The organism is Nocardioides sp. PD653-B2, from assembly GCF_002117935.1.
In the GTDB taxonomy this organism is placed as follows: domain Bacteria; phylum Actinomycetota; class Actinomycetes; order Propionibacteriales; family Nocardioidaceae; genus Nocardioides.
In genome coordinates this window covers 57672-170400 of record NZ_BDJE01000016.1, presented here as the reverse complement: position 1 = coordinate 170400, position 112729 = coordinate 57672, and the positions used below count along the sequence as shown (strand labels likewise).

Sequence of the window (112729 nt, the reverse complement as noted above, 5' to 3'; positions counted from 1 at the left end):
GTTGGCGGCCGTGACCGCCCTGCCGGGCGTCGCGCGCTACGTCGGCGGGCACCCGATGGCCGGCAGCGAGCGCTCCGGGCCGCTGGCCGGGAGCGCGGCGCTCTTCGACGGCCGCCCGTGGGCGATCACGCCGCACGCCCTGTCGGACCCTGCCGCCGTCGCGCTCGTCGAGGCGCTCGTGCGGGTGTGCGGCGCCGTCCCGGTCCGGCTGGCGCCCGAGGAGCACGACCGGGCGGTCGCGCGGACCTCGCACGTGCCGCACCTGCTCGCCTCGCTGGTCGCCGCCCGCCTCGCCGAGGCGCCCGAGCAGCACCTCGCGCTCTCCGGGCAGGGCGTGCGCGACGTGACCCGCGTGGCCGCCGGCGACCCCGAGCTGTACGGCCAGATCGTCACCGCCAACTCCGAGGCGGTCCTCGACCTGCTGGGGGAGGTGCGGGCCCAGCTCGACACCCTGATCACAGTTGTCTCGAGCGCGGACCGGCCCGGCCTGGAGGCGCTCCTCCGACAGGGTGTGGCCGGCACACAGGCGATCCCGGGCAAGCACGGCGGACCGGTCCGGCCGATGCGCTCCGTCTTCGTCTCGGTGCCCGACCACCCCGGCGAGCTGGCGCGCCTGTTCGCCGACGCGGGCGCCAGCGAGGTCAACATCGAGGACATCCACATCGACCACGACCCGGGTCGCCCGGTCGGGCTGGTGGAGCTGGTCGTCGACGAGACGCGCGCCGAGCACCTGCTCGCGTCTCTGGAATCCCGGGACTGGGTCACTCACCGGTAGGCTGCGGGCCCGTGAGCAGCTCCCGCCGTACTCCCGTTCCTGGACTGGTCGTCGCGATCGACGGCACCTCCGGATCAGGCAAGTCGAGCACATCGCGCGGCGTCGCCGCCCGGCTGGGAATGCGCTACCTCGACACGGGTGCGATGTTCCGCGCGATGACGTGGTGGCTGCTCGGCGAGGGCGTGGACGTCCACGACCCGGCCGCGGTCGCCGCACGCTGCTCCGAGCCCGAGATCGTGTCCGGCACCGACCCCCTCGACCCCACGATCACCGTCGACGGCGTCGACGTCGCCGCGGAGATCCGCAGCGACCCGGTGAACGCCGCGGTGTCGCCGGTGAGCGTGGTCCCCGAGGTCCGGACCCGGCTGCTCCAGCTCCAGCGCGAGACGATCGCCCGCGACGCCGCGGTCACCGGCATCGTCGTCGAGGGCCGCGACATCGGGTCGGTCGTGGCCCCGGACGCTCCGGTGAAGCTCTACCTGAGCGCGGACCCGTCGGCTCGCGCCGTACGACGTGCCGCGGAGGCGGGCGGCGACGTCGCCGCGACCCAGGAGTCGCTGCTGGCCCGCGACCGGATCGACTCCAGCCGGGCGACCGCCCCGCTCACCATGGCCGACGGCGCCGTCCACCTCGACACGACGCCGTACACGCTCGACGAGGTGATCGACCGGGTGGTCGCCCTGGTCGAGGACGTCGAGGCGCGGACATGATGCGGTCCTCGGCCTCCGCGCCGCACACCGAGCTCCCGCGCAGCGACCGGACCCGCCCGACGCGCCGGTTCCTCCTCTACTCGCTGCGCCCGCTGGCCCGCTTCGCGATCCGGCGCCGGTTCCGCGTCCGCCAGCACCACCACGACCGGGTGCCGACGGACGGACCGGTGATCTTCGCGTGCAACCACGTCGGTGTCGCCGACGGCCCGCTGCTCGCGATCTTCGCCCCGCGGCCCGTCCACGCGCTGACCAAGGAGGAGATGTTCGAGAGCAAGCTCGGACCCCTCCTGCTCGCCTCCGGCCAGATCAACGTCGACCGCTTCAACACCGACCCGGCGGCGGTGAAGAGCTGCCTGCGCGCGCTGCGCGACGGGCTCGCGGTCGGCATCTTCCCCGAGGGCAGCCGCGGGGCCGGCGACCTGCGCCGCTTCCACCGCGGCGCGGGCTACCTCGGGCTCGTCACCGGTGCGCCGATCGTCCCCGTGACGATGCTGGGCACCCGTGATCCGGGGGGCGGGTCCAACTCGATCCCGTCGCGCGGCGCCATCGTCGATGTCGTGTACGGCGAGCCGTTCACGTTCGACCCCGTGCCCTGGCCGCGGACCAAGGAACAAGTGGAGCGGTCCTCGTTGTTGCTCCGAGAGCACATGCTGGTCCAGCTGGACCAGGCGCGCGCGTTGACCGGGCGGGAACTGCCTGGACCGCTGCCCGCCGCCGATGCAGAACCCGACCCCGACACCGGGGTCACCGATCAAGGAGCACCATGAGCGAGCCCGAGGGCGTGCCCTCGTCCGAGCCCACCGATCCGACCACCGAGCAGCCTGGCGACGCTACGGCCGAGGCGCAGGGACCCGTCCCCGTGCTCGCCGTCGTCGGCCGACCCAACGTCGGCAAGTCGACGCTGGTCAACCGCATCATCGGCCGCCGCGAGGCGGTCGTCGAGGACGTCCCCGGGGTCACCCGCGACCGGGTGTCGTACGACGCCCACTGGAACGGCCGTGCCTTCACGGTGGTCGACACCGGCGGCTGGGACCCCGACGCCCGCGGCCTGGCCGAGTCGATCCGCGCCCAGGCGGAGATCGCGGTCAACCTCGCCGATGCGGTGCTCTTCGTCGTCGACGCGACGGTCGGGATCACCGACCACGACGAGGCGGTCGTCAAGATCCTGCGCGCCTCGGGCAAGCCGGTCGTGCTCGCCGCCAACAAGGTCGACGACCAGCGCACCGAGGCCGAGGCCTTCGGGCTGTGGAACCTCGGCCTGGGCGAGCCCTGGCCGGTCTCGGCGCTGCACGGACGCGGCTCCGGCGACATGCTCGACGCCGTACTGGCGGCGCTGCCCGAGCCCCCGGCGGAGAGCTTCGAGGAGGTCCGCGGCCCGCATCGCATCGCGATCGTCGGCAAGCCCAACGTCGGCAAGTCCTCGCTGCTCAACCGGCTCGCCGGCGAGGAGCGGGTCGTCGTCGACAACGTCGCCGGCACCACCGTCGACCCGGTCGACGAGCTGATCGAGCTCGGCGGCAAGACCTGGCGCTTCATCGACACCGCGGGCATCCGCAAGCGGGTCAAGGAGGCGTCGGGGCACGAGTACTACGCGTCGCTGCGCACCTCCACCGCCATCGACCGCGCCGAGGTGGCCGTACTCGTCGTCGACGGCGGACAGCCGCTGTCGGAGCAGGACGTCCGGATCCTCCAGACGGTCCGCGAGGCCGGCCGGGCACTGGTCATCGCCTTCAACAAGTGGGACCTCGTCGACGAGGAGCGCCGCTACTACCTCGACCGCGAGATCGAGCGCGAGCTCGTCCAGGTGCAGTGGGCGCCGCGGATCAACATCACCGCGCGCACCGGCTGGCACGTCGACCGGCTGGTCCCCGCGCTGGAGCGTGCGATCGAGGGCTGGGAGACCCGCATCACCACGGGCGCGCTCAACGGCTTCCTCGGCCGCCTGGTCGCTGAGCACCCGCACCCGGTGCGCAGCGGCAAGCAGCCCAAGATCCTCTTCGGCACCCAGGCCTCGACCGCGCCTCCGACGTTCGTGCTCTTCACCAGCGGCAAGCTGGACGCGGGCTACGAGCGCTTCATCGAGCGCCGCCTGCGCGAGGAGTTCGGCTTCGTCGGCACCCCGATCGTGCTGCAGCAGCGGCCGCGGGAGAAGCGCAAGCGGTGATCCGGCTGCTCGCGGTCCTGGCGCTCGTCGTACCCACGACGGCCCTGGCCGCGAGCGCTCCGGTCCCGTCCGCCAAGCCGATCGCGGGCACGTCGTGCTCGGAGTTCCCGGCCGACAACTGGTGGCGCGCCGACGTCAGCGGGCTGCCGGTGCACGCCCGCAGCCGGCAGTGGCTCTCGCACATGTCGACCGGGGTCGACCTGCACCCCGACTTCGGGCCGTCGTACGGCGACGGCCCCGACTACGGCATCCCGATCACGGTCGTGAAGTCGTCCCACCGCACGGTGTCGGTGCGGTTCGACTACGCCGGCGAGAGCGACCGGGTCCGCTACCCGCTCGGCGCCGACACCCGGATCGAGGGCGGCCGCGGCTCGGACGGCGACAAGCACGCGATCGTCGTCGACCAGGGGACCTGCAGGCTCTACGAGACCTGGAACACCCGGATCCGCGACGGCCGCTGGCGGGCCGGCTCGGGCGCGGTGTGGTCGCTGAAGAGCAACGACCTGCGGCCCGAAGGCTGGACCTCGGCGGACGCCGCCGGTCTGCCGATCCTGCCGGGGCTGCTGCGGTGGAACGAGGTCAAGGCCGACGACATCGACCACGCGATCCGCTTCACCACCGACATCACCAGCAAGCACCACCTCTGGCCGGCCCGGCACGACGCCGGCTCGAGGTCGAGCCTGGCCTATCCGCCGATGGGCGCTCGCTTCCGGTTGAGGGCGGGCTTCTCGACGCAGGGCTTCTCGCCGTACGCCGTGAGCGTGATCGAGGCGATGAAGACCTACGGCCTGGTGCTCGCCGACAACGGGTCGCCGTGGTTCTTCCAGGGCGAGCAAAGCTCCCATTGGCCGGAGCGGCTGATCGAGGACCTCGAGCAGATCCCCGCCTCGGCGTTCGTGGCCGTCGACTCGTCCGCGCTGAAGGTCTCGAACGACTCCGGGGAAGTCTCTTCCGACTGAGGCCACGCACTGACCGGAGTCGTTCCTCGAGCCCTGTCCTGCGCCGTGGCTCGAGCCGGGCGGGCGCTGGTCGGCGTGCCGGGTCTCCGTGCACATCGTCGCCGAGACCCCGCAGCACGCCGGCCACGCCGGCATCCTGCGCGAGACGATCGACGGTCAGAAGTCGATGGGCTGAGCCCGATTCCGAAACCCGGCCCCCGCTGCGATATGGTTCACGCGGCCTTCGGGAGAAGGCCGTTCGGGCTGTAGCGCAGCTTGGTAGCGCACTTGACTGGGGGTCAAGGGGTCGCAGGTTCAAATCCTGTCAGCCCGACCGAAGAAACCGGCTCTGACCTGCAGAAACGCTGGGTCAGAGCCGGTTCTGGTTTTGAACCCGACGGCGCTATTCCCTACTTATTCCCGAAGTATTCGGGCCGCCCTCCGGATCTGCCTCGGCCAACTCGTCCAGGACGTGCGCGACGTCGGCGGCGATCGCCGGCTTCGAGATGTAGAACTCACGGGTGATGGCGGGGGAGGAGTGGCCGAGCTGCTGAGAGGCGGTCTCGGTGTCGACCCGCTCAGAGATGAGCGTCGCCACGGTCTTGCGGAACGTGTGGGGCGTGACCCAGTCGAGGCCGGTGTCCTTGCGAATCTGGCGCCAGCGGCGTTCGACATTGTTGACCTGTTGCCAGGTGCCGTTGCGTGTCGGGAACACGGCGTCGTTCGGGTTCTCTCGCGCTGCCGCCTGACGGCGCTTGAGCACTGCGATGGCGAAGTCCGGAAGGACGACCGTCCTCACGCTGGCGTCCGACTTTGGGCTGGCCTTGCGGTACGTGCCCTTGCCCGGCTCGGTCTTGATCGTTCCGTTGATGGTGAGGTTCGGACGGGTGGCGTCGAGTGCGACGTCGATCCAGCGGACCGCCAGGATCTCACCGATCCGCGCCCCAGTGGCCAGCATCAGGTCGATGATGTCGGCCATGTCGCTGGACGCTTTTGGTCCGGGCCGTTGCTTGGCCGTCCACGCGCGGAGAGCCTCCCGGACGGTGGCAAGGTCCTCAAGGGTCAGCGATCGAGTCTCGGACCTCTCGCGGTGGATGCGTGACGTCTGCTGAACCGGGTTCACGGTGAGTGCGTCGTGACGCACAGCCATCCCCAGCATTGCGCCCATCACCACCTTCGTCTTTCGTTGACGGCTGGCGCTCGTCGCCCGGAGTCGGACGAGGAACAGGTCCAGTCGACTGGTGGTTACCTCCCGAAGTCGCAGGCCCCCAAGCTCAGGGATCACGACCTTGTTGAGCACGCGCTCGTACTCGTTGATGGTCGTGGCCTCGATCCGGCCCTCGTCGCGCAGGAAGGTGAGCCACAGGGCTGCGAGCTTCGCGATGGTGGTGTCGGCGGTGATCGCCTGTTGCGTCGGCGTCGCTCGATCGACGAGCTTCTCGCGCAACGCACGCTCCGTAGCAGCGATCGTGGTGCCCGTAGCCGTGACCTCGCGGGGCACGCCGTCCTTGTCCCGGATCCGGGTGCGCGCCCGGTACACACCCTCGCGGACCCGCGTCGTTCGGATCGTTCCCCAGGTCCCCAGCGATGTCGGTGGGCGTCCGCGTCCCATCTCGCACCCCCTTCAGCGCGGCCGGCTCGCTCGGGACAGCGAAACCCCGTCCCCCGGTCGCTGCTCCGGGACGGCCGGCGAGTCGTCGAAGCTCTCCAGGTGCTCGGCGACCCAGACGTCCAGATCTGAACGGCGGTAGCGCAGGCAGCCCCCGAGCTTCACGGCTCTCGGCCCGAAGCCCGCTCGCCGGGTCCGCCAGGTGTACAGCGTCGCCTTCGGGATCGAGAGGTAAGCCGCGGCCTGGTCGATGGTGAGGATGCCACCCTCCACGGTGGTGTCGACAGTCGTGCTCATGATGTGCTCCTTCGTCGTGACGAGGACAGGTTTGCCCTCGTGACTGAAGGTGTGCACCGGAAACCGGCCTGCCTGTGGAGAACCCCCGGGTGAAGTGACGCCATGGAGGGTCAACTCTCGCCGCGTCGAGAAGTTCGTCGGGAGGTCGAGAACACCTTGGTTACAACCGGCTCGGACTTGATCTGCCGTGCTCTCGTTTGCGGTGGCTTGATCTGTTAGCCAGAGGTCGCAGGTTCAAATCCTGCCCCCGCTACGAATGTGATGTCTCAAGACATCGTGGAGGGCCGAACCCAATAGACGTGGGTTCGGCCCTCCTTCGTTTCAGCGGGTGGGGCCTGGTGGGCGTCCGGTGCCTTGGTAGCGCTTGGAGGTGTCGAGGACGAGCTCGCGGAGGAGTTCGCCGGTGGCGGCGTCGATGACGCGGATGTCGAGGTCCTGGGACAGGATGATGACGCGGGTTCCGGTGTGGGTTCGGCCGATGCCGATGGAGTACATCTGGCCGTGGTAGCGCCAGGTGATCTTGCCGGACTTGTCGACCTTGTCGTTGCGGACGCGGTCGTGGGTGTCGTCGTCGCGGTCGCCGGTGCTCGGGGTGGCCTTGGGGCGACTGGTGTAGACCGTGGCCGGCGTCGCTCGGTGCGGTAGCGACCGGTGGGGCCGGTGGTCGTTGTACTCCTCGACGAAGGCGTCGATCAGTGCCTGGAGGTCGTCGATCGTGGTCGGCTGCTCGGGCTGGGCATGTAGCCACTTCTTCATCGTCTGCTGGAACCGCTCCACCTTGCCCTGGGTGGTGGGGTGGTTGGGCCGCCCGTTCTTCTGCACCACGTTGAGACGGCGCAGCTCGGTCTCGAAGCCGTTGCGGGTGCCGGCGCCCTTCTTGCCCTGGGAGAGCCGGGTGGTGAAGACCATCCCGTTGTCGGTCAGCGTCGAGGCCGGGATCCCGTGCTCTGCAACGGTTGTGCGGAAGGTGGCCAGCACGATCGGGCCGGTGACCCGGTGGTGGGCGGTGACCGAGAGGGCGTAGCGGGAGCAGTCGTCGAGCCAGGTCAGGATCTCGGTGTCGGCGCCCGGTCGGCCGTCGGGGTGACGGAGTCGGTAGTGGGTGAAGTCGGACTGCCAGGTTTCGTTTGGCATGGCGGCGGCGAACCGGATGTAGGACGACTTCGGTTTCTTCTTCGGTTCCGGCACGACCAGCCCGGCCTTGGTCAGGTAGCGCGCGATCGTCGCTCGGGACACCACGGTGCGGTGGTGGTGCTCGAGGTGCCACTTGATGGTGTCGGGGCCGGCGTCCAGGCCGGTGGTGGTCAGCTTCTCGCGGAGTTCGAGGATCAGGTCGACGGTCTCGGTCGGGGTCGTGGTCGGGACGCTGTGGGGGCGCCGGGAGCTGGGTTCGAGGGCGGTCTCGCCCTCGGCCTTGTAGCGGGCGAGGAGCTCGTAGAGCCAGGACTGGGAGACGCCGTACTGGGCGGCGACCTCGCGGACGGGTCGGTTCTCGATCATCACGGAGGTGATCAGTAATCGGTTGAGTGTCATGCCCGGACGCTGGAACCGGGCCGAGGCTCAGTCCGGGATGACTCGCGACATCACTCCGGCATGTCTTGAGACATGGCTCCGGGATGTCTTGAGACATGGCTCCGGGATGTCCTGAACCAGCACACTGCCCCCGCTACGAATTTCAGGCGCGGAACCTACGGGTTCCGCGCCTGAAAGGTTTGTGGGACTTGATCATGTGTCCACTTAGGGTCCAGAAACCCTGTCCAGAAGCCCCTTTGGCGGCTGATCCCCGAAACGGGTACGGAGTCGCACCGGTTGGTGCGGTCTCGCGCGGTCCGGCCGGCGCACCTGCTTGGCATGGACAGCACGACGATCACCGTGAGCGGCCTCGCGCCGCTGATCTCGATCGAGGAACTCTCCGAGTACCTCAACGTCCCCACGCGAACGCTGCACGACTGGCGATTGGCCGGTCGTGGTCCGCGTGCGGTCCACGTCGGGCGACAGTTGCGCTACTTCGTGGCCGACGTCAACGAGTGGCTCCAGCAGCAGCGCGAGGACGTCACGGGGCGGGCCCCCAAGGGTCGGTGAGCTGACATGGGCAGACCACGTACCCCGATCGGCACGTTCGGTGACATCACCTACGTCAAGATGCCCGGCGGCAGGGTTCGCGCACGTACCCGCTATCGCGACGATGATGGTCAGATTCGAAGGGTGTCGGCGACCGGTTCGTCGAACAAGGACGCCCTTCGAGCATTGAAGGCATCCCTCGCGCAGCGGCAGAGTCACGTCGCCAGCGGAGAACTCACGGGCGACACGTCGTTCGCCGGGCTCGTCGAGGTCTGGCTGGATGATCTCGATCTGGAGGGCAAGCTCGCACCGAGCACTCGGGCCTTGTACGAGCGCAACATGCGCCAGCTCGTCATGCCGGCCTTCGAGCACTACACGCTGCGCGAGGTCACCGTGCGCAAGGTCGACCAGTTCATCAAGACCCTGGCGATCACGAAGAGCTACAGCATGGCCAAGCAGGCGCGAACGGTGCTCAGTCTCGCGTTCGGGCTGGCCGTCCGGTATGACGCCATCGCCAAGAACCCGGTGCGCGACACGACTCGGCTCAAGAAGCCGCCGTCGCAGGCGATGGCGCTCACGGCCAAGCAGGTCGATGCGATCCGGGCGGCGGTTCGCGGCTGGCGTCGTGGCCCCGGCGTTCCTGGTCCTCCGCCGGACGGGCAACTGGAACAGATCATCGAGGTAATGCTGGGAACATCCGCGCGCATCGGCGAGGTGCTTGCGATCCGGCGCTGCGATGTGGACGTGACGGTCTGTCCGGCGACCGTGCGCATCTGCGGAACGATCGTTTCCCCGTCCGGGAAGCCCACCCACCGACAGTCCCACCCAAAGACGACGAAGTCGACCCGGACGGTGGCGGTGCCGAGCTTCACCGCGGAGGTGCTTCGGCAACGGCTTGTCGCGGTGGCGAAGGACGAGCCAGAGCATCTGCTTTTCGTGACCCGCAACGGGACGCCGCTGACGACAAACAACGTGCGCCGGCGACTTCGCAGCGTCATGGCTGAGGCAGGCATCGAGGGAGTCACCCCGCACTCGTTCCGCCGGACAGTCGCCACGTTCATCGATCGTGCAAGCGGCCCGGATCTCGCCGCGGAGATGCTCGGTCACACCTCCTCGAAGATCACCAAGGAGCACTACATCGAGCCCGATGAGAAGGTGAACCCGGTGACCGCCGAGATCCTGGAGTCGCTGGCCCCACGGAGGCAGGCCGATGATGCCTGAGTCCAACCAGCGTCGACTTCTCACAGCGCAAGCGGACGTCCGGAGTCGCCGGGTCGATGATCAATCGCGGCCTCGAAGTCGGCGCGGCTCCTGGCAGCGGTGATCGGCACGCTCAGCCGGATCGGCTCCGGGCGCAGTTCATTGCGGGCGATGGCGATGAGGTCGGACTGGACGGGCGACGTGATGGGCAAGTAACGCTGTCGCCGTTCCTTGACGAGGCCCGCCGACAGGTCGTCGACGCGCGCGATCGGCACACGGACGAAGTAGAGCCGTTCTCGAACTCCGTGCTCGATCGCGGCGCAGATGCGTTGATCGATGCGGGTGAAGAGGCGATCGACCTGATGCAATTGCTTGGCGTCGGCCAATGGTTCGCGGCCGAGCTTCTGTGCGCGGCTCGCGGCGATGGAAGCATGGCCGGCGGCGTCGCCTCGGCCGAGGAGGCCACCGAGGTCGCGCGTTTCGCGCACGAGCTTGATGTAGGTGTCCTCGCGGGATGCCCATTTCGAAGCCAAGTCGGGTACGGACTCGCCGAGGCGGAGTGCGACTTCGTGTGTGACCACCCGCTGGGAGTCGAGGACGACGCGGAGGCTCCGGGCGTCCGGCAACTCGTCGAGGCTCAGCAGCAGGTTGTGCTGCGCCTGCATCACTCCAGCCAGGCCCGACATCGCGGGGCCGTCAAGAGGTTGGGGTGCTGGCTGCCATCCGTGTCGGTCGACGGCGTAGTCGGGCTCGTCGTATCCGGCGTGGGCGGCGCAAGTCTGCGCGGCGCGGCCGAGCCAACCTTGGTTGTGGAGCTTCTCCCACCCGGGCACGTTCGAGTAGCGGCGGTCGAGCGCGACGAGTCCGCGGACAACGTCGGCGGCGTCCTTGAGCACCGTCATGCACTGCTGGTCGGTCAGGTCGCTGTAACGAACTCCGGCCGGGAAGTCGTGTTCGCCGAGCACCGCAGAACGGGCGGCCTGTCGCCAGGCCTCGACAGTGGCGAACTGCTGTTCGGTGGTGAGTTCCTCGGAAGGCGCTAGGTCGGCACTCGACGCCGTTAGTGTCTCCGTCAGTCGGAACCGCAGCTCTTCGGCTGGCCCGCGACTGTGGACGGTAGTGCCTCCGAGGTCGGCGCGCGGGTTGGCGGCGCGAACTGCCTGCAGGCTCCAGGTCAGCACGCATTCGCGGTAGCGGCGGATCTGCCGGCCGAGTTCCTCGCGTTCGGCGACGGTGGTGGTCTCGGGCACGGTGTGGGTGCCCTTGCCGCCGAGGCGCTGCTGGATGCGGTGCTCGCGCAGGAGCGCGCCCATGGCGTCGCGGAGATGGCCGCTGTTCTCGCCGTACATCAGGGCAAGTCCTTCGCCCAGGCCACCTCCAGCATGTCGAGCAGCAGTTCGACCGAGAGCAGGTCGATGCAGTGCTCGGCGAGTTCCTCGATGGCGGCATAGGCGACGTCGAACAGGACGTCGCGGCTGTATGCCGGGACGCGCGAGATGCCGGGGATGAAGTCCCCGTGGAGGAAGTCGAGTTGGAACAGGGCGCGCTCGTACTCGACCGAGGCGTCGAAGGTCAGCGCTTGATCGGCGAGGGCCGCGAGGTATGACCGCGCCGAGGCGAGTGTGACTGCGTGGGCGAGCAACATGCCGGGTCCTCTCGTGGGGTGGGTCGCCGTCCACCGTCTGGCCGCGTGGCGGGATGGCGGCGATCCGGTTGTGCGAGTTGTGGACAGGTCGCTGGACGGGCGGGGCCGAGGAGGGTTAGGACGCTCGGACGAGGAGCCGGGCGCGTTCTTCGATGCGACGTCGAGCCGCGACGTCTTCGAGGACGTAGGCGATGAAGTCGGCGTCCCGGTCTTCGATCGCGGTCTCGCTGCCGGACTCGGCCGGCTCCTCGCCGGGCCATGTCGTGAGCCGTGTTGGCCGGTCGCGGTCGAGCTTCGTGCCCGACGTTGAGACCCACTCGCGCAGCCGGTTGCGGGCATCGGCGAAGTCGCGGTGCCACGCCAACGGGGCAGAGGGGCTGCCCTCCTGGTCGTAGGCGTTGAGCCAGTGCGTGTGCAGGGCCGAGAGCTCCCAGACCAGTTCGTCGTGCCGGTGCCAATACGGCGGGACCACCGTCGGGGGTAGCCCGTACGTCGCCCGCAGCCAGTTCACCCATGCGTTGAGGTCGAGCCACTCGGCCTCGGCCTCGTCGGCGGTCAGGAGGTTCCAGTTGATCGGGCGTGGTGGCTCGTCGACCGAGCCGTCAGCCCCGGGACGATCGGGGCTGCCGCTCGGGTGGTCGCCACCGACGACGTAGTCGTCAGGCTCCATGAACGACAGTTGGGCCTCCTCGACGTCGGTGGTCATCGCACGGCCCTCAGAGACCGACGACCTTGGACGGCTCCTTGGCCACCGGCAGGTCGGCGTTGGGCGGGTCGAACTGACGCGACGGCGCTCGGTCGACCTCGTACTTCGTGCGGGCAAGGTCGTGCCCGATCCGCCGGGCGACGAACTCCTCGCGCGACTCGGCCTGGCCGTCGCGATCGACCTCGTACTCGCTGATGTAGCCCGACGCGACGAAGTTGTCGCCGACCTTGAACTTTGCGTACGCGCGCTCGGCCGTCTTGGCGTAGGCGACCATGTCGTGGAAGGTCGAGTCCAGCTTCGTGAAGCTGCCGTCCGTTTCCTTGCGGTAGTGCTCCACGCCGACCCGGGCGTAGAAGCGCGCCGCGCCGTTGCCGGTGAAGTTGAGCTGCGGCGCGGTGGCGATGAACCCGTGCAGGCTCATCTGGATGGGAATCGTCATGCTGACTCCTGATGTCGCGCGGTGCCTCGGGTGGCGACCGCTCTCAGGAGTCAGGTGCGCGGTCCGGCCCGCGCTGTTAGCCTCGAAGGGTCCCTCCGGCTCCGTGGACCTTGGAATGCGGGTGAGCCGGGCGCATTAGCGCAGACCGCCGATGTGCCGTTCGTCGATAGAGGCGAGGCGTCACTCCACTCAGTCAGATCCGTGGAGGCGCCATGTGCACCAAGGTCCCGTATCCGAACCGCTGGCTCGCGCGACGAGTCCTCAGGAAGTTGCGCGCGTCGGGCCAGTCGGTCCAATCGATTCACCCCTGCTTCGAGAACCACCCCGGTTGTTGGCACGTCACGAGCCAGAAGGGACGCGGCTGGTGAAGGCCACGGCCCAGGTCGGTGTGGCTACCTCCGCCGGAGTTCGGCCTCGACAGCGGTGCGCTGCTCGCCAAGCTGCCGGGCGTCACTGCGGCTCGTCCAAGGTCGGAGATCCGTGACCAGCGGTGGCGCACTGCGCAGCAGGACGAGCGCAGTGCCGAACGGCAGCGTCCGGATCGTCTCGGGTGGCATCACCGGCACACGGCGCATGGATCGCTGTAGCGACCGCGACCCGTAGTCGCCGACCGAGATCGTGTCGGTGCGTTCGTCGCGCTCGCCTATGAGAGCGGACAGGTCCTGGAGGTCCCGTGCCGAGGACGTGCCTCCAAGGATGACCTTGACGATGGAGGCGTCCCAGATCGCGCCGGCCGCGTGGTCGCCCCACTTGTCGCGGGCCTGCGACAGCGACTGCAAGACCGGCATCGTCGTGATCCCGGTACCGCCGCCTTCGGCCATGAGGACCGGCAGCGAAGGCAGGGGCGAGAGATTGCCAATCTCATCCAGCGCGAGCAGGAGCGGCGGGTCGAGCCGCGCGCCGGGCGAAGTTGCGGCCAAGTGGCGTGCAGTCTCGACGAGATCCTCGATGAGCGCGGCGACCAGGGACCATGAGGCGCCCGCGCCTGCGCCGGTAGCGAGCAGGTAGAGGGTGCCGTTGTTCGTGAGGAAGTCGACCGGGTCGAAGTGCTCGCCTGGCTTCGGGGAGACGGCGTCGAGGACTCGCGGATCGGCAAGGCATGAGAGAGCTAGGGAGACGCCCATCCAGATCGAGTCTCGGGTGCGTGGATCTGAATGGATCATCGAATCCAACGAGTCGGCCCAACCCGGCGCGGCTTTCGGGTTGCTCGACAGAATGGCAACCGCGTCTGCCGCGGCCGAGGGCGAGAGTGTCCAGCCGAACAGTTCGCGCGGCGTCCGGTTGTCGAGTGCCGCCGCGTGCAGCAGGGCTTGAAGCGCGGTGCGGGTCTTGCCCTCCCAGAAGCCGCCTGACTCGACGCCTCCGGTCGAGAGCCCGGTGGCGGAGGCGAGACCTGTTGCGCGGATCATCGCCGTGAGTGGGTCCTCGCATCCTCGGACGGGCGACCAGCGAAGCCCAGCAGGCAACCCGTCGGCGAGGCGTTGCGGATCGAAGACAGCGACTGGGCCGCGTGCCTGCCGCGCAGTGAGCGTCGCGGCGATGTTGTCGGGTCGCGTCGCGGTGGTGATCACCGCCCCAGGCGCGTCGAGGATCGCGTTGATCACGACGTGCAGGCCCTTCCCTGAGCGGGGTGGGCCGAGCAGCAGGATCGAGTCCTCGACCGACGCCCACACCCCTTGGCCATGTGAGCGGCCCAGTAGGTAGCCGACGTCGGTGGGCGTCGGGTCAACCATCGATGGGCGGAGCGTCCTGCCGCGTGACAGGAGTGCTCGGCGGGAGGCGACGGCTCGTACGTCGCGCCCGGTGGCGACTCCAGCTAGGCGACGCGGGTCGTGCGAAGTCTTGTGTTTCACGGATCCGATGCGGCGCCACACCACGAGTGCGAGGGCGACGGCCACGGCGACCATCAGAATCAGCACCAACCAGTAGGCCCATGGTGAGAGACCCGCGCTGCCGAGGGAGGATGCAGGGTCGCCCGGGTGGCTCAGCACACGGAATCCGGCGTCCCAGCCGCCGCTCGGCTGGGACGCCCCGAACAGCCATGCCGCCGCCGACCCGGCCAGTCGCAGGACCGCGGCGATGAACCCGACAGCGGCGATGACAATGAGCCCCAGGTTGACCAGGTCTTCGTCCACGCCCTGTCCGCGCGGATTCACGCCGCACCGCCACTGAGCGCGACCGCACCCGAGGTTCGACCAACGAGGACGACGTCCGGGTGGCAGGCAAGCAAAGCAGGTGGCAGGCGCAGCTGCGTGCTGCCGTCCTCCGCAGCCACCTGCCGCGCGACGACGACGCAGACCTCCACCTCCTCGCCGGCCGTGAACCCATCGCCAGAGATGCCGAATGGAGAGGCGAGCACGCGACGGGCGGCGGGCGCTGGCTCAGCATCGCGTTGCTTGGGGGTGATGATGTCGGTGAAGGTGGAGTCGTCTGCCTCACGCACCTCGACTCGGATCGGCGTCGCAAGGTCGGAGGCAATATCGACAAGGGTGCGCCGTAGGTCCTCGCGTCGCAGGGCCCCGTCTGCCGAGTAGGGCTCTCGATCGAGTGTGACGGTCAGAAGTCCGTCTGCGTCGACGAAGACCTCGACCAACGGCATCACGACTGGCACCCGCAGAGTCGAGCGATCGTCCCGGCGATAGGGCGCGGCAGGGTTGAGCATGCTCATAGTCCGACCGGCTCCACTTGTCGCTGGGCAGCCGTCTGCACAGGTGCGGTGGTGCGACCCGCTGCAAGCGCCTCCCGGTCGAGCCCCGGCGGGTTGCCGTCTCCGACTTTCGGGGTGCCGAGCTTGTCGAGGATCGTGACCGCGGCGCCGCGCACGCGTTCGGCGGTCGACTGGACGACCTCCACGGGCGTCTTGCCGGGAACGCTGCTCGCCCATGAGGCGACGTACGGAATCGTGTAGTCGTCGGTTGCAAGACCGTGGGCTGCGCCGACCATGAGGGCAACGGACTCGGCCTCAACCTCCGCGATTCCGCGGTGCAGGGCGGCGTCGGCGTTGTCGGGCCCGTGGAGCATGACGTGGCCGAGTTCGTGGGCGAGGGTCTTCACCTGGGCGGCATCGTCCATATCCATCCGCACCGACACCTCGCGAGTCATGTAGTCGGTCAGCCCGTTCGCGCCACCGATCGACTTCGCGTTCGACACCAGCCTCAGCCCAAAGCCGTGCGCAGTGATCTGGTCCGCGAGTCCGTCCCACAGGCCATCGGGTGCCCGACCCTGGAGCAGCGCTGGGCGAGGTGGCTCGGGGATGGGCTCGCCGTCGGTCTGCGAGATATCCCAGACGTAGGCCGGCTTCAGACCGATCAGCTTCGAACGGACGGCCTCTCCGAAGCCGGGCTTCTCGCCGCGGCCAAGTCGGTGCCAGGAGTCCGAGTCCGCGGGATTCGGTGACGCGAATCTGGCGGTGACCGGGGCGAGAATCGCGTACCCGGACTGTCCCTTCATTACGGCGCGGTTGAGGCTCATCCACTGGCGGAAGCCGGCGACGTACGTCGGCATCGGCTCCGGCACGCGGCCCTGCTGGAACGCGGCGTAATGTTGGACGTAGATCAGCAACGTATTGTTGAACGACCGCGAGCGGAACTTCGCCGCGAACTCCAGTGCGCGCTTCCAGTCGTCGCCGGTGACCAGAGCGCCAACCGACTCCGTCAGCTTCTGTTGTAGGGCCTCGAGCTTCTCCTCGCGGGCCGCGAGATCGCGGGTCTGGACTCTCATCGGATGCCTCCTGTCTCGGAGGTCAGGTGTGCAGCCGGAGCCGCACCCCTCGCGCGCGCACCGGTTTCAAAGAGGTCCAGCTCAGCTGGGTGCAGCTGATGCTGGACAACGAACGACCTGTGCTTGATCCGCCACAGCCCCTGGCCGGTGCCGAGCGTGGGCAACAGCGACTGCTCGGTGCCGGTGAGTCCCAGGGCGGCAGCGGTTGACCCGAGCTGGTCGGACTCCTGCCGGTACACGACGCGGGTCTCGGCGTTGGCGAGCAGGGATGAGGCGAGGGCGCGCATTGCAGAGCCCTGGTCGCCGACGTTGTCGAGGTCGGAGAGCTTGTGGAAGATCAGCATGTTCGCGATCCCGTAGTGCCGGGCGAGGCGCCAGTGGGCGTCCATGCGTCGCAGCAGGGCGGGGTGCGACATGAGTCGCCACGCCTCGTCGTACACGACCCATCGCTGGCCCCCGCTCGGATCGAGCAGCGCGGACTCCATCCAGGCCGAAGCGCAGGTCATCAGCACCGAGATCAGCGTGGCGTTCTCCGTCACACGCGACAGGTCGAGCGACACCATCGGCAAGGTCGGGTCGAACCGCACGGTTGACGGTCCGTCGAAGAGACCCGCCAGGTCACCCGCCACGAGACGTCGCAGGGCGTGTCCCGCGAGGCGGCCGTCCTCGGCGAGGCGGCCATCAGTGTCTCTGGTCGGATCGGGGGCGAGGAGCCGGTCAACGACCATCGGCAGGACGGGGACTTCGGACGAGCGGACGGTGTCGGCGAGGGCGACATCGACCGCCGTGTGCTCCAGCGGAGTGAGTCGCCGGTCGAGCACTGTCTCCGCGAGTGCGCCGACGAGCTCTCGACGTCGAGCCGTCACTTGCGCTGCCCACTGGAGGTCGTCGAGCCCGTTGGGTCGGTGGCCCTCGTCGAGCGGGTTGAGCCTGTTGGCCATCCCGTGTCCGAGAGCGATCGCCTTGCCGCCCACGGCCTCAGCGACCGCTGTGTGCTCGCCCTTCGGGTCGCCGGGGACGTACACGCGGCGGCCGAACGGGATCGAGCGTGTGTACAGGCTCTTCGCCAACGCTGACTTGCCGGCGCCCACGATTCCAGCAAGGACGAGATTCGGCGCCGTGATTAGGCCGCGGGCGTACAGCACCCACGGGTCGTAGACGAAGGAGCTGCCCGAGTAGAGGTCCTGGCCGACAAACACGCCTTCGCTACCGAGTCCGCCCTCAGCCAGGAACGGATACGCGCCCGCGAGCGTGGCAGAAGTGTCCTGATGCCGCGGGAGCCGCAGTCGCCCCGGTGTGCGGAGAGCCGCCGGGCCGGGCTCGCCTGCCTTGGGCAACACAGTGGTCGCGCGACGCTCGGCCGCCAGTTCGTCGGCCTTCGCCTTGGCTGCTGCCTTCCGGCCGTCGCGGTCGTCCGCGAGCAGTGCGCTCGCCGCGGCCCGACGCGTACGGCGGTCCCGTCGGCGCTCGCGTCGCGGGGAGACAAGGACTGCACTGTGCAGCCGGCCGTCCTTCCAACCGTTCACAACTGGAGCCCGTTGTGAGCTGACCGGTTGGTTGCCTCAGCGAACCCCGGGAAGTCGCGGTGGGTGTAGGTGATCCGCGACTCAGCGTTGTGGGCGCTGGCGATCGAGTCCGACACCTGATGGAGGATCTCGCCGGCCCGGTGGAGTTCCCATGACACGTGGAACGTCGCCGCGCGTCCGGCCCGGGAGTCACCCGCGACCCAGACACCCTTCATCGCCGCGTTGTCATGGAAGGTCGCGAGCTGATGGAGCGACTGGCTCAGTGACGCCACGGCGGACGTGAGCGACCCGAGAACCGAATAGATCTGGCGCGGGTCGTCGATGGAACGGGTCGCGTGCGCGAGCGCGCGAAGCGCTGTCTGGACTTCATCGGCGTCGGCCGCCGGGTTCTCGAATGTGGGCATCGGTGTCTCCTTCTCGACCTGTTCGAGACGCAGGTGCGCGGGTCACACCGTGCGGCAAAGAGGCAGAGCGGCAGCCGAGAACGCCTGTGCCTGCTGCCCCCAGAGGCGGCGGGTTTCGCACGAGGCTTGGATCGCTGCCTGCTCGATATCGGCGACGGCACGCTCAAGCTCGTCTGGGTCTTGGGCGCTCACCGCGATCAAGCCGGTGTTCCGGAGAATGCCGTGGCCGGCGGTGAGGTCGGCCTCCTGCTGAAGGACGTCGTTGTACTCCGCTGACTGCTGGGCGTCCTCGATCTGCCCGATGCGCTGACGTTGGGCGGCGTCCGAGATGTACTCGGTCTTCTTCTTGCGGATGTTGCGTGCGGCTTGGTCGGTGCGCATCGGCGTGTAGAGCAGCGTGAACGTCCGTCGTACCCCTGACGACAAGAGCACCGGTGCGAGGAAGCCTGGGTACACGAGCGACCGGGGCCACTCGCTGATCCAAAGGACGCAGTGGTACGCGGAGTCGCTGCGCACGCTCGCCCAGCTTTCCGTAACCGCCACCGGGCCCGCCGTGGCCAGATCGCGCCCAAGGTCGCCGTGGCGTTCCAGAGCGCCGGCCACGACAGGGTCGTAGGCCGAGCGCAGAATCAGTGCGAGGTCACCGGGCTCCAGCCACCCCGAGGGCGCGAGGTCGGCTGCCCGGAGAGCTGCGGTCATCGTGGACATCTCTTGGCGGAGTACCGCGGCGGCACCGCGGTTGCCTCCGCCGGCGGCGCGGATTGCGCGACCGGCGGTCTTCAGGTCGAGTGAGATCGAGACGGTGCTCGCATGGCGTTCTCCGGCGGGCCCAGCGCGATCGATCAGCTCGGCGTACGTCGTGGAGGTCCAGGAGTCGTTCTGGCGTCCGTGCTGGGACCACCACTCTGCGAGGCCCTTTCCAGAGTCCGGCAGGGTCCGCTCCATCACCTGTAGGGAGGCGATGCGGCCGGATCGGCAGGTCGTGGCCAATACCCGACCCCAACTCGTCACACGGCGCTGCTGCTCGACCGGGTCGAGCAGGATGAACGCCGGGTGCGTAACGCCGACGATCGCCGTGAGCGTCGCCTGATGCGGGTCATGCACCATGACGGCGCCTGTCTCGGGGTCGACCCACTGGCGCAACCTCGCCGCGTCTCCAGGAAGAGAGAGCGTTCCAGCGGGGCGCGGCTTGGCGATGCGGCGCTGGAACAGCAACTGGCCGCCGAGCGACCGCCACAGCCATCGACTCACCACCGGCATCCACTCCACGAGCTTGCGGCCACCGACGCCGACCCAGGTGAGCGCGGCACAAACAGTCAGGATCGGGACGACATAGACAAGCGAGGCGGCGCCGCCGAAGTACAGCGCGAAGACCAGGGTGATCGCCCCGGCGCCAACCACGATCAGCTGCGCTCCTGAGAGCCCGAGGAGGACTCCGCGCCGGGCCAGCCGGGAGAACTTCACCGGCGCGAGTTCATAGTCGCGCACGGCCCCTTGGTGGGTCATCGCTCAGCCTTTCCGCCGGTTCTAGGCGCCGGGATCGAGTCGGCCACATGGGGTGGCATTGGGCCGCCGGACGTGGGCGGCGCTTGGTTTGCTGCGTCTGCCTGCTCTGAGGCCGTCGCTCCCACGGAGCGACCCATGCCGACTCCTGCGGTGGCCGCCTCTTTCGCCACGACGAGACCGGCCGCAACACCACCCGCAGCCGCGCCTCCAGCGGCAGCGGTCCCGCCGCCTGTGGCGGCACCGGCCGACTCGCTACCCGCGGGAGGGGAACCCGATGAGGGAACCGCTGGGGTCGGGGAGCCCCCACCTGAGGCACCACTCCCGCCACCGCGGGTCCCGCCGTCGAGGATCTTGCTCGGCTCGGCGCTGGGGCGACGGCTCATCGGGATGGGCAACGGCCGGTTGAGAGCGGACTTCGCCTCTTGCTCGGCGGACATCGCGTGGTACATGTCGAAGCCCATGAAGCTGATCGCCTTGTATGTCAGGTACGGCGCGAAGCCGGCGATGAGCATGAGTACGACCCCCGCGATTGGGTCACTGACGGACTGGAGATCGCCATCGATGGGGGCTGAAACCTGGGCCGTGGCGAGCAGGAAGATCACGACCAGGACGACCTTCGACACGATCAGCGCGATCACGAACGACGCCCACTTGCTCACCCAAGCGCGGGTGTGGTCCCAACCGGACCCCGCGAGCGCGATGGGCGCGAACACGATCGCAAGCAGTAGCAGCGCCTTGCGGATGAGGAGACTGATCCAAACGATCACGGCCGCGCCGATGGCGAGGCCGGCGACGAAGATCGTGACGATCGCGCCAGCGCCCGGTGCCGCGATGTTGAGGGTGAGCAAACCAGAGGCGAGGAGCGCGATTCGATCGCCCATCTGCTCCATGTTGGTTCCGGCGGCGTGGACGATGCCGATACAGAGCTGGTCGGTGATCTCCAGCGCGGTCGCCAGGAGCGTGAGTGCGACGAAGGATCCGAGGATCGACTTCGCGAGGCCGAGGGCTGCCCGTGACAAGGCCGCGGGCTCGCGCCTGATCATTCCTCCAATGACCTGGAGCATGAAGAAGCCGAGCATCACGAACACGGCGACGCCGAAGAGGATGTTGTAGACCTTCGTGTACTGGCTGCTGGTGACGTCGACCATGGTGGTCGAGTCGAAGACGTTCCAGACAGCTTCGAACATCCAGCCGGCCGCGTGCCCCATGCTCTGGGCGAGCCAGTCGAACGGCGCTGAGACCAGCGCGCCAGCGGCGTCGCCTGCGACATCGCAGACTCCGGAGATGACTGGTACGTCGCACACGTCGACCATTGGCTTGTCCTCTCCCTAGTGGCGGGTCAGACCGACTGGCCGACGTTCCAGAAGAAGTTGACGAGGGCGACCGAGGCGCCGGTGATGATCGCTGCCCCGAGTCCGACGAGGACGCCGAACTTGCCGCGACCAGCCAGGTGCGGGTTCGACGAGTTCGCGCCGAGTGCCCACACGACCGCCGAGACGATCAGGGCGAGTACGGCGAGAACGAGGCCGACGGTCATCGTCGCGCCGACGATGTTCTTGAGTTGGCTGATGCCCGGCAGCCCGTTGGAGTTCGGGCCGATGTTGATGTCCTGCTGCAAGAGCGAAAAGACGGCTGCGGGTAGACCGAGGTTGATCACGATTCCTCCTGAGTGAGTGGACGGTTCACTCGCTCAGGTGTTCGGGCAGTGCCGCCACGAGTGTCGGAGGTTTACGGAACAATGTGGGGCATGGACGACGACGAGCAGCCTGACGACGGCGAACTGGTTCCCGTTGAAGGCGGCGAGCACGTCGTAATCAGCGACGGAGATGGTCTTGCTGTAGTCGGGAACCCACAGGCTGTGGAGCAGTACCTCCGCCGAAAGGGTCTATGGGAGGCATCGACGAGCCTCGACCTCAGTTGGCTTCGTCCAGTGCTTACGTTCGGCGCTGAAGCGGCCCACTCGGCCGCCGAGGCAGTCGCCAACTCGGGCCGATGGGTGAAACTGACCGTGGAGTCAGCGGAGGACGCCAAACAGCACGGCCTCATGGACACAAAGACGCCTGGTGTGCGTTGGTTGATGGCAGGGAAGCCCGGCGACATCAGCAAATGGCTTGCTACCGAAACCGGGCCGATGGCTTCCGCCGCCACTAACCCGGAGGCTCTCTCCGGACTTGCTTCCCTCCTCTCGAACGCCGCAGGCGCGATGGCTCAGCTTGAGCGGAAGCACGAGGTCCGTGAGATCACGGAGCTCCTCACCGTCATCGACGGGAAGCTTGATGACGTACGAAGGACTCAACGGGACGGGGTCCTGGCGAAGCTGGACGGCGTCTCGTTTGCGATCAGCGAAGCCATGAGCATCCGCGAGAAGACGGGACATGTCTCCGCGCCGTCGTGGTCGAAGGTTCAGCATCTCACTGCGGACATCGCGGAGATCGAATCGAATGCCCTTCGTGCCCTGGATGCGCTGGCGTCGAAGGCAGGATCTGCCGCGAAGGTTCGGGAGCTGGCGAAGCACGCGCCAGAGATCGCCAGTGAGGTGGACGTCTGGTTGTCCGTTCTCGCTCGCTGCTTCCAGTTGCACGAGGAGGCCGCGGTCCTCGAACTCGATCATGTTCGGGAGGTGGCGCCACTGGATCTGGACGGTCACCGCCTCGCGTTGAACGAGTCGAGGGACGGACTTCGCGGGCGCATCATGCAAACGACTGTGGGTCTGATGCGCAGGCTTGATCAAGCGGCAAGCGACGCCGACTTGGAGATCCTGCTTCACTCGCGCAGCGTTCGGGCCATCGTTCAGTCGAGCAACAAGGTCGGGGACTCGGTCATGGCATTCCAAGCGCCGCTGGGTATTGAGACCGAGCGTGAGGCTGTCTCATCCGCCGGCTGGCGGGCTGCCCTGGGGAAGCCCGACCAGTTGAAGGTGGCGGCCAAGGAGGCTGGAACGAAGGCCCTGTACGGAGCCGGCGCGGTGGCGGTATCGGTTGCAAGCGTCGTCGTGGCCCGGTCGGCAAACGACAAAGATCTCAACGCGTAGGGCGACTGTGGTGCTTCCCAAGACCGCCCGGGCGCGCATCAGGAAGCGGTGCGATTCCATCCGGGCGAGCTGTTCGTCGCTCACAACGACGCGCCCACGTCGAGCAACCAGTTGGCCCAGGCGAGCGCAGCGCCGGTGAGTACTGCCCCGCCAACGGCAACAAAGAGTCCAGTCTTCGCTTTGCTCGCGGTCTGCCAACTTCCTTGGGCCGAGCCAATGGCCCAGGTCGCTGCGCAGATGACGACCATCAGGACGGCGACGATCAACCCGTAGGTCAGTAGCGCGCCAACGATCGCGCGGAGCTGGCTGGAGCCGCCAACGGCACCGAAGTCAGGTCCGACCAGCGGAAGTAGACCGGGGATCGTCATGCCGAACAGGTGGGTCTCATCCGCCGAGTCGGCGGATCGCCATCGTCTCGCCGGCGAACTCAGACACAGTCCCGAGGCGCACGTTATCGCCGGTGTGCGGAGCTTGCAGGATCTTGCCTTCGCCGATGTAGATGGCGACGTGATGGGGAGCTGATGCCCCCGCATGGAAGAAGAAGATGAGGTCGCCGGGCTGTTTGGCGTCCCAAGCCACGGTTTGGCCGAAGGCGAGTTGCGCCCCTGAGTAGTGCGGAAGCTGGAGCTTCCCGCCTGACGCTTGGTACGCGGCGTACAGCACGAGTCCTGAGCAGTCGAAGCCAGGCCCGCGGCCGTCGGACCCAATGCCGGACGGTCCGGTGTAGGTGCCGCCGCCCCAGACGTACGGCTTCCCGGTCTGCGATTCGGCGGCGGCAATGAAGGCTCCCGCGAACCCGGGCGGCAGTGGGACGCCAAGGCCATGAGCCTCGTCTCCGCACGAATCGCTCGACGTGCCGGTCGCGATCGCGTCGAGGATCGCTACGGCGACGGGCTCGTAGGCGGCATACCGGTCGGGGTAGGCCGACACCTCAACGGCCTGGGCCGCCACGCCCTTCGGAAGCAGCTTCCAGTCGGGGATGTCGAGCAGTCCGCGAGGCGAACCGTGGTTCGATCCGTTGGGCCCACCGTAGAACGCCAGGGCTTGGTACTCGGCGTCCATGAGATTCTTGACGCTGCCCCACCCCGTGCTCGGGCGCATCTGAAACAGTCCGAGGGAGTCGTGGTCACCGCCGTTTCCGTCGTTCGGGTAGTTCGCGGAATCGGGGTACGCGCTGGTGTTGGAGAGCATCCGCAGGCTCGACTCGGTGAGCGCTGCCATGAGGGCAATGACGATGCCGTCGCGTCCGACATCCTTCGTTCCTCCGCCCACGCTGACGATGGTCGCTGCGCGGGTGAGCTGTGCCTTGTCGAGGGTGACCTCGTTTCCGTCGCTCCTCGTGGCTGTCAGACTGGCGGGAGTCTGGCCGACGACCAGACCCGACGGCAGACACTGGGCCTGCGCGGCCGGGTTGAGCAACACAGCCAGTCCGAGCAGAACGGTGGCCGGCCCGAACAAGATGGCGGTCACCCCCGCGACGACGGCTTTGGACATTGATCACTCCAGCGGCTGGTCGGGCAATGACAGCCGCAGCAGATGGCACTCGGGATACGACGGTCCACAGACGACGAACACGGTGAAGGACACGTCGTGCTCCGACGAGACGGTCGCGTCCTCCCAGACCCCTGCTCGATGGCGGACGCCGTCGATCGTGAACGCCGTCGTGCCGGGCAGGAGCGAGTCGCCTGCTTGGGCTTCCGCTTCGGGCCATTTGGTCGGGGTCGTGACCGCTTCGACGGAGAGCCACTGACGGGTTTCGTATTTCGCGAGCTCCTTCCAGGCGTCCGGGGTCGGAAGGTAGTTGTCGAGGTCCGAGACGAGGCCGGGAGTCGACTCGCCGGTTGGATCGCCGACCGTGCCGAGCTGCTTGACGTGGTCTGTGCGGGTGATGAGCGTCGCGGTATCCCACTCGAAGATCGCCTGGGCGACCTGTCGGGCGAAGGTCTCGGGATCGCTTACGTCAGGCAACGGTGCGATCTGGTTCAGGGGCGTCGCCCCGGCCTCGGGCCTTGGGCCTGTCCGGTGACCGACGTCCGGCTGGGAGGATCTGGCGACTGGTGAACGCTGGATCAGGACGACGTATGCGACCACGGAGATCAGCAACAAGCCAAACGTGATGCCGACGACGATGAGGCGGCGTCGACGGAGGTCGTCGGGAGCGGTCGAATAGAGCATCAGCTTCCACCTCAGTTCTTCTCTCAGTGATGGCGGAGAGGTGTGCCGGGCGGTCCGGTCAGGCCGATATCGGTGCGGACCGCAGCTCGCGGACCTCGTCGGCGAACGTGATGGTCTCGGCGAGCACTCGCTCAAACATTTCCCAGTCGTTCGCTTTGATCTGAGAGGCGATCTCGGTCGGGTTGTAGAACCGCGACCAGCCGTCGAGGTCGCCCCAGGTCAGGACGAAAGCTCGGAGGCTTCGGTGCGCCGAACTGGTCTTCTTCGGCTTGCTCCTCGTTCCGCTGCGGACACGGTTCTGACGGAGCCCTTCCTGCGCCTCCCTAGCGAGCTGCTCCAGCTCCTCGGATGTCGCCGGGCCGGAGGGCATTGGGGTGTCATCGACAGCGATGAGCTCCTTGGCTGCGAGGACCGTGAAGTAGGCCGGCTTCACATCACCGCCACGTTCGATGTTCTCCAGCTCGGCTTGAGCGATCTTCCGCACGGTGTCAGGGAGGCCCCGGTCGGCTGCCACTCGCTCGATCGCGGAGATCTGCTCCAGCATGTTGTACGACGCTTTGCCGGTCACTGCCTCGGCTGCCTGGCGGCGAGTGTCGCCTTGGCCGCGCGGTGCCGCCGCCGCGGCGGCACCGTCGGCTTCATCCGATTCGCTGTCCACGCCGAAGCGACTCGCCTCCTGGCGCCGCTTCCCGTCCTCGCGCATCAGTTCCTTGAGCTCGCGAAACAGCGCCGCCTGCTCCAGCGGGGTGAGCGGCTTGCGCTGCTCATTCTCGTCGTTCTGGGCGAGCAAGCCATTCAGCTCGTCGGAGATCCCGGAACGCACCCATACCTTCAAGGTGCGCCAGCCCAACCGCTTCACGGCTTCGAGCCGACGAGCGCCGCAGACTAGAACTCCGTCCGGAGTGATCGTCACGGGCTGCAGAAGCCCCAGCTTCCGGATCGACATCATCAACGGCTCGATGTCGTCCTCTGGATGCTGCCTGTGCCGGTTGCCGACAACGATCGAGTCGATGCGGCGTTCGAGCTCGATATGCCCGTCGTGCTCAGACATGGTGGCGCCCTCTCGCCTCGAAGCGCATCGGCTGACGGATGCTGGCGATCTCGGCGACCAGCGACCTGTCCGCTAGCAGTGCTTCGGGATCGTCGCCGATGACGAGCCGAAGGAGCATCCCGCGGCCTGCGGAGGTCTGGCGGCGATCAGGGTGCTGGTTGCCGAGGATCACGCGTAGGAACACCAGCCAGGCGCGTTGCTCCACGTCGAGCATCGCCTGCGCGTGGCGATCTCGACGTAGTGCTTCGAACGCGGTGTGGCGGTTGCCTGCACGCAGCAGCCTGGTGCAGATGTACTCGATCGCTGTCCGTGCCACCTCCTCGGGCCAGCGGAGCGCAACGAACACGGCGACGGCATCGTCGACCGCGACCCAGGCATTGGTCGGCTCGTCTCCCTCATCCTCCGCGTCACCGAAGTCGAGCACGTCCTGCGGTGCGGAGATCGCGAATGCTGGATGGAAGTCGACCAACTCGGCCTCTCGGTCGCTGAACCGCTCGGCGTCGTGACGTTCGATGTCTACCTCGCGGCGTGCCTGTTGGTTAGAGCAGAGGAGCCCGTCGGCGCGCTGGTCGTAGACGAGGGTGAGTTCGACGGCGCGGGTCACCACGGCCCAGGGATCGTCGGCCACGCGCACAGCTCGCGTGTGCATCGCGTCGAATGCCGCGATGGCCGCCTCGACCGGCTCATAGCCGTACTTGCGAGCCAGTGCGCCGTACTTCTCCATCGCGTAGCTCATCAGGTCGGATGCCTCGGGGTCGTGGCTCCACCCGTCGGAGCGGTATCGGAGACGGACGAGCATGAGCCGGAGTCCTTCCGTCGTCGTGAAGTCCAGCGGGGCCTCGTTGATTGCTGTGGTCATAGCCCCAACTCCTCCGTCGTGGACACCGTCGGGGTGGCCGATTCCGGTCGAGCGATGGCGGTCCGGCTGATCTTGTGGCCCGCCCGTGCTGCCTTGGCCGGCGCACGCCGTGATCGGCGGACCAGCTCGCTTTGGAGGTCGATTCCTCGACCAGCCCACTTCGAGCTGATCAAGGTGGGCAGCTCGCTGGGCCGTACCCAGGCGATTCCACGTTCGGCCTTCGGAGCGGGGCCGTACGGCCTGGTCGGTACCGAGGGATCCCGATGATGCGCGAGCGCAGAGACCGCCTGGTCGGTCTGCGGCTGAGTCGCGGCGTGCTCGGGCACAACCCGGTTGTCGCGACGCTCGTAGTGGTCGTCGTTGTTCACAGCGTCACCGCCTCAGCCGCGGTCGTAGGGCGCGCGGTGCGCGCCGCCCCCAGCCGACTTGCGATCCGGTACGCCGACCGGATCGTTGCCATCGCCTCTTGGTCAGACAGGCCCGCGGATCGGGCCGCTTCACCGAGCAGGCCGGCGGTCGCGTCGAAGGCATGTCCGTCCTCGACCATCCGGCAGGCGGCCCAGAAGAGTCCGTGGTTACGCGCGCCCTCGGGGCGGGACGCCACCCAATCTGCGAGCTTGTCGGGACGCGAGCCCATCGCTGGCATCGAGGCCGGCGGTCGGGTCGGACGAGGGGGTTCCAGGAAGGAGCGGAGGGCAGTCGCATCCATGGGGGTTGCGCGGTGTTGGGCAACCGCGATCAGGTCGTAAGACCTTCCGGCGACCTGCGACGGCGGCGCGACGATGTAGCCACCGTCCCCACGAAAGTCGACATGCTGGCCGGGCACCTGCCACGAGCGTTGCTCGTCGGCCCGCCCGCACAGGTAGTACGCGTGAACTCCGCCTGACGGAGTGCGGACCAGCCATGCCCAACCCTCAGTGAGTCCAGCGGATCTTGCCCGCTCAAACGCCCCGAACCCGTTGCCGCCCGGATGTACGTCGATGTCGACGACGTTCACGCCAGAGGTCGCGCCTGTGGGGATGCCGATGTTGGCTTCGGGCCAGCGCTGCCACCAGGTCCTCACAGTCGTGAGATCGGAGCTTGCGTCGAGGAAGCCGTGGCTCGTAAGCGGCTGCTTTCCGCCCGGGGTGCACGGGAAGACGGGAATGTCGCGGCCGGCGAGCATCGTGGATGCGGTGACGAGGTCTGGGGCGTCGGACAGGGAGACGGGCAGCCGCGGATTCCACCGCGAAGACCGGGGCTGCCGTTGTGCCGAGTTCATGCGCACGACTTTGCGCCGCAGGGGGCACCAAGTTTCGCCCACGGGCGAGTCGCTCAGGCGGCCACGGGCGAGTTGTCGGGCGAGCGTTTTCGCAGGTCAGCCGCGCCCGTGGTCGTCGCAGAAAGAAATTCGGGGGCGGTCCGTATCAGCGCTCGCCGGCGCGCTTCACGCCGCCCCAGGCGTTGTTCTCCGCCACCGTCCTTGTGCGCTTAGGGACGTCGATCGGCGGAAGGTTGTCGTCGGTCCGGTTGAAGACCTGCTCGTCGAGGATCTGTCCGGCGAGGGTGTCGTGCCCCTCAGCCTCGGCGACCTTGGCGAGGTCGAGGCGGCAGACCTCGTCGTACGGTGCAGCCGCACAGCCCTTCTCGGCCGCCATGTGGGCGCGATCGAGGTCGCCTCGCGAGAAGGCGTCGGTGGCGACGATGTGGGCGACATCGACCACGGCGAACGCCGCGATTTCGTGGGCGCGCTCGCCATCGAGCAGCCAGCTCCAGCCAGGAGTGCGTAGGTCGCTGAACGGCTCGCCGCTGACGAGTTCCAGCGCCGCAACAAGGTCGCCCATCCCGTCGGTGCCGCGGGCCTGAGCGCGGGCACGGAGGCGACGGAACAGGTCGAGGTCGACGAGGACGTCGGTCAGTTGGTAGCCGTTAGTGCCCCGGTCGCGGTGAGCCGGAGATGTTGTAGCTGCTGGCAGGTGCAGCTCACCGGTCCGTGGGTCGGTGCCGAACCATGTCCGGATGTATCCGAGGTCGGTTCGCGCTCGGGACTGGGTCATGCCGAATGCCTCACGGACCTGCCGCGATGAGACCCCGGTCGGGTGGAGGGCCAGGAACGTCACGAGCTCGTTGAAGTAGGCCCGCCGCTCTGCAACCGCCGACGGTGGATCGCCCTGCGCGATGACGGTTACGGGACCGAGGAGCTGCAACTTAGGCAACGCACTCTCCGGATTGCGCCACTCTGCCAGGTCGTCGTCGAGCTGTGGGTCCGACTCCTCGACGATCCGTCGGGATTGCGCCGAGACGACCGGGGCAAGGACCTCGACATCGTCAGCCGTCGTCGGTGCCACGGCTTCGTATCGCTGTGTCGCCTCGGGCAGCAGCGACGTGCCGCCTGCTTCTCCCTGCGGACGTGCTTCGGTCAGGTCGGTGATCAGCGCCCCGGCGTGATCCGCGAGGGCCCGCCAACCAGTCGCACCCTCGTCCCGAGGCATCGGCACCACGACTGCCTCCCTGGTCAGGTCGACGATCGCCGCGGTGGCAGTTGCTTCGGTGGACGTGAGCCCGGCGGCCGCCAGATCGAGTTCGAGATGTGGCACCCGCAGCCGGCCATCGTGGGTCAACTCGATCACCGTGTCTTCCGGCTCGGCATCTCCGATGTCGACGACCGCGAAGCCCGACCTGGACGTCTGGTGCCGTATGAGTTCGGCGAGCGCGCGAACTTCGCTGGTTCGCGGACCGGTCACGAGCAGGGCGTGGAATGGCTCAGGGTCGCCTTGCCCGAGAGCCTGAGCTTCGGCCAGATCCCGCTGGAGGTGAGCAAGGAACGCCGTGTCGTCCTGCGCGTGGCATCGGAGTCGGCCGGGGTCCAGCGACGACAACTCAGAAGCAACACCAATCGCGTCGACCGTCGAGATGACGGTCCACGGGCTCAGCGCCAGTTCAGCTGTGAGATGGCGAGCGAGTGCCGTCGCCACGTCCGCGTCGCCGGTTAGCGCAGTCGATCCAGCCCTCTCGAAGTCGAGCAACCACAATGTCCCGTCGTCTCCCTGGCCGACGCTGGCGAGGAGCGGATACGGCGGGAGGACGTCCTCGTCGCCCACGGGCGAGTCCAGGTGCGCCGCCCATGTGAACGACGATCCAGTCCACGGCGTCGGGAGGTCGGCCGCCTCGGCGAGGTGCAGCGTGACCGTCTCCGTGCCAACCTCGACAGCGTTGAGCTTGGGCACCTCGTCCATGGCCGCGGCGAGATGACGGAGCAGGCGGTCGAGTTGGTCGATCACCTCCGCGGCGGGCGCACCAGCGACGGTGGCGGTCTTCTCGATGGCTCGGACTTCGGCTGGGGGCGGTGCAATGCCGAAGCCGGGGCGACGGTGGCGCTGCTGGGTACGGCGGTGCGCGCGCACGCAGAGCAGCACCGAGCCGGCGAGAAGAACTCCGGCTCCTGTCAGGCCCGGTAGCAGCCACGTCACCGTGGCGCCATCTGCGTCGTCGACCTGGTTCGGCTCTGCTACCGCGGGAGGCTCGGCCGGCTCGGCAGTGTCGGCGTTGCCGGGCGGCTCGATCGGCGGAGCATCTTCGACAGGATCTGGACCAAGATGCTTCCCGCCCGGTGTCTGTACCGGCGGGTTTTCGACGGAAGGAGACTCGACCACGGGCGAGTCGAGCGCGGCCGGAATCGTCAGTTCCCAGCCGGGCCGGATCAGGTTGGGGTCTGTTAGGTGCTGACCGTCCGCCTGCACCGTGTCGTGCGACGCCTCGAAGATCTCCGGGTACCGCTTGCCGTCACCCAGTTCCTCCTCTGCGACGTCCCAGAGCGTGTCACCAGCCTCCACGACGTACGAGTTGTCCGAGTTCGGCTCATCGGTCGGGTCGACAACTGGCGCGGCGTCAATGGGGAGGCGCAGAGTCAGCCCGGGGTCGATGAAGCTGGGTTCTCCATGGAGGACCGCTTCGTTCAGCGCGATGATCTCGCGGTAGCGCATGCCATCGCCGAGGTGTTCCTGCGCGATCTTCCACAGGCTGTCGCCTCGACGCACGACGTAATCGACCGTGGGCGTCTCCTCATGGGTCGCGGCTTCCGGCGCCGGAGCCGCAGAAGGAGCGAGAGACGCCTCCGGCTGGTTGGCGATCGGAGGTGCCTCGACCACCGGCGCTGCGTGCGCCACCTGTGGGGCGAACACCGGCGCGCCGACCGGCGCAACGGCGAAGAAGAGCGCTGCCGTCGCGACGAGCCGCCCTGCCAGACCTTGCGGAATTGCGAGACCGGGCAACCGGGGTGCGGTGACGCCGCGGATCGCGGCCAGGATCTCGACGAGGAGAGACAGAGCGAGAACCACCCAGGCGACCCATGCAACGACGCCGATCACCAGCAGCGCGAGAGTGCCGTCGTCCGGGCTGGTCAGCAGGGTGCCGAGCTCGCCGAGGTCCTCGGTCCACGGGGTCACTCCGATCGCTAGGAGCAGGAGCGGAGTCCCGACCACCATCACGAGGATGAGCAGGGTGGCTCCCAGCCCGGCGGCACGGTTGCGTGCGGTCACTGTTCGATACCTCCAAGGCTGCGGACGATGCGGGCGGAGGCTTCGGAGGTCACCGTGAGGTCGCCGATGCCGATGAAGCTCAGGAACTTGGGCGTGTAGGTGTCGGTCACCTCGACGTGGACCGTGTCGCCGCCGGTCACTGTCACGGTTCCGGTGACGCCGGCCGCTGCGAGGTACTCCTGGGCGGCGGTTCGAGCCGCCGCGGTGTCGACACTCACGTAGCGGCCCTCGATGGCCGGCCCGGCTTCGACTTGTTCACCGCCGACGCGGGCGGCCTCGGCGGCGACGTTGTGGGCACGCTGCTTGGCATGGATCTGTCCGCCGAGGTCGACGGCGAGTCCGACGAGGACCATCATCACGAAGCTGGCGGTCACCATCCACAGTGAGATGGAGCCGCGTTCGTCGCGAGTTCGTCGCATCATCCGCGTTCCCTCCATGTATCAATAGGGCTGGTGCTGGTCGCTCGGATCAGGCGGCTACCTGGCACCCCGGGAATGGACAGGTCTGACAGGTCGAGGCGGCACTGGACGGTGACGGAGACGGTCGCGGCCTCGCCGACCGTACGGCTGAACTGGCTGGCGTCGATGGTGACGTCGATGTCGAGGCAGTGGATGCCTTCGTTGGAGAGGCTGGTGGTTGCCGCTGAGATCGCCTGCGTTCTGGCCGATGCGCTCGTGCGCTCAAGGGATGCCGAGCGGGCAGCGTCAGCCGCGGCAGTCTCAACCGACTGGTGCGTCGTAGCGGTGCGCCCACCGAAGATGATGAGTCCGACGAAGAGCAGGAACGCGGGCACGCCGATGACAGCCTCGATGGCTGCCGATCCGCGCTCGTCGCGCGCCCGCGGGCGAGTCATGGTGTCGTCAGCCTCTCGACGGGAACGGAGGCTTCTTGGCGGACGACGGGTGACCAGCCGGGGATGACGCTCAGCGAGTGCCCTTGGACGACCACGGTCACCGTTGTGGCCGTGCGGTTGGCCGTTGTGGTGGCGCCCGGGAGCACGTCGTCACCGCCGGCCTGCTCGATGAATGCGTTAGCTGCCTGTACGCCGTCCGACTCGTGACCGTGCTCACCGGCGGCAGCCCGGGCGCCCTCTTGCGCAGCCGCGATTGCCGCGGAACGGGCGTGGTAGAACAGCGCCGCCTGCATCCCGAGGAACATCACGGCGAAGAGCGCCGGCAGCAGGATCATCAGCTCGATCGTCGCCGAGCCGCGTTCGTCCTGTCGGCGACGGCTACTTGATGTTGCCGGCCTGGTTCGTGACATATGTCTTCACCGCGGCTACGACGATTGCGACGATGGCGATCACGGCCACCGCCCAGAGCACATGCTCGGTGGTCACCGAGCCGCGCTCGTCACGGCGCTGGAGTCGCGACTCCAGTCCGAACGTGAGCGCGAGCAGCGCTCCGATGAGTCGTTCCATTGGTGGGCTCCTTTCCTTGGTTAATCTGTCGGTGGTCAGGTGTTGCTGAACATCCGCAGCAGCGACGGGGCGACGAGCAGCGCCATGAAGATGACGCCGAGGAGCGAGCCGGGGATGGTCATGCGCTCGCCGACGGCGTTGGCCTCCGCGATCTCGTCGTTGAGCATCGCCGTGCGCATCGCGGCGGACCGGGCACGAAGTGTGGTGTAGATCGAGGCCCCCTCCTCGCCCGAGAGCCGCATGATGTCGGCGAAGTCGTCGAGCTCAGGCAAGCCGAGCTCGTCAGCCAAGGTGTGCAGCGCGTCCCAAGGCGGGAGACCCGACCAGCGAGAGCGCGTCAACTCCTCCGCGAGCCGACTGAAGACCCACGAGTCGCCCACTTCGGCCGCCGACTCCATCGCCTGCCGGACCCCGGAGCCGTTGTTCCGCTCCAGAGCGACGAGGTCGATGTACGCGCCGAGCGCTCTGGCGAACTCGAGCCGGGCCTTCCGCGCGTCATCGACGGCGTTGTAGTTCGGCATGAAGAACATCAGGGCAGCCAGTCCGAGCGAGGCCAGCGGCGGGACGGCGATCGGCAACCCCAGGCCGATGAGGTCGAAGAACCACGCGAGCAGCGGCGGGATCACCAGGCCGAGCCCGGCGAAGGCCAGCTTGTCGCCGTAGAACTGAGCCAACGGGATGCGGAGGATCGCGAGCTCGCGGGTCGGCGTACGCACCCACATCGCCGCAGGCAGAGTCTTCATAGCCCATACGCCCGCTCGCTCCTTGCCGGAGGTGGCCGAGGCCGTGCCGAGCAGGTGAGCCCGGCTGCGAGTGGGTGTCAGCCGCCCCAGCGCCTCGGCCAGATCCGGCTCCGCCGGCATGAGCCGCATGACCAGGAGGACGACGCCGAGCGACACGAGGGCGCCCGCGCCGAGAGCGAGTTGGAGTCCGGTGGTCATGCCGCACCGCCAGATGTGCCAAGGAACCGCGGCAGGTTCCGGCCCAACGCCATCCGCTTCATCCAGACCAGCGTCGCGACGTAAGCCGAGAGGAGGCTGATGAGGATGACCTGGCCGAACGGGCTCTTGTACGGCGCGACGTATGACCCGGAAATCGCGAGGATCACAAGCACGCCTGCGCTGATCAACGTCACCCAGCGTGCGGTCGCTCGCGGCTTGGCTCGGTCAGCTTCCACTTGCCGCCGCGCGCGGACGTCGGCAGCCACGGACTCGGCGAGCCCTTCGAGCACGCTCGACAGACCAGCGCCGCGACGGCGCGCACCGAGGATGAGGTTGGCAGCAATGAGGTCGCCCGTGGAGTCGTCCAGCTCGTCGGCGAAGGCACGCAGTGCGTCCTCGGTGACCCAGCGGGCACGAAGCCGTGCCACCAATCGAGTGACCTCGGGAGTAATGGCAGCGGGTGTGGATCGCAGCGTCGCCACCAATGCCTGCTCCAGCCCGACTCCGATCGTGAGTACGCCGGAGAGGGAGCGGGTCCATTCCTCCATCGCTTCCAGCCGCTGAATCCTTGATGCGGCCGAGCCCGCCGACAGCAGCATCGGTAGCCCGACGGCTGCGGCCGGAACCGCCATGAGGGCGAGCATCCACCCGGTGACCAGCCACGCGATGACTCCGACGGCGAGTCCACCGAATAGCAGCAAACGGGTGGTGCGGTCGAGGTTCTGGAATCGCCGCACCCGACGAGAGGAGGGGCGCTTCTCCGGGACCGCCGTCGGTCGCAGTCCGAGGGTCACTCCGATGATGCCAGCGACGATCAGCGCGCCAGCGAGAGCAGGGACGAGCGCGATCATGAGCGCACCTCCTGATGCATCAGGTAGCTCGGGAGATCGAAGCCGTACGACGCGAGCGACCGGAATTCGTCGGGCAGGACCGCTGGGACCGCGGTGCCGTCCCGGTCCGGGGCGAAGATGTGGGTGGTCGCGTAGCCGGTCTCGCGCTCGCCGGGTTCGAGGGCAATGATCTCGGCGACCCTGCGCCGGCGCTGCGAGACGCCGTTCACCGTCGAGGTGCGCAGGTCGAGCTGCACGATCAGGTCGATCGTCGCAGCCAGCTTCGAGGCCGCCAGATCGTGGGTGACATGAGGGCCAGCCTCCATCGCGCACGTCACCAGCTTGCGGACGGCGCCCACCGCGTCGGAGGCGTGGGTAGTGGAGATGGAACCGGTGCCGGACTCCATCGCCTTGATCATCGCCCAGATCTCCTTGCCGCGGACCTCGCCGACGATCTGCCGGGAGAGGTTGAAGCGGAAGGAGTCGACGAGTGCGTCATCGAGGGTGAACTCGCCGGCCATCCGGCCGTCCGGTCCGCGCTCGCCGGAACCCGGGCGTGCCTCCCATGGGTGGACGATCTTGTGACGCTTCAGCTCGTGGAGGTGCAGCTCGTATTCGGTCTCGAAGGTGCCGATCGCCTCCATGGGGTCGATCTCCCCACAGAGGGCACGAACCATGGTTGTCTTTCCTGCACCCTGGCTGCCGGCGACGACGACGCTCTTGCGAGCCCGAACCGCGGCCCGGAGGAACGAAGCGGCGACTGGCGTCAGCATCTGTCGCTCGACGAGGTCGTCGAGGGTGACCTGCATCAGCCGGTGGCGGCGGATGACCACCGACGGCCGGGGCGTCACCCACGCGGCGGCGGCGAGACGGGAGCCGCCATCGAGGCGGAGGTGAAGCCTGGGCTGGGCCTCGGAGAAGCCGCGAGCGTTGACTTCCGAACGGGAGGCCAGGAACACGAGGAAGTCGATCAACTCCTCGTCTGAGTCGGCTACAGATGGTCCGTCGACGAGGGACCCGTCGATGAGTTCCAGCATCACGTTGTCGTGGCCGGCGATGATGATGTTCTCGACGTCGTCGTTGTCGACGAGTGGCTGGAGTCGGCCGAGCCGGAACAGCGAGTCGAAGACAGCACGAGCGAGTGCCTTCTGCTGTCCGAGTGGCCAGGCGCGGTCGCCAGCGTTGACCCGGTCGGCGACGGCCGATTCGATGAGGTCAAGCACGATTGAGCGGCCGAGTTCCTCTTGCGCTGCTCGGTCGAGCCGAGTCCGGTCGGCTGCGACGGCCTGGCTGAGTTGCTCGGAGGCTTGGGCGCGCAGCGACGCCACGAGCGTCCAGTCGACCCCGACCACGGGCGAGTCGTCAGCCGCCCTTGGCGTGCCCAACAACCGCGGCGTCGAACTCGCCCGTGGTCCGATCGTGGGCAGTGGCTGGGTGAAGAGAGGAAGCCGAGTGAGGTCGGGCGTCGCGTCGATGCTGTCGCTGGTCACGAGCGAACTCCTTCCAGCTCGCTCCGACTGCGTGAAACAGCCGAATGGATCGAGGCGATCGCAGCTTGGAGACCACGGGCGAGTGGGCCGGTCTCGAATCGCTTCGGTGGTTGAGCTCCGCGGGAGAAGACGGCTGCCGACTCGGGATCCTCGGGTAGGGCTGCTACCACGGGCGAGTTCAGAACCCGGCCCACCTCACGCGCGCTATACGGCTGACCGTCCCCGATCACGACGAGTCCAGCCTGTTGCCAGTCGAACGTGCCGTGCTGCACCGAATCGGCCCATGACCGGACCGCCGAGAGGGCAGGCAAGCTCGTCCGCGCCACGATGAGTGTCAGGTCGGCGTGCGCGAGCAGGGGTTCCGGTGAACCGACGAGTCCGAGCCGACCGGCGTCGACGATGACGTCCTGACCGGTCGACTCCAGGTCCGCAAGCTCCTCTGAGAGCGGCAGCCAGAGATCGCGCAGAGCGGGCGCTTGCGTGTGCGACCGGGTTCCCGCGACGAAGGACACGGTCGTGCCCGAGATCCGCTGCGAGACCTCGGCGAGCCCGTCGCGGATGCTGCTTGATGTGAGCGCGAGCTCGATCAGCCCGGCCTCATACTCCCGCGTGCCACGGAAGTAGCCGGCCAACAGACCCGACCCTCCTGTCGGGTCGGCCTCGATGAGCAAGACCGGGCGTGGCCACAGCAACGACAGTCCGAGCGCCGTCGTGGTGACCCCGGGCGCACCGGATGCCGAGGCAAGGGCGATGACAGCCATCAGCGTTCCCGGGAGTCCAGGACGAGGGCGACGTTGCCGGTTGCGGCGCGGGCAGCGAGGACAGCGGCATCGGCGTGAGGCACGAGTAGATCGACGATCAGCTGGCCGGTCTCGCTTGAGGTGCGCACGCCGGCGACCGTCGCCTCGCTGAACTGCGGCACACCCTCCGGCATCTCCGCCCCTTCAGGAGGCGTTACGACGACGCGCACTCGATCCCCGGTGGCGAGATCCAGTCCAGGCGCCTGGGCCGGCGTGAGTGCGACCCCGACGATCGAGTTGTCGGCGTCCGGCACCACACCTTGAGAGAACGACTCCGGAGTGAGCATCGCGCCCGCAGCAACGTCGTACGCCGCTCGTTGACCGACCACCTGGTTGAACTGGCTGGCCGGCACCGGTTGGAGTGCCGGGTCGGCGCTGACCCGCACCCGGGCGAGATCATCGGCCTTGATCACAGCGCCGCGCTCGATCGTGGCCCGCGCGACGAGGACCTCCTGGGTGTTCGTAGTTGCCGTCCAAGCCCAAGCGGCGAAGAGAGCGCCGAGGCAGATCGCCACGAGCGCGGCGACGATCAGAGCCGGTCGACGCCGGAGTTTCGGCGGCGGCACAAGCGGACTGGCGGCGGGACCCGACTCCTGGTCGAGTGTCCTGTCGTCTCGGGTGGCCGTCTTGCTCATTGTCCGTTGCTCCCTCCGCCCAGCTACTGCACGAGCACCTGCGCTTCTCCGATGGCGATCTGGGCTTCACGGACGAGTCCGTTCAGCCGGATGGTTCCTGTTTGACCTGCGCCCGCCCACTCGATGACCCAGTCCGACGTCGCCGTGACTTTGAATTTGTGGTCCGGCTTCGGCGAGCTGGATGTCGTGTAGACGTAGCCGCAGTCGGCCGACTTCTTGTTTCCGTACTCCGGCTTGTACGGCGTGCCGGCTGTCCGGCACGTCACCTTGTGGCCGTCACCCATATCCCAGGTGATCTGGTGAACCCGAGCGGTCGCAGTCACCGTGATGCCGCCCGCAGTCGCCGACGCGGTGGCAGGACCCCAGGTGTGCGCATCGGGGTTGGCGACCCACATCCAGATCGGCATGCCGACGAGGCCGATGCGGCCGTCCTCCGCCTTGGGAGCGATGCCGATGTTGATGGCCGTGAGCTTCATGTCGGAGATGGCGATCTGCGCCACCTCTCGGGGCGTGGGACCGCTTCCCGAGTTGGGCGGCGGATCCGCCGACCACACGAGGATCATCAGGTCCGTCTGTGGCTGGTAGCACTGGTACACGTCGCCGTCGCCGGGTTCGTGGCCCTGCCAGCTCGGGTCCCCCGCGGCAGGTTGCGGATCGAGCAGCTGGATGTAGCAGTGATAGCCGTTCGACCAATAGCCGTACTCCGAGCTGCACGGCACCGGGCCGGGCGGTGGCTTGCTGATGCCTTGTGCGGTCCCGTCCCAGTAACAGGCGGCGCCCGAGCCGGTGTCCTTCGGCCCGTCGTCTCCAGGATCGCCTGGGGTTCCCGGCGTCCCTGGGACCTCGATCCAGATCAGGCAGATCCCGGTGTCGGGGTCGGTCTGACCGCAGACAGTGTCGGCGTAGGCTGGTGATGACACCAGAGTGACCAGCCCGCTTGCGAGGGCTGCGACCGCGACCACGATGGTCAGGAGCCTGCGCACGGCTCTTTCTCCAGGTCCGAGCCGCCTGACACCCGCCAACCGTCGGTCGGTGCTGTCTTCCACTTGCCGTTGGTGACGGTGAAGCGCGTCCAGCCGACGTCCTTGCGCTCGGGTGACACCACTGATTTGCCGCTGCGATCGATGACGTCCACGCCGCTGACGTCCCAGCACACGTCGACCACGGCAGTCGCTGGGTCATCCAGGCTGACGGATTGAACGCTCAACTTCACGACCTTGGTCATGCCGGTTTGGTGAAGCCCGTCTGCTCGTTGGCGCTTCAGCAGGTTCTTCTGCGCGAGAAGTTGTGCGCTCGACGCCACGGCGTCGAGGTCGGAAGCGGGACGCTTCGGGTCCTGCCGAACCTGGCTCACCGTCTCGAAGTACTGCCGCACCATGGCGGACGCCGCCTCGGAGGCAATCTCGCTTTCGGAAGGCGGCGTCGATGAACTTGTGGTCGGGGCCGGCGTGCTGGGGGCGGTGGTCCCAGGCGCCGCGGGATCATTGCCGTCGTCGGCACACGCGGTCACCGCGACCAGCAGCATGACTGCTGTCGCTACAAGTGCTGTTCCCCGATTTCGCGTCATTTCCCGAGACCGTTCCCTTCCGTGGGGTTGGGTCACGGAAGTGCGAACGACGCCCTGCTGACGGACTGGCAAGGCACCGTCATGTCCTATTGAGGCACCGGTGACCCACCAAGCGCAACCGTCTCTCATTCCTCACCTCCTCCAACTTGCGGCCGACAGCGCCGCCGATCGTTCGGCAGGTGCGCACGGTTTCCCGCGCCCGGACCGACTGCCTCCTCCAGAGTCCACACCTCTGGCACCGTGAGGAGGTCTCAGTGGCCGGGCCTGTGGATGGACCGTCGTGAATGGCCGGCTGTGGAACCGGGGGCGCACCTTCATGCCGAGGAGGTGCGCGGCGATGACCGTCTCCATGCGCAAGATGTCGGCTGGCGAGGGCTACAAGTACCTGCTCCGAAGCGTCGTCGCTGGCGACGGCAACCGCAGCCTGTCGACGCCGCTGACCCGCTACTACGCGGAGGCCGGAACTCCACCCGGCGTCTGGATGGGCGCGGGGGTCAGCGAGTTCGGGGCCGGGCAGCTCACCGTCGGCACCACGGTCTCCGAGCCCCAATTGGTGCTGCTCATCGGGCAGGGGCGTGACCCGGTCACCGGGGAGCAACTCGGTACAGCGTTCCAGCGTTTCTCCACTCACAAGCAGCGAGTCGACGAGCGCGCCGCCGGCCTGAATCCGCGCCTGTCGGATGAGGAGCGCACGCAGACCCTCGACGAGATCGAGGCCGAGGAGCTGGCGAAGGCGCAGACTGCGACCGCTGGCTTCGACTACACGTTCAGCGTGCCGAAGTCAGTCTCCGTGCTGTGGGGCGTAGCGGATGCGGGTAGTCAGGCATTGATCGTCGACGCACACCACCAGGCCGTCTCCCAGGTCCTAGCGATGCTGGAGCGCGAGGTGGCAGTGACGCGGGCCGGCGCTAACGCGCGAGACGGAGCCTCCGCGCATCACGATGTCGTCGGCGTCGCAGCGACGGCGTACGACCACTGGGACTCTCGCGCCGGCGATCCTCAGCTGCACACCCACGTTGTTGTCTCGAACAAGGTCCGTACGGTGTTCGACGGCCGGTGGCGGTCTCTGGACAGCCGGCCGATGTTCGCTTCGGTCGTCGCCCTGTCTGAGCACTACAACGCCGTGCTCGCCGACATCCTCCAGCGATCGTTCGGCCTGGAGTGGGAGAGGCGTGCGCGCGGCACCAACCGGCACCCCGCCTTCGAGGTCAGTGGTGTGCCCGAGGAGTTGGTGACCGAGTTTTCTAGTCGGTCCAGGACGATCGACGTCGAAACTGATCGGATGGTCGAGGAGTACCGGCGCGACCACGGGCGAGCGCCCGACGCTGCCACCGTCATCAAGCTACGCGCCACTGCGACCCTGACGACGCGGCCTGAGAAGCACATCCACTCGCTCGCCGAGCTCACGGCGGACTGGAGGGCACGGGCGAGCCACGTCCTTGACGGCGACTCGACCGGATGGGCTCGCTCACTGCTCGCCCGTGGAGCGAGAGGTGACTACAACACGCTCGCCCGTGGCCTCCTACTGGCCGACGACGTGTCGCCCGCGGTGGTCACTGAGGTCGCCCGTGCAGCGGTCGGAGCGGTCAGCCAGAAGCGGTCCACCTGGAAGCACTGGAACCTCTGGGCCGAAGCGTCCAGGCAGACGATGGAGTGGCGATTCGCCAGTGTCTGTGAACGTGAGTCGGCCGTCGCCATGATCGTGGAGGAAGCCAAGCGCATCTCCATCTCCCTGACTCCACCGGAGTTGAGCTACAGCCCGGACGTGTTTCGGCGTCGCGACGGAACCAGCCTGTTCCGGCCCAAGCACGAGGTCGCGTTCACCTCCGAGGAGATCCTCGCGGCTGAAGACCGGCTACTCGCCCGTGGTGACGACCGCAGCTCGCCCGTGGTCGATCTGGACACGATCGAGGAGGTCTCAGGAAGAGCGGTCTTGGGTCATCAACTCAGCGATGAGCAGATCGCGACGCTGGCGGCGGTGGCCGTCTCGGGCCGGCAAGTCGATCTGCTGATCGGCCCCGCCGGAGCGGGCAAGACAACCGCCATGCGGGCGCTCCACAAGGCATGGACGGGCGTCCATGGCAAGGACAGCGTCGTTGGCCTTGCGCCGTCGGCCGCCGCCGCGGAGGTACTCGCGCAGGACCTGAATGTCGGCTGTGACAACACAGCGAAGTGGCTGCACGAGCACGACAGAGGGCGAGCTGAGTTCCGGAAGGGTCAGCTCGTCATCATCGACGAGGCGACCCTCGCGGGCACCTTGAACCTCGACCGGATCACCTGCCTCGCGAGCGAGGCAGGAGCCAAGGTGCTGCTCGTCGGCGACTGGGCCCAGCTCCAATCGGTCGACGCGGGCGGAGCCTTCCAGCTGTTGGCCGACGCGCGAAACGACACCCCCGAGCTGACCGAGGTCCACCGCTTCGCCAACGAGTGGGAGAAGTCCGCGTCGATCGACCTCCGTCTTGGGCGCACTAAGGTCATCAGCACGTACTTCCGCCACGAGCGCATTAAGGACGGCGCTCATGACGAGATGGTGGACGCTGCCTACCTTGCCTGGCGAGCCGATCTGCGCGAAGGGCGCAGCAGCCTGCTCGTCACTGAGTCGACTGACGCGATGGTCCAACTGAACGTGCGCGCCCGTGCCGAACGGCTTCGCGACGGCGAGACTGAGGCGAGTCGAGAGGTCGAGCTCCACGACGGCACCCGGGCCTCGGTTGGCGACCTGATCATCACGAGGCAGAACCACCGGCGCATCCGTGCCCTGCGTGGCGGGTGGGTGAAGAACGGAGACCGCTGGCGCGTCACCGGCGTCAGTCCGGATGGCTCTGTGGTTGCCGAGCGGCTCGGGATGAAGATCGGCGCCTCGGTTGTGCTGCCCGCCGAGTACGTCGCCGAACACGTCGACCTCGGCTACGCCGTCACCGCCCACCGTGCCCAGGGCATGACCGTCGACACCGCACATGTCGTCGTTACGGGCTCGACCACCCGGGAAAACCTCTATGTCGCTATGACCCGCGGCCGACAAACCAACATGGCGTACGTCGCCCTCGACCGGCCCGACGAGTCGCACGCCGCGCCAACGCCCGAGGAGGTCACCGCCAAGTCGGTCTTGTTCGGGGTGCTCAAGCACTCGGGAGTCGAGCTTTCGGCCCACCAGACGATCACCGAGGAGCAGGAGCACTGGTCGTCGTTCGCGCAGGTTGCAGCGGAGTACCTGACCATCGCTGCCGAGGCGCAACGCGACCGATGGGTCGTCGAACTCTGCTCGTCTGGGCTGACCGACGACGAGGTGGACGAGGTCATCGCGTCCGACTCGTTCGGGCCGCTGGCCGCCGAGTTGCGACGAGCAGAGTCGTCCGGCTGCAACATCGCCAAGATGCTGCCCAAGGTGGTGGCGCAGCGCGGACTCGCTGACGCCGAAGACATCGGTGCCGTCCTGATCAGCCGAATCAGGCACGCGACATCCCAGAGGAGTCGCGGCCGACGACATCATGCGGGGCTGATCGCCGGGCTCGTCCCCGTCGCCAGCGGCCCGATGGCGGACAGCATGCGCCGGGCGTTGACCGAGCGCCAGGAACTGCTGGAGTCGCGGGCCACAGCATTGGCGGAGGCGGCCGTCGGCGGTCGCCTGGCATGGGTCCGCAGGCTCGGCGAACCGCCCGCCGATGCTCGCCAGCGTGACTGCTGGATGCGGGAGGTTCGGGTGGTCGCCGCCTATCGCGACCTGTGGCAGGTCGACAGCGATTCTCCTGTTGGCTCAGCGGGCGCCTCTGATAGGCAGCGCGTCGACGAGGCGAGGGCGAGGAAGGCCATACGGCGTGCTTCCGAGATCGCGCAGCCGACTGGCGACACGAGCCAGCGTGGGCTCGCGCCTGAAGCCCGGGCGCTCGGCTGATCGGCTCCACAGGCGGGCGACCGCGCCGGTTGTCCCCAGTTCAGACCAGCGGGTTCGGCGAGCGTCGGTGCCCGGATGTAGCGGTGGAGTGAGCCGATCTGAAGGAGACTCCCATGCTCGCCCTCTCGATCCACCTCGCCGCGGCCATCCGCGGCTACTTGGCCTTCTACATGCCCACGAACCGCCTTGTCGATTGGCTGCGCACCCCGCGTGGCCTCAAGTGGGCAATCCCTGTCGCGTTTGTGGCAACGCCCGGCTACCTCTTCGCCATGAGCGTCGCCGCCACCGTTGTCGACCGCGGTGGCCCTGGGTACCTCAACGTGCTGGCGATGCTGTTCGCGTGGAACGCGATCAAGATTGCGGTGGTGGGTGTGATGACCCCGCTCCGCTGGCTGAGCATCGTTGCCGACCGTTCGAATCACGTGGATCGAGACACCGCCCTGGCGCCATGAGATCGGGGTCGGCGGCGATTGCACGTCTCGGACATTTTGTCGGAGGTCTTCACTAGAGTGCCTGAAGGCGGGCTGGTTCGGCTCGAGGTAAGGGTTTTCTCTGACGTTAGGTGATGCGGGTGGCTGGAACGATCGGCTCACTCGTCACCTTTGAAGGGGCCCCGGGAATCGGCCGGGTCGAAGCCGTGGCGGACGGGAAAGCCCGAATCGTCTTCTTCGAGTCTCCGGTCGAGGTCGAGGCCGAGTCACATTGGATCGCGCTGGACCGTCTTAGAGGCGTCGCGCTCGACGAACAGACGCGCGTCTTTGTGCCCATGGTTGATGGTCGATGGCGAGCCGGGCGTGTGGTGGGTGGGCGAACTCCGAACTACTTCGTACGGTTCCCGAACGTTCCACACGACGTGGACATCCCGGAGGGGAGTCTCCGGGTCCGCTGGGATCGGCCGACCAAGGACCCGCTCCAGGTTTTGCTGGCGGGTGCGAACGAGACCCCGCGCTTTCGTGACGCCCGTCAACCCGTCCGCAACCTGCTGCTCGCCGAACGAGCGGCATCGATGTCTGCCACTGGGCTCGTATCGGCAGGCGTAGGCATCCACGAGCATCAAGTCAACGCCGCACTCCGCATCATCAATGACCCAATTCAGCGATACCTGCTCGCTGATGAGGTCGGGATGGGCAAGACGATTCAGGCCGGCTTCGTTGTTCGGCAGTTGCTGATCGACGACCCGACGCGTCGGGTCGGTTTCATCGTTCCCGAAGCGCTTCGCGAGCAGTGGCAGGCCGAACTGTTGGATAAGTTCTATCTCGATGACTTCGCGAGTTCGGATGGACGACTTCCCTTCGCGATTCGTGGCCACCACGAGGTCGACGAGTGGAGCAAGTTTCAGGGCGCTGACCTGCTGGTCATTGACGAGGCGCATCAGTTGGCCCGGGCCGAGTCGCCAGACGACCAGCCGTATTCCGAACTGGCGACTGTCGCGCACGCAGTTCCGAGCCTGCTCCTGCTCTCGGCGACTCCCTTCTCCCGGAAGACGACGAGCCACCTCGCGTTGCTGCATTTGCTGGATCCGGCACTTTTCAAGTGGAGCGATGTGGACGGCTTTGAACGTCTCCTCGAAGCGCGCCGTGAGCTCGCCATGGCGGTCTTCGGACTCGACGAAGAACCTGATCCAGAGAACCCCGAACTGCTTGCCTACCAGTTCGATGCCCTTCGCCGGTTGCTGCCTGAAGACGAACTCCTGGCGGCCGGCATGGCGACGGCGATGGACGCGTTTGGGGAGAACGGAACCGCGGACCGGATCGGTCTGAAGCGTGCCGTGGCCACGGTCCGTGCCCACGTGTCGGAGACCTATCGCCTGCATCACCGCGTCATCCGTAATCGCCGCCACGTCGTGGAGCAGCATCGACTCGATGAAGAGGGCAACATGGCCCCGTTCGAGTTCACGGGACGCGAACGTCCAAAGGTGATCCGACTAGATTCCGCTGAAGGTGACGTCGCGGTGAATGCCGTCGAGACGTGGCTCCGAGCGGTCAGCGCCGACGTGGCGGATCGCGAGATGGACCCCGAGCCTTACGCCCGGGCCGCAAGCGTGCTCGTCTCTCGCTTGGGTGCAGGAACCCGTGACGATGTGATCGCAGCACTCCAGGCGCGCCTTCTGCACGCGTCGGGGGAGACCGGTCTGACATGGCCAGAACTCCAGCGTCTGACTGAAGCTGAGGTACTTCCGTTCGAACAACGCCTCCTGGAAGATCTCGAAGGGGCGCCTGAGCGCGACGGTAGTGACAAGCTCGCCGATGCAATCGCCAAGCGGGTCAAGCCGGCTCAACGCGCCGTGGTGTTCTGTGGACCAGGTGCCCTCGCAGGTCAGGTGGCAGCGGCGTTGCGCGCCCTGCCCGCTCCGTTCCAACTCGTGCACGAACACCTCGTCAGCTCCCCGGCCGGTGCCCGCCAGGAGGCTGTAATGGCCTGGCGTGACAAGGGTGGCGTTCTCGTCGCTGATCAGAGCGGCGATGTTGGTCGAAATTTCCAGCAAGCCGAGATCGTGATTCACGCCCGTTTGCCGTGGGGCCCGAACGAATTCGAGCAGCGGATCGGTCGTGTAGACCGCTACGGAACCGGGCGACCCGCCGCGCAGTACGTCGTGTCCGACCTCGATCCTGATGGTCTGCACACGACGTGGTTGCGAGTTCTAGGGACCGGCTTTGGCATCTTCGGAGAGTCGATCTCGGCCATGCAGGAGATCGCAGACAGCCTCGCTGATGTTTTTTGGAGCAACCTGCTCGTGGAGGGACGTGACTATGCCCTCGAAAGGATGCCTGATATTGGGTCAGCTCTGACCGCTGAACGCCGCCGCATCAACGAACTCGATGCCCTCGAATCGAGTTACGGAGGAGGAGAGGGCGAGGCCCTTGCCAAGAACATCTCGTCCTTCGACTCACGGCACGAGCAAGTCGAGCGCGCATACCTGAAGCTCATCACCGGTGCGGAAGGCTTCATGCTGTCGAGCCGACGCCAGAGCGACGGAAGCATCCGCTTCGATCGCGATCCTCATCAGGCGCCACTTGTCAGCCCCCGACTGCTTGCTCGCGTCGTCACTCGACCAGAGTCGCGTACGGGCTACTTCGACCGGTGGCAGTTGACTGCCGGCCGTCGCATGTTCCGACGTGGCAACCCGTTTATCGACGGGATCGAATCCGTCCTGGCGATTGATGACCGTGGTCAGGCGAGCGCTCAGTGGCGACTCGACCCTGGTTGGCCGCACGACCCACTCGTGTACTTCGGGTACGACTTCCTCATCGAGGCGAACCTCGACCCAGTCATGAACGCGCTTGGTCATGGGCAAGACGGCTTCGCCATAGCTAGGCGCCGTGGGGACGCCGCGCTGTCGCCCGCCTTCCGTAGGATCTGGATTGCCGTAAATGACATGGCACCCGTGGCGGACGATGGCGTTATTACCTACCTCAATCAGCCCGTCATGAAGGGCCGCGACGTCAACCTGAATGCCTCCAGGATTGCCGCCCTGCATGGCGTGCTCGGGGGCGAAGGAGTCCTCCAGGTAGTCGGCCCCGAGGGCTATTTGGTCGCGCGCGACCACCTCACCAAGCAGGCAGACCTAGTTCGGGTGACTCAGCGTGCCGGAGTCACCGTGTCTGAAAGGACGGACTTGCTTGTCGCCCAGTCGAAGGCACGACAGGTTGCCTCCGGGATGGTTGCCGATCCGGGGGCTTGGAGTCGTGAAATCGCGATTGGTCGTGCTCTGGAGGAAGGCGTGATCGCACCGAGTGTCCGCTTGACTGCGGTGACGTGTTTGGTGCGCTCGGCTCAGTCATGGAGTGAGTATGTCTAGAGACGATCTCGGCGTCGCCGCGATTGCCCTCGGCGTCTGGCCGAATGCTCCGCACGTCGACGATGAGCCGAAACACATATCCGACGCCTGCCGGCGCCTCCTCGACGCATTGGCAGCCCTGACGTCGGGCGCGTCAGCCTGGCGCGACGTTGCAACGCTGGTGCGGCAGGTCCTCGTGACTGCGTCGGCTACGTACGGGTCGCGCCCATCACTGACCGTGCCAGTTGGTGACATGTGGCCGACCGCGGCCCAGTGGCGTGATCTGCACTGCGTTCCAACCAGCCTTGCTGATGGGCGCTTGAGCATCCGCGCCCTCAACTGGGCGCCGGCTCTTCCGGCGGCCGGCGAAGCAGACGAAGTCGCCAAGGACCAAGTTCTCGCGGCCTTCCGTGACGCCGACCCGGTGTTCGCGTCGGTGCGAGCTGACCCGTTCTGGCCGAAGGCTCACGGCGCGAACTTCAAGGTCTACCGCGGGGAGACTCAGCGTCAAGCCGCTCGTGCAGCGGTGCTGAGCCGTGACGAGACCCTGATGGTTGCCCTACCGACGGGACGTGGCAAGACTGCCGTGGCGTGGTCCAAGACCATGCTTAGCGCCTCGGGCGTCACCGTGGTCGTTGTCCCGACGGTTGTGCTTGCCCTGGACCTGGAACGGCGGACTCAGGAGTTGGCGCGTGCTCGCAAGCTCACCTTGAGTCCACTCAATCGGTTTGCCTACGTCGGCTCGCTGGATTCGGCGACCAAGGAATCACTTCGTGCTGCAATCCGCGCGGGCACTCAACGGCTCCTGTACACCAGCCCAGAAGCCTTCGTGAGCGGGCTCGCGCCGGCGATCCTCGACTGCGCAAGCAGGGGACAACTCCAGCAGATCGTCATCGACGAAGCTCACCTGATCGACCAGTGGGGCACCGACTTCCGTCCCGAGTTTCAGACGATGCCGGGCCTGGTCGCTGAGGCTCGCAACCTCGCTCCGGATGGTTCCCGACCCTCGGTACTGCTCCTGAGTGCAACGCTCGGTCAACGCTCGGTCGACGTCCTGCAGCGTCTCTTCGGCACAGGGCACTCGGAGTTCGTGTGGGGCACTGAACTGCGTGCCGAACCGGCGATCTTTGTCGACCGGGCAGGAGACGAGTCGACGCGGCGTCAGGCCATTCTGAACGCGGTGGATGCCCTTCCGAAGCCGCTAATCCTGTACACGACGCGTGTCCGGGATGCGCAGGAATGGGTCACTTCCCTCACGGCCGCTGGCTATCGCCGGGTTGCGGGCATCACCGGTGAGTCGACGGAGCACGAACGCGCGGAGGTCGTGGAGTCCGTGCGAGGGGTTCGGGCCGACGGTCGCCACATAGCGACCACGGTCGACGTCGTCGTGGGAACCTCAGCGTTCGGTCTCGGCTTGGACCTTCCGAACGTGCGCAGCGTCATTCATGCATGCGTGCCCGAAACCATTGACAGGTATTACCAAGAAGTGGGTCGAGGCGGCCGAGACGGACGGCCAACGGTTGCGTACCTGTGTGAGGCGCCCGGCGACCGCGACGTCGCCAAGCGCTTGAACTCGGCGGTCCTCATCGGCGACGAAAAGGGTTGGAGTCGGTGGCAGGACCTGCTCCGCCAGGGCAAGAACGTCTCCGGTCTGAGGTACAGGGTCAACCGGAGCGTTGTCCCCGCTTACCTCCCCGAGGGCTTCAATGAAAGCGCACAGTGGAACGTCCGAACTCTCACACTCATGGCGCAGGCAGGGGCGATCCGATTCCAGGTCCCACGCTGGCGCGACGGGCATGGGGATGGCGAGACCGATCGCGACACGTTCTATGAGTCGGTGCAGGACCTCCTGGAGTTCGAGTTGGCAAACGGGGAGTTCCTCAACCGCTCCGGTTGGACGGGGGCTACGGAGCGACTTCGATCTGAACTCCGGTCATCCCAGGAACTCGCGCTTGGTGCCATGTTCGACGTGGTGGACGGTCATCGTTGCGTCGGAAGGGTTCTAGCTAGTCACTACCGCGTTCGGTATCGCGGTGGTTTGCTCTCCACCGCACCCCGATGCCGGGGATGCCCGTACTGCCGCATGAACCCCGACTCCGCGCCGGGCCTGGATGTGCCCGAACCAAGCCCGACGCTCCCGAGGGTCGGGACGCCGACGGATCCCCTGCAAGCGTGGCGCGGAGCGTCACCTTGGGCGTTCGTTTGGTACGCGACTGGCGAGCGACACGACGTGATCCTCACGCGGTTAGCTCAGCGCGGATTGCGCCTTTTCGCGGGCCTCTCGATCCAAGAGGCCGATGTCCTCCAACGAAGTGTGCCAACGTGTCCTGTGATCTTGGATGACCCTGAATCGGTCGTTCCGCTCATGTTGAGGCATCCCGATCCACTTGTCGTCGTGGTCCCCGACGGGACCGTGCCACTCACTCTGAGAGAAAGGCTGGACCTGGGCTTGGTCACCTACGTGGTGGGGCCCCAGTCCACAATTAGCGACGTCAAACCAGGTTGGACGCTGGCGGACACCGCTGACGTGAGCATTCGAGCGAGCGCGCTCATGACGGAGTTGTAGATGAAGGTTCTTGACCCGGGACAGGGAGTCGTGCTCCCGCAGGCCATGTGGCTCTGCTATTCGACGATCGCCAAGGCCTCCGGCCTAGCCGCTGAGGAGGTCCTTAGCCTCGTCTTGCCGCAAGAGTTGCGGTCGCACGCGCCGTCAGACGGTGCGCACGCCAAGCAGGCCCTGTCTGCCCTCGTTGAGTTCGGGCTCGTCTCTTCGGACGATGGCCTGCTCAGCGCTGAGCCATTGGATGCCGCGGGGTTCCTGCGCCGCTTGCGATACCAAGTCGTACGTCCGCCAGGGGACGTGTCTGAGTCCTTCGACGGGGCCACGGACCTGCGTTCCGGGCTCATCTGGTTGATGACGCAAAGCCCTTTGGTGCCACTCCACTGGAAGAGCAACGTGCAGGTGGCCATGCCGCCTGGTCTCTTCACGAACGACACGCGTTGGAACAACTTCCCGACGTGGGCAACCACGCTCGGGTTTGCGCGCCCTGCACTTCGTGCCCTTGTCCCGCCCGATGCAGCCAACAGGGCACACTTGGTTGCTGACCCAACAGAGGCGATTCTCGATGTCATCGCGCATCCGTCCTCCGAACCTCTGCCCGCTGGTGTCCAGATTCCGGTGGCGGCGTTCATGGCCTTCTTGAGAAGAGAGTTGCCTGTTCTGCCGGGGCACCCGTCAGCGACGTATGAGGGGCTAAATAGCGACCCTCAGGACCAGCTTGCGGCCGTTGGACTGGCGCTCAACAGCGCCGAGGCACGCGGGATTCTCACGATGGGTTACCAATCAGACCCAACCGGAGTGCTTGCACTGCCTGACGGCGGCCGGAAGGCGGGCGCCAGGTACGTCTCGACCATTCAGATTGAGGCAAACAAGTGAGCACCCTTCCGATTGGCTTCACCTGTTGGCAGGCAGAGTCCGTGGCCGCCACCATTCCAACAGAAGCAGCAACTCCCTCCGATCAGGTTCTTCTGGCGACCCACTCGCCGCTGCGAATCCGGCGCGAAGGTGCCGCGACTCGGAAGCAAGCGGAGTTCGTCTCTGAGCACGAGGTTGTGCAGGAGTTCCTGACTTCTACGCCGAACGCAGGAGTCCTGATCGCACCTGTTCTCGGTGAATCCGGCGCCGGCAAGTCCCACCTCGTGCGGTGGGCCCACGCGAACATTCCCCGTATCGACGGTCGGCATGTCATCTACCTGCAGAAGACTCAGACCAGCCTCCGGGACGTTGTCGAGCAACTTCTGAACGGTAGGACCGGGCCAGCCTTCGACGAGATTCGTCGGCAGGTATCGGGTCTCGGAACTGCAATCTCCATCGAGGAGATGGAGCGCAAGATCCTTGCTGAGCTCGCCGAAGCGCTTCGCGCGCGAGAGCCGCAGGGATTTCTCGACAAGCCACTTGTCGGAGAGCGCGGACTCGCCCTCCTCTTCCTGGACCCTCTCTTCCGAGAGCACCTGCTGCGTCCTGGGTCATTCATCAACCGCCGTGCCGTGCATGCGCTCAACGGTCGCGACCCTGATGAGCCGGACGTCCCTTTGGAGTTCACGGTTGACGAACTTCCGCTGGACATCACCGACGTTGCCAATCTTGCTGATGCATCGAAGGCCGCGCAGAACCTGTTCCGTCAGGTGGTGGTCAATACCGATATGCAACTTGAGGCCGTCAGGATCCTCAACGACTCCCTTGACCTCGCCGTCATGAAGGCCGCCAATCTGGGCGTCGGGAATGTCAACCGAGCGTTCATGAAGCTCCGGGAGGAGTTGGTCGGCGACGAAATCGTGCTCCTGATCGAGGACGTCGCGCTTATCCAGGGTGTCAGACGAGACCTGTTGGACGCGATCCACGAGTCGAGCATCGTTCAGGGCCAAGAGAAGTACGCGGCGGTTCGAACACTTCTCGCGGTTACGCCGTCGTATTACCGAGAGAACTTGCCTGAGACGTTCAGGACGCGCGCAGAGGCAAGTTCGCCGAGTTACGTCGTTGACGTCCAGATCGACGGCGCCAAGACGAGCGACGCGGACCTTGTTGACTTCGTTGGCCGCTACCTCAACGCAGCCCGGCTCGGCAAGGACGTCCTTGAGGCAGAAATGTCAGCGAACAAGGCAGCTCCTAACGCCTGTGACGCCTGTCCGTTCAGCGACTCCTGCCACAGCACCTTCGGTACGTCGGAGGCCGGGCACGGCCTCTACCCGTACAACGAACCGGCCGTGTTGCGTGCGGTGCGAGCATGCGTCGACCCGGACAACCCGCAACTCTTCAGTCCGCGGCGGGTGCTCGCCGGCGCGATCCGTGAGGTCCTGATGGACGCCGCCGGCCAGTTGCCCCGAGGCGACTTCCCGCCTGGCCGACTCCTTGGCGAGCGAACTCGAAATGCTGGTCTTCAGGCGCTTCCGCTCGCCGCGCGGCAGCGACTGGAGGAGGACTACCCGAAGGACTTGGCCCCGCGACTTGAGTCCATGCTCGCGTTCTGGGGCAGGGCCGGAACGCGGCCCATCCCGGATGCGGTCTTCGCGACGTTTGGGCTCGACCCCATCGCATCGGGCGATGGTTCGGATGGGGTCGAGGAGCCTGAGTCGAGCGTCCGCGACGAGGAGTCGCGACGCGCAAAAGCAGATGGGCTACCGAAGTCGGTCCAGCGCCAACTGGAGGCCATCGAGGAATGGTCGGCGAAGGACAAGACTCTTCCTCAGGACATGGCGCGCATGATTCGCTCCTTTGTGCGCGAAGCCGTCCTCGCGCGCGTTGAGTGGTTCGACCCGGTCATCAAGTCTCCGGATGCCGACACCGTCAAGAGGGCTGTGCCCGACAACGCGAGAAGCATCTCGATTGAAGGCGCGCAGGAGGGAATCGGTCAAGGCGTCGAACCGATCGTGCGGCTCAAGCGGACAGCCCGAAATGCGGTGCTGCTCCAGGGCCTGATCCTGATTCAGTCAGGCTTCGCGGAACTCTCGGGAGACGCACTCGCGCGGCTGGATGCCGTGGCTGTGGACGCTGTGCCCGCGGCCCGGGCACGCATCCTTGCCACATTGGAATACGACGAAGCTGGGATGGTCGAGGCTGCTCGTTCCCTCATCATTGGCGCGCTTGCGTGCGGCCACATTGTATCGACGGCACGTGACGTTGACCTGATTCGCGCGGTGGCCTGGCGTGGAGACATGGCTCGTGAGGACGCTGCCGCGCGACATCCTCAATGGGTCGACAGCCATCGGGGATACATGGCAGAACGGGGCGCAGCCGTTGAGCGCTTCCTGGGCGGAATCGGCGCAGCACAGGGCGCTGGAGGCGTGCACGCGCTCGACAGTGTCCGCCTCACGAAGATCGTGAAGGCCGCCAGGGCACAACTCGACGAACTTCCGAGCGCGGTTCCGGTTTGGTGCGCGGACGCCAATCGCAAGCTGGCAATCCTGGTTCAGGTTGCACCCGCCCAGATCTCGTTCTGGGCGGACCTCGTTCAGCGTGTACGCCGATTGCTTCCAGAATCCGAGTCGTACATCGACACCGTTGACGCGGTGGTTCTAGCTGCGCGCGAGGGCCAGGCCCAAGGGCTGGTGAAGGTCAAGGACCTTGCGGCTCTGGAGCAGGCGAATGAGGCAGCCCGCAGGCTGGACGCGAGAGGCGTGCCTGAGGTCGAGAAGGCGCTCGCGGGTGCCTCTGGTCAGCGCGGCGTGGCCCTCGCCCGGCAGCTTGGTCCATCAGCCGGCAAAGATCTGAAGCTCATCGCCGAGTATCTGGAAGAGAGCGAGCGCTGGGTCGAGTCAGGAATCAGCGACGCGGAGATTGACCCGGGCGCCAAGATCGATATCGACGAAGCCATCGACAGCCAAGTGACCCGCTGGCTGAACATCATTTCGAACGGGGCAGACAATGAATGACCCGCAGCCCGTCGGTCTGCTTGTTCGGGCAAAGCGTCTTACGAGCCTGGCCCGACAGGCACGCGAAGGTGCCGAGGCCATCCAGGACCACACACGGACCGAGACGGCCTTGGCCAAACTCGACGCATCCTTGAGTGAACTTGAGGCAGCGGTCAGGCTTGAGTCCAAACTTGTCAGCAGTGGCGTCACGTCGGCGAGCGAACTCGATCTGACCAAAGCCCCGAAGGATCTGCAGAGGCACATTGCCAGCGTTGGGCGACCGAGCCCCCAACTCTTGACGGCACGCGCAAACGACGCTGCCAAGACCGTCCGCGCACTATCGGACTCCGCAACTCAGGCATGGAGTAGCTGGTCGCAATCTCGGCTCAACGCTCTGCCCATGGACCGCATGGCACGGCTCGGGTTTGAGCGACGTAGCGTCGAGTTGCGTGTGGAGTCCCTGAAGCGCATCGCGGGGGCGCCTCCAACGGTCGAAAACGTGGACACGTTCCTTGAGAGCTACGAGGCCGTTTCGTCGCGCTTGGCGAAGGTGACTCCGGAGGGCCCGCTGGACGCTCTCCTTGCCAAGTTGCCCTGTCACCTCGACGAGCTAACCGACGATGAGTTGCGACTCTTGCGAGTGGAGCACCCTGACATCGGCGCCCAGATCGTCTTGAGGGTCGAATGACGTCGTTGAACGAGGAGCGGTTGGGCGACCTACTCAGCCGCTTGGAAGATCTCGAACTTCCCCTGCTCGCGTGGGGCGTGGTGGACGGCTTTCTGAGCGAAGACGACGTCATCAAGGCAATCGACGAACAGCGGATCGCCGAGTTCGCCGCGGGCAGTACGGAGGTGCCGGCCGCTGAGGAGTACCTCGAAGTCCTTGTGGACCGTGGACTCCTCTTCCGGCAGCCAACCGGCGATCCTCGCTATCGAACACGGTTCGCCGAGACTTTACGTCTGCTCCGTCTGCTTCGTCAGTTGTGGCCACCCAAGGACACCAACGCCGACGGTTGGTGGCGGGCATACGCCCCCTTGGTTGCTGACTATCGCTTGCGAGTCTCGCCTCGCCGCTACCCGAAGCGTGAACTGGACGCCGATCAGGTAGCGGGAGTCCTCCAAGCGTCACTGAACTGGGGGACCGAGCAGGACGCGATGCTGCGACGCCTCGTGGGAGCGTCGAAGTTGGCGCCCTTCCAACTTCGTGCAACGGCGTCTGTCCTCGCCGCCGTCGCGGCGGAGAGGCCGACCGCGCGGATCGTCACCGCCGGGACTGGTTCCGGCAAGACCCTGGCTTTCTACCTTCCCGCTTTGCTCGACCTGGCAGCCGGAGGTGGGAGGCGGCGGGGGCCGCACACGCTGGCGTTGTACCCGCGAATTGAGCTGCTTCGTGATCAGGCCCGGGAAGCGATGCTCGTTGGAGAGCGGGCTGGATTGATCGTCGCGCAGACGCCACGGCCATTGCGGATTGCGCTCCTCTACGGATCCACGCCGCGCGTCGCAGACTTTCAGCGGGGGACGGTCAGAGGGTGGAGCAGGAACCCGGCTGGCTGGGTCTCGCCGTTCTTCCCGTGCCTCGAAGACAACTGCGTTGGGGACCAGGTGTGGCTCGACTCGGACCGAACGTCAGCGATCGAGCGGCTCACCTGCGCGACGTGCGGACGCACCACCGCAGATGGCGCATTGGCGATCACGCGTGAATCGATCGTCAGCCTTCCGCCCGACATCCTCTTCAGCACGACGGAGATGCTTAGCAAGCAAGCCACGTCTTCCAAACTCGGCCCGCTTCTTGGCTGGAAGGGACCCATCGGTATCCGACTCGTCTTGCTCGACGAGGCACATACGTACGCGGGTGTTCACGGAGCGCAGGTCGCGTACACCTTGCGTCGATGGCGACACGCGCTCCGGCAGTGGGGCCCCGACAGCCCCGTTGTTGTCGGACTGTCCGCAACCCTGCGGGATGCTGGCCAGTTCTTCTCGACGCTAACGGGCGTTGACCGCGGTGACGTCGAAGTGATCGCGCCAGCGTCGAACGAACTCGCTCCCATCAGCCGTGACTATGGGGTGGTCCTGCGAGGCGATCCGCTATCCGGTGCCGCGCTGCTGTCCACGACCATTCAAGCGCTCATGCTCGTCGGGCGCATGATGGACCGGACTCCGCACATATTCGGTTCGGTCGCGTTCGCATTCACGGATGACCTTGATGTCATCAATCGTCTATACGACAACCTGCGCGATGCCGAAGGGGCATCAAACGTCGGGCGTTCGCGCGGCCAGGTGCTCGGCAGTCTGCGCGATCCAGGCCTCCCACACGCGGGCAAGCGCTACGACGACGGGCAGTCGTGGGACCTTGCCAACCGTCTGGGGCGCATGACTGGACCGCTGAGAGTTGCCCGGACCTCATCACAAGACAGTGGCGTTGATGGCTCCGCGGATGTGGTGGTGGCCACCTCGTCTCTCGAGGTCGGCTTCAATGATCCGCGCGTCGGAGTGGTCCTTCAACACAAGGCCCCGCGCGACATGGCGTCATTCCTTCAGCGAAGGGGTCGAGCGGGGCGTCGCCTCGACATGCGGCCGCTCACGCTCGTCGTGCTGTCGGACTACGGGCGCGACCGGGCGGCGTACCAGTCTTATGAGCAGTTGCTGGAGCCGGAACTCCGAGCTCGCGCAATCCCGGTGGGCAACCGCTTCGTGGTCAAGATCCAAGCCGCTCATGCCCTTCTCGACTGGATCGCGCGTGTTGGATCCGTCGACGCGCGCGCGTTTGCGTCACCTCCATGGTCATCCCAGGTGCCCAACCCTTCGCGGGTGGTCAACCTTCTTCGCGACCTCCTGAACTCGGCGTCACGGCAGGACGAACTGAAGCTGCACGTGCAGCGGGCGCTGGCGATCAGCCCAGACGAGGCCGACGCGGCCCTCTGGGAGGAACCCCGCTCACTCCTACTGTCCGTCGTGCCCACCCTGCTTCGGCGACTTGAGAACGGCTGGCAAGCCCTTCCCGGACAGTCCGACGCCGGAGCCGTAGCGGGTCAGCCCCTGCCCGAGTTCCTCACCGCTACGCTCTTCGATTCACTCAATACGCCTGATGTCATCTTGGCGATGCCACCTGACTTCCGTTCGGGGGAACCGCAAACAATGGCGATCGGCCAAGCCATGAGGGAAGCGGTCCCTGGTCGGGTCAGCCGGCGGTTCGGCCACGCCCACGCTTCGCACCGAACTTGGCTGCCGATCCCCGATGCCGGCGACGTCCTTGAACTTCGAGCGGTTGTTTCCAAGGGGCATGCCCTGGGGGAGTGGACCGATACCTCTGGCGAGAACTTCATCGTCGTTCGTCCGCTGGAACTTCAGTTGGCGTCCCCGCCCCGCGACGTCGCAGACACGTCGTCGGCCCGCCCGGTCTGGCGGTCTGATTTCTCCTTCGCTCAGGGTTCCCTCCAGGACATGGACGTCCCCACGCCATCGGCCTGGGCTGGGTTCATCTCACAGTTCGCGTTTGCGCTGCACGTCTCGGGCAGCCCCGTAACGGTTCGCCGATTCTGCGTGGGCGCAGACGGGGAATTGGTTACGCAGGACAATCGCGGCCTCGGGCGTACGCCGCTCACAGTGCGCTACGCACACGAGGGGAAGCCTGCCGCACTCGGATTCGAACTTGAGGCCGACGCACTCATCGTCGAGGGGCTTGTTCCGGACTCGCGCGACCGCGAAGGGCTATCGGAATCGCCCGCTTGGCGCACGCTCTGCTTCCGCCGTCGTGTCCTGGAGGACACGACGCTGGATGGAATCGCAAATCACTTCCAGCGCCGCTGGTTGGTGGAGGTATACCTCTACGCCTATGCGCAACTGCGCCTCCGTGGGTCCTCGGCAGAAGACGCGACCGACGCATTGCGCGGCGGAACCTGGGCAACCGATCTGGCCGCATTCCTCGCCAGTGCCTATCGATCAGACGACCCCGCCCTGGTTTCCAATCAGCGCATCCTTAGCGATCTTGAGCACCTGTCCAGTGAAGCCGACGTCCGGGCAGCGATCGAAGGGCATGCGTCTCTCCTGACGAATTCCGATCTAGCGCAGGAGACTGGCGATCTTTGGCGACGAGCATTCGCAGACACCCTCGCTGCGGCGTTGCTCGACGCGACGTTCGAGACCGTTCCGGACGCTCAGGAGTCGGATCTCGTTGCCGACGTTGTGTTCGACAGCAACAACCGGGGCCGGTTCCGGGTCATCGTGTCCGAAACATCGGTCGGCGGGCTCGGGGTTATGGAGGCTCTGAGCCGTTCATATGCAGTTGACCCGCGGCGCTTCTGGGAGGCTGTAGGGCGAGCAGTGGGGAGTTCTGACGCGGAGGAGACTGATCGCTCCATGCGGATCGCTCTCGGGGAGCTTGACGACTCGAGTTCACAATTCGCGACTGCGGTGGGTGAGTTCAGAGCCGCCACCGATTCGGGATCCCTCGACATCGCCTTCTCGGAACTTAGAGATGCGTGGATTCAGTTCGACGGACCGCCGACGCATCTTGCCCTGTCCACGTTCGCTGCCCGTCTTCTGCGTCCTGGCGCTCGACCCCAAATTGACCGACGCGTATCTTGGCTCGCGACCAGATGGCTTGACGTTGAAGCAGAGATCAACATTGAGATTGACGCTCGTACGCTGGCGTACTTCGGCACGTCTGGGGCGCTCGGCGAGCCCATTGCACCGTTGAACCTGGATTCTGCGTTCAGCATGCTGTGGCCCCGGGGATACGAGGCGCGAAACCAGCGACTCCAATACTGGCAACCGTTCAGGGATGACGTGCTGATCGAGCGACTTGTTTTGGATGATGTGGTCCGTGACCGAGCGGTCGCGATCGATGTGACCGGCGGGGACTGGATCCAGAAGTACAAGACGGCCCTGTCTGCTGACGGTCGGGTGCGTCTCACCGCTCCGGACGCAGCGCGTGCCGGACTTGCCGTCGCGATCCGGACCTGTCTCGCGACTCCGATCGAACGGTCGGGCTTACGCGTCTATCCACGACTTGAAGGAGTCGACCGACGGTTCGGCCTCTGGAACGCACGCATGGCGTTCGTGGAGGAGTTGCAATGACGAATCGACTTCAGCGGACCGTACGAACTCGGCCTCGAAACGGGCTGGCTATCGCCGACGTATTGGCGGGTGTATTCGCATCTGAGCTGTGCTCACCAAGTCCCGAGTTGTGGCTTGTGAGCGGGTGGGTGAGCGATGTCATGGTTCTGGACAACTCATCGCGCCAATTCGACGGTCTGATTGGGCACGATGCGGGATCGAGTCTGACGCTGACTGACGTACTTCGCATCTTGGTATCGAAGGGAACCGACGTGCACGTGGCCCTTCGCGACGTCGAACACAACCACGATTTTCTCCGCCGACTCGGCAGTGAGCCACGGATCCACACATACCTGAGTGCGGACCTGCACGAGAAAATCTTGGTCGGCTGGGACTGGACGCTAAAGGGCTCCATGAACTTCACGTGGAATGGCCTGCAGCGAAACGAGGAGAGCATCGACCTGCAGGTGGGACCGACCGTCGCTTCAACTCAGCGACTGGAGTTGCGAACTCGGTGGCTTGGCGGGGGCGAATGAACGACATCAGCGTGGATCAGTCGGTCCTGACGTTCTTCTCCAGCCCCAACATCGTATGGCCGGGTCTGGCTGCGGACCATCCCGCCGCCGAACGAATCACCGCGTTCCTTCGGGCACTGGACACTCGTGGAGAGTGCCCGTTGGTGCTGCCGCGTCGAGACGTAGACGGCCAACCGTCGACGGTCTATTTCGTTTGCTGGGATCCGCCGCACGCTGGGCGCATGCGGCCCCTTCTTCAAGCCGCCGTCGCGGACTACCTGAGCCCGTTCGATGGACGCGTTGCGTCCTTGAGCGCCGCCGATCCTGTAGAAGTTGCCGTCCTCGCGATGGTTGGTTCCGGGACGACTTTCGTGTTGCGGCCGACGACGCAGACGGAAGGCCGACTGGTCGTTGCACTGCAGCGATTGGTGCGGTCGCTGCAAGGTCGACCCCGTAGGAGCCCAGTGTTGCCGAGGCCTGTGGGTCGAATGCTGCGCGAGTTCGATCTGGCATTGGCCGCTGGTGCGGCCGAGCAGTCCGCCGCCGTCCTGCACGAAATCGAACGTGCGGGTGGGATCTCCCACGAGAATGTTGCCTTCCTCCAGATCCAGAGGTTGAGCCGTCTCGGCCGTGATCGAGAACTCCTTGCTCACGGGTCCTTGCCGACGGTTGTATACACGGAACCTCCTGAGGCGGTCCGTGAAGCCATTCTCGCCGCGTGGGGCCGCGGCAACCTGCGCACCGACGGCGTCCTGGACCTAGGCGGCGCGGCCGAGCGCCTGGCGGCTGAACCCATCGACATTGCGATGTTGGTGGGAGAACGGACGTCGACATGGTCAGATGCTGATGCCTTGGCGGTGGGAGCGCTGGTTGCTCTGGCCCGCCAAGATGCTGGGTTGAGCGAGGCACTCTGCTCGAACACCGGGGTCCCGGATGAATTGAGAGTTCGCCTTGCCGAGTTGCTGCCCGCTACGGCTGCGCCTGCCGAACCCGCTGACGAGCAGGACGCCGGTTCACCTGCCATGGCGGAAGTTGAGCCGGCGCCGGCGGTTGCTACTGAGTCAACCGCGCCACCTCGTTCATGGTTCGAATGGCTCGATCGCCTGGAAGACGGCGCTGCAGTTGCCCCTGCGACAACGCTCGTCGAGGCTTGGGAGCCCGCGTGGCGCGTGGACGAGGACCTGGGGCGAGCCATCGAAAACCTCTCCGATCTCGCAACTGACGCGCTTCTATCCGGAGTCGCCGCCTTCTTGGATACAGCGGACGCGGGTCACCCCGCGCCTCAAACGGCGCGCGCTCTCGCCAGTCGCTATCTGATTGAGGAACGCTTTGGGCCTGCCGACCTGTCGGCACTCGCAGCGCTTCTCGCGATCTTCTTGAGCAGCGCACCCGGGCGCGATGACTACGCCGCACTCTTGGACGACATAGCGACCTTCGCCCCGCAGTGGAGTTCGGTCGCCTCAGCTGCGCAGGCATTGGACCTTGCCGACACTGTCGTGTGTGGGCCTCGGGCGGTTCCAGAGGCTCAGGCTCAGTTCATCTCCACTGTCCTCGGACCACTGAATGCCCAGCGCCAGCGTCTGAGCGGCGGTCTGCGGTCGCTGGCCTCCATGGTCACCAGTGATGCAGGGCTCGACTGGGACTGGACGATCGTCGATTCCGCGGACGCAAGTGCCCCGCCTGAACTTCCAGCCGGCTTGAGTGTTCTGATCTACAGCCTCGATGCGGGGACACTCGCCCGTGTCGCTGCATCACTCAGCGACCAGTACCCGACGCTGACGGTCCAACAGTCGTCGGACAAGGTGGGCACTCCCGCGCTGCGCCAGCACAGCCGCAACGCAGACCTGATCGTCATTGCGACCGGCCGCGCTGCACATGCGGCCACCGGATTCATCACCGACAACGCGGGAGGCCGGATTTGTTATCCGGACGGGTGTGGAGCCGCCTCGATGTTGAGGGTTATTGAAGCTGTGCTCGACGAGTTGCGCTCTGTGGGGTGACCCTTACTTCTTGAGCGCTCTGAGCAGGTGGCTCGTGAGCACCTTCACGTCGTTCGGAGTGTTCTGGATGCCATTCCACCGACGAACTTGCTCCCCGCCGAAGTCCCAGGTGCCGGCGGTCCACGCGCAGTGTTCGCCAAGGCGTGCAAGGGATCTCTCGAGGTTCATGCCCGCGAGTTCCGCCGTCGGGACGCCGTCCGTCAGCGCGTCCATGACATAGCCCATGGCCTGAATGCCGGCACCGTGTGTGAGGCGCGACTTGGTGGGGGCCACCTCCCAGGCCTCTGGGAACGTCAATTGCACAATCGTCCAAAAGTAGTTCAGGTGGAGCACCATCTGATCGACGTCGCCGGTCCCGTCGTCGGGATCGCGGTACTGGTACAGCGCGCCGTCGTAGAGGCTGTTCTCGATCATCTTCAGGACGCTGTTGTCCTTGATGTAGCCCTCAGCCATCGTCGGGGTGGCGATGCGTCCCGCAAACGGGGCGCCGGCAGCCCGGTTCCCGAAGTTGAGACGGGCCAGTACCTCCGCGGGGAGTTGCTTCCGGGCGTACGCGGTCGGCAAGTGACCCATCGTGTCTGGCAGCAGTTCGTGAATAAGGCCCTTGGGCAGAGGCTTGGTGTTGTTGACCAGGATGAATTGGCTCCGCTGCTCTGCTTCGCCACGCGCGATGAATCCGACGGCAGCCACGCCAAACTCCACGAGATCGGCGTCGCGGATCGCGGCGCTGCGTTGCTGCCCGTCTACGAGCCATGCCGGCTTCTGATCTTCGGGCAGTGACTCGTCGATCGGGATTACGAGTTCGCCCGCCTTCACGTAGTCGACCTGGCTCGCGGTGCCGGACTCCACGAACGTGACGCGCTCGTCGAAGGCGACGACGACGGCGTTCGGCAGCATCGCGCCGTCTGACTCCAGATACCGGCGGATCGCCTTGATGTGGCTCAGGACCTCAGGACGCTGATAACCCTGCAAAGTCACATCGTCGCGGTGGACCCGACTCACTGTCGCGAAGTCGTGGATGAGCTTGCCGTCCACACCGAAGGTGTAGATGAACTGCGCACCCTGCCTGATTCGCAGAGCGGGCAGCCGCAGTTCGTAGCGGTCAGCCATCGGTACTCCTATGGGACTTGAGTTGCGCCATCTTCGTGGCCAGTACGGACATGTTGTGGAATCCGCGACGCTTGTTGCGCTCAGTCCCACGGAAGATCGCGATCTCGACTCCATGGTCTCGACAGATCTTGCAGGTGCAACGGGTCCAGGGTGCGGCGCTGAGTGTCTCCTCGTATGCGTCGACGTACGACTTCTTCGACTGGCAGATGACCTCGTACTCGCCAAGTCGGTCAAGGCAGTCTCGCCGAGACGCAGTTGAGCCGTCGAACGCCCGCAGCGCCTTGAGGGTTTCGCGCTCTGCGGTGATCGCCTCTTTCTGGCTCACGTTGCCGGCAAGAATGGCGCGCTTCAGCGTCGGGTTGCCATCGACCTGCGGTACCCGAATCGCAACATACGCCCGATCAGCGGTGTGGAAGTTCTTGCGGTCATCCATGAATGCCTGGCGGAAGGCCGACGTGCTGTCGAAGCTGGTGACGCCCAGGTCCGAGAAGTCGTCCATCGACTCGACCCGCGTGATGCCAAGCAGATGCAGCTGAGTCTGGTCCTTCAGGACGCCTGAAATCGCCGTGAGGCTCGCGAGGATCTGACTGGTCTTGAGCGGGACCATGCCGCCGAGTGCGATGCGCTGGTACCCGAGGTCCTGAAGCGCTCGAACGCTCTCGGCATACGTTTCGGGACTCCAGCCTTGAGCTGCGCCGACTGGTTCGACGGAGCTTCGGCGGTCGCGACAGAGCGAGATGAACTCTTCTGCCAGTCGCACAGTCAGCAGACGACGCGACTCCCAATCGGGGTCGACGTCATCGTTCGCGGGGTCTTCGGTGAACCCGAAGACCACATGGTCAGTGCTGACGCCGGCGTCGAAGCCGCACTCCTCATAGAAGTCGAGCGTTTCTGCCGGTGTGACCGGAGGAAGTGCTTCGTCAACGTAGTTGAAGGCGCCGTTGTCCCCAAGGGCCTCGACGCCGGGCGGCAGGCGGAAGAACCCGTGCACGCCCATGCGGTGAAGCCGCGCGCGCTGAGCGGTTGAGTACTTGCCTGCGCCCTTGATGGATCCGTCGACGATGGACTTACTAACCAGGATGCCGTCGTACGGCGCCCGGTCGAGCACCTCGTGTGCATAGCGGTCGTCCCGCTGTCGGACGCGGTGGGCGGCGTACTCATCCCGTAGGAAGTCGTACGACGGGCTGACGAGGTCCTGGCTGTCAGGGAAGAAGAACCTCACTTGCGATGTGTCCGCTCAGCCAGGTAGGTGCGAACGAGGTAGTTGGAAAGGATCTTGATGTGACGCGTCGTGTTCTGGAGATCGTTCCACGCAAGGCCGAGCCCATCCCAAGAACCCTCGGTCCACGCGCAATGCGCGGCGATCACTAAGAGTTCACTCGCGGCGGCAGTCCGGGCCTCCGGGTCTTGGTCATCCACGTGCGTCATTACGCGATCCATCAGTCGGCCCATTGCGCGAATTCCGACGCCGTGCATCAGACGACTCTCGGTCGCTGGCTTAGCCCATGCTTCTCCAAACACGTCATGCACGGCGCCCCAGTAGGCGATCAGCGCCCGCCGAATGCCCTCGGTGTCCGTAGTACCTGTTGCAATGTTGCGGTATGGGAAGAGCACTCCCGAGGGTGACTCGATGGACTCGCGGATGGCCTCAATCAGGCTCGTATCTGTGACGAATGTCGACTTCTTCGAGTCGGGGTCGGTCGATGCTCGTCGGATGATTCCGCGGAACGGAGATTCGCTGTCCTGATTGAGCATCTCGACCAATGCCGACGGAAGTTGCCGCGTAGCCATCCGCGCGGAAGGCACTCGAGTGATCTCTGGGAGTAGTTCAGTCACTAGGCCGGTAGGAAGTGGTTGGACAGTATTGACCCGCAGGAACTGTTCACGCTGGATTTCAAGAGTTGACGCGACGAACCCGGCGACGGGCACGGGTAGGCGGCGGTTCTTGGTGCGGGACAGCGCGAGGCTTCGTTGCTGGCCATCAACGATCCATGCTGGGCGCGGGCCGCTGGGGTCGCTGGCGACGGGGATCTCCAAGGTTCCGGCGACGGCCAAGCCATCGCTCGTTGTCGGCCCGCGACTCGACCTCCACCTCACCTCGGGTGGCAGGGCGAGGATCAAGCCGTTGGGGAACAGGGGGTCCTCGGAATCCAAGTACTCCTGGATCTGCTTCACGTGCTTCTGCTTCTCGGGGCGCTGGTAGCCAATCAGCTTGCCTGCTTCGTCGCGACTGATGCGGGCAACGTCCGCGACCATGTCGATCTCTTCCGCCGCGAGCGTGAAGAGGTACAGGGGAGTGTTGTCGCTCTGGAGAACCTTCAGTGCGCGGCGCTCCAGCCATTCAATCTTCGTCATTCGTTGCATGCCTCCTCGAAGAGTCCGGAGAACCGGCGCTGCTCGCATGCGATGCCAGACGCGCGCAGGTTCCGGAGAGCGACTGTCTTCGATAGTTGCGGATGCCGTCCGAGCATCTCCTTGATCAGGAGACGGATGGTGCCGTCGGGGAGCGGGCGTCGGTCGTATTGCTCGGGCTGGTGAGCGTCGCTGGCCCACGCAGCCCATGCATGGCGTACTTCGGTCGATGTCGGTGCCGAACGGCCGGCGATTTCCAGCCAGCGGATCGCCATGCGGGTGTTCAAGCTGGTCACCGTGCCTCCGAGTGCTGCGCGCAAGTTCCGGTCGGATCGAACCCGCAGGCTCTCGGGCGTGTCAGGCGCCCCGCCGAACACGAGCGAATCGTCCGGGTCGAGGTTCGACAGTTGGTCGCTCATCGCAAGCGCGTACGACTCTGACAAGACCCAGATCGACGGGACTTCGGGCGTCGGCGCCACGGTGTGGGGGAGTCGACTCCACCACAAGGCGGAGTCTGCGGTCGAGGTGGCTACTGAGTCCTGATGGCCACGCGTGAACGTTGCCGCATAAACCGGCCCCAGGTCTTTGACGGAGCGCAACCCCAAGCCGGCGGATGCCACGAGCATTTCGGCATCAAACCCGGCCTTCTCGGCGGTGCAGGCGAGCCGCTTTGCCTGCGACCAACTCTCGCCCTTGTAGAGATCGAGCAGGCGCGTTTCGGACCGGGCAGCGGTGACTCGACTGTGCCAATGGGAGGCGCGTTCGGTGACGGTCCCAGCAGGTAGGCTGCGGGCCATCAGGGTCTCCGAGGGCAGGCCCAACTTGCGGTCTGTGCACGTGACCACGATCGTCAGTTTTCGGCGCGCCATGACCCCTCGGATACTGAAACTACAGCTTGGTTCCGGTTACTCTACCTTGTAGTTTCGGCGTACGGTGCTCACCAGGCACGGCGCGTAACGGAGAGGTGAATGTCATGAGCCGGAAGGCAGTGGTGCTGCTCAGTGGCGGCCTGGACTCGACGACGGTTCTGGCCGTCGCCAAGGATCAGGGCTTCGAGCCGTACGCAATCAGCTTCCGTTACGGCCAGCGCCACGCGGTCGAACTCGAAGCCGCTCGCCGGGTGGCCAAGGCGGCCGGGATTGAGCGGCACGTGGTCTGCGACATCGATCTCCGAGTCTTCGGAGGATCCGCGCTTACTGCCGACGTCGACGTTCCGAAGCACGAGTCAGCGGAGGAACTGTCCGACGACGAGATCCCGATCACCTACGTTCCGGCGCGCAACACGGTCTTCTTGTCATTTGCCCTCGCGTACGCCGAAGTCATCGGCTCGACGGACATCTTCATCGGCGTGAATGCGCTGGACTACTCGGGCTATCCGGACTGCCGCCCCGAGTACATCGCCGCGTACGAGCAGATGGCGAACCTTGCAACCCGGGCCGGCGTCGAGGGCAACGCGATGAAGATCCACACGCCGCTCATCAACCTGACCAAGGCAGAAACTGTCGAACTCGGAACCAAGCTTGGTGTCGACTACTCGCTCACGTTGTCTTGCTACGACCCGGACACCGAGGGTCGCTCGTGCGGCCACTGCGACTCGTGCCTGCTTCGGCTTCGTGGATTCGCTGACGTGGGCCTCACGGACCCAGTCAGTTACCAGGAGGCGACTGCGTGACATACAAGGTCAAGGAGATCTTTTACACGCTCCAAGGCGAGGGCACCCACGCCGGTCGCCCCGCTGTGTTCTGCCGCTTCAGTTCGTGCAATCTGTGGACCGGACGGGAGGCCGACCGCGAGCGCGCCATCTGCAAATTCTGCGACACCGACTTCGTCGGGACTGACGGCGAGGGCGGTGGCAAGTTCGCTGACGCCCAGGCGCTGGCGGCAGCGGTTGCAGCGAAGTGGCCCGTGAACGGTGGTGGCCGACCGATGGTGGTCTGCACGGGCGGTGAACCGCTCCTCCAGTTGGACACGGCGGCCGTCGATGCCTTCCACGAACTGGGCTTCTATGTCGCGGTCGAGACGAACGGGACTCTGGTGCCGCCGGCCGGGATCGACTGGCTGTGCGTCAGCCCAAAGATCGGCTCCGAACTCGTTGTCGAGAAGGGCCAGGAACTCAAGTTCGTCGTCCCGCAGGGCGGGGTGGACCCGACTGCGTTCGAACACCTGGATTTTGAGAGCTTCCGCGCGCAGCCAATGGACGGGCCGGACGTCGCCGCGAACACCGAACTGGCCGTGAAGTTCTGCCTTGACCACCCGCTATGGCAGCTCAGTCTGCAGACGCACAAGCACCTAGGAATTCCGTGACCTACAACTCCGAGATCTACCGCGAGTTCACGTTCGAGGCGGCCCACCGGCTGCCCAACGTCCCCGACGGACATAAGTGCGCCCGTCTCCACGGACACTCGTATCTGGCTTCGGTCCATGTCGCTGGCCCAGTCGGTAACGACACCGGTTGGGTGCAGGACTTCGGCGACATCAAGGCGGCCTTCAAGCCGCTCGAAGAACAACTCGATCACCACTACCTCAACGAGGTACCCGGCCTTGAGAACCCAACGAGCGAGGTGCTCGCTAAGTGGATCTGGGATCGACTCGCCGGTGAGTTGTCGAACCTGACTGAGGTGCGGGTCCGTGAAACCTGCACCTCTGGGTGCATCTACCGCGGGGAGTAGGGACGTGGCGCTTCCAGACATCCAGGATCAGATCGACGGACGTGGCATTGAGCTCGATCGTGTCGGCATTGCGGGCGTGGAATACCCGGTTCGATTCAACGACGGCTCGAGCCTTCACGCCGGTATCGCGACCTTCGACGTCACAGTGACGCTCCCGGCTGACCGCCGCGGCACCCACATGAGCCGGATGGTCGAGATCATTCACGATGAGCTTCAGGATCTGGAGCCAGAGAGGCTGCCGCAGGCCCTCAAGGTGGCTGCCGACCGGCTTGACGTCGATGCGGTGCGCGTTGGGATTGCGCTTCCGATGGCCTTCATGGTGGCGGCCCCAGCGTCCCGCCGCGAGGCCTGGCAGGTATGTGACGTCGCGCTGGAGGCCCGGCTGACGGCTGCGGGTCCCGAACTCGCCGTGACAGTCGGTGCCGATGTTATGAGCTTGTGTCCCTGCAGCAAGGCAATCAGCGATTACGGTGCACACAACCAGCGGAGCCGGGTGGAGTTGACGACGTATGGTCAGGACGAGGACGTCTACCCGCTCGACGTTGCTTCGTCTTTCGCCATGATCCGCTCGGTTGGATCGAGCCCTGTCTTCCCGATCATCAAGCGCCCTGACGAGCGCGTGGTAACCATGGCCGCCCACGACCATCCGGCCTTCGTTGAGGACATGGCTCGCGACCTTTCGCGGGCGTGCCGAGAGCGCGCGGTGTCGCACGAAGTGCGCGTGCGCAACTTCGAGAGCATCCACAGCCACGATGCGGTGGCGTCGGTTGCCTGGTCGCCGCGCGCTACCGACAATTGACGTTTGAAGGTCCGGAGGAGAGTTGGCGTGGGTGGCTAGGCCGTACACGACTGCCGGCGAGGACTTGGCCGCCTACCTGGCCCGCCGCCATATCGCTGAGTACGACTCGGTCGGTGTTGCCAGCGCGTTGTTGTCGACTGGCAGAGGCGTTGAATGGGCAGAAGCAGTCCATGAGATGGCTGTGCTTCATCTCGTGCGTCGTCTGGTAGCCGCCGGTGCGAAGATCGCCGCGTCACGGCCTGACTTGGACTATGTTGCCGAGAGCGAGATCAAGCAGATGATCCTCGACACGATGACTATCGACTACAACCGCATCGGCGAGGTCTACTCACGGCTCGAACCGGCGTTGGCGGCCGCGCGGAGCACGATCTCAGCAGGCACTCGCAAACAGTTGAAGTCGGAGAGCCAACGCGAGCGGCCGTGGTGCTACCTCTGCAGCGTCGAACTGGACTATGAGACGCAAGGGATCCCGGCGTCGTTCACGCTCGACCACGTGTGGCCCCAGGCATTCGGCGGAAATTCTGATCCGGAGAACCTGCTGCCCGCGTGCGGTGCCTGCAACAGTCGTAAGGGCCACGCTGCATCGTGGTCGCTGTACCCGGTCCAAGCCCTCGTCCACGGCTATCGGCTCTCCGGTGACGACCTTGAGAGGTTGCCCAAGGAGGCACGCTTCGCAGTCCTCGCGCGCAGCGCCGCGGCTGAGGCAAAAGCGACGGACGCCAGTCTCAAGGACGCCTTCGTTACGCTCGGGCGACCTGGGTTGCCGACCGTCCTAGATGAGTCTGTAAGCGTCGATGTCTTCAACCTCGTCGCCAACTTCAGTTGACCCAAGGAGTCAAGAATGACGTTTACCTATCCGGCGATCTTCACCCGTCAACGGGGTGACAGTGACGACGGCGTACTGCTTGCTACCTTCACTGCGCCCGTGGGTGAAGTTGCCAAGTGGGCATCGGTAGAGCGCCTGAACGTCGATGGCAAGGGGCACCAGCGTCTCAAGAACCAGGCGAAGGTGCGGGCGATCAAGAGGTTCCTTGAGTTGGATTCACGCAACACTATTCCGACAGCCATCACCGTCGCACTGCGGGATCTGGATCTCAGGGAGACGCCTGCGCTGGACTCCTGCTCGTTGATCGAGATCCCTGCTGGCGAGTCGCCGATCGGCTTGGTCATCGATGGTCAGCACCGACTGTTCGGCATGGAAGCTTTCGATCCCAACCTCAAGGTCAACGTGGTCGCACTCATCAATCCGACCGATGAGGAGATCGCGTTTCAGTTCCTCGTGATCAACAACAAGGTGACCAAGGTCTCGACAGACCACTTGAAACTCCTTGCATTGCAGTATCCGGAGGCGGTCCTTGGCGAGCGACTTCGATCCGCGAGGATGACGTTGGGTCGACACGCGTCGCTTGTTGGAGTCGTCGACAACTCCGAGGACTCTCCGTTCTACCGGGCGGTGGAGTGGCCGGCCGAGGACGTGCCGGGCGAGTCACGCGCAAACCTTGTGCTTCCGGCAGCGGTGGAGCAGTCACTTGCTGTGGTTGCGCAGAAGAATCTCCCGGATCTCGCCGACGACGACGCACTTCTGGAGTTCTTCTTCACGCTCTGGAGGTCGGTCCGCGACGCTTGGCCGTCAATCTGGGTCTCTGGCAGCAAGTTGCTCAGCAAGGTTGGCGTTGTGACTCTCACGACCTTCGTCGTGGATGACCTCACTCCGCTCGCGGACCGGGGATCGATCGACCTAGCGGACCCTGATGTGGTCAAGACGGAGGTTGACCAAATCCTCGGGGACCTGACGCCGAACTTCTGGACCAGCGAGTGGGCTGCGAAGAGTCTCGACACCTCGGCGGGCCGCAAACTGGTCGTAGATGCTCTAACGCAGGTGCGGCGGAACCGCCGTAGGGACAACGCGTGGTATGCCGACGTTGACCTGATTGATACACCCGCACAAGTCCCTGACTGACGGGTGTTCCTGCATCAGGCCGCGTTTCGTCGGGCCCGCAACTCCGTGGCCTAAAGCGGCCTTAGGGTGCCGGTGGGGCGATGCGATCGCCCAAGGCGTGCATGGTGGCATCAATGGCGTCCAGCAAGACTTGGTGAGACGCGAAACCGAAGCGGAGTCCTTCGTTGAGGTACTGGAGCAGGCTGAGGTCGCTCTCGACCGGGTCGTCACTGGACGTCAGCGGCGGCAGCATTTCCAAGACGTCGATGAACTTTTCCAGCCCTTCGTCGTCGCCAGGGCGGGCGCGGGCGACGAACTGCGTGTGGTCGTGCCAGGCAACGACCAACCGCGCTGCTTCGGACCAAAGGCTCTTGGGCTGCATGACGGCACCTAACCACAGTCTGCTTCTGCTGAAAGCCAGGAACAAAGGAGGCCGTCATGAGCCGACCTCGTCGTCGTCACGTGTAGCCGGAGGCGGGGAACTCAGCCCGGGGTGCCGTGCTCAACGAGGATCCACACGAATTTCAGCGTCCGGCCACTTGCCACTCTGTTGTCGAGGGGCATAGTGCAGGGATGGGCGCACGGACCACCGTCATCCCCGCAGGTGCTATCGAGTACGACGGCATGCTGTGGAAGCCGCGCCGCGGAGCGACACTCGCCCGCCAAGAAGGCCGCGGTGGTGCCCGAGGTGGACCTCACGGTCGACTCGCCGGCGGGCAAGCGGCGGGGTGGACGCCCTGCCGGCGATCCTTTGTTCACGGCTGAACGACCGGACTCGTGCGACGAGAAGGTCCTGATCACGGTGAAGGAAGCGGCCTGGATGCTCAGCCTGCCCGAGCACGCCATCCGCCAAGCGGTGTCCTTCGGCGACCTGGACCGGGTCTTCATCGGTGAGGGCGGCAAGAACTACCGCATCGTGTATGGCTCGCTGCTCGCGTGGGTGAACTCCATGCCCCGGGAATCCAAGAAGGGCTGGTGGTGAGGGTGCAGGCCAATCATTGGGAGCCGCCCGATCCGCCCAAGCTGTTGGTCTCCGCGAAGCGCGTCGCCCAGGAGTTGGAGGTGCCGGTCTGGAAGGCCAACGAGATCTGCTGGTGCCTGGACCGGCGGTTCTACGCGCCGGGTCAGGTGCACTACCGAGTCACCCGCGCCTCCCTTGATGCCTTCAAGCAGTTGGTCGCCGACGGCATGACGACGAGCGGGGCCCGTGCCGTGATGTGCACTTCAAGCAACGAGGATCGCTTCCTCCATCGGATTTGAGCCAGGAGGAGCGGGACTGGATCGACTGGCAATCAAGGCAACGGCGCCGATGGTGAACTCGCCGCCCGCAGTGCGCTCCGCGGAGTCGCGCCGGGATTCGAGCAGGGTCCATTTTGTGACGGGTTTCCCGGACAACCGGGACTGCCCAGTTCATGCATCACCTTCCCCGCCGCCATCCCGGCGGTGAGCCCCGACGAGGACTGGCTGTGCAGTGCGGCCATGACCGACCTGACCGTCACCGCCGCCCTCGACCACCTCGACTCCTGGAAGCTCGCGCTCCGCGCCGAGAACAAGGCACCCGGCACCGTCACCGTCTACGCCGACTGTGCCACCCGCTACCTGCGCTGGTGCGCCGAGACCGATCAGCTCCCGATGAGCCGTGCCGCCCTGAACACATGGGTCGCGGGCATGCTCGATGGTGGCAATGCGCCTGGCACCGCCCGCATCCGGCAACAAGCCGTGCGCCGCTTCGCCACCTGGCTCACCGCCGGCGGCGACATCCCGTCCGACCCGTTCCCCGGCGTGAAGGCACCCCGTGTCCAAACACCCCTGGTCGAACCGTTCACCGACGACGAACTTCGCGCCCTCATCCGCACCTGCGCCGTCCCCGAACCTGGGGACGGCGCAACACCCCCGGGGCAGACGCTGCACCACCGACGCGACGAGGCGATCATCCGACTGATGTTCGAGACCGCCATCCGCTCCGGCGAGGTCGCCGACCTCCACCTCGACGACGTCGACCTCATCAGCCGGCTCATCACCATCCGCCGCGGCAAAGGGGGCCGCGGCCGGGTCATCCCGATCGGCCCGGCCACCACCGAAGCTCTCTTGCGCTACCTCGGCGAACGCGAGCGTCACCCACTCGCAGCCTCGGCCGACCTGTGGCTGGGGAACCGCGGCAAGCAGTTCGGTCGCGAAGGCCTCAGCCGCGGCCTGAGACGCCGAGCCGCCCGTGCCGGAGTCGAGGGCTTCCGCCCGCACCGCCTCCGCCACACCGCCGCCCACCGCTGGCTCGCCGCAGGCGGCTCCGAATCCGGACTCATGGCCATCGCCGGCTGGACCCGCACCGACATGCTCGTCCGCTACACCCGCGCACGCGCTTCGGAACGAGCCGCCGCCGAAGCGCGCAGGCTTGACCTAGGAAACCTCTGACCGCGGCCCGTGGTGTTTCACCCGGCGAGCTGCAGCAGTCGCTCCTGATCCAGGACCGTTATCCGACCCCGACCCAGGGTGATGAGCCCCCGGTCGGCAAGTTCGCCGAGGATCTTGGTGGTGGTCTCCCGCGAGGTGGCGGCCAGGGCCGCGAGCTGCTCGTGGGTGAGCTTGACCTGGACACCCCGACCGATCGGACGCCCGGAGGAAGCTGCTGCGAGGGTGACCAGAGCGCCGGCGATGCGCTCGGGAACGGACTTGAACACGGCGTCGGAGAACTTCTGCTCCAGCTCACCGATGCGACGGCCCAGCGTCTCGGAGATCCGGGCCGAGATCCTGGGGTCGCCGAGGAGGAGGCGACGTACGTCGTTCTTGGTCATCACGCAGACGACGACATCGTCGAGGGCCTCGGCGAAGCTGTCGTGCATCTGCTGGCCGAGGATGACCATTTCACCGAAGATAGTGCCGGGTTCGATGATCGCGGTGGTCAAGGCACGGCCGTCGGGGGAGACCCGGAAGATCCGGATCCGGCCCTTCTTGAGGATGAAGAGCGTTTCCAGCGGCTGGTGCGGGGTGTAGACGAGCTCCCCGGAGGCGTAGGTCTTCATGGGCGCGGCCTGGGCCATCGCGTCCATCTCGGCGGAGTCGAGGTCGCAGAAGATGTCGACCTCGGACATGCACCAGAGCTTGTCCGGGCCGGTGCGGGCCGCGCGTTCGATGTCCACGTCTTCCTCTCTGCGGCCCGGTGACCAGGGGCGGGCGCCCCCGGCCAGGTCCTCGGGGTTAGCGATGGTCAGGCAGGTGTGCGGTTCGGGTCCCATCGTCTCAGCCTTCTCGAAATCCGGGTCCAGATGGCGGTAGTGGGCGGGTCGGGCAGCTGGGGGTGGCCGCCCGACCCGCGCGGGGTGGGGATCAGTGCCGGACGGTCGCGGCTGCCTTGGCGGTCACCGTTGCGGTCCTCGACCGGGCGAGCCCGACTGCCACGAGGGCTCCGAGCGCGACGCCGTACATCAAGTGCTCGATGATGAAGGTTCCCCAGCCGGCCATCTCGGCCATGTTCTTGATCGGGTCGCCACTGTTGAAGATCGACGCCGCCAGCGGCAGGCCGATGTAGGCGCTCATCACGAAGACGCCGAAGCCGTAGACCATCCCGACGCCCGCGAGGGCAGCGAGGCCGAGGCGCAGCTTTGAGGCGATGACCCCGAACACGGCGCCGTACATCGCGCCGGTCATCATGTGGATCATCGCGCCCAGGATGGCAGGACCGAACAGGAACGTGAACGCGTCACCGTTCATCTGGTCGGCCTTCATCGACTTCATCATGTCGGCGTCGTTCGTGACGAGCGAGGCGATGTGGTACAGCGGGGTGAAGAAGCCCGTGTCCTTGGCGTAGGCGGCCATCATCGCGTACATCGCCATCACCAGAGAGGCGATCACCCCGGCGACGGCTCCGATGAGGACGGCCCGACCAAGACTGCTTTGCGTGGTCGTGCGGGTCATGAGGGTCTCCTTGAACTTGTGGCGGTCGAGGTCGATCTCCTAGATCGATCTCGTGTTGACACCGTGAATGCTTCCGCGATGCGCGGATGCGGTCGGTGAGCGCGCTTACACAGCGACCGGAATCTCAACCGATGCGTCGGGTGCGCTGTTCAGGTACTCCCTGAGCACGCCGCTGGTGGCTCCGGAGAGCGCCGCAACCAGCGTCAGGCTCAGGACGACCACCCAGGCGACCTCGATGTAGCGAGCGGTCAGTTCTCGATGCCGCGGTGTCGTTGCGCTCGACGGGGCCCGACCCAGGACGACCATGACGGCCGAGCCGTAGAGAGCCATCACCAGCGTCGTGGCGACACCCCACAGCCAACCCTGCGTCAGGGGTTCGCCGACGATGCCCCCGGTGCCGAACGCCGCTCCCGGGCCTGGAACCGCGGCGGGAAGGATGAACATGCTGAGACCGATAGCCACCCCCACCACGATGACGACTTGTCGCCGACGTCGGAGTGACAGCCGTCCGCCGTCGATCCACAGGAGCATGGCCACCATGTAGGCCGGGCCGCCGACGATCCAGCCCGCAACGATCCAGCCCTCGAAAGTCACCGGGGTGCCTTGGAGGTGCTCGGCGATCGAGGGACCGGCCACCTGCGCGAGGAGCCCGAAGACGACGCCGGTGCCGACTGCGATTTGGAGGAGCCGGGCACGCCCGGCGGGCGGCAGTGGTTGCGGTGGCACGTCGCGACGCTAGTTCGGGGATCACGGGGTGACTGTGGGGGCGCTTACAGAGCAAGCACGGATATCGCGATGGGCGGCCGCGTCGGAGTTGCTAGCGGGAGCGCCGTTCGCTCTCGACGCGAATCGTCTCCAGGGACCGTTCCACGGTGGCGGTCCAGCTACGTGCAACCAGGTCCCCCCACCGTTGGCCGAGCGGCCCGAGGTCGGTGCCGAGCTCACCGGTGTAGGTCAGTCGGGTCCCGCTCGGTGTCTCCTCGAGCTCGAAGGTCTCCGCCACGTAGGGGACCGGTCCCCGCACCAGCCGGAAACCAATGCGTTCGGGCGGGGTGAAAGTGACCGTCTCGACCGTGACTGCGACCATCCCTCCGCCGACCGGAGTGCGGTGGGCGGCCAAGACCATTCCCTCGCCCCGTTCGAGAATCTGCACCTTCTCGGCCATCGCGCGCGGCCGACGCTCGGCGTACGGCGCGGTCGCCGCTGCGTAGACGATGTCGCGGGGTGCGGCGATGTCGACGACCAGGGGTCCCAGGGGGCGAGTGCGTCGCCCGACGTCGAGGTCGAGACTGAGGCGACCGGTGACCAGGCCGACGTAACCGGCGGCACCGGCCCCGACGAGGAGGCCTGCTCCGGTGAGGAAGTGGATCACTCGCATGGCTTCTCCGCCACCATCAGGACGTAGTCGAGGGTGCCGTCATCGACGGCCCGGCGGGCGGCTTCGAGCACCGGGCCAGCTTTCGCGAAGTCGATGCCGAGTGCTTCCAGGCGCGGTTTGGCGGTCATCCGGAAGAGCTCGAGCCTGGCCTCGATCTGGTCGATCATCCGGCTCAGCGCGTTGGTGTGACGTTCGGTGGTCAGCACTCGAAAGCCGGCTTCAGCGGCCAGGTCGGCGTACTCGGCCAACGGTCGGGCATCGGCCACGCAGGCGATCCAGGCGGTGAGTCCAGTCAGCTCATCGGGGAGCCGATCGCGGTCCGCAGCGACGTCGGTGATCCCGACCCGGCCGCCGGGCACCACCAACCTGGCCATCTCCGCCAGAGCGGTGCGCTTGTCGGGGAAGGTGCACAACGCGCACTCACAGATCACCACGTCCGCGCACCCGTCGGGGAGCGGAACATCTTCCGCGTCACCCAGGTGGAACTCGGCCCGGTCCGCGAGACCGGCGGCAGCGGCGGCCCCGGAAGCCAGTGCGACGTTGCCCGCCGAGAGGTCGACACCCTCGACACGAGCGCCGTACTCCTGGGCGGCAAGCAAAGTGCTCGTCCCGCGCCCGGAAGCAACGTCGACCAGTCGCTGTCCAGCCCTCAGGCCGACCCGGTCGAAAAGTTGTCGGGTCAGCGTGAGGCCGCCGGGGTGGTAGCTGTCGCCGAGTAGCAGCGAGACCAGGTCGGAGGAGTAGCCGGCGGCACAGCACGCCTTCACCGCCGCGGCGTCCAGTCCAGCGCTCATGGGGATACTCGCTTGCTGCCGTAGGGGGTGGCCGCCAGTTGGGGTTGCAGCGGCAAGGCGTTGGGGACCACAGGAGCCACCTCGACACTTCTCATCTTCGCGCGGATCTCCTCGCGGTAGCCCACGGAGTTGTAGGCGCAGAACGGGATCAGTCGGCCGTCGGGGGTGATCTCCTCCACGCAGCACTTCATCAACTGGCGGACGTTGAGCGTGTAGGGATCCTGAAAATCCTGGACCACGATCATGAAGGCGTTGTCGGTGATTCCGGCCAGCGCCTCGGGGAGGTTGACCCCGCAGGCATCGGCGCAGTCCAACGCCTCGGCGACCTGGGTGAGCCGTTCGTCATTGGTCTCGGTTCCGACGAACGCTGAAGCGCTCCACAACTTCTCCAACGCTTCGCGGATGGCGTAGTCGGGGATCACGCGGTTGGAGACATAGTCGAGGTAGTCCTCGACCTGCAACAGCCGTGGGACCGGGACCAGCCCGAAGTCCGGATCGTCGGGATGGCCTTGGGTGATCAGGTACGTGATCGATCGGCAGGTCGGGGCGCAGCACGGCACCGGGAAGAAGTCACTGAGGGTGAACCACTGCGGCAGCTGGTCAGCGATCGAATGCAGGACGTCGGAGTTGGTCAGCCGGGTCAGCGGATCGAACTCGACATGGCGCCCGGAGTGGGTGACCGGCTGGAAGGCCACAGAGCGGACGGCGGGATGTCCTAGCCCGTGTCTGATGATGGGCCCGATCTCGTGCTCGTTGACGTCTTTCTCGATGGCGGCGACCAGCGTGACTGTCAGGCCGGCCTCGGCGCAGTTGTCCAATGCCTTCTGCTTGATCCCGCGCAGGTCACGTCCACGGATCGCTGTGTGAGTGGCGGCTTCGAGGCCGTCGAACTGCAGGTAGATATTGACCCGGCGCCCGGGCCTGTTGCGTCGACCCAGCTCGGCCACGAAGCTCTTGTCGGAGGCCAGCCGGATGCCGTTGGTGTTGAGGTTCACCGCGTTGATCGGACGCTCCTGAGCCAGGTCGATCATCGCCAGGATGTCGGGATGGATGGTCGGCTCTCCGCCGGAGAACATCACCACCTCGGGTTCCCCCTCGGCCGCGACGAATGCGTCCAGCATGGTCGCGCACTGCTCGAGGGTGATGGAGTAGCCATCGGGGCCGTTGGCACGCGGGCTGCCGGAGTCGGCGAAGCAGATCGGGCAGTCCAGGTTGCAGCCGGTGTTGACCTCGATGATGCCCAGGCAGGCGTGCTGCTTGTGCTCGGGGCACAGCCCGCAGTCCGAGGGGCAGCCGTCCTTGACCACGGTCTGGGTCTGCAGCGGTCGGGTGCCCGGCTTGTTGAACCGTTGGATGTCGACGTACATCTCGGCATCGCCGTAAACCCGGGCCTCGAACTCGCCGTGCTCGGGGCAGCGTTTGCGCAAGAACACCTGGTTCTCCCGCGCATTGACCTCGGCGTCGATGGTGCGCTTGCAGACAGGGCAGATCGACCGGGTGAGCTCGAGGAACACTTCGTCGCGTTCGCGTGGCTGCTGGTCGGTCTCGGAGATCGTCATGGACTTCACGCTAGGGCGGCACCCCTGGGGCGTTCGGTGTGCGCGCTTACAGTTCGCCGACCTTCTCGCCAGCAGTCTTGGGCTATGACAACCGGACCCGGAGCGAGCGACCCCTCCCGGTGGCTGCCTGCCGACCGGGTGCCTGCAATCAGCGTCGCGCAGATGCGGCGGGTCGACGAGCTGATGATCAGCACCTACGGCATCGGCCTGGCACAGATGATGGAGAACGCCGGACGGAGTCTGGCCGAGCTCGCCCAGGCACGCTTCACGCCCGGCTCGGTGACCGTCCTGGCCGGATCCGGCAACAACGCCGGCGGTGGTCTGGTCGCGGCCCGCCATCTGGCCAACCACGGCGTACGGGTCGAGGTCGTCGTAGCCGGGACCCTCAGACCGGGGCCGCTGCTCGAGGCCCAGGTGCGGGCCGCAACCGCGTGCGGTGCCACCCAGACCGAGGAGCCGGGATCCAGTGACCTGGTGATCGACGCCCTCGTCGGCTACGGACTCACCGGTCCTCTCCGGGGCCGGGTCGCGGAGCTGGCTGCGTGGGCGAACAGCCTTGCCGTCCCGACGCTGTCTCTCGACGGACCGTCGGGCCTGGACATGGACTCCGGCATCGCCGGGCCTTGCACGGTCCACGCCGCCGCCACGATGACCCTCGCCCTCCCCAAGCAGGGGCTGCTCGCGGCGCCCGAAACCGGTGAGCTCTACCTGGCCGACATCTCCGTCCCCAACCGGCTCTACGCCGAGCTCGGCCTCGAGGTCCCTGTGCTGTTTCCCAGCGGCGGACTGCGGCGGCTCCGAGCCCCGGACGAGCCCACGGAGGACGACGCCGCGCCGGAGAGGGTCGACCTAGAGACGACCGAACTTGCGTGGCGCAGCTGGTGGCAGGCGGGGCGACTGATCGCGACCGGCGCGACCTTCGCCACCGCCACCCGGATCGCTCTGGTCGTGGGCACCGTGCTGACCGCGGTCAACCTGGGAGACCCCATTCTCGCCGGCCAGCTTGACCCCGCCACCGGGGTCCGGGTGGTGGCGAACTACCTCATCCCGTACGTCGTCTCGAGCATGGGTGTGCTCTCCCGTACCCGGGTACGCGGGTGAACAGCGGCTCACGGTTGCCGCGGTCAGGCGAGCGCGCCAAGACCCTTGGTATCCAGCAGCCGGATGCTGCGGTAGGACACCTCGATGAGTCCCGCGTTCGCGAGCTCACCGAGCACCTTGTTCACGCTGGGTCGGCGCGCCCCCAGCATCGCCGCGATGGTGGCTTGCGACAACGCGATACGTCCGTCCCGATCGGCCTCGTCGAGCAGCAGGCGTGCTGTCTGGGCGGTCAAGGTGCCACCGAGGAGTCCGACCAGGCGGCCTTGGCTGGAGGCCAGGCGGGCCGCGACACTGGTCAGCCAGCGCCGGGCGAGCTGTCCGCGAGAGGTGATCAGCCGGTCGAACTCCTCGGGAGACAGAAAGAGGCACTCGACCCGATCCACAGCGCGTGCGGTGTAGGGCGGAGGCATCCGCAAAAGCAGCGGGATGTCGCCATCGACATCGCCCTCGCCGAGCATGGCCAGCACTGCCCGTCGGCGACCGGACCCGACCGCGAGTTCCACCTGGCCCGACCTCACGAGCCAGACCCCGGCCGGTCCGGTACCCGCCGCGAACAACACCTGACCTGGCTGCAGAGACCGGGTTTGCAGCGACCCGGCCAGCGCGGCCACGTCCTCGGGTCCCAGCGGGACCGTCTCGCCCCGGCCGACGCAGCGGGCCACCCAGGCGGCGCCGCGCACCGCGGCGGGATCAGGCCCTCGCCCGGGCAGGAACTGTGTCACCACGCTGACACTCTACGGACGCACCGGCCAGCCGCGGAGGTTTGGTCGAGCACGCCCCACCCAAACCCGGGTACGACGCGCAGCGCCTGACTTGGGCGACATCAGGAGAAGGAGCAGGGACATGGCCGAGCAGGTCGACGTGGTGGTCATCGGACTGGGTGTCGGTGGCGAGGAGGTGGCCGGCCGCCTCGCTGCGGCAGGCCTGAGCGTGGTGGGCGTGGAGGCCGGGCTTGTCGGCGGCGAATGCCCCTACTGGGGGTGCGTCCCGACCAAGATGATGGTGCGCGCAGCCGGTATGGTTGCCGACGTTCGCCGCGCCGAGACGATCGCCGGGCCGGCCAGCATCGAGCCCGACTGGAGTCTGGTCGCCACCCGGATCCGGGCCGAGGCGACCGACACCTGGGACGACCAGGTCGCTGTCGACCGCTTCGTCGGCAAGGGCGGAACCTTCGTGCGCGGTCGCGCGAAGATCACCGGCCGTGGCGAGGTCACCGTCGGCGACCAGGTCTTCACCGTCCGCCGCGGCATCGTCGTGGCCACCGGGACCGTGCCGTCGGTCCCGCCGATCCCCGGCCTCGCCGAACTGCCGTACTGGACCAACCGCGGCGCGGTCCAGGCTGAGCAACCGCCGACCTCACTGGTGGTGATCGGCGGTGGCGCGATCGGCGTGGAGTTCGCCCAGGTCTTCTCCCGTTTCGGCACCACGGTGACGCTGGTCGAGGCCGCCGACCGGCTGCTACCGGGCGAGGAGCCGGAGGCCGGGCGGCTGCTGACCGAGGTGTTGGGTGCTGAAGGAATCGACGTGCGGACCGGCACCTCCGTCGCGCGGGTGGACCACGACGGAACCTCGTTCACCGTGGCTCTCGGCGACCGCGACGTGGTGGTCGCCGACCGTGTCCTGGTGGCCACGGGGCGGCGTGCGGCACTCGGCGATCTCGGCTTGGAGGCCTACGACCTGGCCGCCGACACTCCCGCGCTCGAGGCCGACGACCGCCTTCGGGCCGCCGCCGGGCTGTGGGCCGTCGGTGACCTCACCGGCCGCGGCGCGTTCACCCACGTCGCGATGTACCAGGCCGACATCGTCGTGCGCGACATCCTCGGCCAGGACGGGCCTGCCGCCAGCTACCACGCGGTTCCGCGGGTCACCTTCTCCGACCCCGAGGTCGGGTCCGTCGGCCTGACCGAAGAACAGGCCCGGGCCGCCGGTCTCGCGGTCAGGATCGGCTTCAGCCAGGTGCCGTCGTCTGCCCGAGGCTGGATGCACAAGGTCGGCAACGAGGGGATCATCAAGCTCGTCGAGGACGCCGACCGGGGGATCCTGGTCGGCGCCACCTCCGTGGGCCCCCACGGTGGTGAGGTGCTCGGTGCGCTGGCTGTGGCGGTTCACGCACGCGTTCCGGTCGTGCAGCTGCGCTCGATGATCTACGCCTACCCCACGTTCCACCGCGGCATCGAAGACGCCCTCCGCAATCTCCACCCGACCGGCGACTGAGCGATGACTACCGCGTTCGTGCTCTCCGGAGGAGCCAACCTGGGAGCAGCCCAGGTCGGCATGCTGACGGCGCTGCGAGAGGCCGGGGAACGACCGGACCTGGTCATCGGCGCCTCCGTGGGTGCGCTCAATGGCGCCTGGGTTGCGGCCGACGCTCCGCTGGAGGAGTTGGCGACGGTATGGCGGACGCTGCGGCGTTCCGATGTATTCCCCGCCCACCCGCTGCGCGGGCTGCTCGGCTTCGCCGGCCGCAGCAACCATCTCGTCGCCAACAGCGGACTCCGCCGACTCCTAGCCGACCACCTGCGCTTCGAGAACCTCCAGGACGCACGGATCCCGTTCCACGTCGTGGCCACCGACGTGCTCACCGGCTCGGGTGTGGTGCTCTCGCACGGCGCAGCCACCGAGGCGATCCTCGCCTCCGCCGCCATCCCCGGGGTGCTGCCACCAGTCATCATCGACGGACGTGCCCACATCGATGGCGGGGTCGTCAACAACACCCCCATCTCCCACGCCGTCGACCTCGGCGCGGACATCGTCTGGGTGCTTGCTACCGGCTACTCCTGCGCACTGGAGCAGCCGCCACACTCGGCGCTCGGCCTGGCCCTGCTCGCGGCAAACCTGGTGATCCACCAGCGCCTCAGCCTCGACGTCGAGCGCTACGCCGGCAGGGTTGACCTGCGCGTAGTCCCGCCCCTGTGTCCGATCGCCATCGCCCCAACCGACTTCAGCCAAGCCGACGACCTGATCAACCGCTCCTACGAGCACACCCGCGCCTGGCTCTCCGGGCCGGCGGCCGGCTCCAACGTCCCGCTCTTCGGCGAGCATCCGCACCACCGCACCTGAGCCGCCACCGACGAACCGCGGCCCACCAACCCGCAGCAGTTCCCGATGAATGTGTCAGCAGGAAGACAGTCCGGGTCGGAGTCGACCGTCCTCGACGTTCCAGAGATGAACACCACGCGCATCCGACTCAGGCTTCGCACCGACACGAAGGAGAACCCAGCCATGACCTACGCCATCTGGAACGGCACCGTGATCGCCCAGAGCGACGACACCGTGATCGTCGAAGGCAACCACTACTTCCCGCCCGACTCGATCGACTGGGACCGGCTGTCTCCCAGCAGCCGGCAGACCACCTGCCCCTGGAAGGGTGTGGCCAGCTACTACGACATCACCGTCGACGGCAAGACCAACCGTGCAGCGGCCTGGCAATACCAGAGCCCCAAGCCAGCCGCCCGCGACATCAAGAGTCACCTCGCCTTCTGGGGTGGCGTCCGCGTCACCAACACCGACCCCGCAACTACCGGCGAGCAGATCTCCGGCGGCGCCCTGCGCCGGCTGTTCGCCCGAGGGCGGTGACGCCATGTCCATCAGCCGCGACATCACCATCATGGTGCTCGACGATTGTCCCAACCGTGACCTTGCGCTGGACCGTGTCAACCACGCTGCCCGCAACCTGGGCGCCAGCGTCATCATCGAGGTCCCCCAGGTCCAGGTCCTGTCGAGCAACGACGCCGCGGTCGCGGGCTTTCACGGATCGCCGACGATCCTCGTCGACGGGACGGACCCGTTCCCCGTCGCGGACGGCACCACCGTGGCCTGCCGGCTCTATGCCACCGAACGAGGCCTGGAGGGAGCCCCGTCGGTCCGCCAGCTCGAAGAGGTGCTGCGGAGGTGAGCAGGACCGAGCGGTTCACCTTCCGCGGCTCCTGCGGCGACCAGCTGGACGGTCGCCTGGACCTTCCCGAGGATCGGCCCCGTTCCTACGCGCTCTTCGCCCACTGCTTCACCTGCTCCAAGGATGTTGTAGCGGCCTCGCGGATCAGCCGACGGCTGGTCGAGAAGGGATTCGGTGTCCTCCGCTTCGACTTCACCGGCCTGGGTTCCAGCGACGGCGACTTCGCCAACACCAGCTTCACCTCCAACGTCGAGGACCTGGTCGCGGCCGCCGCGGCGCTCGGCTCGACCCATGAACCCCCGCGGTTGTTGATCGGCCACAGCCTCGGCGGCGCGGCGGTACTCGCCGCGGCCACCCAGCTGCCCAGCGTGACCGCAGTCGCCACCATCGGTGCCCCCTTCGATCCGGGCCACATCCGGCACCTGTTCCCAGAGGAGGCCCAGGACCGGCTGCGCCAGAACGGCCGCGCCGAGGTCACTCTCGCTGGGCGCACCTTCACGGTGGGGGCCCAACTGCTCCAGGACGCCGACGCCCACCATCTCGACGTGATCCTGAAGAACCTGGACCGGGCGCTGCTGGTGCTGCACTCACCCACCGACGAACAGGTCGGCATCGACAACGCCCGCCGTATCTTCGATGCCGCCCGCCACCCCAAGAGCTTCGTCACCCTCGACGGCGCCGACCACCTCCTGACCTGTCGCGCCGACGCCGAGTACGCCGCCGACGTCCTCGCCGCCTGGGCAGCGCGCTACCTCCCCGACCTCCCGACCGCTCCGCCCGCACCCGGGGGCACCGTCCTGGTCGAGGAGTCCGGCCAGGGCCGGCTCACCCAGAGCATCCAGGCCGGGCGACACGTCTGGGCCGCCGACGAGCCTCAGGGAGTGGGCGACGACACCGGACCGACCCCTTACGACCTGCTGCTCTCGGCGCTCGGGGCCTGCACCTCCATGACCATCCGGATGTACGCCGACCGCAAGGGATATCCCCTCGAGCACGTGTCGGTACGGTTGAGCCACCGGCGCAGCCATTCGGAGGACTGCTCCGACCCGAACGGCCGACCGTGCGCCATGGAGCACATCGACCGCGAGATTCGGCTCGTCGGCGCACTCGATGAGGAGCAGCGCGCCCGGCTGACCCAGATCGCCGACCGATGCCCGGTGCACCGCACCCTCACCGGAGCGCTGGCGATCAGCACCGCGGTGACCGCTCCATGAGGTCCGCATTGCGTCGCCTCGGGCGCGGCACCGGGGGAGAGTTCGGACTACGGCTCCAGGTCCCCCTCGACTTGCGGCTGGTGACCCCGATCGGCCCCCAGGCCGGCACTCTGACCGAGACTCAGGACTCGGTGACGGTGGGCGAACTGTTGTCGGGCCACCTCACCGTGCTCGTCTTCGCCGGTCTCGACGGTCGGCGCACTCGCCGCTGGTCGATCCGACTCGAGCACGCAGCCGCCCGCTTGAACGACCGGGGCATCTCGGTCGTCGCTGTCCACGATCGTAGGTCGGCGGGCCCGGGCCGTCTGGGGGCGACTGGTCCTCGTTCGCTGACCGTACTGACCGATCCGTCCGGCGCCCTGGCCGCCTCGATGGGCACCGGTGGGTCAGGTTTGCCCGTCGTCGCCGTCCTCGACGGCCGCGGCAACGTGTGCTGGCGCCACAAGGGCCAGCGAGACGGTGACCTCCCGCCGGTAGCGGTCGTCGAGACCGTGGCAACGATCCTGGCCACGATGACCTCGTGAGGGTCGATCATGGGTGGGGCGCTGCGCCGATAGCCGGCCGCTCCCCGGTGGGCGCGGCCGCCCGAGATCGCTGACGAACGCCGAGCCACAGGGCCAGGAGGACCGTCAGAGCACCGAGCCGGATCGCGACATCGGCAAGGTTGAAGGTGGCCGGGTAGCCGGCGACATGGATCCAGTCGGTCACCGCCCCGTGGTGGACCCGGTCGGCGAGGTTGCCGACACCGCCCCCGAGCATCGCCGCGAGTCCCGCCTGCAAGAGCCAACCGTTCGACCGGGCGAGCCACCAAGCCACTGCGCCGACCACGATGGCGGCGCTGGCACCGGCCATCATGGGATGGGCGGCACCGAGGCTCAGAGCAACCCCGGGATTGCGCACTAAACCGAGCCGGACGGTCGCGGTGTCCTGGGCTGCCAGCGGTGCCAGCGCCTGGAGCGCCCATTGCTTGCAGAGCAGATCGAGAGCCGCGACCCCGATGGCCACGGCCCAGGGCCAAACGCTTCGACTGCTCACAACGGATCCGGTCGGCTCAGCGCCCACGTCAGGAAGCTCAGGACCCCGAGAAGTAGTGCCAGCAGCGGGCGTCCGTGATGACCGGACTGGTAGGCCGAGACGGCGATGACGAGGACCACGCCCCCACGGAGTGCGTCAACCTTGAGGGTATGACTCGGTGGAGGGGGACCGCACGCGCCGGCTGAGGCGTACGTCCGCGGCGGCGCCGGGCGAACTGGTTCGTCTTCCTCGCGGCCGATGTGTCCCGCAAGCTCTGCCCACGACGGGTTCGAGAGCACCGACTGGTCAACCGTCACCACGGGCACGAAATCGTCGCCAGTGCTGGCCGCCGCTGCGGCCTGCGCTGCCTGGTGGTCGGCGAGCACGTTGCGCCAGGTCGCCTCGACATCGTGGGCCCACAGCATCGAGCGCAGCCTCCGACTATTCGGGCAGCCAGGCCGCCACAACACCTCAACCCCGGAAGCTTGCGGTCTTCTGGCGTCGACGTCCTCAGCGGGCCCCGGCATGGTCGCCGGATCAGGCTTTGGCCAGGACCAGCGCGTAATCACCATCGCTCCACCAGCCCTGAGGACTCAGCCCAGCCGCCGCGAGCTCGCGCTCGATGCCCGCGCGCCTGAACTTCGCCGAGATCTCGGTCCGGATCTCCTCGCCTCGCCGGAAGGAGATCTCCAGACCCAGATCCGCGATGTCAACCGTCATCGCTCGGTCTGCCTGCAACCGCATCTCGATCCATTCCTGGTACGGATCCCACCGCGCGACGTGCGTGAACGCAGCGATGTCGAAGTCCGCGCCGAGCTCACGGTTCAGCACCCTGAGGACGTTCTTGTTGAACCGCGCGGTCACCCCGGCTGCGTCGTCGTAGGCCGCGACCAGTCGCAGGGGATCCTTGACCAGATCGAGCCCCACGAGCAGGGATTCGCCCGGCCACAGGGCCGCGGACAACGAGGAGAGGAAGCCCTCACGTTGTCTGGGTGCAAAGTTGCCGATCGTGCCTCCCAGGAACGCGACCAGTCGGCTCCCCGGAACAGGAAGGGCGCATAGGTCTCGTTCGAAGTCCGCGACCACGGCCTCCACCGGCAGGCCCGGATGCTCGGCCGCAAGCATCGCCACCGCACCAGCGAGGGCGCCCTGGCTGACGTCCACCGCAACGTAGCCGCTCAGTCGTCCGGCGCCGGAGAGAGCGTCGAGAAGGATCCGTGTCTTCGCACTCGACCCGGAGCCGAGTTCCAACAACACGCTCGCACCCGACAATGCGGCGATCTCGGTGGCATGAAGGTGGAGCAGGGTCCGTTCGGCGCGCGTCGGGTAGTACTCGGTCACCCGGGTGATCTCCTCGAACAGCTCGCTGCCGAGGTCGTCGTAGAAGTACTTCGGCGGCAGCCACTTCTCCGGTGCGGTCAAGCCCTTGCGGACGTCGTCGCTGAGTTGTGCCCGCAGGTCCGCGGGATCCAGGAGTACTGACAAACCAGGGCTGCCGGTCAGCTCAGGTGCTGTCATCGGTGCGCACCGCCGTCGGCAAGTCGCACCCCGGACTGCATCCAGCGGGCTCCCGGCGGGAAGAAGTTGCGGTAGCTTGGCCGAAGGTGACCGGCAGGGGTGAGGGCACAACCCCCGCGCAGCACCATCTGGTTCGACATGAACTTGCCGTTGTACTCACCGACCGCGCCAGGTGCTGGCCGGAAGCCCGGGTAGGGCAGGTAGGCCGATCCCGTCCATTCCCAGCAGTCACCGAACAGCTGACGGACACTCCCGTCCGCGGCTGGAGCTTGGCGCGGGTGGAAGGTTTCGGAGTACGCGATGTTGCCCTGAGTTGTTCCGGTGAGGGAAGTGGAGTGGGCGGCGTGCTCCCACTCTGCCTCGGTGGGAAGGCGCCGGTCCGACCACCGGGCGAAGGCATCCGCCTCGTAGTGGCTGACATGGGTGACCGGCAGACCGAGGTTCAGCGGCCACGTCCCGCTCAGGGTGTGCTCGAACCAGCGGCCGTCGTGTTCGACCCAGTACAGCGGCGCCCGCCACCCCTCGGCGTGCACTCGCGCCCAGCCGTCGGAGAGCCACAGCTCGTGCCGCGAATAGCCGCTGTCCAGCATGAACTCCAGCCACTCGCCGTTGGTGACCAGCCGGTCTGCCAGCCGGAACGGTTCGAGCCACTGCTGATGGCGCGGAAGCTCGTTGTCGAAGCTGAACCCGACGCTCCCGTGCCCGATCTCCACCAGACCGCCGGCGAAGTCCACCCAGCCGAGCCGGTCCGGTGTCGCGGAGGCCGCGGGGCGACCGGCGTAAGCCGGGCGCAACGGGTTGAGCGACAGCACGTGCTTGATGTCCATGAGCAGCAGCTCCTGGTGCTGCTGCTCATGGTGGAACCCGAGCTCGATCGTGGGGCGGATCTTCGCCAAGGTTCCTTCATCGAGCGCCTCCAGGAGGTCGCGCATGCGAGCATCGACGTTGGCTCGATACTCGGCGACTTCGTGCGCCCCCGGCCGGCTGATCACGCCGCGTTGTGGCCGGTGGAACCGCGGTCCGACAGCCTCGTAGTAGCTGTTGAACAGGAACCAGTACTGGTCGGCGTACGGAACGAATTCGCGCTCGTGGTCGGCCAGCACGAAGGTCTCGAAGAACCACGTGACATGCGCGCGATGCCACTTCGTCGGGGAGACGTCCGGCATCGATTGCACGGTCTGGTCCTCTGCGGACAAGGGCGCCGCCAGGGCCTCCGTCTGGTTCCGCACCTCGTCGTAGCGTCGCAACAGGTCCGCGTGGTCCGCGTCGGGTGCATCAGAAGTCGTCGGCATGAGACCAGCCTCACCGCGGCCAAGAGCCCTGTACGTGTTCGCGCTTACATAACCGTGCCGCGATCCGGACGAGACTTCGCCCATGAGCACTTCCACCAGCCCCTCCCCGTCGGGTGAGCGCGACGACCTCGACTCGTCACGGGAATCGGCCTCACCCCTGCCGTCGGTGCGCATCGGTGTGCTGGCTGGTCTGACCGGCATCCTGTGCTGCGTCGGACCGACCGTCCTGGCCATGGTCGGTGTGGTGGGTGCCGGAACTGCGTACGCGTGGGCCAACACCCTCTACGACGGGTACGCCTGGTTCTTCCGGCTCGCCGGTCTGCTCGTCTTGGGTGGCCTGGTTGCCTGGTCGCTCAAGCGCCGCAATCAGTGCACCCTTGCCGGAGCGCGCCGGGTGTGGCCGAAGCTGACGATGAGCTTCGGGATCGCCGTCCTCACCTACGCACTGCTCTACGGCCTGACGACCTGGCTGGGCACGTTCGCCTGAGCTGCCCCGACCACCCTGTCCTGCCCGATCTGTTCATCACCCTCGACACCTACCTCCGAAGGAAGCCCATGACCGCCACCCTCGTGCCCACCGACCTGACCCTGACCGACCCTGAGGGTCGACTCGTTCGGCTTGGCGATCTGCTCGCCGGGAACCGGTTCACCGTGATCCAGTTGGTGCGATACTTCGGCTGCCTGCCGTGCCAGGAGTGGTGCGTCGAGCTTGACGCTCAGGGCGCCGGGCTCGCCGAGGCCGGTATCGGCGTCGCCTCGGTCGGTGGGTCAGCCGATTACCAGGCACAGTGGCTGCGGGACGAGAAGGGCGTCTCGATGCCGCTCCTGCTCGACCCGGAGCACGAGTTCCGCGAGGCAGTGGGCGCCGCCGCACCGCTCGGCGTCCGGATGCTCAACCCGCGCGGCGCCGTGGCCTACGTCGGCTCGTTGCGCCGCGGCTACCGACCGCAGAGCATCACGCGCGACACCGTGCGAAGCCCAGGCGTCGTGATCCTCGACGAGGCCGGCTCAATCCGCTGGCAGCACATCGGGAAGCGGATCGGTGACTACCCGCCCGTTGAGCAGGTGATCGCGGCAGCGGCAGCCCTGCGCTGAGCCGCACTCAGCCAGCCCGACGGGATGCGCTCAGGACGTGAGGTCGGGCGCGGGTAGGTCGCACGCTTCGTCCGTGCAGCCGCCGCCGCTGCCGGGCACCGACTCGAGAGTCCTGGTCTCCGAGCCCCGGCTGGGGCTCGACCCACCCCGGGGTCTGACCACGGCAGAGCCGATCAAGGTCCCCACGGCGATCACGATCAACGACTCCCGCGCGGCAGTCGAGCCGATCAATGCGGGTCCATCCAGGGCGCCGGCGAGGGCCAGCACGCCCAGGACCAGCCCGGCGAGCAGTGCACCTCCGGTCACGGCCCGGAGACCGTCCCGGCTCCCGCGCGAGGCGGGTCTCCGCGCCACGGTCAGCGGCCAGGCAACGGCCGTCAGCAGCGGGGCGAGGTGGTAGGTGGTCGTCGGATGGGTCAGGGCAAGAATCAGCCACCCCACGCCCGCGGCGAGGCTCCAGCCTGAGTCAGCGATTGCCGTCAGCCTTCGCCCGGTGCCTGCGGGTGCAGTCCCGATCCCAGCCGGGGCACCCGCCAACGCGAGGACCTCTCGGGCTGAAGGGTTGACGAGCGCCTTGTCGCCGATCACGACGGTCGGCACAGTCTCGTTGCCCCAGGCCACGGAGCGGACCAGCTCGGCACCCTCCGGGTCCTCCCAGATATTCACCTCGGTGCGCTCGAGCCCGGCCCGGTCAAGCTCGCGGCGCAGGATCTGGCAGAAGCCGCACCCCGGACGCCAGTACACCGTCACATCGAGCTTCTCGATCTCGGACGTCATCGCCTGGGGCCCTCGGGCAGGGTCTCCGCGGTGTCGGCCGGGACTGCTCGGACCTCGACACCCTTCCAGAACGCGACGCGCCCCTTGATCCGGCGCGCCAGGGGCGACGGCCGGGGATAGTGCCAGGCTGCGTTCGGGCTCGTCACGCCGCTGACCTCGACGTCGTAGTAGGAGGCCAGGCCCTTCCACGGGCACAGAGTCCGGGTCCGGCTGGGCCGCAGGTACTCCGGCCGCAGCGAGTCGGGCGGGAAGTAGTGGTTGCCCTCGACGACCACGGTGTCGGCACTGTCGGCGACGACCGTGTTGTTGAAGACGGCCTGCATTCTCATGACTTCTCCTCGACTCGCTGGGGGTCCCGTGTGAAGGGTTTGGTTGGTGGGGTGATGGATGTGTGGCGGCGCGGACGCCGGTAGGCAAACAGCGCCAGTCCGCCCAGCGCGACGGCGAAGCCCACGGCGCCGAACCGCTGAACCCGGTCGGCAAGCCATCGCTGGATGGACTCCGCTGCGCTGACCAGCGGATCGGTGCCTGCGCCCGCGTGGAGTACCCGCAGCTCCCAGACGCCGTACCAGGCCACGTAGGCGCCGGCGAGCAGCAGGACCAGGCCGCCGATTCGAGGAAGGGCTCCGCCGAGTGAGCGCATCCGGGTGATCAGCCCGCCGCGGGCCAAGGCCGTGGCGACCGCCGCCGCTCCGACCACCAGGCCCATCCCTGCGGCGTAGACAAGGAACAGAACCAGCCCCTCGGCGGTAGAGCCGGACCGGAACGATGCCACCACCACGGCGAGAAAGGGCGCGATCGTGCACCCCAAGGAAGCGACCGCATAGCTCGCCCCGAAGCCGGACATGGAAGTCCAGCTTGCGGTCGGCGGCTTCCCGCCTCCGCTGCGGCGCCCGCCAACCCTGAGCGTGGGCAGCCGCCACCCCAGGGCCACCCACAGCCCAGCAACTGCGACCACGATCCCGAGCACAACGGTGAACGCCGGCAGATAAGCCTGGACCGACGCAGCGACCGGCGCCACCGCCAGACCGAACACCAGGAACACCGCCGCGAACCCGGTCGTCAGCGCGATGGTGGCGCGGACCGCGCGGACCACGGCGACCTGGCGGGGGAGCTGCTGGTGGTCCAGCACGAACAGCGACAGGTACGCCGGCAGCAGAGCGAAGCCACACGGGTTCACTGCCGCCAGCATGCCCGCGCCGAGCGCGAGCCCGATCGAACCGGCATCCATCGCGGTCAGCCGGCCAGCCGTGCGACCAAGGCGTCCAGCTGAGCGTCTTCCAGGTAGCCCTCGGACACAATCTCTCCGTCAGCCGAGATCACGGTGAACGTGCTCTGGGCCTCGACGTGGAAGTGGTTCCAGATCGTCCCCTTCGTGTCGACCAGGTGGGTCACGTTGTGAATGGCCGGCGCGATGTCGTCGATCATCTCCTTGGTGGCCAGGCCACTCACCGCGACGATGTTGACCTTGCCGGCGTACTTCTTGCCCAGTTCCGCAACATTCGGACTTTGGCCCAGGCAGGTCGGGCACCACGGTGCCCAGAACCAGAGAACGGTCGGTTTGCCCTTCAGAGTGCTTCCGTTGAAGGCGGCACCGGAGAGCGTGGTGCCGGAGAAGTCGTAGTCGGCGACCTTCCCGGTCCCGATCGGAGCACCACCAGCGGCCGGGGAGTTCGCGGTTGTGGTGCCGCAGCCAGCGAGCGTGAGCAACCCAATGACCACGGCACTGATGATCCATCGCATACCTGTGATGATCGGGCGGACCCGACACGATCTCTGTGAGCGCGCTTACGTAAGCCCACTTTGGGGCCGTAGGCGCATGGTGCTCACGCGGGCCCAGCGCTCCCGGCGCCTTAGAACTGTCCGTCCCCAGGTTTACGCTCAGGCCATGAACCGCATCGACCGCCTCTACGCGCTGGTCGAAGAGCTTCGGGCGGCGGGACCCCGCGGCCGCACGGCGGCGCGACTGGCCGAGCACTTCGAGGTCAGCGTGCGCACCATCGAACGCGACCTCAGTGCTCTTGGACAGGCCGGCGTTCCGCTCGCTACGAAGCAGGGCCGGACCGGGGGATACACCCTCGACCGCTCGATGAGCCTGCCTCCGCTCAACTTCACCCCACGCGAGGCGGCGGCGATCGCCGTGGCGCTGAGCCGCAACGAGCACGTTCTCTTCACTCGCGACGCCCGCAGCGCCATGCAGAAGATCGTTGCGGCGATGCCCGAGAGGGCACTTGAGGAAGCGCGCGGCGCGGCCGAGAAGGTCCGGCTTCTGGTCCAACCCGTGCCCGATCCCGATGCCGAGATCGCCGAGACCATCTGGTCGGCGGTGCGCGACAACCACGTCCTGCGCGTCCGCTACGTCGACGTCGGTGGCCTCGAGACCGAGCGCGAGATCGAACCGCAGCACGTCGTGGTCGGACCCAACGGCTCCTACCTCACCGCGTTCTGCCACCTCAGACACGACGACCGGGTCTTCCGCATGGATCGCATCACCGAAGCCGAGCGGACACCGTCACCGCCACGGCCGCAACGCGTCGCCCCGGAGACGGTAGTCGACGGCCACGAGACCAAGCTGCCGGAGAAGTCCCTCAACTTCGATATTTCTTCCTCAAACTCCGACATAGGGCTGTCGCGAGTGGTCGAGACGCTGGGTGCGACCCGTCGCCTCGGCGGGTGATCTGCAAGCAGAAGGAGACCCCATGACCAACCCAACTCCCGGCAGCCTCGCCTGGTTCGAAGTCGCGACCAGTGATCCGGACGGTGCCACCAAGTTCTACGGCAGCCTCTTCGACTGGACCTTCGATGCCGACGGGCCCGCTGCGTCCGGCGGCATGGACTACCGCAACATCACGGCCTCCGGAGCGGATGCGCCAATGGGCGGCATCTTCGGAACCGGCGGGCAAGTGCCCGACCACGCGGTGTTCTACATCCTCGTCGCCGACGTCGAAGCCACCTGCGCCGACGCCGAGCAGCTCGGCGGCACGGTGCTGAGCAAGCACCTCGACCCCGGCCCGGGCGCACCGACCTTCGCCTACCTGCGAGACCCCTCGGGCAACCAATTCGGCGTCTTTACCCCGCCGGCGGCCTGATGGCGACCAAGCCGCAGCGCCCGTCCCCGTCGGAGCCCTCCGACGGGGACGGTCCCGACGCTGCAGCCCGCGAGCTGTACGAGGAGCTCACCGACGACCTGCTCTACGACCCGGCCATCGGCCGAGCCACGATGATGGGCTACCCCTGTGTGCGGCTGGCTGGCAAGTTCCTAGCCTCCTACGACGACAAGACCCGGTGCCTCGTCGTGAAGCTGCCTCGCCAACGAGTCACCGAACTCATTGAGAACGGTGTCGGAGACCCGTTCGCCCCAGCTGGCAAGGTCTTTCGTGAATGGGTAGCGATCACTGCGGCGGACCGCGAACTGTGGCAATCGCTGCTCGCCGAGGCCGCCGACTTCGCGCGGCAGGGGCTCTCCTCCTAGCAGCACGCGCTGCTCGGCGCCCGTGCGGGCCGCCTTGACCTCGTCCCCAATCCGTCGTAGTTTGCTACTTGATTAATTAACCGATAGGAAAAATACGATGGATGGTGTGGCGGTAGCACTGGCGGATGATCGCCTAGACGAGACGTTTGCAGCACTGGCGAACTCGACGCGCAGGGCCATCCTCGCGCGGCTCGTGGCCGGCGAGGCAAGCGTCAACGAACTGGCGAAGCCATTCCAGTTGTCGCTGCCAGCGATCTCCAAGCACCTCAAGGTGCTCGAACGGGCTGGACTGATTGTTCGGGGCCAGCGAGCGCAGTACCGGCCCTGCACCCTGGACGCCGCGCCGCTGCACGAGGTCTCCAGATGGGCCGAGCAGTACCGGCCCATCTGGGAGGACCGATTCGATCGGATGGACACCTACCTCCAGCAACTCCAACACACAGAGACGGGCACCGACCATGACCGATGACGACACCAGCGACTCCGTGGTGATTGAGCGGGTGTTCCCAGCGCCACCCGAATCGATCTGGCGGTTGTGGACCGAGCCGGAACACTTCGCCGCGTGGTACGGCCCGAGCGGGGCGTCGGTCCGGGTCATCACCATGGACGTGCGCGTCGGGGGCCGGCGGCTGCTCCACATGGAGGTCATGACACCCAACGGCGCGATGCAGATGTGGTTCGCCGGCGAGTACCGCGAGGTCGTGGAGAATCAGCGGCTCGTCTACACCGACTTCATGGCGGACGAGAACGGCAACACGCTGTCGCCCGAGCTGACCGGAATGCCGGAGGGTCATCCAACGACAACGGAAGTCCGTGTCGAACTCAAGAACATCGAGGGCTCGACCAGACTGGTCCTGACTCACGTCGGCATTCCCGCCGGCTCGCCCGGCGCCGTCGGATGGGCGATGGCACTCGACAAGCTCGAAGCACTCGTGGCAGGAGGAGACGAGGCATAGGCGAGGATGACTGGCTGTCGGCACTCGAGCGCGATCCGCCAGAATGGTGTGCATGAGTGTCGACGTCCTGGTGGAGACCACGATCAACCGGTCGCCCGCCGAGGTGGCGGCGTACGCCGGAGATCCGGGAAACGCCCCGGCCTGGTACGCCAACATCAAGTCCGTCGACTGGCAGACCGAGCCGCCCGTGGAGGTCGGGTCAAGAATGGACTTCGTCGCCCAGTTTCTCGGTCGAAGGCTGGCCTACACCTATGAAGTGGCCGAATGGGTGCCGGGTGAGCGGCTCGTGATGCGCACGGCGGATGGGCCGTTCCCGATGGAGACGACCTATACCTGGGAGCCCGCTCGCGAAGGTGGCACCCGGATGACCCTGCGCAACCGCGGCGTTCCCTCTGGCTTCTCCCGGGTCGCCGGACCGGTGATGGAACTGGCTATGCGGCGAGCCACGACCAAGGACCTGGCGAGGCTCAAGCGGCTGCTCGAGTCCGGAGAGACCAGCGGCTGACGAGCGGCCAGCCTGGGCGCTCAGCCCAGCTCTCGCGCCAGTTGACTGATGAACTCGTCGGCCCATCCCGAGCGTTGCTGAGCTTGATGCCATCACCACCAAGTACGAGCGCAAGGGCAAGACCGTCGAGATCACCGGCCTCAACGAGGCCAACGCCGAGCGACACGGGCGGCTCACCGGCGAGCTTCCCTCGCACTGAGTCCACATCGCTCAGGATTTGATAGGTGTCCATTAACGGTCCACATTGGGCCCGTCTCACTCGGTACTCGACGGGTACCCTGAGACTGGAAGCGAGGGCGAATCCCTCACCACACCGAGCGAATCGGTAGCTTCCGGCCCGAAACCGTAGTCGTCGCAAAGCCTCTGATCACGTCCAGAGGGTTCAGGTTCAAATCCTGCCTCGCTATCCGGTCCCTTAAGTACGGAACGTGGGGCTGCCACGGGGTCTTGTGGTGGTGCGGGATCCGTTGCGCATGGCTGACACGAGGTGAGGGGAACTGTCCCCGATGGCGGCGCTGGCGGCCCGCTCGGCTGTCAGCCGGTCGAGACGCGCCGGCCGCGAGGCACCGGCGTCCCCTAGGGTGGCCGCACGCGCGTCTCGTGGAACAGGAACCCGGTGAGAGTCCGGGGCGGTTCCGCCACTGTGACGCCGGTCCTCGTACCTGACGGCCGGCACAGCCAGACACTGGCCACGGGACATTCACCCAACGGGGCGAGAACCCCGAGGAGGACCTGGCCCATGAGAAGCATGCGTATCGCGCTGCTGTCCACGTCGGACACCGACCTTCTTTCCGCGCGAGCCTCGGGTGCCGCCTACGTCTGGGCCAACCCGGCCCGTCCCGGCCACCAGTCGATGGCGGAGACCATTGAGGGTGCCGACCTCGTGGTCGGGCGCATCCTGGGCTCGCCGCACGACCTGTGCTCCGGCTTCGCCCGCATCCGGGAGACGGGGGTGCCGATGGTCGTGCTCGGCGGGGAGCAGCAGCCCAGCGCCGAGTTGATGGAGCTCTCGACGGTGCCGATCGGTGTCTCGGCAGAGGCGCACCGCTACCTCGCCGAGGGCGGCCCAGCCAACCTCGCGCAGTTGCACGCCTTCCTCTCCGACACCGTGCTGCTCACCGGCGAGGGGTTCGAGGCCCCGGTAGAGGTCCCGGCCTGGGGCGTGCTGGAGCGGCCTCCGCTGTCAGCGGAGCTGCCCCGAGTCGGCGTGCTGTTCTACCGCGCCCACCAGGCCAGCGGGAACACCTCGTTCGCGCACGCGCTCGCCGACGCGGTCGACGCCACCGGCCAGGCGGTCGGCGTGCCGATCTTCAGCTCCTCGCTGCGCTCCGCGCCCGACGAGCTGTATGCCGCCCTGGGCACCCTCGACGCCCTGGTGGTGACCGTGCTCGCCGCCGGCGGGAGCCAGCCGGCCGGGGCCAGCGCCGGCGGGGACGATGAGGCGTGGGACGTGGAGCGGATCGCCGCGCTCGACATCCCCGTGCTCCAGGGGCTGTGCCTGACCAGCAGTCGCGAGGAGTGGGAGGCCTCCGACGACGGCGTCACGCCGCTCGACTCGGCCAGCCAGATCGCGATCCCCGAGTTCGACGGCCGGATCATCACCGCGCCGTTCTCGTTCAAGGAGATCGACGAGGACGGCTTGCCGCGCTACGTCGCCGACGCCGAACGATCTGCCCGGGTCGCTGGCATCGCGGTCAACCATGCTCGCCTGCGGCGGATCCCGCCGAGCGAGCGCAAGGTCGCGCTGATGCTGTCGGCGTACCCCACCAAGCACTCCCGGGTCGGCAACGCCGTGGGCCTGGACACCCCCGTCTCCACCGTCCGGCTACTGCGCCGGATGCGCGACGCGGGCTACGACCTCGGCCCCACGGGTGCGATCCCCGGACTCGACCTCGAGGACGACACCGAGGCCGGGGACGCCCTGATCCACGCGCTGATCGCGGCAGGCGGCCAGGACGAGGAATGGCTGACCCAGGCCCAGCTGACCGACGCGCACGTGCGGATCACCCCGGAGCAGTACGCCGCCTGGACGGCCGACCTGCACCCTGAGCTGCGGACCGAGATGGTCGAGGCGTGGGGGCCCGCGCCCGGACGACTCTTCGTCAACGACAGCGGGGAGATCGTGCTCGCCACGATCACCGCGGGCAACGTCGTCCTGCTCATCCAGCCGCCCAGGGGCTTCGGGGAGAACCCGGTCGCGATCTACCACGACCCCGATCTCGCGCCGTCGCACCACTACCTCGCGGCCTACCGCTGGTTGGGTGCGTCGGAGGACACCGGTGGCTTCGGGGCTCACGCGGTCGTGCACCTGGGCAAGCACGGCTCGATGGAGTGGCTGCCCGGCAAGAACGCCGCGCTCTCCGCGGCCTGCGCCACCGACGCGGCGATCGGCAACCTGCCGCTGATCTACCCGTTCCTCGTCAACGACCCGGGGGAGGGGGCACAGGCCAAGCGCCGTGCGCACGCCACGATCGTCGACCACCTGATCCCGCCCATGGCGCGCGCCGAGTCCTACGGCGACATCGCCCGGCTCGAGCAACTGCTCGACGAGCACGCCAACATCGCGGCGATGGACCCGGCCAAGCTGCCGGCCATCCGCGGCGAGATCTGGCAGCTGATGCACGCCGCAGAGATGCACCGCGACCTCGGCCTGGACGAGCGCCCCGACGACGAGGAGTTCGACGACTTCATTCTGCACGTCGACGGCTGGCTCTGTGAGATCAAGGACGCCCAGATCCGCGACGGGCTGCACGTCCTGGGCCAGGCGCCTGCGGGCGAGGCACGCGTCAATCTGGTGCTCGCGATCCTCCGCGCCGCTCAGGTGTTCGGCGGTGAGTCCCGCGCGGTCCCGGGCCTGCGCGCGGCCCTGGGTCTCAAGGAGGGCGCCGAGGCCACCGTGGCCGTCGACGAGTTCGAGCGACAGGCCCGCGACCTGGTGCAGCGGATGGACGACGCCGACTGGGCGGTGGGGACCGCAGCCAAGCTGCACGACGACCCGGTCGTCCAGGAGGTGCTGCACTTCGCCGCCACCCAGGTGGTGCCCAGGCTGGAGCGCACCACCGACGAGCTCGACGCGGTGCTGCATGCGCTCGACGGCGGGTTCATCCCGGCCGGGCCGTCCGGTTCGCCGCTGCGTGGACTGGTCAACGTGCTGCCGACGGGCCGCAACTTCTACACCGTCGATCCTCGCGCCGTGCCGTCCCGGCTGGCGTGGCAGACCGGTTGCGCGATGGCCGACTCGCTGGTGCAGCGCTACCTCGAGGAGACCGGCGGCTACCCGTCGTCGGTGGGGCTCTCCGTCTGGGGGACCAGCGCGATGCGTACGTCGGGTGACGACGTCGCCGAGGTGCTGGCCCTGCTCGGTGTGCGACCGGAGTGGGACGAGGCGTCTCGCCGAGTCAAGGACCTGCGGGTGATAGCCCTCGAGGAGCTGGGCCGTCCGCGGATCGACGTGACCGTCCGCATCTCCGGCTTCTTCCGCGACGCCTTCCCTCACGTCGTGGCGATGCTGGACGACGCCATACGCCTGGTGGCTGACCTCGACGAGCCAGACCACCTCAACTTGGTGCGGGCGCACACCCGAGCTGACCTCGCCGAGCACGGCGACGAGCGACGGGCCACCACGCGGATCTTCGGCTCCAAGCCGGGCTCGTACGGCGCCGGGATCCTCCAGGTGGTCGAGTCGGGGAGCTGGCGCGACGACCGCGACCTGGCCGAGGTCTACACGGCCTGGGGCGGCTTCGCCTACGGGCGCGGCCTGGACGGTGCGCCGGCCGCCGACGACATGCGGGTGAACTACCGACGGATCATGGTCGCCGCGAAGAACATCGACACCCGCGAGCACGACATCGCCGACTCCGACGACTACTTCCAGTACCACGGCGGCATGGTCGCCACCGTGCGTGCGCTGACCGGCAGCGACCCCAAGGCGTACGTCGGTGACTCGACGACCCCTGACGCCGTACGGACCCGGACGCTGCAGGAAGAGATCAACCGGGTATTCCGAGCGCGGGTGGTCAACCCACGCTGGATCGGCGCGATGCAGCGGCACGGCTACAAGGGGGCCTTCGAGCTCGCGGCGACCGTCGACTACCTCTTCGGATTCGACGCCACCACGGGCGTGGTCCACGACTGGATGTACACCGCTCTGGCGCAGGAGTACGTCCTCGAAGAGACCAACCAGGCCTTCATGAGGCAGTCGAACCCGTGGGCCCTGCGCGGCATCGTGGAGAAGCTGCACGAAGCGGTCGACCGAGGGCTGTGGGCCGAGCCCGACCCCGACGTGCTGGACCGCATGCGCGGCGTCTACCTCGACCTCGAGGGAGACCTGGAGGACCGCGGGTGAGGCGCGTCCGCGTCATCGGGGTGGGCATGGGCCCGCAGCACGTCACACGAGAGGCAGCCGACGCCCTGCGCACGGTCGACTACGTCCTCGCCTTCGCCAAGGGCGAGGACGACCAGCTGCTCGAAGTGCGCGCCGAGGTCTGCCGGGCCTACGGCGACCCGCCCCTGGTCGTCGTCTCCGATCCGCCGCGCGACCGCGACGACCCCGACGACTACGCCCGCGCGGTCCACGACTGGCACGAGGCTCGGGTGACCGCGCACCTGCGGGTCCTCGACGAACGACCCGGCGACGTCGGGATGCTGGTGTGGGGCGATCCGTCCCTGTACGACTCGACCCTGCGGATCGTCGAGGCGATGGCGCAGCGCGTGGACCTGGAGGTCGACGTCACTCCCGGGATCAGCGCCCCGCAGCTGCTGGCGGCCAGGCACCGGATCGTGCTGCACGAGGTGGGTCGACCGGTCCACGTGACGACCGGTCGGCGGCTGCGCGAGGCGATCGAGCAGGGCCAGGACAACGTCGTCGTGATGCTCAACCGCACGCTCGACCTCGCGGGGCTGGAGGACTGGCGGATCTGGTGGGGCGCCAACCTCGGTACACCGAGCGAGGAGCTCCTCTCCGGCCGGGTGGGCGACGTGCTGCCCGCGGTCGAGGAGGCCCGCGAGCGGGCGCGTGCTGCCGCCGGTTGGGTGATGGACCTCTACTTGCTGAGGCGCCGATGAGCCGGCCCGACCGCGACGTGCTGCTGTGCCGCGGCTGCTGCTGCGGCACCGCCGAGAAGCACCCGAGGACCGACCACGACGCCCAGCGAGACGCCCTGCTTGACTGCGACGGGGCCTCCGGCGTACGGGTGCGCGTCGTGGACTGCCTCGACCATTGCGACCGCAGCAACGTCGTGCTGGTGCGGGACTTCACCGCTGGGCGGCGCCCGCACGACACCTGGCTCGGCGGGGTGCTCAACCCGCGCACGACCGAGCGGCTGGTGACGTGGGTCCAGGACGGCGGCGCCCTGCCGCGCGAGCTCGTGCCGCACAGGTTCGGCACGGACACCCGCGGAGGAGGTCCCGCGTGAGCGCCCTGCTGGTGGCCGGTACGACCTCCGACGCGGGCAAGAGCATCGTCACCACGGGTCTGTGTCGCGCGCTGACCCGTCGGGGCGTGCTAGTCGCACCCTTCAAGGCGCAGAACATGTCCAACAACTCGATGGTGACCCGGGACGGCGCCGAGATCGGGCGGGCGCAGTGGATCCAGGCGCTGGCGGCCCGGGCCGAGCCGGAGGCCGTGATGAACCCGGTGCTGCTCAAGCCCGGCGGCGACCAGCACAGCCACGTCGTGGTGATGGGTCACCCGGCCGGCGAGGTCTCCTCGCGCGACTTCGTCGACGGACGACGCCACCTCGCGCGAGCGGCGTACGACGCCTTCGACGACCTGTCCTCCCGCTACGACGTGGTGGTCGCGGAGGGCGCGGGAAGCCCCGCCGAGATCAACCTGAGGGCCGGTGACTACGTCAACATGGGCCTGGCGCGGCACGCGGACATGGCGGCGATCGTGGTGGGCGACATCGATCGTGGCGGCGTGTTCGCCGCGATGTATGGCACCGTCGCGCTTCTGGAGCCGGCGGACCAGCGACTGGTCGCGGGCTTCGTGGTCAACAAGTTCCGCGGCGACGCCTCGCTGCTGACCCCGGGGCTGGAGGAGCTGGAGCGGCTGACGGGCCGCCCGGTCCACGGCGTACTGCCCTGGCACCCCGACGTGTGGCTGGACTCCGAGGACGCGCTCGACCTGGAGGGCCGGCGTGGTCCGCAGGAGTCCGTGCTGAAGGTCGTCGTCGTACGGCTGCCGCGGATCAGCAACTTCACCGACGTCGACGCGCTCGGGCTCGAGCCCGACCTCGACGTGGTGTTCACCAGCGACCCGCGGAGGCTGTCGGACGCCGACCTGGTCGTGCTGCCCGGCACCCGCGCGACCATTGCCGACCTCGCCTGGTTGCGCCGGCGCGGACTCGACCGCGCGATCCTGGCGCACGCCCGCGCCGGTCGGCCGGTGCTCGGCCTCTGCGGCGGGTTCCAGATGCTCGGCCGAACGGTGGCGGACCCCCTCGGCGTCGAGGGTGAGCCGGGCCAGGTGGTCGAGGGTCTCAGTCTGCTCGACGCGAGGACCATTTTCTCGCTCGACAAGGTGCTCCGGCTCTCGGAGGGGGCCGCGCTGGGGCGGTCGACGGGCGGCTACGAGATCCACCACGGCCACGTCACCCGTGGCGAGGCGGAGGAGTTCCTGGGAGGTGCCCGGGACGGGGCGGTCTTCGGCACGATGTGGCACGGCAGCCTGGAAGGCGATGCCTTCCGGCAGGCGTTCCTGGGCGAGGTCGCCCGACTCCTCGGCGGGTCACGAGCCCCGTCCGCGGTGAGCTTCTCGGCCGCCCGCGAGCGCCGGCTCGAGCTGCTCGGGGACCTGGTGGAGGAGCACCTCGCCGTCGACGCGCTGCTCGACCTCGCCCGGACGGGCCCGTCCGGGGCGTGGCCGGTCCTGCCTCCGGGGGCCGGTCGATGAGCGTGCTCGTGCTCGGCGGCACCGCCGAGGCGCGTGACCTGGCGGCCCGGCTGCTGGAGGCGGGGGTCCCGGTGCTGTCGTCGCTGGCGGGACGGGTGCAGCAACCGCGGCTGCCGGTGGGGGACGTCCGGGTCGGCGGCTTCGGCGGGGCGATGGGTCTCCGCGAGCACCTCGTGAACGCCGGACACCACGCCGTTGTAGACGCGACGCACCCGTTCGCCGCCCAGATCTCGGCCCACGCCGCGCAGGGCTGCGCGACCGCGGGTGTCCCACTGCTGCGGCTGCAGCGCCCCGGCTGGTCGACCCTCCCCGGGGCCGCGGACTGGCACTGGGTCGACGGTCACGGCGAAGCCGCGAGGGTGGCGGCGACCCTCGGTGAGCGGCCGTTTCTCACCGTCGGACGGCAGTCACTGGGTGACTTCGCGGGGGCACTGGCCAGCCGGGAGGCGTTGGTCCGGGTGGTCGATGATCCCGGGACGGTGCCGACGCGGTGGCGGCTGCTGCTCGATCGCGGCCCGTTCGGTCTCGCCGCCGAGCTGGAGGTGATGCGGGTGCACCACAGCGACGTGCTGGTCACCAAGGACTCCGGCGGCTCCTACACCCGTCCCAAACTCGACGCGGCCGCCCAGCTCGGGATCCCGGTGGTCGTCGTACGCCGCCCGGTCGCGCCGAGCGGCGTACGCACCGTGCCCGACGTCAACCAGGCCGTCACCTGGGTGCGGAGCCTGCTGTGAAGGTGCTGGTGACCGGAGGCGTCCGGTCCGGGAAGTCCGGCCACGCCGAGAACCTGCTGGAGCACGAGGAGTCGGTCACCTACGTCGCTCCGGGGCCGACCCCCGACGATGACCCCGACCCCGACTGGGCCGCGCGCATCGCCGCGCACCGTGCACGCAGACCGGCGACGTGGACCACGCTGGAGTCGCGCGACCTGGCTGCCGCGCTCTCGCGGGACGGAGCGGTGCTCGTGGACTGCCTGGGCACCTGGCTCGCGGCCGTCCTCGACGAGGCGAAGGCGTGGGAACTGCCGTCGGACGAGGTGCAGGCCCTGGTCGACTCCCGGGTGGAGACGGCTGTGGCGGCGCTGGTCTCGGCGTCGGGCCCGGTCGTGTTGGTGACCAACGAGGTCGGCCTCGGCGTGGTCCCCGAACACCGCTCCGGGCGTCTCTTCCGCGACCTGCTCGGCACCGTGAACCAGCGCCTGGCGGCCGCCTGCGACGAGGTCCACCTCGTGGTGGCCGGACGGGTGCTGGTGCTCTGAGGCGCAGGACGGCGGCTACGTGCGGGGTCGGCGGGTCCCGAGCGTGAGCAGCACGGCGATCGCGAGGGCGCCGAGATCGACGCGTCGGGCCAGGGCCAGCGCGGGGGAGATGTCCGCTGCCGTCGGACTCGCGCCGGACCCCATCACGGCCCCGTGCTCGGTGCGCTCGCCGTAGTGGTTGGTGCCGCCGAGGCGGAGGCCCAGAGCACCGGCGAACGAGGCTTCGACCGGTCCGGCGTTGGGGCTGGGGTGTCCCGGTGAGTCCCGACGCCAGGCCGTCAGCGCGCCGCCGGTCTCGGGTCCGAGCAGCGCGGCCAGCAGCGCGGTGACGCGCGCGCCGGGGAGGTTGAGCAGGTCGTCGAGCCTGGCGGAGGCCCAGCCGAACTCGGCGTACCGCTCGCTGCGGTGGCCGACCATCGCGTCGAGCGTGTTGGCGGCGCGGTACCCGAGCAGCCCGGGCACGCCCGCGACCGCACCGAGCACGAGCGGGGCCACCACGGCGTCCGAGGTGTTCTCGGCGATCGACTCGACCACCGCCCGGGCGACCTCGTCGGCGGTGAGCGTCGCGGTCTCGCGGCCGACCAGGTGGGTGAGGCGCTGCCGGGCCTCGGTCAGCCGATCGGTCGCGAGGAGAGCCGCGACACCGCGGGCCTCGCGGTCCAGCGAGGAGCCGCCGAGCACGACCCAGGTCGCGGCCGCGGTCACGAGGGTGTGTGACCCGGGACGAGCGCGCGTGCTCCCCTCGAGGAGTGCCCCGGCCAGCGTGACCGCGCCGACGAGGCTCCCGGCGTACCCCACGCCGCGGCCGCGCGACGGCGACCACCACCGCGACTCGGCAGCGGTGGCCAGCCGGCCGAAGCCCGCTACCGGGTGCCACCGGCCGGGGTCGGCGAAGACCCGGTCGGCGGCGAACCCGAGGACCAGCCCGAGGGCGCGGCTCACGAGGTGGCCCCGGCCAGGGCGACGAGGAGGGTGGCCAGGCACAGCTCGACCGCGGCCCCGAAGACGTCACCGGTCACCCCACCGAGGCGGCGTACGGCGTGGCGTACGAGCAGCAGGGTGACGACGAGACCCAGGGCGACGGCGATGGCTCCTCGCCACCAGGACAGCCCGGCCCACCCGGTGACCAGTCCGCCCACGACCAGCGCCAGGAGCAGAGTCAGGGCAGCCGCGGGGCGGGGGACCGACTCGGTGTAGGTCTCACCGAGCCCGTCGGCGCGAGCGGCCGGAACGCCGCGGAGGCAGGTGAGCGCCAGCGCGCAGCGCGACACGCACACGAGGGTGCCGACGAGCACGGCGCCGCGTGCCTGGCCCGCCAACCAGGCCATCGACGTCGCTTGCAGCCCGAGCACCAGCAGGACCGCCGCGCCGCCGGCCGGCCCCGACGTCCCGGTGCGCATGGCGGCCAGCGACCGCTCCCGGTCGTACGACGCGGTCATCCCGTCGACGGTGTCGGACAGCCCGTCGACGTGGAAGGCGCGCGTGCCCAACACGAGCAGCCCGACCGCGAGCAGGCCGGTCACGAGCGGAGGCAGGTGCGCCGCGCGGCCGGCCAGCAGCACCAGCGCGACGCCCGCGCCGAGCGGGAGCACGGCCAGGGGGGCGAGCAGCATCGCCGCCCCTGCGGTACGGCGATCCACGGAGTGGGGAGCCGGGACCCTCAGGACGGTCAGGGTGCCCACCGCGAGACGCCAGGAGTCAGGCACCCGTGCTCACAGGGAAGCGGCGAGGGCGCGGCGCTGCGCCTTCGCTGCCTCGTGCTTCTCGAGGCGGCCGACGAGCCCGGACAGGACGACGCCGATGCCCGCCCACAACGTGACGAGGGTGAGCAGCGACCCGCGGCGGAAGGCCCAGAGGGTGTCGGCCGGGAAGGAGCCCACCGCGTCGGGCATCGGCATCAGCGTGGCCGCGACTGACATCACGACGACGTACGCGGCGACGCCCATGACGACCGCGCCCCACGTGCCGAACCGGGGCCACACCCGTCCGGCCAGCGCCAGCGCGAGGATCCCCGTGACCAGGGAGACGACGAGGAACCCGAAGTACTGCTCGGTTCGGGCGCCGATCGTCTCGGCCGTGCCGACGCCCGGTGGGTTGGCGGGGTACTTCAGGAAGGGCACGAGGGCCACTGTCGTGAAGCCCGTGAGGGTCACGACGGCGGTGGCCGCGGTCGGGCGGAGGCGCCCGACCCGGCCGGCGACGAGCGCGGATCCCAGGGCCACGAGGCCGCCGAGCGCGGTGCCGACGGCGAGGGTCCCGGTCAGCAGCCCCCAAGTCCTCTGGGTCTCGCGGGACACGACGGCCTCCTCGGAGCCGTGCGAGTGGGCTCCGGCGGTGGCCTCGCTGTGGTGGGCGGAGGACTCCTCCAGCGAGATGGCGGTCTCCACCGGCGGTTCGCCGACCTGGTGGGCGACGAGGAACGTGGCGATGCCGGCGAGCAGACCGGCGATCAGACCACGGACGAGCAGGGCCCGTGCGGTCATCGAGGGTTCCGTTCGGAGGCCCGGGTCCGGGCGCGTCGAGACGCCCATTCTCCCGGGAAGCGGCTGCAGCGAGAAGCGGTCTGTCCGTGGAGGACGGCCGCTCTCAGTGGCAGGGGAAGGCGAGCAGGTGGCGACCGTCGTGCACGAACTCGTGGATGAGCGTGCCCGAGGTGAGCGAGACGGCCCCCTGGTCGGCGCTGACGAAGAACAGCACGAGCGTGGCGAGAAGACCGAAGAACAGCGCCCACGGCGCCAGCTCGGCGACGGGGATCGCCGGGACGGCGACCTCGGTGGTGGGGGCGGCGGAAGCGGCGTGAGACATGTGTCCTCCTAGGGATGCTTGCGTCCCTCTTGATGGGGTGGACGGACACTCGGGTCTGACTCCACCACCGCCCGACCGGTCCCGGGGGACCTGTCTGGAGGAGGTGTCACAGTAGCGCGACTGTGCCGGAATCCCACCGGCTTCCTCGTGCCCGCAGACAGCACCCTAGGGCATCAGCTGCCCTGCGGTGCAAGGGTGTCCAGCGCGTCGAGGAGCTGCCGGGTCTGTGGCTCGGGTCGTACGGCGATCCGCACCCACGAGGGGCCGAGCCCGGGGAACGTGTCGGCCCGGCGTACGGCGACCCCGAGCCGTCGCAAAGCCACGTGGACACCCGCGCCGACCTCCGCGAGGACGAACGACGCGGACGACTCCACGAACGGGATGCCTCGCGCACGCAGGGCGTCCTCGAGCCCGCACCTCCAGGCGACAATCTGGGCGGCACGGCGTACCGACTCCTCCGAGGCGAAGTCAGATGAGCACGCCACCATCGCGGCGGCCGCGGTCGTCGAGACCGACCAGGGGACCTGATGACGGCGCAGGTCGGCCACGACCTCGGGGTCGGCGAGCAGGTAGCCGGCGCGGATCCCGGGGATCGCCCAGTGCTTGGTCAGGCTGCGCAGCACGACGAGACCGGGGTGCGCCTCACCGGCCAGCGACTCGGGCTCGCCGGGGACGGTGTCCATGAAGGCCTCGTCGACGACGACCACCCGACCGGGCCGCAGCAGCCCACGTACCGTCGCGGCCGGGTGGAGCACACCGGTTGGATTGGTCGGGTTGCCGAGCACGACGAGGTCGGCCCACTCGGGAATATCTTTGCCCCGCAGCGTGAATCCGTCCTCCGCCCGGCAGCGAACCTCGACGACGTGGTGCCCGGCCAGCTCGAGCGCGGCATGCGGCTCGGTGAACTGCGGGTGCACCACGACCGGTGCCCGCCAGGCGCGCAGCCGCGCGAGCAGCGTGAACGCCTCGGCGGCGCCGGCGGTCGCCAGCACCTCGGTGGCGTCGCGGCCGTGGCGGGTGGCGATCGCCTGCTCGGCCCGCGCGGAGGTCGGGTAACGTCCGATCTCGTCGAGACTGGCTCGCAGGGCGTCGTCGAGCCAGGACGGCCGTGGCCCGGCATAGACGTTGACGGCGAGGTCGAGCAACCCCTTCTCGGCCTCCGCGTCGCCGTGGTGGCGCAAGGGGTCCGCGAGTGGTGCCGAGCGGCCCTGCCGCACCGCGCTGGTGCTGGAGGCCGTCTGGATGTGCGGGGTGGCGGCGTGGACGGCGTCGGCGAAGCGCTGGGCGAGGTGGGGGTGACCGGCCCAGTGGGTGTGCAGGTAGGACGCGTGCAGGGTCGGCGTGGCGAAGCCGACCCGGTCGCCGTCGATCGTCCAGGCAGGGGTGTCTCCGGCCTGGGGGCGGGTGTGCGTGCGATGGAACTCATGGCCGCTCACCTGCTCGTCGGCGCGGGTCAGGAGCGAGTCGGTGGCTGCCGTGGCGGTGGGGTAACGCAGGGTCAGCCGCGGGGTCATCCGTGCCTCGGCCGCCAGGGCGCCGACCATCGGCGCGTCGTCGACGGTGCTGCAGAGGTAGAGCAGGCCGGCACACTCGGCGACCGTTGGGATGCCGTCGGCGACGGCGACGCGCAGGTCCTCGCGCAGCGCGGTGTTGGCGGCCAGCGCGAGGGCGTGGACCTCGGGGAAGCCGCCGCCGAGGTAGAGGCCGCTGGTGCCGGCGGGCAGCGCCTGGTCGGTGAGCGGGTCGAAGGTGGCGACGTCGCATCCGGCTGCGCGGAGCAGCTCCTCGGTCTCGGTGTAGCGGAAGGTGAACGCGCGACCGCCGGCCATCGCGACGACGGGGCGAGCACCGCTGGGAGCGTGCACCTCGGCGACCGGGTCCCACGGATCGGCGGACAGGTCGGCAGCGCTGCGCGCGATCCGGAGCACGGCATCCAGGTCGACCGTCTGGGCGACGTGGTCCGCCAGCCGGTCGAGGGCGTGCGTGGCCTCGTCGCGCTCTGCCGCGGGGACGAGGCCGAGGTGGCGCGAGGGTGCGGCGAACGCGTCGTCGCGACCGATCGTGCCCAGGACGGGCAGGCCGATCGAGCTGGCAACCTCCTGCGCGTGGCGCGGCGAACCGGCCTTGTTGAGGATCACACCAGCGACCTCGACGCGCGGGTCGAAGGTCGCCATGCCGTGGACGACCGCCCCGATCGAACGAGAGGAACGGGAGATGTCGATGACCAGGACGACGGGCGACCCGGTGAGGGCGGCGACGTGCGCTGTCGAGGAGAAGCCCTCACCACCGACCCGGCCGTCGTACAGGCCCATCACGCCTTCGACGACGGCGACGTCGGCGCCGGCGGCGCCGTGCAGCAGCAGCGGGACGATCCTGTCCTCGCCGACGAGGTGGGGATCGAGGTTGCGGCCGGGGCGGCCGCTCGCCAGGGCGTGGTAGCCCGGATCGATGTAGTCCGGCCCGACCTTGTGGCCGCTGACCACGTGGCCCGCGCGGGTCAGCGCGGCCATCAGACCGGTCGCGACGGTGGTCTTTCCCTGGCCGGTCGCCGGAGCGGCGACGACGAACCGGGGGAGGCTCGTCACGGCGTCACCACTCGATGCCTCGCTGGCCCTTCTGACCGCGGTCCATCTGGTGTTTGACCTTCGTCATCTCGGTGACCAGGTCGGAGACCTCGACGAGCCGGGGGTGCGCACGCCGGCCGGTGACCACGACGAACTGTCGCCCGGGCCGCTGGCTCAGGGTATCGACGACGTCCTCGACGTCGACCCACCCCCACTCCATCGGGTAGGTGAACTCGTCGAGGATCAGCAGGTCATGGGTCTGCGCGGCGATCCGGCGCTTGACCTCGGCCCACCCCTCGGCTGCCTCGGCGGCGTGGTCGGTCTCGTCGCCGGCCTTGCGGGACCACGACCAGCCGGCGCCCATCTTGTGCCACTCCACCGGGCCGCCCTCGCCGGTCTCCTGGTGCAGTGCGCCGAGTCGCTCGAGCACGGTCTGCTCGCCGATGCGCCACTTGGCGGACTTCACGAACTGGAAGACGCCGATGTTCCAGCCCTGGTTCCAGGCGCGGATCGCGAGCCCGAAGGCGGCAGTCGACTTCCCCTTGCCGTCGCCGGTGTGCACCATCAGCAGCGGTTGCTCGCGGCGCTCGCGGGTGCTGAGACCGTCGTCGGGGACGGTGAGTGGCTGGCCCTGGGGCATCAGGCTGCTCCTTCGGTACTGGTGTCGGTGGTCGTGCGGGGATGCACACGGTCGTGGACGAGCGTGGTGAGCCCGGTCGCGCTGACCTCGTCGACCGGGACGTGCTCGGCGCGTAGTACGCCGGCCAGGTCCCGGGCGAGCCCGAGCCGGAACGAGCCGGTCTCGGAGTCGACGACCAGCGAGGTCACCCCGGCCTCCGCGAGGTGAGCCGCTGCTGTCCGCGCCCGCGCGACGGCGTCGGGTCCGCAGGTCGCGCGACCGTCGGTGACGACGACGAGCAGAGGGCGTCGACGCGGGTCGCGGACGCGTTCGACGCGCAGCACACGGGCGGCCTCGAGCAGGCCCTCGGCCAGCGGCGTGCGCCCTCCCGCAGGGAGTCCTTCGAGTCGGGTCGCGGCGATGTCGACGGAGCGGGTGGGCGGCAGCGCCAGGTCGGCGCGGTCGCCCCGGAACGTCACGAGCCCGACCTTGTCGCGGCGACGGTAGGCGTCCAGCAGCAGCGAGAGGATCGCGGTCTTGACCTGCTCCATGCGGCGACGCGCGGCCATCGACCCGGAGGCATCGACGCAGAAGAGCACCAGGTTGGACTCCTGCCCCTCACGGGTCGCCACGCGCAGGTCGTCGGGGCGGAACAGCAGGCTGCCCGACGTTCGGCCGCGGGCGAGCTGGTGGGGCGCGGCCGCGCGCACGGTCTCGGCGACGTGGATCGAGCCTGCCCCGCCCGTGCTGCGTCGGGACCCGATCCGACGTCCGGACTCGGTCATGGCGCGGCTGCGCCGACCGGCCTCGCCCTCGCCGGTGCCGTGGACCGTGAAGAGCCTGGGCCGATAGGGGGTCTGCGCGTCGACGGTGGTGTCCAGCCGGCCGGGAGCGTCGCCCGCGGCGGCTGCGTCTGCTGTGGCTTCGCCGGCCGTCGACGGCGGCGCGCTCTCGCCGCCATCGGAGGGGCTCGAGGAGGAGTCCGGCGGTGATTGCGTCCCGCTCGTGGGTTCGCGATCCCCGGGACCGTCCTGGTCGGTGTCCGGACGGCCGTCCGCGGGCCCTTCCCCCTCGGGCTCTTCCCCCTCGGATCCGCCCTGCGGCTCGGGGGGCTCCGGCGAGGGGTCGTCGTCGCCGAGCACCTGGTCGAGCAGCTCCTCGTCGAGCCCGGGGGCGTCGAAGGGGTTGCGGCGGCGACGGTGGGGGAGTGCGAGGCGGGCGGCGGCGCGGACGTCGGCGGTGGTGACCGAGGTGCGGCCGTGCCAGGCGGCATGGGCGACGGCGGTCCGGGCCGTGACGATGTCGGCGCGCATGCCGTCGACCTCGAAGGCCGCGCAGACCTCGGCGATCTTGAGAAGTACGTCGTCGCGGAGCTCGACCTCCGCGACGAGCTTCTGGGCCGCCTGGATCCGGTCGGTGAGCGCGCGTTCCGACTCGGCGTACTGGCGGGCGAAGGACTCCGGATCGGTGTCGAAGGATATCCTGCGGCGGACGACCTCGGCGCGGGAGGCGGGGTCGCGCGGCGCGGCGACCTCGACGGTGAGGCCGAACCGGTCGAGCAGTTGCGGACGGAGCTCGCCCTCCTCGGGGTTCATCGTGCCGACGAGGACGAACCGGGCGGCGTGCTCGACCGAGACACCGTCGCGCTCGACGGTCGACCGGCCCATGGCGGCGGCGTCGAGCAGCAGGTCGACGAGGTGGTCGTGGAGGAGGTTGACCTCGTCGACGTAGAGGATCCCGCGGTGGGCGCGGGCGAGGAGACCAGGCTCGTACTCCGCCTTGCCCTCCGACAGCGCGCGCTCGAGGTGCAGGGAGCCGAGGACGCGGTCCTCGGTGGCGCCGACCGGCAGCTCGACGAGCCGCACCGGCCGCGTCTCCGTCGGGGCGTCCGCCGCGAACGGCCCGTCCGGCGAGAGCGGCGTGGGGTCGCGTGGGTCGGTGGAGAACCGGTCGCCCGCGACCACGTCGATCGGTGGCAGGACGGAGGCCAGTGCACGCACGATCGTGGACTTCGCGGTGCCCTTCTCGCCGCGCACCAGCACCCCGCCGACGCCAGGCGAGATCGTGGTGAGGACCAGGGCCAGGGCCATGTCGTCGGATCCGACGACGGCGCTGAAGGGAAACTGCAGTGGCATGGGAGGCTCCCGCTCGTCAGCCAGCGAACAAAGTGGCGCGAGGCCGGTCTTCGGACTTCCTGGATCGGTGCCGGTCTCGCGATCGACGTCGTCCAGGTCACCGCAGCGGGCCTGTGCCGGACTCTCACCGGCTTCCCAGATTCTCCCGTCAGGCCTGTTCGTCTCGTGGCCGTCGGGGCACCTCGTGCCTGTCGGGCGTCACGATAGCGTCTGGCCCTATGACCTCCAACGGCCGTCCGCGGATCACCGTCGTCGGCCTCGGCGCCGACGGGTGGGCCGGGGTGCCGGATCGCCTGCGCACGATGGTGGAAGGCGCCGCGGTGGTGCTCGGCGGACGTCGTCACCTCGCCCTGCTGCCGGACGTCTCCGACCAGGCGCGGGAAGTCTGGCCGAGCCCGCTGCGCGACGGTCTTCCCGGCCTGATGGCGAGGTACGCCGACCTGGACGTCGTCGCGCTCGCCTCCGGTGACCCGCTGGTGAGCGGCATTGGCTCGACGCTGGTCGAGCTGTTCGGCGCCGATGCGGTGCACGTCGAGCCGACCGTCTCCTCGGTGGCGCTGGCCCGCGCCCGGATGCGCTGGGCCGCGGAGGACCACGACGTCGTCAGCCTGGTCGGACGCGACCCGCGGCTGCTGCTGCGCGCGCTCGCCCCAGGCCGACGCGTGCTCGTGCTCTCCGCCGACGAAACCACCCCCGCTGTGGTCGCGCGTCTGTTGGTCGAGCACGGGTACGCCGCCAGCCGGATCAGCGTGCTCGGCGACCTGGGCGGGGACGAGACGCGCGTCGACGGCGTGGCCGATGGCTGGGAGGGCGAGGTCTCCCGCCTGAACGTGATCGCGCTCGAGGTGGTCGGTCAGGGTCTTGCCTCGTGGTCGCCCGGTCTGCCCGACTCGGCGTACGAGCACGACGGCCAGCTCACCAAGCGCGACCTCCGCGCGTCGGCACTCTCCCGCCTCGCGCCCGTCCCGGGCCAGCTGCTCTGGGACGTCGGTGCAGGCGCCGGGTCGGTCGGCATCGAGTGGATGCGGGCGCATCCGTCGTGCCGCGCTATCGGCGTGGAGTCCGACAGCGAGCGGGCCGGGCGGATCGCCCGCAACGCCGGTGCGCTGGGCGTCCCCGATCTCGAGGTCGTGCACGGCCGTGCCCCCGACGCCCTGACCGGGCTGCCCGCGCCCGACGCGGTCTTCGTCGGCGGCGGTGCCACTCGCGCCCGTGTGGTCGACACGTGCCTCGCAGCTCTGCACGAGCGCGGCCGGCTTGTGGTGCACGGCGTCACTCTGGAGACCGAGCAGCTGCTGGTGCGGCTGCACTCCGAGCACAGCGGCGAGCTGACCCGCATCGCGGTCGAGCACGCCGAGCCGATCGGCACTTTCACCGGTTGGACGCCCGCCCGGGCCGTGATCCAGTGGGCCTACGTCAAGGAGCAGTCGTGACCATCCACTTCGTCGGCGCCGGCCCCGGTGCCGCCGACCTGATCACCCTCCGCGCGGCCGCCATGCTGAGTGCCGCCGACGTGGTGCTCTATCCGGGCACCTACCTCGACGCCGAGGTGCTCGGCCATTGCCGCGCCGAGGCGCGGCTGGTCGACACCCAGGCGCTCGACCTCGACCAGATCATCGGCGAGCTGGTCGACTCCCACGCGACCGGGCGCGACGTCGTCCGCCTCGTCTCGGGTGACCCCTCGCTCTACTCCGCGGTCGCCGAGCAGACTCGGCGACTCGAGGCCGCCGGCGTGCCATGGGACGTCACGCCCGGCGTGCCGGCGTACGCCGCCGCGGCTGCCCTCGTCGGTCGCGAGCTGACCGTCCCGCTCGTGGCCCAGTCGGTCGTCCTGACCCGTGCCCAGGCCCGCTCCACCGCGATGCCCGAGAGCGAGGCGTTGGCCGGCTTCGCCGCCACGCGTGCCACTCTTGCGCTGCACCTCGCGATCACCCGGACGCGCGAGACGATGGCCGAGCTCGTGGGCGACTACGGCCCCGACTGCCCGGTGATCGTCGTCCACCGCGCCAGCCAGCCCGACGAGCAGGTGCTGCGTGGCACCGTCGCCGACATCGCCGACCAGGTGGAGGACGCGGGCCTCCGGCAGGCCGCGGTGATCCTGGTCGGGCGGGCGCTGGACCCGAGCGATGGCGGGGAGTCGTTCCTCTACGACCCGGCACGTGATCGCTCGTCGCTGGGCTGAGCGAAGGGGTCCTCGGCGGTGGGGGTCGAGCGCGAGGTCCACACCGCCCCGGACGCCGACCGCCGGGTGCCGGACGAGCCGATGATCAGCAGGCACTTCATGTCGATCGAGGCGGCGTCGAGACCGGACAACGTGGTGACCTCGAGCGACTCCTCGCCCCGGCCGACGTCGCGGCCGATCACGACCACGGTGTCGGTGGGCAGGTGTTCGAGGAGCACCTTCTGCGCCTCCACGACCTGGCTGGTCCGTGAGCGCGAGG

At 67.8% G+C, this 112729-nt stretch carries 112 protein-coding genes, 1 tRNA gene, 1 pseudogene and 2 riboswitches (2 of these 116 only partly in view); of the genes and pseudogenes, 52 read left to right on the top strand and 62 right to left on the bottom strand.

What is annotated here, in order from left to right:
* The 7 genes and pseudogenes from PD653B2_RS07920 to PD653B2_RS07890 all read left to right on the top strand — a co-directional run.
* Positions 1 to 775 carry the 3' portion of a prephenate dehydrogenase gene (locus PD653B2_RS07920; RefSeq protein ID WP_085871783.1) on the top strand. The gene continues 290 nt to the left of window position 1, outside the view, so the window shows 775 of its 1065 coding nt (coding positions 291-1065); its start codon lies beyond the left edge, outside the window; it ends in the stop codon at positions 773 to 775.
* A gap of 11 nt (positions 776 to 786) precedes the next feature.
* On the top strand, positions 787 to 1485 hold the full coding sequence (cmk, locus tag PD653B2_RS07915) for a (d)CMP kinase (RefSeq protein ID WP_242665187.1): 699 nt from the start codon (positions 787 to 789) through the stop codon (positions 1483 to 1485).
* Positions 1482 to 2252 carry a lysophospholipid acyltransferase family protein gene (locus PD653B2_RS07910; protein WP_242665186.1) on the top strand — a complete coding sequence of 257 codons (771 nt, stop codon included), beginning with the start codon at positions 1482 to 1484 and terminating at the stop codon, positions 2250 to 2252. The genes cmk and PD653B2_RS07910 overlap by 4 nt, the downstream gene beginning before the upstream one ends.
* Positions 2249 to 3649: a ribosome biogenesis GTPase Der gene (gene der, locus PD653B2_RS07905; protein WP_085871782.1), complete on the top strand. Its 1401-nt coding sequence runs from the start codon at positions 2249 to 2251 to the stop codon at positions 3647 to 3649. Before PD653B2_RS07910 ends, der begins: the two co-directional genes overlap by 4 nt.
* The gene (locus tag PD653B2_RS07900; RefSeq protein ID WP_085871781.1) at positions 3646 to 4608 is read left to right on the top strand and encodes a hypothetical protein; all 963 of its coding nucleotides are present in this window, start codon (positions 3646 to 3648) and stop codon (positions 4606 to 4608) included. The genes der and PD653B2_RS07900 overlap by 4 nt, the downstream gene beginning before the upstream one ends.
* A gap of 49 nt (positions 4609 to 4657) precedes the next feature.
* Positions 4658 to 4783: pseudogene (locus PD653B2_RS25590) on the top strand (DUF664 domain-containing protein); the annotation flags it as partial.
* Positions 4784 to 4847: 64 nt separating this feature from the next.
* Positions 4848 to 4921 (top strand) — tRNA-Pro (locus tag PD653B2_RS07890).
* A gap of 69 nt (positions 4922 to 4990) precedes the next feature.
* Here PD653B2_RS07890 and PD653B2_RS07885 read toward each other — a convergent pair.
* The 3 genes from PD653B2_RS07885 to PD653B2_RS07875 form a co-directional block, all read right to left on the bottom strand.
* A complete protein-coding gene (locus PD653B2_RS07885) occupies positions 4991 to 6088 on the bottom strand; it encodes a tyrosine-type recombinase/integrase (protein ID WP_165763381.1) in 1098 nt (365 codons plus the stop codon).
* 123 nt (positions 6089 to 6211) lie between these two features.
* On the bottom strand, positions 6212 to 6493 hold the full coding sequence (locus PD653B2_RS07880; RefSeq protein WP_085871825.1) for a helix-turn-helix transcriptional regulator: 282 nt from the start codon (positions 6491 to 6493) through the stop codon (positions 6212 to 6214).
* Between the two features lie 321 nt (positions 6494 to 6814).
* Positions 6815 to 8026 carry an IS481 family transposase gene (locus PD653B2_RS07875; RefSeq protein WP_085871779.1) on the bottom strand — a complete coding sequence of 404 codons (1212 nt, stop codon included), beginning with the start codon at positions 8024 to 8026 and terminating at the stop codon, positions 6815 to 6817.
* Between the two features lie 318 nt (positions 8027 to 8344).
* Here PD653B2_RS07875 and PD653B2_RS07870 point away from each other — a divergent pair, with 318 nt between their 5' ends.
* Both PD653B2_RS07870 and PD653B2_RS07865 read left to right on the top strand, forming a co-directional pair.
* Positions 8345 to 8575: a helix-turn-helix transcriptional regulator gene (locus PD653B2_RS07870; protein WP_085871778.1), complete on the top strand. Its 231-nt coding sequence runs from the start codon at positions 8345 to 8347 to the stop codon at positions 8573 to 8575.
* A gap of 6 nt (positions 8576 to 8581) precedes the next feature.
* The gene (locus PD653B2_RS07865) at positions 8582 to 9775 is read left to right on the top strand and encodes a tyrosine-type recombinase/integrase (RefSeq protein WP_085871777.1); all 1194 of its coding nucleotides are present in this window, start codon (positions 8582 to 8584) and stop codon (positions 9773 to 9775) included.
* Between the two features lie 20 nt (positions 9776 to 9795).
* Here the strand turns inward: PD653B2_RS07865 and PD653B2_RS07860 are convergent, their stop codons facing one another.
* The 12 genes from PD653B2_RS07860 to PD653B2_RS07800 all read right to left on the bottom strand — a co-directional run bounded on the left by PD653B2_RS07860 (position 9796) and on the right by PD653B2_RS07800 (position 21354).
* Positions 9796 to 11103: a hypothetical protein gene (locus tag PD653B2_RS07860; protein ID WP_085871776.1), complete on the bottom strand. Its 1308-nt coding sequence runs from the start codon at positions 11101 to 11103 to the stop codon at positions 9796 to 9798.
* Complete coding sequence (locus PD653B2_RS07855) at positions 11103 to 11399, bottom strand: hypothetical protein (RefSeq protein WP_085871775.1); 297 nt, start codon at positions 11397 to 11399, stop codon at positions 11103 to 11105. The genes PD653B2_RS07860 and PD653B2_RS07855 overlap by 1 nt, the downstream gene beginning before the upstream one ends.
* A 115-nt stretch (positions 11400 to 11514) precedes the next feature.
* Positions 11515 to 12105, bottom strand: a complete 591-nt coding sequence (locus PD653B2_RS07850) for a hypothetical protein (protein WP_207559422.1) — start codon at positions 12103 to 12105, stop codon at positions 11515 to 11517.
* 10 nt (positions 12106 to 12115) lie between these two features.
* Positions 12116 to 12544, bottom strand: coding sequence for a single-stranded DNA-binding protein (locus PD653B2_RS07845; protein WP_085871774.1), 429 nt, complete (start codon positions 12542 to 12544; stop codon positions 12116 to 12118).
* A 392-nt stretch (positions 12545 to 12936) separates the two neighbouring features.
* Complete coding sequence (locus PD653B2_RS07840) at positions 12937 to 14700, bottom strand: type IV secretory system conjugative DNA transfer family protein (protein WP_085871773.1); 1764 nt, start codon at positions 14698 to 14700, stop codon at positions 12937 to 12939.
* A complete protein-coding gene (locus tag PD653B2_RS07835) occupies positions 14697 to 15212 on the bottom strand; it encodes a hypothetical protein (RefSeq protein WP_085871772.1) in 516 nt (171 codons plus the stop codon). Before PD653B2_RS07835 ends, PD653B2_RS07840 begins: the two co-directional genes overlap by 4 nt.
* Positions 15209 to 16264, bottom strand: a complete 1056-nt coding sequence (locus PD653B2_RS07830) for a serine/arginine repetitive matrix protein 2 (protein WP_085871771.1) — start codon at positions 16262 to 16264, stop codon at positions 15209 to 15211. The genes PD653B2_RS07835 and PD653B2_RS07830 overlap by 4 nt, the downstream gene beginning before the upstream one ends.
* Positions 16261 to 17463 (bottom strand): ATP-binding protein, encoded by a 1203-nt coding sequence (locus PD653B2_RS07825; RefSeq protein ID WP_345775745.1) that lies wholly within the window; start codon positions 17461 to 17463, stop codon positions 16261 to 16263. The genes PD653B2_RS07830 and PD653B2_RS07825 overlap by 4 nt, the downstream gene beginning before the upstream one ends.
* Positions 17464 to 17786: 323 nt before the next feature.
* Positions 17787 to 18194, bottom strand: a complete 408-nt coding sequence (locus PD653B2_RS07820) for a hypothetical protein (RefSeq protein ID WP_085871769.1) — start codon at positions 18192 to 18194, stop codon at positions 17787 to 17789.
* A 42-nt stretch (positions 18195 to 18236) separates the two neighbouring features.
* On the bottom strand, positions 18237 to 19700 hold the full coding sequence (locus PD653B2_RS07815) for an SCO6880 family protein (protein WP_085871768.1): 1464 nt from the start codon (positions 19698 to 19700) through the stop codon (positions 18237 to 18239).
* Positions 19697 to 21013, bottom strand: coding sequence for a conjugal transfer protein TrbL (locus tag PD653B2_RS24215; RefSeq protein WP_089503909.1), 1317 nt, complete (start codon positions 21011 to 21013; stop codon positions 19697 to 19699). The genes PD653B2_RS07815 and PD653B2_RS24215 overlap by 4 nt, the downstream gene beginning before the upstream one ends.
* A gap of 26 nt (positions 21014 to 21039) precedes the next feature.
* Positions 21040 to 21354 carry a DUF6112 family protein gene (locus PD653B2_RS07800; RefSeq protein WP_085871823.1) on the bottom strand — a complete coding sequence of 105 codons (315 nt, stop codon included), beginning with the start codon at positions 21352 to 21354 and terminating at the stop codon, positions 21040 to 21042.
* Between the two features lie 93 nt (positions 21355 to 21447).
* On the opposite strand from PD653B2_RS07800, the gene PD653B2_RS07795 reads away from it, so the two are divergent.
* Positions 21448 to 22731, top strand: coding sequence for a hypothetical protein (locus tag PD653B2_RS07795; RefSeq protein WP_133059020.1), 1284 nt, complete (start codon positions 21448 to 21450; stop codon positions 22729 to 22731).
* An 80-nt stretch (positions 22732 to 22811) separates the two neighbouring features.
* On the opposite strand, the gene PD653B2_RS07790 is transcribed toward PD653B2_RS07795, so the two are convergent.
* From PD653B2_RS07790 to PD653B2_RS07705, 19 genes are all read right to left on the bottom strand, one after another.
* Positions 22812 to 23099 (bottom strand): DUF6112 family protein, encoded by a 288-nt coding sequence (locus PD653B2_RS07790; RefSeq protein ID WP_085871764.1) that lies wholly within the window; start codon positions 23097 to 23099, stop codon positions 22812 to 22814.
* A 16-nt stretch (positions 23100 to 23115) separates the two neighbouring features.
* Positions 23116 to 24225 (bottom strand): C40 family peptidase, encoded by a 1110-nt coding sequence (locus PD653B2_RS07785; protein WP_085871763.1) that lies wholly within the window; start codon positions 24223 to 24225, stop codon positions 23116 to 23118.
* Positions 24226 to 24228: 3 nt separating this feature from the next.
* A complete protein-coding gene (locus PD653B2_RS07780; protein WP_085871762.1) occupies positions 24229 to 24906 on the bottom strand; it encodes a hypothetical protein in 678 nt (225 codons plus the stop codon).
* Between the two features lie 58 nt (positions 24907 to 24964).
* Positions 24965 to 25957 carry a ParB/RepB/Spo0J family partition protein gene (locus PD653B2_RS07775; protein ID WP_085871761.1) on the bottom strand — a complete coding sequence of 331 codons (993 nt, stop codon included), beginning with the start codon at positions 25955 to 25957 and terminating at the stop codon, positions 24965 to 24967.
* Positions 25950 to 26816 (bottom strand): hypothetical protein, encoded by an 867-nt coding sequence (locus PD653B2_RS07770; protein ID WP_085871760.1) that lies wholly within the window; start codon positions 26814 to 26816, stop codon positions 25950 to 25952. The genes PD653B2_RS07775 and PD653B2_RS07770 overlap by 8 nt, the downstream gene beginning before the upstream one ends.
* Positions 26813 to 27184 (bottom strand): hypothetical protein, encoded by a 372-nt coding sequence (locus tag PD653B2_RS24590; RefSeq protein WP_133059405.1) that lies wholly within the window; start codon positions 27182 to 27184, stop codon positions 26813 to 26815. The genes PD653B2_RS07770 and PD653B2_RS24590 overlap by 4 nt, the downstream gene beginning before the upstream one ends.
* On the bottom strand, positions 27181 to 28077 hold the full coding sequence (locus PD653B2_RS07765; RefSeq protein WP_085871759.1) for a bifunctional DNA primase/polymerase: 897 nt from the start codon (positions 28075 to 28077) through the stop codon (positions 27181 to 27183). Before PD653B2_RS07765 ends, PD653B2_RS24590 begins: the two co-directional genes overlap by 4 nt.
* Positions 28078 to 28222: 145 nt before the next feature.
* Positions 28223 to 31333 carry a LysM peptidoglycan-binding domain-containing protein gene (locus PD653B2_RS07760; RefSeq protein WP_085871758.1) on the bottom strand — a complete coding sequence of 1037 codons (3111 nt, stop codon included), beginning with the start codon at positions 31331 to 31333 and terminating at the stop codon, positions 28223 to 28225.
* Positions 31330 to 31755 (bottom strand): TadE/TadG family type IV pilus assembly protein, encoded by a 426-nt coding sequence (locus PD653B2_RS07755; protein ID WP_085871757.1) that lies wholly within the window; start codon positions 31753 to 31755, stop codon positions 31330 to 31332. The genes PD653B2_RS07760 and PD653B2_RS07755 overlap by 4 nt, the downstream gene beginning before the upstream one ends.
* A complete protein-coding gene (locus PD653B2_RS07750) occupies positions 31752 to 32186 on the bottom strand; it encodes a TadE/TadG family type IV pilus assembly protein (RefSeq protein ID WP_085871756.1) in 435 nt (144 codons plus the stop codon). The genes PD653B2_RS07755 and PD653B2_RS07750 overlap by 4 nt, the downstream gene beginning before the upstream one ends.
* Positions 32183 to 32596, bottom strand: a complete 414-nt coding sequence (locus tag PD653B2_RS07745) for a TadE/TadG family type IV pilus assembly protein (protein ID WP_085871755.1) — start codon at positions 32594 to 32596, stop codon at positions 32183 to 32185. The genes PD653B2_RS07750 and PD653B2_RS07745 overlap by 4 nt, the downstream gene beginning before the upstream one ends.
* Positions 32565 to 32753 carry a hypothetical protein gene (locus PD653B2_RS07740; RefSeq protein WP_085871754.1) on the bottom strand — a complete coding sequence of 63 codons (189 nt, stop codon included), beginning with the start codon at positions 32751 to 32753 and terminating at the stop codon, positions 32565 to 32567. The genes PD653B2_RS07745 and PD653B2_RS07740 overlap by 32 nt, the downstream gene beginning before the upstream one ends.
* A gap of 35 nt (positions 32754 to 32788) precedes the next feature.
* The gene (locus tag PD653B2_RS07735) at positions 32789 to 33694 is read right to left on the bottom strand and encodes a type II secretion system F family protein (protein WP_085871753.1); all 906 of its coding nucleotides are present in this window, start codon (positions 33692 to 33694) and stop codon (positions 32789 to 32791) included.
* Positions 33691 to 34545, bottom strand: coding sequence for a type II secretion system F family protein (locus PD653B2_RS07730; RefSeq protein ID WP_085871752.1), 855 nt, complete (start codon positions 34543 to 34545; stop codon positions 33691 to 33693). The genes PD653B2_RS07735 and PD653B2_RS07730 overlap by 4 nt, the downstream gene beginning before the upstream one ends.
* Positions 34542 to 35747 carry a CpaF family protein gene (locus PD653B2_RS07725; protein ID WP_242665183.1) on the bottom strand — a complete coding sequence of 402 codons (1206 nt, stop codon included), beginning with the start codon at positions 35745 to 35747 and terminating at the stop codon, positions 34542 to 34544. The genes PD653B2_RS07730 and PD653B2_RS07725 overlap by 4 nt, the downstream gene beginning before the upstream one ends.
* A 263-nt stretch (positions 35748 to 36010) precedes the next feature.
* Positions 36011 to 36775: a hypothetical protein gene (locus PD653B2_RS07720; protein WP_085871750.1), complete on the bottom strand. Its 765-nt coding sequence runs from the start codon at positions 36773 to 36775 to the stop codon at positions 36011 to 36013.
* On the bottom strand, positions 36775 to 37449 hold the full coding sequence (locus PD653B2_RS07715) for an SAF domain-containing protein (protein WP_085871749.1): 675 nt from the start codon (positions 37447 to 37449) through the stop codon (positions 36775 to 36777). The genes PD653B2_RS07720 and PD653B2_RS07715 overlap by 1 nt, the downstream gene beginning before the upstream one ends.
* Positions 37450 to 37472: 23 nt before the next feature.
* Entirely contained in the window at positions 37473 to 38432 is a 960-nt protein-coding gene (locus tag PD653B2_RS07710; RefSeq protein WP_085871748.1) for a hypothetical protein, read from the bottom strand.
* On the bottom strand, positions 38417 to 38974 hold the full coding sequence (locus PD653B2_RS07705; protein WP_085871747.1) for a hypothetical protein: 558 nt from the start codon (positions 38972 to 38974) through the stop codon (positions 38417 to 38419). The genes PD653B2_RS07710 and PD653B2_RS07705 overlap by 16 nt, the downstream gene beginning before the upstream one ends.
* Before the next feature lie 379 nt (positions 38975 to 39353).
* Here PD653B2_RS07705 and mobF point away from each other — a divergent pair, with 379 nt between their 5' ends.
* The 10 genes from mobF (at position 39354) to PD653B2_RS07655 (ending at position 60664) form a co-directional block, all read left to right on the top strand.
* Positions 39354 to 42908: a MobF family relaxase gene (mobF, locus tag PD653B2_RS07700; protein ID WP_242665182.1), complete on the top strand. Its 3555-nt coding sequence runs from the start codon at positions 39354 to 39356 to the stop codon at positions 42906 to 42908.
* A 113-nt stretch (positions 42909 to 43021) separates the two neighbouring features.
* Positions 43022 to 43360 carry a hypothetical protein gene (locus tag PD653B2_RS07695; RefSeq protein ID WP_085871746.1) on the top strand — a complete coding sequence of 113 codons (339 nt, stop codon included), beginning with the start codon at positions 43022 to 43024 and terminating at the stop codon, positions 43358 to 43360.
* 119 nt (positions 43361 to 43479) lie between these two features.
* Complete coding sequence (gene dpdE / locus PD653B2_RS07690) at positions 43480 to 46707, top strand: protein DpdE (RefSeq protein ID WP_414689158.1); 3228 nt, start codon at positions 43480 to 43482, stop codon at positions 46705 to 46707.
* The gene (dpdF, locus tag PD653B2_RS07685; RefSeq protein ID WP_085871744.1) at positions 46700 to 49252 is read left to right on the top strand and encodes a protein DpdF; all 2553 of its coding nucleotides are present in this window, start codon (positions 46700 to 46702) and stop codon (positions 49250 to 49252) included. The genes dpdE and dpdF overlap by 8 nt, the downstream gene beginning before the upstream one ends.
* Entirely contained in the window at positions 49253 to 50122 is an 870-nt protein-coding gene (locus tag PD653B2_RS07680; RefSeq protein WP_085871743.1) for a hypothetical protein, read from the top strand. It begins immediately after the preceding gene.
* The gene (dpdH, locus tag PD653B2_RS07675; RefSeq protein ID WP_278247486.1) at positions 50119 to 53115 is read left to right on the top strand and encodes a protein DpdH; all 2997 of its coding nucleotides are present in this window, start codon (positions 50119 to 50121) and stop codon (positions 53113 to 53115) included. The genes PD653B2_RS07680 and dpdH overlap by 4 nt, the downstream gene beginning before the upstream one ends.
* 379 nt (positions 53116 to 53494) lie before the next feature.
* On the top strand, positions 53495 to 53782 hold the full coding sequence (locus PD653B2_RS07670; protein WP_085871742.1) for a hypothetical protein: 288 nt from the start codon (positions 53495 to 53497) through the stop codon (positions 53780 to 53782).
* Entirely contained in the window at positions 53779 to 58170 is a 4392-nt protein-coding gene (gene dpdJ / locus PD653B2_RS07665) for a protein DpdJ (RefSeq protein WP_085871741.1), read from the top strand. Before PD653B2_RS07670 ends, dpdJ begins: the two co-directional genes overlap by 4 nt.
* Entirely contained in the window at positions 58167 to 58685 is a 519-nt protein-coding gene (gene dpdK, locus PD653B2_RS07660; protein ID WP_085871740.1) for a phospholipase D-like domain-containing protein DpdK, read from the top strand. The genes dpdJ and dpdK overlap by 4 nt, the downstream gene beginning before the upstream one ends.
* Positions 58682 to 60664 carry a hypothetical protein gene (locus tag PD653B2_RS07655; protein ID WP_085871739.1) on the top strand — a complete coding sequence of 661 codons (1983 nt, stop codon included), beginning with the start codon at positions 58682 to 58684 and terminating at the stop codon, positions 60662 to 60664. Before dpdK ends, PD653B2_RS07655 begins: the two co-directional genes overlap by 4 nt.
* Before the next feature lie 3 nt (positions 60665 to 60667).
* Here the strand turns inward: PD653B2_RS07655 and dbpB (PD653B2_RS07650) are convergent, their stop codons facing one another.
* Genes dbpB (PD653B2_RS07650) through PD653B2_RS07635 form a run of 4 tightly spaced genes read right to left on the bottom strand, consistent with a single transcriptional unit; the run spans position 60668 to position 64995 of the window.
* Positions 60668 to 61774: a DGQHR domain-containing protein DpdB gene (gene dbpB, locus PD653B2_RS07650; protein ID WP_085871738.1), complete on the bottom strand. Its 1107-nt coding sequence runs from the start codon at positions 61772 to 61774 to the stop codon at positions 60668 to 60670.
* Positions 61767 to 62996, bottom strand: coding sequence for a tRNA-guanine transglycosylase DpdA (dpdA, locus tag PD653B2_RS07645; protein WP_085871737.1), 1230 nt, complete (start codon positions 62994 to 62996; stop codon positions 61767 to 61769). The genes dbpB (PD653B2_RS07650) and dpdA overlap by 8 nt, the downstream gene beginning before the upstream one ends.
* The gene (gene dbpB, locus PD653B2_RS07640; protein WP_085871736.1) at positions 62993 to 64129 is read right to left on the bottom strand and encodes a DGQHR domain-containing protein DpdB; all 1137 of its coding nucleotides are present in this window, start codon (positions 64127 to 64129) and stop codon (positions 62993 to 62995) included. Before dbpB (PD653B2_RS07640) ends, dpdA begins: the two co-directional genes overlap by 4 nt.
* Entirely contained in the window at positions 64126 to 64995 is an 870-nt protein-coding gene (locus PD653B2_RS07635; RefSeq protein WP_085871735.1) for a hypothetical protein, read from the bottom strand. Before PD653B2_RS07635 ends, dbpB (PD653B2_RS07640) begins: the two co-directional genes overlap by 4 nt.
* A gap of 104 nt (positions 64996 to 65099) precedes the next feature.
* On the opposite strand from PD653B2_RS07635, the gene queC reads away from it, so the two are divergent.
* From queC to PD653B2_RS07605, 6 genes are read left to right on the top strand one after another with little or no spacing between them, the layout of a single operon-like run.
* Positions 65100 to 65798, top strand: a complete 699-nt coding sequence (gene queC / locus PD653B2_RS07630; RefSeq protein ID WP_085871734.1) for a 7-cyano-7-deazaguanine synthase QueC — start codon at positions 65100 to 65102, stop codon at positions 65796 to 65798.
* Complete coding sequence (gene queE / locus PD653B2_RS07625) at positions 65795 to 66430, top strand: 7-carboxy-7-deazaguanine synthase (protein WP_085871733.1); 636 nt, start codon at positions 65795 to 65797, stop codon at positions 66428 to 66430. Before queC ends, queE begins: the two co-directional genes overlap by 4 nt.
* Positions 66427 to 66795: a 6-carboxytetrahydropterin synthase QueD gene (gene queD, locus PD653B2_RS07620; protein WP_242665179.1), complete on the top strand. Its 369-nt coding sequence runs from the start codon at positions 66427 to 66429 to the stop codon at positions 66793 to 66795. The genes queE and queD overlap by 4 nt, the downstream gene beginning before the upstream one ends.
* 4 nt (positions 66796 to 66799) lie before the next feature.
* Positions 66800 to 67594: a GTP cyclohydrolase I FolE2 gene (locus tag PD653B2_RS07615; RefSeq protein ID WP_085871731.1), complete on the top strand. Its 795-nt coding sequence runs from the start codon at positions 66800 to 66802 to the stop codon at positions 67592 to 67594.
* Between the two features lie 31 nt (positions 67595 to 67625).
* Positions 67626 to 68420 (top strand): HNH endonuclease, encoded by a 795-nt coding sequence (locus PD653B2_RS07610; RefSeq protein WP_085871730.1) that lies wholly within the window; start codon positions 67626 to 67628, stop codon positions 68418 to 68420.
* Between the two features lie 15 nt (positions 68421 to 68435).
* Positions 68436 to 69554: a DGQHR domain-containing protein gene (locus PD653B2_RS07605; RefSeq protein ID WP_085871729.1), complete on the top strand. Its 1119-nt coding sequence runs from the start codon at positions 68436 to 68438 to the stop codon at positions 69552 to 69554.
* Between the two features lie 61 nt (positions 69555 to 69615).
* On the opposite strand, the gene PD653B2_RS07600 is transcribed toward PD653B2_RS07605, so the two are convergent.
* A complete protein-coding gene (locus PD653B2_RS07600) occupies positions 69616 to 69915 on the bottom strand; it encodes a hypothetical protein (RefSeq protein WP_085871728.1) in 300 nt (99 codons plus the stop codon).
* Positions 69916 to 70209: 294 nt separating this feature from the next.
* On the opposite strand from PD653B2_RS07600, the gene PD653B2_RS07595 reads away from it, so the two are divergent.
* The 3 genes from PD653B2_RS07595 to PD653B2_RS07585 all read left to right on the top strand — a co-directional run bounded on the left by PD653B2_RS07595 (position 70210) and on the right by PD653B2_RS07585 (position 71945).
* Complete coding sequence (locus PD653B2_RS07595) at positions 70210 to 70515, top strand: hypothetical protein (protein ID WP_207559420.1); 306 nt, start codon at positions 70210 to 70212, stop codon at positions 70513 to 70515.
* Positions 70512 to 70793 carry a hypothetical protein gene (locus PD653B2_RS07590; protein ID WP_133059018.1) on the top strand — a complete coding sequence of 94 codons (282 nt, stop codon included), beginning with the start codon at positions 70512 to 70514 and terminating at the stop codon, positions 70791 to 70793. Before PD653B2_RS07595 ends, PD653B2_RS07590 begins: the two co-directional genes overlap by 4 nt.
* A 219-nt stretch (positions 70794 to 71012) precedes the next feature.
* On the top strand, positions 71013 to 71945 hold the full coding sequence (locus PD653B2_RS07585) for a tyrosine-type recombinase/integrase (RefSeq protein WP_085871726.1): 933 nt from the start codon (positions 71013 to 71015) through the stop codon (positions 71943 to 71945).
* Between the two features lie 17 nt (positions 71946 to 71962).
* Here PD653B2_RS07585 and PD653B2_RS07580 read toward each other — a convergent pair whose 3' ends face one another.
* The 6 genes from PD653B2_RS07580 to PD653B2_RS07555 all read right to left on the bottom strand — a co-directional run bounded on the left by PD653B2_RS07580 (position 71963) and on the right by PD653B2_RS07555 (position 77176).
* Entirely contained in the window at positions 71963 to 72670 is a 708-nt protein-coding gene (locus PD653B2_RS07580; protein ID WP_242665178.1) for a Crp/Fnr family transcriptional regulator, read from the bottom strand.
* 187 nt (positions 72671 to 72857) lie between these two features.
* Positions 72858 to 73445, bottom strand: coding sequence for a hypothetical protein (locus PD653B2_RS07575; protein ID WP_085871724.1), 588 nt, complete (start codon positions 73443 to 73445; stop codon positions 72858 to 72860).
* Positions 73446 to 73550: 105 nt separating this feature from the next.
* The gene (locus tag PD653B2_RS07570) at positions 73551 to 74039 is read right to left on the bottom strand and encodes a hypothetical protein (RefSeq protein ID WP_133059017.1); all 489 of its coding nucleotides are present in this window, start codon (positions 74037 to 74039) and stop codon (positions 73551 to 73553) included.
* A gap of 223 nt (positions 74040 to 74262) precedes the next feature.
* Positions 74263 to 74823, bottom strand: a complete 561-nt coding sequence (locus tag PD653B2_RS07565; protein WP_085871722.1) for an SRPBCC family protein — start codon at positions 74821 to 74823, stop codon at positions 74263 to 74265.
* On the bottom strand, positions 74814 to 75617 hold the full coding sequence (locus tag PD653B2_RS07560; protein ID WP_085871721.1) for a class I SAM-dependent methyltransferase: 804 nt from the start codon (positions 75615 to 75617) through the stop codon (positions 74814 to 74816). The genes PD653B2_RS07565 and PD653B2_RS07560 overlap by 10 nt, the downstream gene beginning before the upstream one ends.
* Positions 75614 to 77176 carry a radical SAM protein gene (locus PD653B2_RS07555; RefSeq protein ID WP_085871720.1) on the bottom strand — a complete coding sequence of 521 codons (1563 nt, stop codon included), beginning with the start codon at positions 77174 to 77176 and terminating at the stop codon, positions 75614 to 75616. Before PD653B2_RS07555 ends, PD653B2_RS07560 begins: the two co-directional genes overlap by 4 nt.
* 84 nt (positions 77177 to 77260) lie before the next feature.
* On the opposite strand from PD653B2_RS07555, the gene PD653B2_RS07550 reads away from it, so the two are divergent.
* Positions 77261 to 78277 (top strand): NAD(P)H-hydrate epimerase, encoded by a 1017-nt coding sequence (locus PD653B2_RS07550; RefSeq protein ID WP_085871719.1) that lies wholly within the window; start codon positions 77261 to 77263, stop codon positions 78275 to 78277.
* Positions 78278 to 78300: 23 nt separating this feature from the next.
* Here PD653B2_RS07550 and PD653B2_RS07545 read toward each other — a convergent pair whose 3' ends face one another.
* Positions 78301 to 79002, bottom strand: coding sequence for a Crp/Fnr family transcriptional regulator (locus PD653B2_RS07545; protein ID WP_085871718.1), 702 nt, complete (start codon positions 79000 to 79002; stop codon positions 78301 to 78303).
* A 118-nt stretch (positions 79003 to 79120) separates the two neighbouring features.
* Here PD653B2_RS07545 and PD653B2_RS07540 point away from each other — a divergent pair, with 118 nt between their 5' ends.
* From PD653B2_RS07540 to PD653B2_RS07515, 6 genes are all read left to right on the top strand, one after another.
* Positions 79121 to 80491: a dihydrolipoyl dehydrogenase family protein gene (locus PD653B2_RS07540; protein WP_085871717.1), complete on the top strand. Its 1371-nt coding sequence runs from the start codon at positions 79121 to 79123 to the stop codon at positions 80489 to 80491.
* Positions 80492 to 80494: 3 nt separating this feature from the next.
* Entirely contained in the window at positions 80495 to 81337 is an 843-nt protein-coding gene (locus tag PD653B2_RS07535; RefSeq protein ID WP_085871716.1) for a patatin-like phospholipase family protein, read from the top strand.
* A gap of 162 nt (positions 81338 to 81499) precedes the next feature.
* Positions 81500 to 81853: a DUF427 domain-containing protein gene (locus PD653B2_RS07530; RefSeq protein WP_085871820.1), complete on the top strand. Its 354-nt coding sequence runs from the start codon at positions 81500 to 81502 to the stop codon at positions 81851 to 81853.
* Between the two features lie 4 nt (positions 81854 to 81857).
* Positions 81858 to 82172 carry a hypothetical protein gene (locus tag PD653B2_RS07525; protein ID WP_085871715.1) on the top strand — a complete coding sequence of 105 codons (315 nt, stop codon included), beginning with the start codon at positions 81858 to 81860 and terminating at the stop codon, positions 82170 to 82172.
* Complete coding sequence (locus tag PD653B2_RS07520; protein WP_085871714.1) at positions 82169 to 83386, top strand: bifunctional alpha/beta hydrolase/OsmC family protein; 1218 nt, start codon at positions 82169 to 82171, stop codon at positions 83384 to 83386. Before PD653B2_RS07525 ends, PD653B2_RS07520 begins: the two co-directional genes overlap by 4 nt.
* On the top strand, positions 83383 to 83910 hold the full coding sequence (locus tag PD653B2_RS07515) for a hypothetical protein (RefSeq protein WP_133059016.1): 528 nt from the start codon (positions 83383 to 83385) through the stop codon (positions 83908 to 83910). Before PD653B2_RS07520 ends, PD653B2_RS07515 begins: the two co-directional genes overlap by 4 nt.
* A 7-nt stretch (positions 83911 to 83917) precedes the next feature.
* Here the strand turns inward: PD653B2_RS07515 and lspA are convergent, their stop codons facing one another.
* Genes lspA through egtB form a run of 4 tightly spaced genes read right to left on the bottom strand, consistent with a single transcriptional unit; the run spans position 83918 to position 87210 of the window.
* On the bottom strand, positions 83918 to 84421 hold the full coding sequence (gene lspA / locus PD653B2_RS07510) for a signal peptidase II (RefSeq protein ID WP_278247487.1): 504 nt from the start codon (positions 84419 to 84421) through the stop codon (positions 83918 to 83920).
* Entirely contained in the window at positions 84418 to 84927 is a 510-nt protein-coding gene (locus PD653B2_RS07505) for a glutaredoxin family protein (protein ID WP_165763378.1), read from the bottom strand. The genes lspA and PD653B2_RS07505 overlap by 4 nt, the downstream gene beginning before the upstream one ends.
* Positions 84928 to 84937: 10 nt before the next feature.
* Positions 84938 to 85918, bottom strand: coding sequence for an L-histidine N(alpha)-methyltransferase (gene egtD / locus PD653B2_RS07500; RefSeq protein WP_207559419.1), 981 nt, complete (start codon positions 85916 to 85918; stop codon positions 84938 to 84940).
* Positions 85915 to 87210: an ergothioneine biosynthesis protein EgtB gene (gene egtB, locus PD653B2_RS07495; RefSeq protein ID WP_085871710.1), complete on the bottom strand. Its 1296-nt coding sequence runs from the start codon at positions 87208 to 87210 to the stop codon at positions 85915 to 85917. The genes egtD and egtB overlap by 4 nt, the downstream gene beginning before the upstream one ends.
* Before the next feature lie 82 nt (positions 87211 to 87292).
* Between egtB and PD653B2_RS07490 the strand changes: the two genes are divergently transcribed.
* Both PD653B2_RS07490 and PD653B2_RS07485 read left to right on the top strand, forming a co-directional pair.
* Positions 87293 to 87697 (top strand): hypothetical protein, encoded by a 405-nt coding sequence (locus PD653B2_RS07490; RefSeq protein WP_085871709.1) that lies wholly within the window; start codon positions 87293 to 87295, stop codon positions 87695 to 87697.
* A gap of 68 nt (positions 87698 to 87765) precedes the next feature.
* Complete coding sequence (locus PD653B2_RS07485) at positions 87766 to 88305, top strand: redoxin domain-containing protein (RefSeq protein WP_085871708.1); 540 nt, start codon at positions 87766 to 87768, stop codon at positions 88303 to 88305.
* 30 nt (positions 88306 to 88335) lie between these two features.
* On the opposite strand, the gene PD653B2_RS07480 is transcribed toward PD653B2_RS07485, so the two are convergent.
* The 4 genes from PD653B2_RS07480 to PD653B2_RS07465 are packed head-to-tail and all read right to left on the bottom strand — an operon-like array spanning position 88336 to position 90825.
* A complete protein-coding gene (locus PD653B2_RS07480) occupies positions 88336 to 89082 on the bottom strand; it encodes a glutaredoxin domain-containing protein (RefSeq protein WP_085871707.1) in 747 nt (248 codons plus the stop codon).
* Entirely contained in the window at positions 89079 to 89411 is a 333-nt protein-coding gene (locus PD653B2_RS07475) for a DUF427 domain-containing protein (protein ID WP_085871706.1), read from the bottom strand. Before PD653B2_RS07475 ends, PD653B2_RS07480 begins: the two co-directional genes overlap by 4 nt.
* On the bottom strand, positions 89408 to 90313 hold the full coding sequence (locus PD653B2_RS07470) for a cytochrome c biogenesis CcdA family protein (RefSeq protein ID WP_242665176.1): 906 nt from the start codon (positions 90311 to 90313) through the stop codon (positions 89408 to 89410). The genes PD653B2_RS07475 and PD653B2_RS07470 overlap by 4 nt, the downstream gene beginning before the upstream one ends.
* A 5-nt stretch (positions 90314 to 90318) precedes the next feature.
* Positions 90319 to 90825, bottom strand: a complete 507-nt coding sequence (locus PD653B2_RS07465) for a TlpA family protein disulfide reductase (RefSeq protein WP_085871705.1) — start codon at positions 90823 to 90825, stop codon at positions 90319 to 90321.
* A 145-nt stretch (positions 90826 to 90970) separates the two neighbouring features.
* Here PD653B2_RS07465 and PD653B2_RS07460 point away from each other — a divergent pair, with 145 nt between their 5' ends.
* From PD653B2_RS07460 to cobU, 12 genes are all read left to right on the top strand, one after another.
* Positions 90971 to 91759 (top strand): helix-turn-helix transcriptional regulator, encoded by a 789-nt coding sequence (locus PD653B2_RS07460; protein ID WP_165763377.1) that lies wholly within the window; start codon positions 90971 to 90973, stop codon positions 91757 to 91759.
* Between the two features lie 22 nt (positions 91760 to 91781).
* Positions 91782 to 92171, top strand: coding sequence for a VOC family protein (locus PD653B2_RS07455; RefSeq protein ID WP_085871703.1), 390 nt, complete (start codon positions 91782 to 91784; stop codon positions 92169 to 92171).
* Positions 92171 to 92554: a hypothetical protein gene (locus tag PD653B2_RS07450; RefSeq protein ID WP_085871702.1), complete on the top strand. Its 384-nt coding sequence runs from the start codon at positions 92171 to 92173 to the stop codon at positions 92552 to 92554. Before PD653B2_RS07455 ends, PD653B2_RS07450 begins: the two co-directional genes overlap by 1 nt.
* A gap of 106 nt (positions 92555 to 92660) precedes the next feature.
* Positions 92661 to 93023 (top strand): ArsR/SmtB family transcription factor, encoded by a 363-nt coding sequence (locus tag PD653B2_RS07445; RefSeq protein WP_242665175.1) that lies wholly within the window; start codon positions 92661 to 92663, stop codon positions 93021 to 93023.
* Entirely contained in the window at positions 93013 to 93510 is a 498-nt protein-coding gene (locus tag PD653B2_RS07440) for an SRPBCC family protein (protein WP_085871701.1), read from the top strand. Before PD653B2_RS07445 ends, PD653B2_RS07440 begins: the two co-directional genes overlap by 11 nt.
* 52 nt (positions 93511 to 93562) lie before the next feature.
* On the top strand, positions 93563 to 94015 hold the full coding sequence (locus PD653B2_RS07435) for an SRPBCC family protein (protein WP_085871816.1): 453 nt from the start codon (positions 93563 to 93565) through the stop codon (positions 94013 to 94015).
* 562 nt (positions 94016 to 94577) lie between these two features.
* Positions 94578 to 94723: riboswitch (cobalamin riboswitch) on the top strand.
* Between the two features lie 31 nt (positions 94724 to 94754).
* Positions 94755 to 98360 carry a cobaltochelatase subunit CobN gene (gene cobN / locus PD653B2_RS07430; protein WP_085871700.1) on the top strand — a complete coding sequence of 1202 codons (3606 nt, stop codon included), beginning with the start codon at positions 94755 to 94757 and terminating at the stop codon, positions 98358 to 98360.
* A complete protein-coding gene (gene cobF, locus PD653B2_RS07425; RefSeq protein ID WP_207559418.1) occupies positions 98357 to 99079 on the top strand; it encodes a precorrin-6A synthase (deacetylating) in 723 nt (240 codons plus the stop codon). Before cobN ends, cobF begins: the two co-directional genes overlap by 4 nt.
* A complete protein-coding gene (locus tag PD653B2_RS07420) occupies positions 99076 to 99429 on the top strand; it encodes a hypothetical protein (protein ID WP_207559417.1) in 354 nt (117 codons plus the stop codon). The genes cobF and PD653B2_RS07420 overlap by 4 nt, the downstream gene beginning before the upstream one ends.
* Positions 99426 to 100907 carry a cobyric acid synthase gene (locus tag PD653B2_RS07415; protein WP_085871699.1) on the top strand — a complete coding sequence of 494 codons (1482 nt, stop codon included), beginning with the start codon at positions 99426 to 99428 and terminating at the stop codon, positions 100905 to 100907. Before PD653B2_RS07420 ends, PD653B2_RS07415 begins: the two co-directional genes overlap by 4 nt.
* Positions 100904 to 101641 carry a cobalt-precorrin-6A reductase gene (locus tag PD653B2_RS07410; RefSeq protein ID WP_085871813.1) on the top strand — a complete coding sequence of 246 codons (738 nt, stop codon included), beginning with the start codon at positions 100904 to 100906 and terminating at the stop codon, positions 101639 to 101641. The genes PD653B2_RS07415 and PD653B2_RS07410 overlap by 4 nt, the downstream gene beginning before the upstream one ends.
* Positions 101638 to 102165 carry a bifunctional adenosylcobinamide kinase/adenosylcobinamide-phosphate guanylyltransferase gene (gene cobU, locus PD653B2_RS07405; RefSeq protein ID WP_085871698.1) on the top strand — a complete coding sequence of 176 codons (528 nt, stop codon included), beginning with the start codon at positions 101638 to 101640 and terminating at the stop codon, positions 102163 to 102165. Before PD653B2_RS07410 ends, cobU begins: the two co-directional genes overlap by 4 nt.
* Before the next feature lie 15 nt (positions 102166 to 102180).
* Here cobU and PD653B2_RS07400 read toward each other — a convergent pair whose 3' ends face one another.
* The 7 genes from PD653B2_RS07400 to PD653B2_RS07370 form a co-directional block, all read right to left on the bottom strand.
* A complete protein-coding gene (locus PD653B2_RS07400; protein ID WP_089503908.1) occupies positions 102181 to 103107 on the bottom strand; it encodes a CobD/CbiB family cobalamin biosynthesis protein in 927 nt (308 codons plus the stop codon).
* A complete protein-coding gene (locus PD653B2_RS07395) occupies positions 103104 to 103847 on the bottom strand; it encodes an adenosylcobinamide-GDP ribazoletransferase (RefSeq protein WP_278247485.1) in 744 nt (247 codons plus the stop codon). Before PD653B2_RS07395 ends, PD653B2_RS07400 begins: the two co-directional genes overlap by 4 nt.
* Before the next feature lie 30 nt (positions 103848 to 103877).
* Positions 103878 to 104648, bottom strand: a complete 771-nt coding sequence (locus tag PD653B2_RS07390) for a CbtA family protein (protein WP_085871696.1) — start codon at positions 104646 to 104648, stop codon at positions 103878 to 103880.
* A 103-nt stretch (positions 104649 to 104751) separates the two neighbouring features.
* Entirely contained in the window at positions 104752 to 104970 is a 219-nt protein-coding gene (locus tag PD653B2_RS07385; protein WP_085871695.1) for a CbtB domain-containing protein, read from the bottom strand.
* Between the two features lie 173 nt (positions 104971 to 105143).
* Positions 105144 to 107555: a cobyrinate a,c-diamide synthase gene (locus PD653B2_RS07380; RefSeq protein WP_085871694.1), complete on the bottom strand. Its 2412-nt coding sequence runs from the start codon at positions 107553 to 107555 to the stop codon at positions 105144 to 105146.
* 4 nt (positions 107556 to 107559) lie between these two features.
* Entirely contained in the window at positions 107560 to 108174 is a 615-nt protein-coding gene (gene cobO, locus PD653B2_RS07375; RefSeq protein WP_085871693.1) for a cob(I)yrinic acid a,c-diamide adenosyltransferase, read from the bottom strand.
* Positions 108174 to 110288 (bottom strand): putative cobaltochelatase, encoded by a 2115-nt coding sequence (locus PD653B2_RS07370; protein ID WP_085871692.1) that lies wholly within the window; start codon positions 110286 to 110288, stop codon positions 108174 to 108176. The genes cobO and PD653B2_RS07370 overlap by 1 nt, the downstream gene beginning before the upstream one ends.
* Before the next feature lie 24 nt (positions 110289 to 110312).
* Positions 110313 to 110488: riboswitch (cobalamin riboswitch) on the bottom strand.
* An 18-nt stretch (positions 110489 to 110506) separates the two neighbouring features.
* Between PD653B2_RS07370 and cbiE the strand changes: the two genes are divergently transcribed.
* On the top strand, positions 110507 to 111721 hold the full coding sequence (cbiE, locus tag PD653B2_RS07365) for a precorrin-6y C5,15-methyltransferase (decarboxylating) subunit CbiE (RefSeq protein WP_085871691.1): 1215 nt from the start codon (positions 110507 to 110509) through the stop codon (positions 111719 to 111721).
* Positions 111718 to 112470 carry a precorrin-4 C(11)-methyltransferase gene (gene cobM, locus PD653B2_RS07360; RefSeq protein WP_085871690.1) on the top strand — a complete coding sequence of 251 codons (753 nt, stop codon included), beginning with the start codon at positions 111718 to 111720 and terminating at the stop codon, positions 112468 to 112470. The genes cbiE and cobM overlap by 4 nt, the downstream gene beginning before the upstream one ends.
* Here cobM and PD653B2_RS07355 read toward each other — a convergent pair.
* Positions 112434 to 112729, bottom strand: partial view of a precorrin-2 C(20)-methyltransferase gene (locus PD653B2_RS07355; protein ID WP_085871689.1) — the final stretch only. 1273 nt of this gene lie beyond the right edge of the window; the window shows 296 of its 1569 coding nt (coding positions 1274-1569); the start codon falls outside the window, past its right edge — the gene reads right to left on this strand; its stop codon occupies positions 112434 to 112436. The genes cobM and PD653B2_RS07355 overlap by 37 nt on opposite strands.

Coding starts and splice junctions, on each gene's coding strand:
- PD653B2_RS07910 (WP_242665186.1), top strand. CDS start 1,482: ATGATGCGGTCCTCGGCCTCCGCGCCGCACACCGAGCTCCCGCGCAGC.
- der (WP_085871782.1), top strand. CDS start 2,249: ATGAGCGAGCCCGAGGGCGTGCCCTCGTCCGAGCCCACCGATCCGACC.
- PD653B2_RS07880 (WP_085871825.1), bottom strand. CDS start 6,493: ATGAGCACGACTGTCGACACCACCGTGGAGGGTGGCATCCTCACCATC.
- PD653B2_RS07875 (WP_085871779.1), bottom strand. CDS start 8,026: ATGACACTCAACCGATTACTGATCACCTCCGTGATGATCGAGAACCGA.
- PD653B2_RS07870 (WP_085871778.1), top strand. CDS start 8,345: ATGGACAGCACGACGATCACCGTGAGCGGCCTCGCGCCGCTGATCTCG.
- PD653B2_RS07865 (WP_085871777.1), top strand. CDS start 8,582: ATGGGCAGACCACGTACCCCGATCGGCACGTTCGGTGACATCACCTAC.
- PD653B2_RS07860 (WP_085871776.1), bottom strand. CDS start 11,103: ATGTACGGCGAGAACAGCGGCCATCTCCGCGACGCCATGGGCGCGCTC.
- PD653B2_RS07855 (WP_085871775.1), bottom strand. CDS start 11,399: ATGTTGCTCGCCCACGCAGTCACACTCGCCTCGGCGCGGTCATACCTC.
- PD653B2_RS07850 (WP_207559422.1), bottom strand. CDS start 12,105: ATGACCACCGACGTCGAGGAGGCCCAACTGTCGTTCATGGAGCCTGAC.
- PD653B2_RS07845 (WP_085871774.1), bottom strand. CDS start 12,544: ATGACGATTCCCATCCAGATGAGCCTGCACGGGTTCATCGCCACCGCG.
- PD653B2_RS07835 (WP_085871772.1), bottom strand. CDS start 15,212: ATGAGCATGCTCAACCCTGCCGCGCCCTATCGCCGGGACGATCGCTCG.
- PD653B2_RS07830 (WP_085871771.1), bottom strand. CDS start 16,264: ATGAGAGTCCAGACCCGCGATCTCGCGGCCCGCGAGGAGAAGCTCGAG.
- PD653B2_RS07820 (WP_085871769.1), bottom strand. CDS start 18,194: ATGCCCACATTCGAGAACCCGGCGGCCGACGCCGATGAAGTCCAGACA.
- PD653B2_RS07815 (WP_085871768.1), bottom strand. CDS start 19,700: ATGACCCACCAAGGGGCCGTGCGCGACTATGAACTCGCGCCGGTGAAG.
- PD653B2_RS24215 (WP_089503909.1), bottom strand. CDS start 21,013: ATGGTCGACGTGTGCGACGTACCAGTCATCTCCGGAGTCTGCGATGTC.
- PD653B2_RS07795 (WP_133059020.1), top strand. CDS start 21,448: ATGGACGACGACGAGCAGCCTGACGACGGCGAACTGGTTCCCGTTGAA.
- PD653B2_RS07790 (WP_085871764.1), bottom strand. CDS start 23,099: ATGACGATCCCCGGTCTACTTCCGCTGGTCGGACCTGACTTCGGTGCC.
- PD653B2_RS07785 (WP_085871763.1), bottom strand. CDS start 24,225: ATGTCCAAAGCCGTCGTCGCGGGGGTGACCGCCATCTTGTTCGGGCCG.
- PD653B2_RS07780 (WP_085871762.1), bottom strand. CDS start 24,906: ATGCTCTATTCGACCGCTCCCGACGACCTCCGTCGACGCCGCCTCATC.
- PD653B2_RS07775 (WP_085871761.1), bottom strand. CDS start 25,957: ATGTCTGAGCACGACGGGCATATCGAGCTCGAACGCCGCATCGACTCG.
- PD653B2_RS07770 (WP_085871760.1), bottom strand. CDS start 26,816: ATGACCACAGCAATCAACGAGGCCCCGCTGGACTTCACGACGACGGAA.
- PD653B2_RS07765 (WP_085871759.1), bottom strand. CDS start 28,077: ATGAACTCGGCACAACGGCAGCCCCGGTCTTCGCGGTGGAATCCGCGG.
- PD653B2_RS07755 (WP_085871757.1), bottom strand. CDS start 31,755: ATGATGCGACGAACTCGCGACGAACGCGGCTCCATCTCACTGTGGATG.
- PD653B2_RS07750 (WP_085871756.1), bottom strand. CDS start 32,186: ATGACTCGCCCGCGGGCGCGCGACGAGCGCGGATCGGCAGCCATCGAG.
- PD653B2_RS07745 (WP_085871755.1), bottom strand. CDS start 32,596: ATGTCACGAACCAGGCCGGCAACATCAAGTAGCCGTCGCCGACAGGAC.
- PD653B2_RS07740 (WP_085871754.1), bottom strand. CDS start 32,753: ATGGAACGACTCATCGGAGCGCTGCTCGCGCTCACGTTCGGACTGGAG.
- PD653B2_RS07735 (WP_085871753.1), bottom strand. CDS start 33,694: ATGACCACCGGACTCCAACTCGCTCTCGGCGCGGGCGCCCTCGTGTCG.
- PD653B2_RS07730 (WP_085871752.1), bottom strand. CDS start 34,545: ATGATCGCGCTCGTCCCTGCTCTCGCTGGCGCGCTGATCGTCGCTGGC.
- PD653B2_RS07720 (WP_085871750.1), bottom strand. CDS start 36,775: ATGGCTGTCATCGCCCTTGCCTCGGCATCCGGTGCGCCCGGGGTCACC.
- PD653B2_RS07715 (WP_085871749.1), bottom strand. CDS start 37,449: ATGAGCAAGACGGCCACCCGAGACGACAGGACACTCGACCAGGAGTCG.
- PD653B2_RS07705 (WP_085871747.1), bottom strand. CDS start 38,974: ATGCTGCTGGTCGCGGTGACCGCGTGTGCCGACGACGGCAATGATCCC.
- mobF (WP_242665182.1), top strand. CDS start 39,354: ATGACCGTCTCCATGCGCAAGATGTCGGCTGGCGAGGGCTACAAGTAC.
- PD653B2_RS07695 (WP_085871746.1), top strand. CDS start 43,022: ATGCTCGCCCTCTCGATCCACCTCGCCGCGGCCATCCGCGGCTACTTG.
- dpdF (WP_085871744.1), top strand. CDS start 46,700: ATGTCTAGAGACGATCTCGGCGTCGCCGCGATTGCCCTCGGCGTCTGG.
- PD653B2_RS07680 (WP_085871743.1), top strand. CDS start 49,253: ATGAAGGTTCTTGACCCGGGACAGGGAGTCGTGCTCCCGCAGGCCATG.
- PD653B2_RS07670 (WP_085871742.1), top strand. CDS start 53,495: ATGGACCGCATGGCACGGCTCGGGTTTGAGCGACGTAGCGTCGAGTTG.
- dpdJ (WP_085871741.1), top strand. CDS start 53,779: ATGACGTCGTTGAACGAGGAGCGGTTGGGCGACCTACTCAGCCGCTTG.
- dpdK (WP_085871740.1), top strand. CDS start 58,167: ATGACGAATCGACTTCAGCGGACCGTACGAACTCGGCCTCGAAACGGG.
- PD653B2_RS07655 (WP_085871739.1), top strand. CDS start 58,682: ATGAACGACATCAGCGTGGATCAGTCGGTCCTGACGTTCTTCTCCAGC.
- dbpB (WP_085871738.1), bottom strand. CDS start 61,774: ATGGCTGACCGCTACGAACTGCGGCTGCCCGCTCTGCGAATCAGGCAG.
- dbpB (WP_085871736.1), bottom strand. CDS start 64,129: ATGACGAAGATTGAATGGCTGGAGCGCCGCGCACTGAAGGTTCTCCAG.
- PD653B2_RS07635 (WP_085871735.1), bottom strand. CDS start 64,995: ATGGCGCGCCGAAAACTGACGATCGTGGTCACGTGCACAGACCGCAAG.
- queC (WP_085871734.1), top strand. CDS start 65,100: ATGAGCCGGAAGGCAGTGGTGCTGCTCAGTGGCGGCCTGGACTCGACG.
- PD653B2_RS07605 (WP_085871729.1), top strand. CDS start 68,436: ATGACGTTTACCTATCCGGCGATCTTCACCCGTCAACGGGGTGACAGT.
- PD653B2_RS07600 (WP_085871728.1), bottom strand. CDS start 69,915: ATGCAGCCCAAGAGCCTTTGGTCCGAAGCAGCGCGGTTGGTCGTTGCC.
- PD653B2_RS07585 (WP_085871726.1), top strand. CDS start 71,013: ATGACCGACCTGACCGTCACCGCCGCCCTCGACCACCTCGACTCCTGG.
- PD653B2_RS07575 (WP_085871724.1), bottom strand. CDS start 73,445: ATGACCCGCACGACCACGCAAAGCAGTCTTGGTCGGGCCGTCCTCATC.
- PD653B2_RS07565 (WP_085871722.1), bottom strand. CDS start 74,823: ATGCGAGTGATCCACTTCCTCACCGGAGCAGGCCTCCTCGTCGGGGCC.
- PD653B2_RS07560 (WP_085871721.1), bottom strand. CDS start 75,617: ATGAGCGCTGGACTGGACGCCGCGGCGGTGAAGGCGTGCTGTGCCGCC.
- PD653B2_RS07555 (WP_085871720.1), bottom strand. CDS start 77,176: ATGACGATCTCCGAGACCGACCAGCAGCCACGCGAACGCGACGAAGTG.
- PD653B2_RS07550 (WP_085871719.1), top strand. CDS start 77,261: ATGACAACCGGACCCGGAGCGAGCGACCCCTCCCGGTGGCTGCCTGCC.
- PD653B2_RS07540 (WP_085871717.1), top strand. CDS start 79,121: ATGGCCGAGCAGGTCGACGTGGTGGTCATCGGACTGGGTGTCGGTGGC.
- PD653B2_RS07535 (WP_085871716.1), top strand. CDS start 80,495: ATGACTACCGCGTTCGTGCTCTCCGGAGGAGCCAACCTGGGAGCAGCC.
- PD653B2_RS07530 (WP_085871820.1), top strand. CDS start 81,500: ATGACCTACGCCATCTGGAACGGCACCGTGATCGCCCAGAGCGACGAC.
- PD653B2_RS07525 (WP_085871715.1), top strand. CDS start 81,858: ATGTCCATCAGCCGCGACATCACCATCATGGTGCTCGACGATTGTCCC.
- PD653B2_RS07515 (WP_133059016.1), top strand. CDS start 83,383: ATGAGGTCCGCATTGCGTCGCCTCGGGCGCGGCACCGGGGGAGAGTTC.
- PD653B2_RS07505 (WP_165763378.1), bottom strand. CDS start 84,927: ATGCCGGGGCCCGCTGAGGACGTCGACGCCAGAAGACCGCAAGCTTCC.
- egtD (WP_207559419.1), bottom strand. CDS start 85,918: ATGACAGCACCTGAGCTGACCGGCAGCCCTGGTTTGTCAGTACTCCTG.
- egtB (WP_085871710.1), bottom strand. CDS start 87,210: ATGCCGACGACTTCTGATGCACCCGACGCGGACCACGCGGACCTGTTG.
- PD653B2_RS07490 (WP_085871709.1), top strand. CDS start 87,293: ATGAGCACTTCCACCAGCCCCTCCCCGTCGGGTGAGCGCGACGACCTC.
- PD653B2_RS07485 (WP_085871708.1), top strand. CDS start 87,766: ATGACCGCCACCCTCGTGCCCACCGACCTGACCCTGACCGACCCTGAG.
- PD653B2_RS07480 (WP_085871707.1), bottom strand. CDS start 89,082: ATGACGTCCGAGATCGAGAAGCTCGATGTGACGGTGTACTGGCGTCCG.
- PD653B2_RS07475 (WP_085871706.1), bottom strand. CDS start 89,411: ATGAGAATGCAGGCCGTCTTCAACAACACGGTCGTCGCCGACAGTGCC.
- PD653B2_RS07470 (WP_242665176.1), bottom strand. CDS start 90,313: ATGGATGCCGGTTCGATCGGGCTCGCGCTCGGCGCGGGCATGCTGGCG.
- PD653B2_RS07465 (WP_085871705.1), bottom strand. CDS start 90,825: ATGCGATGGATCATCAGTGCCGTGGTCATTGGGTTGCTCACGCTCGCT.
- PD653B2_RS07460 (WP_165763377.1), top strand. CDS start 90,971: ATGAACCGCATCGACCGCCTCTACGCGCTGGTCGAAGAGCTTCGGGCG.
- PD653B2_RS07455 (WP_085871703.1), top strand. CDS start 91,782: ATGACCAACCCAACTCCCGGCAGCCTCGCCTGGTTCGAAGTCGCGACC.
- PD653B2_RS07450 (WP_085871702.1), top strand. CDS start 92,171: ATGGCGACCAAGCCGCAGCGCCCGTCCCCGTCGGAGCCCTCCGACGGG.
- PD653B2_RS07440 (WP_085871701.1), top strand. CDS start 93,013: ATGACCGATGACGACACCAGCGACTCCGTGGTGATTGAGCGGGTGTTC.
- PD653B2_RS07435 (WP_085871816.1), top strand. CDS start 93,563: ATGAGTGTCGACGTCCTGGTGGAGACCACGATCAACCGGTCGCCCGCC.
- cobN (WP_085871700.1), top strand. CDS start 94,755: ATGAGAAGCATGCGTATCGCGCTGCTGTCCACGTCGGACACCGACCTT.
- PD653B2_RS07420 (WP_207559417.1), top strand. CDS start 99,076: ATGAGCCGGCCCGACCGCGACGTGCTGCTGTGCCGCGGCTGCTGCTGC.
- PD653B2_RS07410 (WP_085871813.1), top strand. CDS start 100,904: ATGAGCGTGCTCGTGCTCGGCGGCACCGCCGAGGCGCGTGACCTGGCG.
- PD653B2_RS07390 (WP_085871696.1), bottom strand. CDS start 104,648: ATGACCGCACGGGCCCTGCTCGTCCGTGGTCTGATCGCCGGTCTGCTC.
- PD653B2_RS07385 (WP_085871695.1), bottom strand. CDS start 104,970: ATGTCTCACGCCGCTTCCGCCGCCCCCACCACCGAGGTCGCCGTCCCG.
- cobO (WP_085871693.1), bottom strand. CDS start 108,174: ATGCCCCAGGGCCAGCCACTCACCGTCCCCGACGACGGTCTCAGCACC.
- PD653B2_RS07370 (WP_085871692.1), bottom strand. CDS start 110,288: ATGCCACTGCAGTTTCCCTTCAGCGCCGTCGTCGGATCCGACGACATG.
- cbiE (WP_085871691.1), top strand. CDS start 110,507: ATGACCTCCAACGGCCGTCCGCGGATCACCGTCGTCGGCCTCGGCGCC.